This is a genomic window from Pseudomonas sp. GW821-FHT05D12 (assembly GCF_059419825.1).
In genome coordinates, this window is record NZ_JBWKSN010000009.1 from 56,557 (window position 1) to 171,899 (window position 115,343).

Here is a 115,343-nt window from a genome sequence, read left to right on the forward strand (position 1 = left end):
CCACTGCTGGTCGAGGCAGCTGGCGGCAATCCGCTGCGGATGCGCGGCCACCTGCGCCTCGAACAACTCGATGTAGCTGCTCTCCAGTGGATAGGCGTGTTCGCTCTGGTTGCAGCCGTCTACCAGGAACTCGCGCTCCTGCTCGCCGATCAGCGGCAGGTCGGCCATGTCGCCATGGAAGCCCTGCACCAGCGCCAGCAGCAGGCGCTTGAATTCGCCGAGCATGCCTTGCACGGTGGTTTCGTCGAAATAACGCTGGTCGTAGGACAGGTGCAAACCGAGGTCATCCCCCGGATAACACACCGCCGTCAGCGGGAAGTTGGTGTGGGTGCGGCCGGAGTCCGAGGTGGCATTCAAGCTTTGCGCACGGTCCAGCACCGAGACTTCCACCGGAGCGTTTTCGAACACGAACAGGCTGTCGAACAGCGGTTGGCCCTTGGGCAGCTCACTGTGTTCCTGAATAGTCACCAGCGGCAGGTATTCGTACTCGCGCAGCTGCATATTGCTGTCGAGCAGGCCGCTCAACCACTCGCGCACGCTGCAACGCTGGTGGTCCTCGGGCAGCTTCACACGCAGCGCGATGCTGTTGATAAACAGGCCCACGGTGCGTTGCATCTCGGGCATTTCCACCGGGCGCCCGGCCACGGTGACGCCGAACAGCACGTCGCGGTCGCCGCTCAGGCGCCGCAGCACCAACGCCCAGGCTGCCTGGGCGAAGGTGTTGACGGTGAGCTGATGGGCCTGGGCCAATTCGCGCAACTGCGCGCCGTCGCGGGCATCGAGGCGGGTGTAGCAGTCGCCCACCACCATGCCGCCACTGTGACCGGCATGTTCACGCAGGAACGGCCGGTCGCTCGGGATCGGCGTGGTGCGCTCGAACCCCTGCAGGTTCTGCTGCCACCACTGGCGCGCTGCGTTCAGGTTCTGGCGTTGCAGCCAGGCGATGTAGTCGCGATAACGCGGCGGCGTGGCCAGTTGCGCCTCGCGGCCTTCGCCGAGGGCCGTGTAGAGCTCAAAGAAGTCATTCATCAGCAGCGAACGGCACCAGGCATCGATGAGGATGTGGTGGTTGCTCATCATGAACCAGTAGCGCGCTTCGCCGACACGGATCAGGCGCAGGTGGAACGGCGCCTGGTTGAGCAGATCGAAACCGGCTTCGCGCTCCTGCTTGAGCAACGCCTGCAGACGCGGCTCCTGCTCGCTCTCCGGGTCGGCGCTCCAGTCCAGATACTCGATTGGCGTGCTGCCGGGTTTGTGGATCACTTGCAGCATGTCTTCGCCGACATTCCAGCAGAACGACGCGCGCAACGCTTCGTGACGGGCAATCACCGCCTGCCAGGCCTGGGCGAAACGCTCGGGGTCCAGCGCGCTGTTGATGCGGTAGCGGTCCTGCATGTAGTAGAGGCCGGTGCCGGGTTCCAGCAGCGTGTGCAGCAGCAGGCCCTCCTGCATCGGGGTCAGCGGGTAGACGTCTTCGATGGCAGTGGCCGGCACGGGCAACGCGTCCAGTTGCGCCTGGGTCAGGTGGGCCAGCGGGAAATCGGACGGGGTCGGCCCGCCCACGCTGTCCTCAAGGCAATGCGCAACCAGGCTTTGCAGTTCGGCCAGGTAGGCATCGGCCAGCGCCTGGAGGGTCTGCGGGTCGTGGCGTTCACGGCTGAAGGTCCAGCGCAGCACCAGTTCACCGCCGTAGACCTGGCTGTCCACGCTCAGCTCATTGGGCAGCGGCGCGTCCGGGTCATGGGCCACGCCGGCGGACTCGTCCAGCGGATGGAACAGCGCATCGGCGCCGAAGCTCTGGTCGAACTGGCCGAGGTAGTTGAAGGTGATCGCGGCACTCGGCAACGCGGCCATGCTGCGCTTGCACAGATCATCCGCCAGGTAGCGCAGCACGCCATAGCCGAGGCCCTTGTGCGGCACGCCGCGCAGTTGCTCCTTGATCGCCTTGATCGAGTCGCCCTGCCCGGCTTGTGGGGTCAGGCGCAATGGATAGGCACTGGTGAACCAGCCGACGCTGCGGGTCAGGTCGATGTCGTCGAACAGCGCTTCGCGACCATGCCCTTCGAGTTGGATCAGTGCCGAAGCGTGGCCACTCCAGCGGCACACCACGCGGGCCAGGGCCGTCAGCAGCAGGTCGTTGACCTGGGTGCGGTACGCGCTCGGCGCTTGTTGCAGCAGTTGGCGGGTGCGTTCGGCATCCAGGCGCACGCTGACGGTGTCGGCATCGCGGTGGCGCAGCGACCCTTGCGGGCGAGCGACCGGCAACGCCACCGCTGGGCCCGCCAACTGGTCCTGCCACACGCTCAACTCTTCGCGCAGCGACTCGCTGCCGGCATACGCCTGCAGGCGCGCGGCCCAGTCACGCAAGGCACTGGTCTTGGCCGGCAGGTTGACGGATTGGCCGTCGCTCAGTTGCCGGTAAACGGTCTGCAAGTCTTCCAGCAACACGCGCCACGACACGCCGTCCACCACCAAGTGATGGATCGCGAGCAAAAGACGTTGCTGGCCTTGCGGACCATCCACCAACAAGGCCCGCAGCAGCGGCCCGTGTTCGAGGTCGAGGCTGCGTTGGGTGTCGGTGAACAGCGCGGTGCACTGCGCCATATCACGCACTTTCGCTTGCATCAGCACGCCGCCCTCGGGCACGGCCAGGTGTTGGGCGTGCCACTGCGCATCGCGCGGGGTGAAACTCAGGCGCAGGGCGTCGTGGTGTTCGAGCACTGCCAGCAGCGCCTGCTCGAGGCGATGAGGTTCCAGCAGTTGCAACGGTTTGAGCAGCAAGGCCTGGTTCCAGTGTTGCCGGTTGGGAATGTCCGTATCGAAGAACCAGTGCTGGATCGGTGTCAGGCCCGAGGGCCCCGTGAGCACGCCCTGCTCGGCGATGACCTGCTCGGAGCGCGTGGCGACGGCGGCCAGGGTTTGCACGGTCTGGTGCTGGAACAGGTCACGCGGGCTGAAGTGAATCCCGGCCTGCCGCGCGCGGCTGACCACCTGGATCGACAGGATCGAATCGCCGCCCAGTTCAAAGAAGTTATCGTCCAGGCCCACCTGTTGCACGTTCAACACCGCGCACCAGATGGCGGCCAGGGTCTGTTCCAGCTCGTTGCGCGGCGCCACGTACTGTTGGCGGTTGGCCTCGGGGTCGGGTTGCGGCAAGGCGCGGCGGTCGAGTTTGCCATTGGCGGTCAGCGGCATGCTGTCCAGCACGATCAGGTGCGCGGGCACCATGTAGTCCGGCAACTGCGCCTTGAGGTGCGCCTTCAGCGCGTCACGCAAGGTGCCCTGGTCGGCGTCGCTGACCAGGTACGCCACCAGTTGCTTGCCGCTCGGCGAATCCAGCGCCAGCACCACCGCTTCGCGCACGGCTTCGTGTTCCAGCAGGCGGGTTTCGATCTCGCCCAGCTCGATGCGGAAACCACGAATCTTCACTTGATGGTCGATGCGCCCGAGGTACTCCACCAGGCCATCGGCGCGTTGCCGAACCAGGTCGCCGGTGCGATACAGACGCCCACCGTTGGCCGCGAATGGATCCGCGACAAACCGCTCGGCGGTCATGCCTGGACGCTCGTGATACCCCTGGGCGAGGCCGGCACCGCCGACGTACAACTCGCCGGTCGCACCCTGTGGCACCAACGCCAGGTCGGCGTCGAGAATGTAGGCCACGCGGTCACCGATAATGCTGCCGATCGGCACGCTGGCCGCGCCCTCCTCCACGTGCTGCGGCGCCAGGCTGGCGAGCGGCATCACCACGGTTTCGGTCGGGCCATAGGCGTTGAAAAACACGTCGGGCTGGAACGCTGCGCGGATGCGCTGCAGGTGCTCGCCAGTAAGGGCCTCGCCACCGGTGATGCACATGCGCACCGGCAGCGTCTGGTGTTGGGTCGCCAGCCATTGCGCCAACTGGCTGCCATAACTCGGGGTGAAACCGAGGATGTTGATGCGATGGGTGCGGATCAGCGCGCAGATTTCCTCCGCATCCCACTGGCCCTGGGCACGCAACACCACCTGCGCGCCGCTGAGCAGCGGCACCAGCAGGCGCTCGGTGGCGGCGTCGAAGTTGATCGAATAGAAGTGCAGCTCGCAGTCATCCGGGCGCATGCCGAAGCGCTCGATCACCGCCTGGCAGTGCATGGCGATTTCACCGTGGGCGACCACCACGCCTTTCGGCTTGCCGGTGGAGCCGGAGGTGTAGATCAGGTACGCCTGGTGCTGCGCCAGACTAATGAACGGCAGCTCGACGGCCGGGTAATTCGCCAGCACCGGCAAGTCATCTTCCAGGCACCAGCAGGCCACGGTGGCCGGCAATTCGCCGAGGGCTGCGAACATCGCCGCATCGCTGAGCAGCAGGCCGATGCCACTGTCTTCGATCATGTAGTGCAGGCGGTCGAGCGGGTATTCCGGGTCGAGCGGCACATAGGCGCCGCCCGCCTTGAGGATTGCCAGCAGGCCGATGACCATTTCCAGCGAACGCGGCAACGCCAGGCCGACCCGCACCTGCGGGCCGACGCCGCGCTCGCGCAGCATCCAGGCCAGGCGATTGGCGCGGGCGTCGAGTTCGGCATAGGTGAGGGTCACGCCGGCAAAGGTCAGCGCCGGGGCATCCGCACGCTTGGCCGCCTGTAGGCTGAACAGTTGATGAATGCACTGGTCGAGGCGATGTTCACCGACCTCGACGCCCAGGCTGTCCTGCAAGGCTCGTTGCTCAACCGAGGTCAGCAACGGCAGCTCGCTGAGGCGCTGCGCGGGATTTGCGATCAGGGCTTCAAGCAGGTTGCGCCAATGTTCGGCCATGCGCGCAATGCGCGGTTCATCGAACAGGTCGGTGCTGTAGGTCAGGCAGCAACCCAGGCGATGGTCGAGGTCGGTGACTTCCAGGTTGAGGTCGAACTTGGTCGCGCGGGCATCGTTGGCCAGGTACTCGACAGTCATGCCGGCGAGTTGGCGGCTCTGCTGGAACTCCCAGCGCTGCACGTTGCACATCACCTGGAACAGCGGGTTGTAGGCTGCGCTGCGGGGCGGTTGCAGGGCTTCGACCAGATGATCGAACGGCAGGTCCTGGTGGGACTGCCCTTCGATCACGGTGTGGCGCACCTGCTCGAACAGCTCAGCGACATTCATCTGCCCATTGAGCTGGCAGCGCAGCACCTGGGTGTTGAGGAACGCACCGATCAGGCCTTCGCTTTCCGGGCGAATCCGGTTGGCCACCGGGGCGCCGATGCGCAGGTCGGTCTGGCCGCTGTAGCGGTAGAGCAACACGGCCAGGGTCGCGGTCATGGTCATGAACAGCGTCAGGCCGCGTTCGGCGTTGAACGCGCGCACGCGGGCAGCCAAGTCATCACTCAGGTCGAAGCGGTAGAGCTCGCCCTGATGACTTTGCACCGGTGGCCGCGGACGATCACCGGGCAGTTCCAGCAGCGGGTGTTCGCTGCCCAACTGCGCCGTCCAGTAGTCCAGTTGGCGCTGGCGTTCGCCGCTTTCCAGCCACTGGCGTTGCCACACGCTGTAGTCCAGGTACTGCACCGGCAACGGCGGCAGCGGCGACAGGCGTTCATCGATAAACGCTTCGTACAGGGCGCTGAGTTCACGGGCAAAGATGTCCATGGCCCAGCCTTCGGTGACGATGTGGTGCAGGGTCAGCACCAGGTAGTGCTCCTGATCGCCCGCCTTGACCAGGCACGCGCGCAGCAACGGCCCGGTCTCCAGGTTGAACGGCGTATGGGCCTCCTGATCGGCACGTTGCTGCAGGCGCTGCTGGCGCTCGGTTGCGTCCAGCGCCGAGAGATCCTGCCAGTCCATACCCAGGCCGGTCTGCGCCGAGACTTTCTGATAGGCCACGCCATCGACACTCGGGAAGGTCGTGCGCAGGGTTTCGTGGCGCATGACCAAGGCCTGCAACGCCGCCTCGAATCGCCCCACATCCAGCACGCCACGCAGGCGCGCCATGCCGCCGACGTTATAGGCCGGGCTGTCCGGTTCCATCTGCCACAGGAACCACATGCGCTGCTGGGAATAGGACAGCGGCACCTTCTGGCTGCGGTCGACCTGGGCAATTGCGGTCTGCTGGTTGCGCTGGCCGGAGGCCTGGATCAGCGCCACTTGCTCGGCAAAAGCGCCCAACTCGCTGGCTTCGAACAACGTGCGCAACGGCAACTCGACGTCGCAGGCCTGGCGGGTGCGGGAGATGATTTGCGTGGCCAGCAACGAATGGCCGCCGAGGGCGAAAAAGTCATCGCGCAGACCCAGGCGCGGCACGCCGAGCACTTCGCGCCAGATCGCCGCGATCTGTTGCTGCAACGCGGTTTCGGGCTCGATATGTTCGCGGGTTTGCCACACCGGTGCCGGCAAGGCACGGCGGTCGAGCTTGCCACTGGGGCTCAGGGGCATGGCGTCCAGGCGCATCAACAGCGCGGGCACCATGTACTCCGGCAGTTCGGCGGCCAGCGCGGCCTTGACGTCCTGTTCATCCAGCGCGGTGCTGGCGGTGTAGTAACCGATCAACTGCGCGTCGCGCACCAGCACCACGGCCTGGGCGATACCGTCCAGGGCCAGCAGGCGCGCTTCGATCTCTTCGGGCTCCACACGGAAGCCGCGCAGCTTGACCTGCTGATCAAGGCGGCCCAGGTATTCGAGCACGCCGTCGGCGCTCCAGCGCGCGCGGTCACCGGTGCGATACAAGCGTGCGCCGCCCTCGCCCAGCGGATCGGCGACAAACCGTTCAGCGGTCAACCCGGCGCGTCCGAGATACCCGCGTGCCAGGCCGATGCCGCCGATGCACAGCTCACCCGGCACACCGGCCGGCAACGGATTGAGCTGCTCGTCCAGCACGCGGCAGATCACATTGCCCAGCGGCCGGCCAATCGGCGAGCGCTCGCCGTCTGCGGCCGTGCACTGCCAGTGGGTGACGTTGATCGCGGTCTCGGTCGGGCCATAGCGGTTGTGCAACTGCACTGCCGGCAACTGTGCCAACACACGGTTGCGCAACTCGGCGGGCAAGGCTTCGCCGCCGGAAAACAGGCGACGCAGGCTGGTGCATTCGACCGCCAGCGGCTCATCGATAAACAGCTGCAACAGCGGCGGCACAAAGTGCAACGTGGTTACCCCGTACTCCTGCACCAATTGCGCAATGCGATGCGGGTCGCGATGCTCACCGGGGCCGGCCAGTACCAGGCGGCACCCGGTGATCAGCGGCCAAAAGCACTCCCACACCGACACGTCGAAACTGATCGGCGCCTTCTGCATCAGCACATCGGTGTCATTGAGTTGGTAAGTCGCCTGCATCCACTGCAAGCGCTCGGCCAGGGCCGCATGGGTATTGCCCACGCCCTTGGGCTGGCCGGTGGAGCCGGAGGTGTAGATCACGTAGGCGAGGTTATCGCCCTCCAGGTGCAGGCCCGGTGGCTGGGTCGGCCAGCTGTCCAGGTGCAGGCTGTCCATGGCAATCACGCACACGCCGGGCGCAGCCGGCACGCGGTCCAGCAATGCGGTCTGGGTCAGCAGCAGGTGTACGCCGCTGTCCTTGAGCATGTAGGCCAGGCGGTCGGCGGGGTAGTCAGGGTCCAGCGGCACGTAGGCACCGCCAGCCTTGATGATCGCCAGCAGGCCGATCAACAGCTGCGGCGAACGCTCGGCGGCGATGGCCACGCACACATCGGGGCCGACACCTTTGTCGCGCAGGTAGTGGGCCAGGCGGTTCGCCTGGGTGTGCAGCTGGGCGAAGGTCAGGCTAGCGTCCTGCCAGACCAGCGCGGTGCGGTCCGAGGTCTGCTGGTTGAGCAACTCGGGCAGCCACTGCCGGGCCGGCGCACACGGTGCCGTGCTCCACGCGGGCTGTTCGTCCTGCAGCCTCAACGGCAGGTCGCCGAGGGTTTGCTGCGGCTGCTCGCAGACCGCTTGCAGCAGCTGGATAAAGTGCTCGGCCAGGCGCTGGAGGGTCGCGTGTTCGAACAGTTCATCGGCGTAATCGAAGGACAGGCTCAAGCGCCCGTTACGGTCTTCTTCACTGTGCAGTTGCAGGTCGAACTTGGCTTCGCGGCTGTGCCACGGCAGCTCCTCGGCGAGCATGCCGGGCAGGCGGCGCAAGGCGCTCAAGTCGCGTTGCTGGTGGTTGAACATGACCTGGAACAGACCTTGTTCGCGCGCCTGCGGAAAGGCTTCCAGCAGTTGTTCGAATGGCAAGTCCTGATGCGCTTGCGCGCCTAATACCGTCTCGCGGGTCGAGGCCAGCAGTTGGCTGAAGGGCAGGCGCCCGTCCAACTCGGCGCGCAGCACCAGGGTGTTGATGAAGAAGCCGATCAGGCCTTGGGTTTCCTGGCGCGGACGGTTGGCATTCGGCACGCCAATGCGGATATCGCGCTGGCCGCTGTAGCGGTAGAGCAGGCTCTGGAACGCCGCGAGCAACACCATGAACGGCGTGGATTGATTGGCCTGGGCGGTCTGGCGAATCGCTGCGCTGAGGCCGGCGCTCAAACGCACACTGTGGCGCGAAGCGCTGTAGCGTTGCTGCGCCGAACGTGGGCGATCGGTGGCCAGGCTCAGGGGCGGATGCTCCTCGCCCAGCTGCGCTTTCCAGTACGCCAGTTGCCGCTGGCCTTCGCCCTGGGCCAGCCATTGGCGCTGCCAGCTGCCGTAGTCGGCGTACTGCAGGGTCAGTGGCGGCAATGTCAGGGCCTGGCCCTGGCTGGCGGCGGCGTACAGGCGCGAGAACTCGTCGAGCAGAATATTCAGCGACCAACCGTCGGCGATGATGTGGTGAAGGGTGACCAGCAATTGGTGATCTTCATCGTCCAGGCGCACCAGGGTTACCCACAGCAACGGGCCTTTTTCCAGGTCGAACTGGGTGCGGGCTTCGTCCTCGCGGATCTGTTGCGCGCGAGCCTCACGCTCGGCGGCAGGCAGGTCACTGAGGTCGATGACTTGCAGCTCGAAATCGGCGTGAGCAGCCACGCGCTGGAAAGCCTGGCCATCGCGTTCGTAGAAACGCGTGCGCAAGGCCTCATGGCGCTGGATCAGTTGCTGGAAGCTCACGCGCACCGCGTCTGCGTCCAACTCGCCCCGCAGGCGCAAGCCACCGGGGATGGTGTAGGCGCTGCTCTGCGGGTCCAGTTGCCAGGTGATCCACAGGCGGTTCTGTGCCAGCGATTGCGGCAGTTCGTCCTGGCGCGACAAGGCAGCAATCGCGCCTTGGGCCAGGCCACCGTCCTGTTGCAGTTGCGCCACGCTCGCGGCGAACGCCGACAGCGTCGGCGTCTCGAACAGCAGGCGCAGGTTCAGTTCCAGGCCAAGGGTTTCGCGCAGCCGCGCGACCACCTGGGTGGCGGTGATGGAGTTGCCGCCGAGCAGGAAGAAATGGTCATCGGCGGCCACGCTCGGCACCTGCAATTGCTCGCACCAGATCGCTGCGATCCGGCTTTGCAGCTCGGATTCCAACGCCGCATCGCTTGCCTGCACGTGCAGGTCGGGGAACTGCGCATAGCTGTCGAGGCTGCCATCGGCGTGACGCAACGCACACGCGGCACGCTGCACTTTGCCGCTGGAGGTCTTGGGCAAGGCGCCGGGGTTGAGCAACACCACCACGCTCGGCGCTTGCTGACAGGCCTCCGCCACCGCTTGGCGGATCGCCTTGATCAGCGCGTCGGGCGGCAGGATTTTCTGCACGCTGCGGCTGATTTCCGCGGCGATGCCGATCCCTTCCAGGCCCTGGTCATTCACCGCGAACGCCGCAACGCGGCCCTTGCGCACCACCTCGACTTCGCGCTCGATGGTCTGCTCGATATCCTGGGGATACAGGTTCTGGCCACGCACGATCAGCAGGTCTTTGAGGCGCCCGGTGATGTACACCTCGCCGTCTCGGATAAAGCCCAGGTCACCGGTGCGCAGCCACGTACGGCCCGCGTGCTGGACGAAAGTCCTCGCGGTGGCCTCGGGGTTGCGCCAGTAGCCATGGGCGATGCTCGGCCCGGTGGCCCAGAGTTCGCCGACGCAGTTGTCGGCCAGTTCACTCAAGGTCTGTGGGTCGGCGATCAGCACCGCGTGGTCCGGCTGGCTGGTGCCGCAACTCATGATTGCACTGCCCTGCCCAGGCTCAGCGCGATTGGCAGCCAGGGCCTGCTCGTCGACACGCAGCACCGGGATGCCCTGGCCACGGCGGCCACCGGCGACAAACAGGGTGGCCTCGGCCAGCCCGTAGGAGGCAAAGAAATTGTTCGGGGTGAAACCGCAGCTCGCGAACTTCTCGGCGAAGCGTTCCAGGGTGTCGAGGCGAATCGGCTCGGAGCCGGAATAGGCCACGCGCCAGCGGCTCAAGTCCAGGCGTTCCAGCGCGGATTCACTGACCCGCTCGCTGCACAGGCGGTAGGCGAAATCCGGTCCGCCGCTGATGGTGCCGCCGTATTCGCTGATCGCTTCCAGCCAGCGCAACGGCCGGCCGAGGAAATACGCCGGCGCCATCAACACGCACGGCACGCCACTGAAGATCGGTTGCAGCAGGCCGCCGATCAGGCCCATGTCGTGGTACAGCGGCAGCCAGCTGACGATCACGTCGTCGGGGTTCAGGTCGATACCGAAGCCACGGCGGATCAGCACTTCATTGGCCACCAGGTTGCCGTGGCTGACTTGCACGCCCTTGGGCAGCGCCGTGGAACCGGAAGTGTATTGCAGGAAGGCAATGTCGTCGGACTGCAGCTCAGGCGCCAGCCAACGCTCGGCGACGCCGGCATCGAGGGTGTCGACACTCAGCACCGGCGGCGCGTTGTCGATCTGGGCCAGGCCATCGCCGAGGCTGGCGATGGTCAGCAGCAGGCGCGGTTCGGCATCGGCGATAATCGACAGCAGGCGCTCCTGATGGTGACGGCGCGTGGACTCCGGCGGATAGGCCGGCACCGCGATCACCCCGGCGTACAGACACCCAAAGAACGCTGCGACGTAGTCCGGGCCGCTGGGGAACAGCAACACTGCGCGATCGCCCAGCGTCGCCTTGGCCTGCAAGGCGGCGGCGATGGTCCGAGCGCGCTGGTCCAGGTCACGGTAACTGAGCACCACGCTGTGCTCGGCCGACTCGGCGAGGAAGCGCAGGGCCACCTGGTCCGGGGTCTGCGCAGCACGACGTTGAAGGGACTCGACCAGGTTACGGGGAAGTTCGAAGGCGTCCATCATGGGGTTCCTGCCTGAAATCGGCTTACGGGAAATTCGGGAAGTGGGGAGCTGTCAGCCGGCGGCCAGTTGCCGCGCCGCGCCATTGCGCCAGCGGGCCAGGTGTTCATCGGCGTAACGGCGCACGCAGCGCAATACGGCGCTTTCGTGCTGCACAAGGAAGAAGTGGTGACCGTCGAACATGTCGAGGGAAAAGCCGCTGGCGGCATCGAGTTGCCAGTCGAGCAACTGGTCGGCGCGCACGCTGTCCTGCTTGCCGCCGAACACATGGATCGGCATATCCAGCGGCGTGCGCTGGCCATAGATGAAGCTGCCGCACAGCAGGAAATCGGCGCGCAGGATCGGCAGCATCAACTGCATCAACTCGGGGTTGGCCAGGGCTTCTTCGGCGGTGCCTTGCAGCTCGCGCAGGCGGGCAATCAACTGCTCATCGGTTTTCTCGATGGCGTATTCGCTGACATCCCGGCGCGCCGGCCCGGCGGTGCCGGAGGCAAACAACGCAAGCGGCGCGGGCACACCGCGGGCCTTCAAGGCATGCGCCAGTTCGAACGCCAGCAGGCCGCCGAGGCTGTGGCCGAACAAGGCGTAGGGGCCGCTCAAGTCGCGGCTGATTTCTTCCGCGAGCTGCGCCGCCAGGGCCTTGATATCGCGCTGCAGGGGCTCGTCCATGCGCATGCCACGCCCGGGCAATTCCAGCGGGCACACGTGCAGCCATTCCGGCAGGGCTCGGCGCCAACGCGCGTAGACCATGGCGCTGGCACCCGAATAGGGCAGGCAAAACAGGCGCAGTCGCGTCGGCGCAGTCATCGGCCAACGACTCCAAACTGAAACACGCTGTATGCACGATAGAAACCCATTTCGTCCTCCTGCGGGGGCTGATCCTTGGCCGTTTTACTAACGGACCTGTCACCCAGAAGAACGGACGGCACCGGCAAATAATTAGTCGCCGGGGGCGAGCGCGACGTGGTTCACATCTAACAAGAAAGCATAAGATTAGTTCGTCTTCTCATTTGACAATCATTATCATTAAGCATAATTTGTTGCCCGATGTGTAGGAGGCCTCAGCAAGGACGCCCTCCCCTAACCTCTTTTGCGACAAGGTGATTTCCATGACGGAACCAGTAACCACAGGCAGGTGCGACTCACCACTTCTCCAGGCTTTCGTCGACAATCGACTGATATTGGTGAAGATCGCGGCACGCATTACCGGCTGCCGCTCGCGGGCCGAAGACGTAGTGCAGGACGCCTACTTCCGGCTGCAATCCGCGCCGACGATCACCTCGTCGTTCAAGGCCCAGTTGAGCTATCTGTTCCAGATCGTGCGCAACCTGGCAATCGATCACTACCGCAAGCAGGCCCTGGAGCTCAAATACTCCGGGACGGAAGAGGAAGGCTTGAATGTGGTTATTCACGGCGCTTCACCGGAAACCTCGCACATCAACTTCAATACCCTGGAAAACATCGCCGACGCCCTGACGGAGCTGCCGCAGCGCACCCGCTACGCGTTCGAGATGTACCGCCTGCACGGCGTGCCGCAAAAGGACATCGCCAAGGAACTCGGCGTCTCGCCGACCCTGGTGAACTTCATGATCCGCGACGCGCTGGTGCATTGCCGCAAGGTCTCGGGCAACCACAGCGATACGTTTGCACGCCGGGTCTAAACGTTGATGCGGGAAGGGCCGGACCGTTGCGCGCCAAGAATCAGCAGCGCCGCGCGTTTATGGGCAAAGTCGAATTCTCGCTGGCAATGGGGGCAACGATTCTGCGCGGAGCCTGCCGCCCCTTCTGCACACTGCGCATCCAGGTAGAAGTAATGCACCATCGCCGCCAACCGCGCATCGAAACGCCGCAGGACTTCACCGTGGGAAAGGTCGCAAAGATCAGTGGGATGTGACATGAAGGGCACTCGCAAACATCGTCAACCGTTGGTTGAGATGACGTGAGCAGCGCTAGGAAATTTAACCGTCAGGGCGTCGGCATGACGTCAATGCGATAGGGTTCGAAAATCTTCAGCAGCTCGCCGCTGTCACGCAGGCGCTTGAGCAAGGCGGAAAAGGCTGCGCCGGTGATCGGCGCCTTGGGGCGCAGCAAGGCGTAGTGGTGGTAGACCTGGTCGATGCGCTCCGAAACCAGGAACTGCCCGGCCATGTCCGCATTGCGCACCAGGAAATCACTCAGGTAGGAACGCGTGACCAGCGCAATATCCGCACGCCCGCGCACCACCATCAGCAGGTTGCTGTCATGGGAATACGTCAACGTGGCGTTGAACTGCTCGGCCAGGTATTTGGGGTCGGGGTTGAAATGCGCGAAGGCGTAGTGATAGCCGCTGAACACCGCCAGGCGTTTGCCGGTGAGGTCGGTGAAATAGTCCTGGCCGCGATCGAGCTGCCGCTGGGCGACGAAGATTTCCGCGTCTTCCAGGCCCATGTCCACGCTGGTGTGAGGAATTTTCTGCCAGCCCCAGTCGGGGTTTTCGAAAATGGCCATGTCGATACGGCCCTGCTCGAAATCACGAAAACGTCGCGGGATGGAGGTGGGCACCAGTACGAACTGGTAGTCGGCCTGTGAAGCATTGAGCGCTTCGACCAACTGCGGCAGCAGCCCGGTATCGGCGCCCTGCTCGGGGCGCACGGTGTAGGGTGGAAAGTGCGCGGCGCCGATCCGTACCAATTGCGCAGCCGAAGCCGGCATCCACCACGCGGTGCCCAGTGCCCAAAAAGTAAGTCCTGCAGCCAGCCGCCATGGCGAAAACATCAAGGCACACACCGTTCACTACGTTAATGGCGATAAGCTAGGCGTTTTTGTCTGGCGAGACAACTTTTTCACCGTCAAATGAATAGCTTGCGCCTCAGTCGGGCTTCAACACCATCAGCAGGGCTTCTTCAGCCAACTCTTCCAGCGTCAGGCTGCCCTCGGCGCGAAACCAGGTGGTGGTCCAGGACAGCGCACCGGTGAGGAAACGCCGGGTGATAAACACATCGCCCTTGATGTAGCCCGCCGCCTTGGCCTCACCCAGCACCTGCAGCCAGATCTGTTCATATACATCGCGCAGGGCCAGTACCTGGGCCTGGCCCTCGGCCGACAGCGAACGCCATTCATAGACCAACACCGCCATGGCTTCGCCACTGCCGCCCATGATCGACTGCAACTCGCAACGGATCAGCGCCAGCACGCGTTCGCGCACGGTGGTCGCTTCTTCGAGCGAGGCGCGCATCATCGCCGTGTTGTAATGAATGGTTTCCTCCATCACCGCCCGCAGGATCTCGTCCTTGCTCTTGAAATGATGAAAGATGCTGCCGGACTGGATGCCCACGGCGCCGGCCAGGTCGCGCACCGTGGTGCGTTCAAATCCCTTGTTGCGAAACAGGTGAGCCGCGGTCTGCAGCAACTTGCCCCGGGCACTGTCGGGGTCAGTCAATTGGCCACCGTCGACCATGGTGCGCATCACCCGCAGGGCTTTTTGCTCATCCATGCTGCTCTCCTCTACTTCTACGGACGTCTTGGCCGGCAATTTAGGCCGTGGCCGCCACCCAAGCAAGCGCTTGGGCAAAACTTGTGTCTGGAGTTTACAAACCAAGCGCTTGCTTGGTAGTCTCGTTGCCAGCCATTCGAGGAAGGATTTCTCATGAGCAAGACGGTTCGTATCGGCTGCGCCAGCGCCTTCTGGGGCGACACGTGCACGGCCGCCGCCCAATTGGTGCACGGCGGCGCACTGGATTACCTGGTGTTCGACTACCTGGCAGAAGTCACCCTGTCGATCCTCGCCGGTGCGCGGATCAAAGATCCCCAGGCCGGCTACGCCACGGATTTTGTCGAAGTATTGACGCCGCTGCTCGGCGAGATCCAGCGCCAGGGCATCCGCGTGATCAGCAACGCCGGCGGTATCCACCCACAGGCCTGCGCCGCCGCCCTGCAAGCGGCCTGCGACAAGGCCCAGGTCCCGCTGAAAATCGCCGTGTTGCTGGGCGACGACCTGCACCCTCAACTCAAGCACCTGCAGGGCATCACCGATATGTTCAACGGTGCGCCGCTGCCGCCACTGTGCGTGTCGGCCAATGCCTACCTCGGCGCACCCGGGATTGTCCAGGCACTGCAGTTGGGTGCGGATATCGTGATCACCGGTCGCGTGGTCGACAGCGCGGTGGTCAGCGCAGCGCTGGTGCATGCCTTCGACTGGTCCTGGCAGGACTATGACCGCCTGGCCCAGGCGGCACTGGCCGGGCACATCATCGAGTGCGGCGCGCAATGCACCGGCGGCAACTTTACCGATTGGCGCGACGTACCGGACTACGAGCACATCGGCTTTCCCATCGTCGAAGTGAGTGCCGACGGCCAGTTCACCGTGAACAAGGTCGATGGCACGGGCGGCCTGATCAGCGAACTCAGCGTGGCCGAGCAACTGCTGTATGAGATCGGCGACCCACGCGCCTACTTCTTGCCCGATGTGATCTGCGATTTCAGCCAGGTCAAATTGCACCAGCAAGGCAAACACAGCGTGCGCCTGCACGGTGCCAGGGGCTTGCCGCCGACCGACCAGTACAAGGTCAGTGCAACTTACCCGGACGGCTTTCGCTGCACCGCCAGTTGCCTGATTGCCGGCATCGACGCGGTGGCCAAGGCCGAGCGCGTCAGCCAGGCGATCATCAACAAGACCGCCGAACTCTTCAGCCAGCGCGGCTGGGCGCCCTACACCGACGTGAATATCGAGTTGCTCGGCAGCGAAGCCACCTACGGCGCCCACGCCCAGCGCCAGGATTGCCGCGAGGTGGTGGTGAAGATGGCGGTGCGGCACCCGAGCAAACAGGCCTTGGTGCTGTTCGCCCGCGAGATCGCCCAGGCGGCTACGGGCATGGCGCCGGGGCTGACCGGCATTGTCGGGGGACGCCCGACCGTGTACCCGCTGATTCGCCTGTTTTCATTCCTGATCGACAAGTCCGCTTGTGAGGTGGTGATCGACTTCCAGGGCGATAAACACGCCTGCACGCTGCCGACCGCCGACGCCCCTCTCCTGCCGGCCGCTGCCGTGGATCCGCCCAAACCCCAAGGCCGCGCCGACGCCAGTGTGCCGTTGGTGAAGCTGGCCGTGGCGCGCTCCGGCGACAAGGGCAACCACAGCAATATCGGCGTGATCGCGCGCGCGCCGGAGTACCTGCCGTGGATCGCCGAGGCGCTGACCCCGGAAGTCATCGTCGACTGGATGGGCCACGTGCTCGACCCCGTGCACGGCCGCGTCGAGCGCTGGTACCTGCCCGGCAGCCACAGCCTCAACTTCCTGCTGGAAAACGCCCTGGGCGGTGGCGGCATCGCCAGCCTGCGCATCGACCCGCAAGGCAAGGCCTTCGCCCAGCAACTGCTGGAAATCCCCATCGCCGTGCCGCAACACATCGCTGATCAACTCACTTAAAGGAGCGTTGCCGTGGCCTTCGATTCGATCTTCAAAGCCGACCTGTTCCAGGAACATACCGTGATCGTCACCGGCGGTGGCAGCGGGATTGGCCGCTGCACCGCCCACGAGCTGGCGGCCCTTGGCGCCCGCGTGATCCTGGTCGGACGCAAGCCGGAAAAGCTGCAGAAGGTCGCGGCGGAAATTGCCGAAGATGGCGGCACTGCCCATTGGCAGGCCTGCGATATTCGTGATGAAGAGGCGGTGAAAGCGCTGGTCACGCAGATCATTCAAGCACATGGCCCAGTGCATGGCCTGGTGAATAACGCCGGTGGCCAGTACCCGTCGCCACTCGCGTCGATCAACCAGAAAGGCTTCGAAACGGTGCTGCGCACCAACCTGGTGGGCGGTTTCCTGATGGCGCGGGAAGTGTTCAACCAGTCGATGAGCAAGCATGGCGGTGCCATCGTCAACATGCTTGCCGACATGTGGGGCGGCATGCCCGGCATGGGCCACTCCGGCGCGGCACGCTCGGGCATGGACAACTTCACCAAGACCGCCGCCTTCGAATGGGGGTATGCCGGGGTGCGGGTCAATGCCGTGGCGCCGGGCTGGATCGCCTCCAGTGGCATGGACACTTACGAGGGCGCGTTCAAGGCGGTGATCCCGACCCTGCGTGAACACGTGCCGCTCAAGCGGATCGGCACCGAGTCGGAAGTCAGCGCGGCCATCGTGTTTCTGCTCAGCCCCGCCGCGGCCTTTGTCAGCGGCAGCACCCTGCGCATCGACGGCGCCGCCAGCCTGGGCAGCCGCGCCTGGCCGTTGCACAAGGCCGCGTCGCCAAGTGAACCGTTCAACGGTTTTCACCGCGCGTACCTGCCCGATGTCCTCAAGGCGGAGCGCTGAACCATGCCGGTGATTGAAAGCCTGATCGACGCCCACAGCCCGCAGTTTGCGCAGAACCGCGAAGCCATGCTGGAAGGCATCCAACACCTGCGCCAGCTGGAACACGCGCTGCTCGCCAAGGCGCAGGCGGCCAAACCGAAGTTCGACCAGCGCGGCCAACTGCTGCCACGCGAACGCCTCAATTTGCTGCTGGACCCCGGCGCACCGTTCCTCGAACTGGCGAGCCTGGCCGGCTACAAACTGCATGATGACAAGGACGGCAACGCCGCCGGGGGCGGCTTGATCGCCGGCATCGGCTACGTCAGCGGCGTGCGCATGCTGGTGGTGGCCAATAACAGCGCAATCAAGGGCGGCACCATTTCCCCCACGGGCCTGAAGAAATCCCTGCGCCTGCAACAGATTGCCATGGAGAACAAACTGCCGGTGGTGACCCTGGCCGAAAGCGGCGGGGCCAACCTCAACTATGCCGCCGAGATTTTCGTCGAAGGCGCGCGCAGCTTCGCCAACCAGGCGCGCATGTCGGCCAAGGGCTTGCCGCAGATCACCGTGGTGCACGGCTCGGCCACTGCAGGTGGGGCGTATCAGCCGGGGCTGTCGGACTACGTGGTGGTGGTGCGCGGCAAGGCTAAGCTGTTCCTCGCCGGGCCGCCGCTGCTCAAGGCCGCCACCGGTGAAGTCGCCACGGATGAAGAACTGGGCGGCGCCGAGATGCATGCGCAAACTGCCGGCACCGCCGAATACCTGGCGGAAAACGATGCCGACGGCGTGCGCATCGTGCGCGAGATTGTCAGCCTGTTGCCGTGGGATGAGCACCTGCCGCCGGCGTCGAGACGGGCGTATGCCGAGCCGCTGTATCCCATCGACGAGCTGTTGGGGTTGATCCCCGATGACCCGAAGAAACCCTATGACGTGCGCGAGATCCTCGCGCGGCTGGCGGACGGCTCGCAGTTCCTCGAGTTCAAGAGCGAGTTCGATGCCCACACGGTCTGCGGCCACCTGCAGATCCAGGGGCGCGCCGTCGGCGTGATCGGCAACAACGGCCCGATCACGCCCAAAGGCGCGAGCAAGGCCGCCCAGTTCATCCAACTGTGCGACCAGAGCCGCACGCCGCTGCTGTTCCTGCACAACACCACCGGGTTCATGGTGGGCACCGAGTCGGAGCAACAAGGGGTGATCAAGCACGGTGCGAAGATGATCCAGGCGGTGGCCAACGCGCGGGTGCCTAAACTCACGGTGGTGGTCGGCGGTTCGTACGGCGCCGGCAACTATGCGATGTGCGGGCGTGGCCTGGACCCGCGGTTTATCTTCGCCTGGCCCAACAGCCGCACGGCGGTCATGGGCGGTGCGCAGGCGGGCAAGGTGCTGCGGATTGTCACCGAGGCCAAACAGTTGAAGGACGGCCTGGTGCCGGATCCCAAGGTGCTGGACATGCTGGAGCAGGTCACGGCGCAGAAGCTCGACAGCCAATCCACTGCGCTGTATGGCAGTGCGAATCTGTGGGATGACGGGCTGATTGATCCCCGCGATACCCGCACGCTGCTGGGGTTGCTGCTGGATATTTGTCATGAGGCTGATGTGCGGCAGTTGCAGCCCAACAGCTTTGGCGTGGCGCGTTTCTAACGCTCAGGAGAACAACAACAATGATCTTCACCCAGGAACACCAGGCACTGCGCCGCACCGTCCGCGCCTTCGTCGACCGCGAGATCAACCCCCATGTGGATGAATGGGAAAAAGCCGGGCGCTTCCCCATCCACGAGATTTTTCGCAAGGCCGGCGACCTCGGCCTGCTGGGCATCTCCAAGCCGGAACAGTTCGGCGGCATGGGCCTGGACTACAGCTATTCGATCGTCGCCGCCGAAGAGTTCGGCACCATCCGCTGCGGTGGCATCCCCATGTCCATCGGCGTGCAGACCGACATGTGCACCCCCGCCCTCGCCCGCTTCGGTTCCGATGAACTGCGCGATGAATTCCTGCGCCCGGCCATCAGCGGCGAACAGGTGGGCTGTATCGGCGTGTCGGAAACCGGCGCCGGTTCCGACGTGGCCGGGCTGAAAACCCACGCGCGCAAGGACGGCGACGACTACGTGATCAACGGCAGCAAAATGTGGATCACCAACTCGCCCAGCGCCGATTTTATCTGCCTGCTGGCCAACACTTCCGATGACAAGCCGCACATCAACAAGTCGCTGATCATGGTGCCGATGAACACCCCGGGGATCAGCGTCAGCCCGCCCCTGGAAAAGCTCGGCATGCACAGTTCGGAAACGGCCCAGGTGTTTTTCGATGACGTGCGCGTGCCACAGCGCAACCGCATCGGCCATGAAGGTGCAGGCTTCATGATGCAGATGCTGCAGTTCCAGGAAGAACGGCTGTTTGGCGCGGCCAATATGATCAAGGGCCTGGAGTACTGCATCGACAGCACCATCGCCTATTGCCAGGAGCGCCAGACCTTCGGCAAGGCGCTGATCGACAACCAGGTCATCCACTTTCGCCTGGCCGAACTGGCCACCGAAATCGAATGCCTGCGCGCGCTGGTCTACCAGGCCACCGAGCAATACATCAAAGGCCAGGACGTGACGCGCCTGGCTTCCATGGCCAAGCTCAAGGCCGGACGCCTGGGCCGTGAAGTCAGCGACAGTTGCCTGCAATACTGGGGCGGCATGGGCTTCATGTGGGACAACCCGGTGGCGCGGGCTTATCGCGATGTGCGCCTGGTCTCGATTGGCGGCGGCGCCGACGAAATCATGCTGGGCATCATCTGCAAACTGATGGGCACCTTGCCGGGGAAAAAAGCATGAACACGCTCTTGCTGGAGCCGCATAACGGCGTGCTGCACATCACCCTCAATCGCCCTGAAAAGCGCAATGCGATGAGCCTGGAAATGGTCAATGAACTGCGCGCGGTGCTGGCGCAACTCGACGGCCAGGTACGCGCCTTGGTGATCAGCGGCGCCGGCGGGCATTTCTGCGCCGGGGCCGATGTGAAGGACCTGGTCACGGCGGGCAATCAACTCCAGGCGCTGAACCGGGCGTTTGGCACCCTGTTGCAAGAAGTCGAGGCGGTTCCCCAAGTCGTGATCGTTGTACTGCAAGGCGCAGTGCTGGGCGGCGGCTTTGGCCTGGCGTGCGTGAGTGATATCGCGATTGCCGATCACCAGGCGCAGTTCGGTTTGCCGGAGACCAGCCTGGGCTTGCTGCCGGCGCAGATTGCGCCGTTCGTGGTCAAGCGTATCGGCCTGACCCAGGCCCGCCGACTGGCACTGACGGCGGCGCGCTTTGACGGCCTTGAAGCCGAGCGGCTGGGCGTCGTGCACTTCACCGAGCGCGACCCGCAGGCATTGGCGGAGCGCCTGGACGAGGTGCTGGGGCAGGTACTGCGCTGCGCGCCGGAAGCGAATGGACGGACCAAATCCCTGTTGCTGGCGAGTGTGGATGAGCCGCTTGAAGCGGTGCTGGATCGCGGCGCGCAGTGGTTTGCCGAGGCGGTGAGAAGTGAAGAAGGGATTGAGGGGACGCAGGCGTTTGTGCAGAAACGCAAACCGCGCTGGTGCAAATGACGTCTTCGCAGGCAAGCCAGCTCCCACAGGGAAATGCATTCCAACGGTGAGAGCGGCCCGCAATGAGGCCCGAACCATCACCCCATCAGTCAAGGGATAAGCCCATGCCCGACTTCACCAAGATCCTGATCGCCAACCGCGGCGAAATCGCCTGCCGCATCCAGCGCACCGCCCAGGCCCTGGGCTACCGCACGGTTGCGGTCTACAGCGACGCCGACGCGCAGGCGCTGCATGTGCAAATGGCCGACGAGGCGGTGAATATCGGGCCCGCGCCGGTGCAGCAGTCCTACCTGAATATCCCGGCGATCATCCAAGCGGCCAGGCTCACCGGCGCCGATGCGGTGCATCCCGGCTACGGCTTTCTGTCGGAAAACCCCGCGTTCGCCCGCGCCTGCCAACACGCCGGCCTGACGTTCATCGGCCCCAGCGCCGAGGCCATCGAGCTGATGGGCAGCAAGCGCCTGTCCAAACTCGCCATGCTCGAGGCCGGGGTGCCGTGTATCGCTGGCTACCAGGGCGCGGCCCAGGACGACAGCACACTGCAGCGAGAAGCCGAGCGCATCGGCTATCCCTTGATGATCAAGGCCAGCGCCGGTGGCGGCGGCCGAGGCATGCGCCTGGTGCATCAACCCGAGGCGCTGTTGGACAACCTGCACACCGCCCGCTCGGAGGCGAAAAACGCCTTCGGCAGTGACGAACTGATCCTCGAACAGGCGTTGATCGAGCCGCGCCACGTCGAAATCCAGGTGTTTGGCGACAGCCACGGCCACCTTATCTACCTGGGTGAGCGTGACTGCTCGATCCAGCGGCGCCATCAGAAAATCATCGAAGAAGCACCCTGCCCGGTGATGACGCCCGCGCTGCGCCAGGCCATGGGCGAAGCCGCACTCAGGGCGGGACGCGCGGTGAATTATGTCGGCGCCGGCACCGTCGAGTTCCTGCTTGATCGCAACGGCCAGTTCTACTTTCTAGAAATGAACACCCGCCTGCAGGTGGAGCATCCGGTCACCGAATTGATCACCGGCCTCGACCTGGTGGACTGGCAACTGCAGATCGCCGCCGGCCACCCCCTGCCACTGGACCAGGCAGGCGTGACCCTCAGCGGCCACGCCATGGAAGTACGCCTGTACGCCGAAGACCCGGCCCAGGGCTTTCTGCCGCAAACCGGCAAGGTCCTGCATTGGCAACCGGCGGCGGGCGTGCGGGTTGACCATGGCGTGCTGCAGGGCCAGCGCATCAGCCCGTTCTACGACCCGATGCTGGGCAAAATCATCGCCCACGGCGCCACCCGCGAAGAGGCCCGGCGCAAGCTGCTGCGCGCAGTGGAAGACACGGTGCTGCTGGGGGTGGCGAGCAATCAGCACCTGCTGGCCGACCTGCTCAAGCACCCGGGGTTTGTCAGCGCTGACTTCAGTACCGGGTTTATTGCCGAACACTTCAGCGAGGTGCCAGCCCTGGCGGCGATCGAGGAACAACTCGCCGTGGCCGCCGCGCTGTTTTATCAGCACAGCGCCGGCCAGCATCGCCAGGGGTTGGCGGGCTGGCGCAACAACGCCACGCTGGCGTGGACCTACCGCCTGGCCGTCCACGACGAGGTCCGCGAAGTCGCGGTCAGCGTGCTGGAGAACGAGCGCCTGCACGCCAACGGCCTCGACATCCACCCCCTTGCCACCGACGGGCGCTGGGCCAGCCTGATCATCAATGGCATCCGCCGGCGTATCGCCTATCACCTTGATGGCGACCAACTGTGGCTGCCCGGCATCACCGTGACCAACCGCACCCAGCAGGTCGTCGAGCGCCAGGCGGACGCCGGCAGCGGCCGGGTCAAGGCGCCGATGGATGGTGCCATCGTCGATGTGCGGGTCAGCGCCGGCGACACCGTGAGCAAAGGCCAGCTGTTGCTGGTGCTGGAGGCGATGAAAATGGAGCACCCGCTGAAGGCCGACCGGGACGGCGTGGTCAAGGGCGTGCAGGTGACTGCCGGCGATCAGGTGCGCAATCGCCAGGTTTTGCTCGAGATCGAATAAGCGCTGGGCGGGAACTACAGGGCCGGGCTACGCTCTATCCCCATCAGTAAGGGATGAGTACGGGAAGCTGCACAATGCCTCATTGGCTGATTATTGACCTTGAAGCCACGACGGATGACGGCGGCTGGCCCGTGACGGAGATGGAAGTCATCGAGATCGGCGCGAGCCTGGTGAACCGCCAGGGCCGCGAGCTGGACCACTTCCAGCGCTTCGTACGGCCACTGCGTCGGCCCTTGTTGACGCCCTTTTGTCGCAAGCTGACCCACATCACCCAGGCGAATATCGACAGCGCGTTGCCGATGATCGAGGTGTGGTCGCTGTTCGAGCGCTGGCTGGGCCAGCATCAGGCACGCCTGGAAGGCTGGGCCAGCTGGGGTGACTACGACCGTGTGCAACTGGAACTGGAATGGCAGCGCCATGAACTGGCCAGTGCACTCGCCCACACGCCCCATGTAAACCTCAAGCAGCGCTTCGCCAAGGCCCGGCGCCTGGAGAAGCCGCTGGGGCTCAACGCCGCCCTGCAATTGGCGGGGATGCAGTTCCATGGGCAGCAACATCGGGCCCTGGAAGACGCGCGCAACACCGCCCGGCTGCTGCCGCTGATTTTGCCGGTCTAGGCAGCTCCCGAAGGCTTGGGCATACTGGCCAGCCTTTTTGCGTAATCTGCTCTTCCTGCAGGCGCCGGCTTGAGGCCGATGAGGCCCTCAAGCCTTGCATCGGGCGCCTGCAGGAAGCAGGAAGCCTTAACCCACTTTCCGAGGAATCGCCCATGTTTAAAGTCAACGAGTACTTCGACGGCACCGTCAAGTCGATCGCTTTCGGCACCGCTGAAGGGCCGGCGACCATCGGCGTCATGGCCCCGGGTGAATACGAATTCGGCACCGCCCAGCGTGAAATCATGCACGTGGTGTCCGGCGCCCTGACCGTCAAGCTGCCCGACGCCAGCGACTGGGAAACCTTCGCCGCCGGCAGCCAGTTCAACGTACCGGCCAACAGCAAGTTCCAGCTGAAGGTCGCCGTGGACACCGCTTACCTGTGCGAATACCGCGGCTAAGCCGTCGACCGGTCAAAAAAATGCCCGTCTCCTGCGAGACGGGCATTTTTTATGCGCGCGGCACCCTATTCAAGCAGCGTCACCGGCATGCCGACTTCAAGCCGGCCCACGCCGTCATTGACCAGGTTCTGGCCAAAAATCGCGCCGTTTTCGGTCTTGCGATATGCCTCGAGGGTCGCGAAAGGCTCGCGGTCGGCACTGCGTTCGCCGGTGTGCGGGTCGATGGTAGTGAGGATGCACCGTGAGCACGGCTTGACCGCGCGGAATTCGACGTCGCCAATGCGCAGGCGCTTCCAGCCGTCTTCGGCAAAGGCGGCGCTGCCTTCGATCACAAGGTTGGGGCGAAAGCGCAGCATCTCCATGGGCCGGCCGATGCGTTGCGAGAGGTCGTCCAGGGAGGCCTGGCCGATCAGCAGCAACGGGTAACCATCGGCGAACGCAACCTGGTCGTCATCGCGCCCGTAGCCCGCTTCGGTGGTACGCGCGCGTTCAAGGGGGATGTGCACCAGCCGGGTCGGCTTGCCGATAAAGTCACTGACCCACGCCGCCGCTTCGTCGCCTGCGTCCGGCACGCGCAGGGTGTCGCGCCAGATGGTCACACCGCGCAACGCGGCGTCGCCGGCCGGCAACGCCACGTCCAGCGGCGCATACCCGGGCGAACTCAAGCTCAGGCCACCGCTGCTGCTCCACAGCGCCGACAACTGGCTCATCTTCGCCACGGCCCGCTGCGTGAGGAAACGCCCGCTGGCCTCGTCCACCAGCATCCAGCGTCGATCCCCGTCCAGCCCCAGCTTATCCAGGCCGATGTGTTGCAGGCTCTCGGCCTTGCCGGACTTCAAGGGGTAACGGTACAACGCGCTGAGACGAAGCATGGGCCTGCATTCCTGAGGGGCAAAGCCGTCACCCTAAGGTCAAGCCGGCACTTCGTCCAGCATCAGACGCTGACGCACCACATCGACGAGTTTGTCGGGCTGGAATTTGGACAGGAAGTTGTCGCAACCGACCTTCTTCACCATCGAATCGTTGAAGCTGCCCGACAGCGACGTGTGCAACACCACATACAGCCCACGCAGGCGCGGGTCGTTGCGGATCTCGGTAGTGAGGCGGTAACCGTCCATCTCGGGCATTTCGGCGTCGGTGAAGATCATCAGCAGTTTGTCGGTCATCACCTGGCCGCTGTCGGCCCAGGCCTTGAGCATGTTCAGCGCCTTGAGGCCGTCGCTGGCGATGTGCATCTTCACACCCAACTGGCCGAGGGTGTCGCGCAGTTGCGACAAGGCCACATTGGAGTCGTCGACCAGCAGCACTTCGCGGCCACGCGCACGTTCGAGCACCGGATCGTCGAGTTTTTCGCGGGAGACCTTGGCGTTGTATGGCACGATTTCGGCGAGGACTTTTTCCACGTCGATGATCTCCACCAACTGGTCATCGACCTTGCTGATGGCGGTGAGGTAGTGCTGGCGCCCGGCGCTGGTCGGCGGCGGCAGGATAGCCTCCCAGTTCATGTTGACGATGCGGTCCACGCCGCCCACCAGGAACGCCTGCACCGAGCGGTTGTACTCGGTGACGATAATCGTGCTGTTCGGCCCAGGCACCAAGGGGCGCATGCCAATCGCCTGGGACAGGTCGATCACCGGCAGCGTCTGGCCACGCAGGTTGACCACGCCGCACACGAACGGATGACGCTGGGGCATCAAGGTCAACTTGGGCAGTTGCAGGACTTCCTGGACCTTGAACACGTTGATCGCGAACAGCTGGCGCCCGGCCAGGCGAAACATGAGGATTTCCAGGCGATTCTCACCCACCAGTTGCGTGCGTTGGTCTACCGTGTCGAGAATGCCGGCCATTAAAAGCTCCTGGTGTGCGCTGAAAGTGTGGCGCGAGGGTGAGTGCATTGCATGGAGAGGTTATCGGCGGCGAGCGCCAGACCTTGACCCTGGTAAAATGCCATGTAAATTCATTGATGTCACACTGACATCATGGTTTACTGCGAACGCCGCTCCAGAGGCGGTGCAGCGACGTTGCGCGACATTCAAATCGACGCAAGGTTCCGCTATCTAAGGGATTCCCTTAGACACAATCGGGCCCAACCTGATATTCGCAATATCTAATAGCCATTAATGTGACGCCATTCTCAATGCATGAATGGAGTCAGGCTTTTGTTTGCCATCCCAAGCCCTCGGCCCACGGGCCTTCCAGACCTCCACGCGAGGGTAACTGAAGGTGTGCAACGGACCCCGCTCATGAGGGCCACGCACCGCCGTCGCCATCATTCAAATAAGCGTCCTACTGAAATCTCAGAAGCGACCTACAGATTTCAGTCATATTTCAGCGCTAGTTTTAAGCCATTCACCCGGTGCGACATCTCATCACCCGACCTTAAGTTGTGGAGACTTGCATGATGAACGACGGTAACGAGTGGCAACTTGCACTTCCCGAGTTTCTGCATGAAGCCGAGAAGCTACTGGCCAAGTCCGAAGAGTGCCTCAGTCATCTGCATATGATCCGCAATGACAGCGACGCGATCGACTGCATGAAGATCAGCCTGATCAAGCTGGCTGAAAAGGCCGACGCCCTGGCGCTGCAGGCCATCAGCGAGTTCTCGCGGCACATCCAGTACCTGATCGCGAATGCCGAAAACCCTCTGCACCTGCATGACCAGGCCCTGGATGCGCTGCATGATTGCCTGACGTTACTAGCCTGGCAGCTGGAACTCATCGACGCCAAGACCGGCCAACTGACCCTGGACGAAACCGAGCAAACGACCTTGATTGCCACGGTCATCCTGCAGATCCCACAAAAAGACTTCAGCAGCAAACCGCAACAACGAATGCATCACACGTCCTGAACCAATGACAGGTCGTATTCGCACCCTGAGTTATCTAAAAACGACCGGAATAAATATCAAATAGCCACTAACGGACATATCGATACAAACCAACTTCGATAATACAACTTCCCACTGTTCCAAACTCTGTGGTTACCGCCCGGGTATTTGCCCGGATATAGGCACGGCAAAAGCAAAGTGCCAGGCGACCAACGGTTACAGGGGTGATACTATGCCCCGCTCGAAGTAACTCAACTTCATCATGTATAAAAACGATTCCGCCACGCATTCCACACAAAGCCCTGTCAGCCGCCGTGACCGGTCTTCCCGCAGCGAACCCTCATTGGCTCCATCCGCTATGTACGCCAACTTCAAGTCACTCCTCGCCAGGTCCGTGTCCCGCAGCCATGCTCGACGCCTGGTCCTTGCCTTGTGCCTTGTCTCGCTGCTGCTCAGCCTGTGGACCTACGCCCGCGCCGAGCCGATGCCGCTGGTGGTGGTGCTGTTGAACCTGGCGATCGTGGTGGTGGTTGGCCTGCAGCAGTGGCGCTCACGCAAGTCCATCAAGTTCCAGCCCCAGGAACTTGCCGACCGCCTGCTGCAGGTGCAGGAAAACGAGCGCCACCGCCTCAGCCGCGAACTGCATGACGATATCGGCCAGCTATTGACCGCCGCCAAGCTGCAAAGCGAGTGGCTCAAACGCCGCCTGCCGGAAGACCTGCAGAGCCAATGCACGGTGCTGTGCAACACCCTCAATGAAACCCTGGCCAAGGTGCGTGACGTCTCCGCCATCCTCAACCCGCGCCAGCTGGCCAGCCTGGGCCTGGAAGCGAGCCTGCGCGCGCACCTGCTCAAGACCCTGGAAAACACCCCGATTCACTGGAGCCTGGAATGCCAGCAACGGCTGACCGGCATCCCGGAAGAAATGGCCGTGGCGGCCTTTCGCATTACCCAGGAAGCGGTGACCAACATGCTACGCCACGCCCAGGCGCGCAATTTGCTGGTACGCCTGCAACGCCTGCCCGAAGGCCTGTCGCTGTTTATCAGCGATGACGGCCTGGGCTTTTCGCCTGCCATCAACCCCGGCCTGGAAGGTCAACGGGGCATGGCCGGCATGTCGGAGCGGATTGATCAGCTGGGGGGCACCTTGTCCGTCAGCAGCCAGCCAGGCAAAGGGACACGGATCGACGCGCTCTTCCCCTGGGCGCCACGCGCCCTCGAACGGGCCAGTTCCCCTAAGGTTCTCGAGTGACCTGCAAATTACTCCTGGTGGATGACCATGCACTGATCCGGGCCGGCGTACGCGCGCTGGTCCAGGACATACCCGGCTATACGGTGATCGGCGAAGCCAGCGATGGCGCACAACTGCTGGAGCAGTTCAGCGCGCTGTTGCCGGATATCGTGCTGCTGGACCTGTCGATGAAGCACACCGGCGGCCTGGATGCCTTGCAGCAACTCAAGCGCGGCTACCCCAAGAGCAAAGTGCTGATCCTGTCGATGCACACCGACCCGGAACTGATCATGTGCGCGCTGGAGTCCGGCGCCCATGGCTACCTGCTCAAGGACACCACTGCCAACGAGCTGGAACACGCGCTGCTGGCCTTGCGCAACAACGAGCGCTACCTGAGCCCGGCGATCGCCCACACCGTGATCAACCAGGCGCTGGTGCGCGGCCAGGGCGCCACCACGCCCGCCGGCCACAGCCATAACCTCACCGCCCGGCAGTTGGAGATCCTGCGCTTGATCGTGCGTGGCAAGTCCACCCGCGAAATCGCCCACGGCCTGGGCCTGAGCATCAAGACCGTGGAAGCGCACCGTTCGCAAATCATGAAACGCCTGCAGATTTTCGACGTGGCGGGCCTGGTGTTATTCGCGGTGCGCGAGCAGATCATCAGCCTGGACGACTAACGGCGAATTCACCGGCAGGTGCACGCGCAAGGCCTTGGGCACGACCTCGAAGTGCAAGTCGTCGCCTTCCAGCGGCTCGCCGTCGAGGTTGATGTACAGGCCCTGTGCAACCTTGATATTGACCCACGGCAGGCGCGCGCGGACGAACATGGTGTCCAGGCCCCAGCCGTTGGTCATCAGCTCGCGCAGGGTGCCGACCACCTCCTGGGGCGCCGGCAGGATGCTGACGTCCAGCAAGCCATCATCGGCCAATGCCCCCGGGCATAGCACATGCCCTCCCCCGGCCTGGCGCCCGTTGCCGATCCCGAGCGCGAGCAGTTCGCCTTTCCAGTGAAAATCCGGGCCTTCCAGCTCGCCATAGGCGGCCTTCAACTCGCTGAAACGGGTCAAGCCGGTGAACAGGTACGCCGCACCGCCGAGCACCTTCTTCAGGTCCTCGGAGGTGTTGGCGGTGACCTGGCTGCCGAAGCCGCCGGTGGCCATATTGAGGAAGATTTGCCCGCCGACCCGGCCGAGGTCGATTGCCTTGGGCGGCACGTCCAGCAATGCCAGGGCCTGGGCAGGTTCCAGCGGCACCCCGGCGGCGCGGGCGAAGTCGTTGGCGGTGCCCAGGGGCATCAGCACCAGGCTGGCATCGGTGTTGGCCTGGGCCATGGCTTCGGCGACATCGCGCAAGGTGCCGTCGCCACCGCCGGCGATGATGTGCGGGTAGCCGCCGTCCAGCGCTTCATTGACCAGGCGCTGGGCGTCGCCGCCTTCCCATGTGACCCGCACCGCCAGTTCCCAGCCCAGGTCGCGCCGGGCCTGCACGGCCGCGCGCACGTCCTCGTTGAGGGCTTGCTTGCCGTGGAGGATCAACAGTGCCTTGTGGGTGGTCATGGGGGGGTCTCCTGGGTTCTGAGGTGCTTGAAGGATGTTGACCTTTGGTGGGGAGGAAAAAGTCAGTGGGGGGTGGAAATAATTTGGGGGGATTGGGGGGCTGGGGGGGGGGTGGGGGGCATATCCGTTTTTGTGGTAATGGCGGCTTATGGTTCCGCTCTTACAGCGGGTCACTTTTGGAAAAGCCCCAAAAGTAACCAAAAGGGCTCTTGCCCCAACACTCGGCACCTCGCCTAGGCTCGGTGTGCCCGTAATCCGACATTGATTTGGGGGGCCGCCGCCACGCGCCATCCATGGCGCGGGGCGGCTAAACCGGCATCCCTGCCGGTTTACCCCCCAAATCAATATCGAATTCCGGCCAGCGTGTTTGATGGGGCGCCTAGATCAAGATCAAGATCAAAAGCAAAAGCACGGCGGCCTGACAGCCGACCGGATTCTTATCTCGAGCTCGGTCAACCTGTGGGAGCTGGCTTGCCTGCGATGGTCGTTAACGATGACGCGGAAACATCAGAATGTACGCGGCGCACACGCGTTTTTCGCCGACAAGCCGGCTCCTACGGAGATCAAAAAGCGTACCTACGATGCGAAGCGAGCCGCTTTTGATCTTGATCTTAGGCGCCCCATTAAACACGCTGGCCGAACGCAGGTTTGAATCCGTGGGTAACCCGGCAGGACGCCGGGTTAGCCGCACTGGGCCAGGGATGGCCCATTGCGGCGGCCCACGGATTCAAGCCGGAGTGAGGGCACACCGAGCCTAGGCGAGGTGCCGAGTGTTGGGGCAAGAGCCCTTTTGGTTACTTTTGGGGCTCTTTTCCAAAAGTGACCCGCCGTAAGGGCGGAACCCATTCCAGCCACGACCCCAAATCCGGATACCCCCCAAGAGGTCAGCCCTTGTGCAACTTACTCATCAACTGCGCCTCAGCCTGGGTCAACCCACACGACTGCGTCAACTCATCCACCGTAGCCCCCATCCCCACCAGCTTGGCAGCCTGGGCAAACGACAGGCTCGAAGGATCACGCTGCTCCAGCTGCGCAAGCTTGTCCGGCAACGGCCCGAGGATCGCGCGCAGTTCATGCACCTCGTCCCCCACTTTCACTGCACTCTGCTGGAAATGGTCGACACGCTTGACCAGCTCCAGGATGCGCCGGTCACGCACGGCATCCCGCTCGGCCTGCTGCACCACCGACTCACGCTGCTGGCGCACATAGCGCAGCAGGAATGCCAAGGTCCCGGCCCACAACAGGGCCAGGATGATCACTGCGGCCTCAAGGAACAATCAGATGCTCTCCAGTTCCGACCATTCTTCTTCGCTCATCATCTTGTCCAGCTCAACCAGAATCAGCAGCTCGCCGTTCTTGTTGCACACGCCCTGGATGAACTTGGCGGATTCTTCATTACCCACGTTCGGTGCGGTTTCCACTTCCGATTGGCGCAGATAAACCACTTCGGCGACGCTGTCGACCATGATCCCGACCACTTGCTTGTCGGCTTCGATGATGACGATACGGGTGTTGTCGTTGACTTCGGTCGGTACCAGGCCGAAACGCTGGCGGGTGTCGATCACCGTCACCACGTTGCCGCGCAGGTTGATGATACCCAGCACGTAGCTTGGCGCACCCGGGACCGGCGCGATCTCGGTGTAGCGCAGCACTTCCTGCACGCGCATCACGTTAATGCCATAGGACTCGTTGTCCAGTTTGAAGGTAACCCATTGCAGGATCGGATCATCCAAACCTTGTGCGGACGCTGACTTATTCATACCCCTGACCCCTTCAAATGCCGCTTCACACGGCGTGTGTGCTTCGCTGACCGCGCAACCGCGCGGCCCTTATTGTTCAATCAACTGCGTTTATTCACCGGCAGCGTCTTGACCGCGCCGCTGGCGATCAACTCGGCCAGCTCGGCGACGTCGAGCAACGCGCACATGTGTTCGATCACGGTGCCCGCCAGCCAAGGCCGTTGGCCTCGGTGGCTGCGCCATTTGATTTCATTCGGGTCCAGGCGCAACGAGCGGCTGACCTGATGCACCGCCAGCCCCCACTCGTAGCCCTGCACCGAGATCACGTATTGCAGGCCCTGGCGAAAATCATCGCGGTAGCGGTCGGGCATCACCCAACGCGCGGTGTCCAGCACCTTGAGGTTGCCGGCCTGGCTGGGCAGGATGCCGAGGAACCATTCCGGTTGCCCGAACAGCGGCGTCAGTTCCTGGCCTTCCAGGGAATAGATCGAGCCGAGGCACACCAGCGGCACCGCCAGGGTCAACCCGGCGACGTCGAACAACAGGCATTCGAACGGCTCGGCGGCCCAGGCCGGGCGATCATCGCCGGCCACTGGCGGCGGCGTGATGCTGGGCGGCAGGTGCACTTCCACCACCGGCTCGACCACGACCTGAGCAACGACCACCGGCTCGACCACCACGGGCACGACAACTGCCGGGGCGATCGGCACCACCACCGGCGCGGTCACGACCTGCGCATCGCGGGCCTGCTCTTCCAGCACCGCCAACTGGAATTCATCCAGGGTGCTTTCCGGCGCCAGGGCCGGTTCCAATACCAGTATCGGCTGCTCTTCCTCGGTCGCATCCTGCAGCAGGGCATCCAGGTAGGATTCCAGTGCCAGTTGCGGCCGGGTCTTGAGTTCGATGGGACGGTTCATCACGCCACCTGCGCGACAAGCTGCTGGGACAGCAGGTGCTTGAGCAACGCGCGGTAAGCCAGCACGCCACGGCTTTTACCGTCGAACTGCGACGGGGTCAGGCCGGCGCGGCTGGCGTCACGCAGGCGCGTGTCCACCGGGATGTAGCCATTCCAGATGGTGTCCGGGTAGGCATCGCGCAGCACGCGCAAGGTGCCCAGCGACGCCTGGGTGCGACGGTCGAACAGGGTCGGCACGATGCTGAACGGCAGCGCCTGCTTGCGCGAGCGGTTGATCATCGCCAGGGTACTGACCATGCGCTCCAGGCCTTTGACCGCGAGGTGCTCGGTCTGCACCGGGATCACCAGTTGCTGGCTGGCAGCCAAGGCGTTGACCATCAGCACGCCGAGCAACGGCGGGCTGTCGATGATCGCGTAGTCGAAGTCCTGCCACAGTTGCGCCAGGGTCTTGGCGATCACCAGGCCCAGGCCGCTCTGCCCCGGGGACTGGCGCTCGAGGGTGGCCAGCGCGGTACTCGACGGCAACAGGGAAATACTCTCGTTGCTGGTGGGCAACAGCAGTTGCCCGGGCAGGTCGGCCGGCACGCTGCCCTTGTGCAGGAACAGGTCGTAGCAGCTGTGCTCCAGCGCATCCGGGTCGTAGCCGAAATAGCTGGTCATGGAGCCATGCGGGTCCAGGTCCACGACGACCACACGCTTGCCCGCCTCGGCCAGCAAACCGGCTAAGGCGATGGAGGTGGTGGTCTTGCCGACTCCACCTTTTTGATTGGCAACTGCCCAGACTCTCATTCGGATGGTTCCTCCCGGCAGGCACAGGCGCGACCGAGACATTGCATAAGGTTATTGAGCCGGCGACGGAGAATTGACGGCACCCTGACGCACCGGCGGCTTTGCAGGGACCGGTGCAGTTTGTGTGCCAGCCCGCTTCAAGGCCGCGTCCGGTGTTGCATTGGCGGTGCCGGTACCGGTCAGGCTACGGCGCACATCCAGGTTGCGCGAGACCACCAGTACCACCCGGCGGTTGCGCGCGCGGCCTTCCACCGTGGCGTTGTTGGCCACCGGCTGGAACTCGCCATAACCCACCGAGGCCAGGCGCCCGGGGTTCACGCCCTGCATCGCGAGCATGCGCACGATGCTCGCGGCCCGCGCCGACGACAGCTCCCAGTTGGTCGGGTACTGCGCGGTGCTGATCGGGAAATTGTCGGTAAAGCCTTCCACGTGGATCGGGTTTTCGAACGGCCTGAGGATCGCCGCCACCTTGTCGATGATGGTGAACGCCTGGTCGCTGGGCATTGCATCGGCGCTGGCGAACAACAGGCTGGAGTTGAGTTCGATCTCCACCCACAACTCATTGCCGCGCACGGTCATCTGGTTGGAACTGATCAGGTCGCCGAACGCGGCGCTGATGTCGTCGGCGATGCTTTTCAGCGGGTCGCTGGTGCCGCCCACGCCGGCGGCGGTTTCATCGCTGTCATTGACCAGCGGCTTGGCCGGGGTCACGGTCTTGGGCCGTTCCTCGCCAATGGGGATTGGCTTGAGGGCGCGGTCGGCGTCGTTGAACACCCCGATCAGCGCCTGGGAAATGACTTTGTACTTGCCTTCGTTGATCGACGAGATGGAGTACATCACCACGAAAAACGCGAACAGCAAGGTGATGAAGTCCGCGTAGGACACCAGCCAGCGTTCGTGGTTGACGTGTTCTTCAGGCTCGCGACGGCGACGGCTCACAGGCTGACACCTCTCTGTACGTAAATCATGTGGCCGCTCGCCACAAGTCGATAGCCATGTTCATCAATCCATGAAGCCCTGGAGCTTCAATTCGATCGACCGCGGGTTCTCACCCTCGGCAATCGACAGGATGCCTTCGAGCAACATCTCGCGGTAACGCGACTGGCGCATGGCGATGGACTTGAGCTTGCTGGCCACCGGCAGCAGCACCAGGTTGGCACTCGCGACACCGTAGATGGTGGCCACGAACGCCACGGCAATGCCGCTGCCCAATTGCGACGGGTCGGCCAGGTTGCCCATCACGTGGATCAGGCCCATCACCGCACCGATGATGCCGATGGTCGGCGCGTAGCCGCCCATGCTTTCAAAGACTTTGGCAGCGTTGATGTCGCGGCTTTCCTGGGTGTAGAAATCCACTTCCAGGATGCTGCGGATCGCTTCCGGCTCGGCGCCGTCCACCAGCAGTTGCAGGCCTTTGCGCGCGTAGCTGTCGGGCTCGGCATCGGCCACGCCTTCCAGGCCTAGCAGGCCTTCCTTGCGGGCGGTGAGGCTCCAGTTGACCACGCGGTCGATGCCGCCGGGCAGGTCCACGCGTGGCGGGAAAATAATCCACACCAGGATCTGCATGGCGCGCTTGAACGAACTCAAGGGCGACTGCAACAGGGCCGCGCCGACCGTGCCGCCGATCACGATCAAGGCCGCCGGGCCGTTGGCCAGGGCGCCGAGGTGGCCGCCTTCGAGGTAGTTGCCGCCGATGATCGCGACAAACGCCATGATGATGCCGATCAGGCTCAATACATCCATCAGAGGCAGGCCTCCACCAGATGCTTGCCGATCTCGTCCAGGCTGTAGACGGCGTCGGCCAGGTCAGCCTTGACGATCGCCATGGGCATGCCATAGATCACGCAGCTGGCTTCGTCCTGGGCCCAGATCGCGCTGCCGCCCTGCTTGAGCAGGCGTGCGCCTTCACGGCCGTCGGCGCCCATGCCGGTGAGCACCACCGCCAGAACTTTGTCGCCGTAGGACTTGGCCGCCGAACCGAAGGTGATGTCCACGCACGGCTTGTAGTTGAGGCGCTCGTCGCCCGGCAGGATTTTGATCGCACCACGCCCGTCGACCATCATTTGCTTGCCACCCGGCGCCAGCAGCGCCAGGCCTGGACGCAGGATGTCGCCATCCTCGGCTTCCTTGACGCTGATGCGGCAGAGCTTGTCCAGGCGTTCGGCAAAGGCCTTGGTGAAGGCCGCCGGCATGTGCTGGATCAACACGATCGGCGCCGGGAAGTTGGCCGGCAATTGCGTCAACACGCGCTGCAAGGCCACCGGGCCGCCGGTGGAGGTACCGATGGCGACCAGCTTGTAGGCCTTGCGCTTGGGCGCGGGCGAATGGGCGCTGGGCGCCGGAGCGCGGACCGGGGCCACGGCAGGCCGAGCCACCGGGGCGGGCGCAGGCGCAGGTCGACCAAACGCAGGGGCCGGGGCCGGCGCCGCAACCGGTGCAGGTGCAGGTGCAGGCGTGCTGAACAGGCTGCGACGGTTACTGCGGGAAATGCTGTGGACTTTCTCGCACAGCAGTTGCTTGACCTTCTCGGGGTTGCGCGAGATGTCTTCGAAATTCTTCGGCAGGAAGTCCACCGCGCCGGCATCCAGCGCATCCAGGGTGACCCGGGCGCCTTCGTGGGTGAGCGAGGAGAACATCAACACCGGGGTCGGGCAGCGCTGCATGATGTGACGGACAGCCGTGATGCCATCCATCATCGGCATCTCGTAGTCCATGGTGATCACGTCGGGCTTCAACGCGATAGCCTGATCGATCGCCTCTTTGCCGTTGGTGGCCGTGCCGATCACTTGAATCGTTGGATCGGCGGAAAGAATTTCCGAGACGCGGCGGCGGAAGAAACCCGAATCGTCCACCACCAGGACCTTGACTACCATAAACACTCCGTTAGACGGGGCGGGCAAACCGCCCTGCCCCACCAGAATCAAATACGCCGAGCGGCGTAACGCTTGAGCATGCTCGGAACATCCAGAATCAGCGCGATCCGACCGTCACCGGTGATGGTCGCACCCGACATACCCGGGGTTCCCTGCAGCATTTTGCCCAAAGGCTTGATGACCACTTCTTCCTGGCCCACCAGTTGATCGACCACGAAGCCGATACGCTGGGTGCCCACGGAGAGAATCACCACATGGCCTTCGCGCTGCTCTTCATGCTTGGCCGATGCCACCAGCCAGCGCTTGAGGTAGAACAGTGGCAACGCCTTGTCGCGCACGATCACCACTTCCTGGCCGTCCACCACGTTGGTGCGCGACAGGTCGAGGTGGAAAATTTCGTTGACGTTGACCAGCGGGAAGGCGAAGGCCTGGTTGCCCAGCATCACCATCAGGGTCGGCATGATCGCCAGGGTCAACGGCACCTTGATGACGATCTTCGAGCCCTGGCCCTTGGTCGAGTAGATGTTGATCGAGCCGTTGAGCTGGCTGATCTTGGTCTTCACCACGTCCATGCCGACGCCACGGCCGGACACGTCGGAAATCTCGGTCTTGGTCGAGAAGCCCGGGGCGAAGATCAGGTTGTAGCACTCGGTGTCGGTCAGGCGGTCGGCGGCGTCCTTGTCCATCACGCCGCGCTTGACCGCGATATTGCGCAGGATGGTCGGGTCCATGCCCTTGCCGTCATCGGTGATCGACAGCAGGATGTGGTCACCCTCCTGCTCGGCCGCCAGGATCACTTTGCCGTTGCGCGACTTGCCCGAAGCTTCGCGCTCTTCCGGGGTTTCGACGCCGTGGTCGACGGCGTTGCGCACCAAGTGGACCAGCGGATCGGCCAGGGCCTCGACCAGGTTCTTGTCGAGGTCGGTCTCTTCGCCCACCAACTCCAGGTTGATCTCTTTCTTGAGCTGGCGTGCCAGGTCGCGAACCAGGCGCGGGAAGCGCCCGAAGACTTTCTTGATCGGCTGCATCCGCGTCTTCATCACGGCGGTCTGCAGATCGGCGGTGACCACGTCGAGGTTCGACACGGCCTTTTGCATGGCTTCATCGCCACTGCTCAGGCCCAGGCGCACCAGGCGGTTACGCACCAGCACCAGTTCGCCGACCATGTTCATGATGTCGTCCAGGCGCGCGGTATCGACCCGCACGGTGGTTTCGGCTTCACTGGCTGGCTTTTCGGCCACGGCAGCGGCCGGCGCGCGAGCAGCAGCCGGGGCGGCGGCAGGGGCCGGGGCCGGGGCCGGTTTGGCAGCAGCAGGTGCAGCGGCCTTGGCCGGGGCCGGTTTGGCCGCCACCGGGGTGGCGGTCGCGGCAGCAGCCGGAGCCACTTCGCTGAACTTGCCCTTGCCGTGCAATTCGTCGAGCAGGGATTCGAACTCGTGGTCGCTGATCAGACCGTCGCCCGCAGGTTCTGCCGCAGCGGCCGGCGCAGTGGCAGTCGCGGCGACTTCCGGCAAGGCGTCGGCCGCGAAGGTGCCTTTGCCATGCAGTTGGTCGAGCAGTGCTTCGAATTCGTCATCGGTGATGTCGGTGCTGGTCGACGCGGCAGGCGCATCCACAGCGGCGGCAGGGGCCACGGCGTCGGCCGCGAACTGGCCTTTGCCGTGCAACTGGTCGAGCAGGGATTCAAATTCTGCGTCGGTAATGTCTTCGCTGGTCGGCGCTTGTGGCGCGGCGGCTGCAGGCGCTTCAGCCTCGGCTTTCACCGCATTGAGGGAGTTGAGCAACTGCTCGAACTCGCTGTCCGTCACATCCGCTTCAGGCTCTGCCACAGGCGCAGGCTCAGCTTGCGCCACGGGCGCTGCCGAGGTGTCGGCCGGCTCTGCCAGGCGCGCCAGGGCGGCGAGCAGTTCCGGGGTGGCCGCAGTGATCGGGGCACGTTCGCGGACTTCGCTGAACATGCCGTTGACCGCATCCAGTGCTTCGAGAATCACGTCCATCAATTCCGAGTCAACGTGACGCTCACCCTTGCGCAGGATGTCGAACACGTTCTCGGCGATGTGGCAGCACTCCACCAGCTCATGGAGCTGGAGGAAGCCGGCGCCCCCTTTTACAGTGTGAAAACCGCGAAAAATTGCATTGAGCAGGTTCGCATCATCCGGACGGCTTTCCAGCTCGACCAGTTGTTCGGACAGTTGCTCTAAAATTTCGCCGGCCTCTACAAGGAAATCCTGAAGGATTTCTTCATCGGCGCCGAAGCTCATGTGGGTGCTCCTTAGAAGCCTAAACTGGATAACAGGTCATCTACGTCATCCTGACCTGACACAACGTCTTCACGTTTATCGGCATGAATCTGCGGACCTTCACCCTTGGCGAGATGTTTTTGTGGATCTTTTTCCGAGAGGATCGCTTCACGGTCATGTTCGATGCCGGCAAAACGGTCTACCTGGCCGGCCATGAGCACCAGTTTGAGCAGGTTGCTTTCCACTTCGGTGACCAACTGGGTCACACGCTTGATCACCTGGCCGGTGAGGTCCTGGTAATCCTGGGCCAGCAGAATGTCATTGAGGTTGCTGGAAACCGTGCGGTTTTCCTGCTCGCTGCGTGACAAGAATCCGTCGACCCGACGCGCCAGTTCACGAAACTCCTCAGCCCCCACCTCGCGGCGCATGAAGCGGCCCCAATCGTGGCTCAGGGCCTGGGCTTCGGTGGCCATGCCATTGACCAGGGGCGTGGCGTTTTCCACCAGGTCCATGGTGCGGTTGGCCGCCGCTTCAGTCAGCCTGACCACATAGGACAGGCGTTCGGTCGCGTCGGTGATTTGCGAAATTTCTTCGGCCTGGGGCATGTGCGGGTCAATCTGGAAATTGACAATCGCACTGTGCAGCTCGCGTGTGAGCTTGCCCACTTCCTGATACAGGCCGCGGTCACGGGTCTGGTTGAGCTCATGGATTAACTGCACCGCGTCGCCGAACTGGCCTTTTTCAAGGCTGTCGACCAACTGATGAGCATGCTTTTTCAGGGTCGACTCAAAGTCTCCCTGTGACGTTTCTTTATGCTCCATAGCTCCCCCGCGATGGCATTAGCCGTGGATGCGTTCGAAGATTTTTTCGATCTTCTCTTTCAAGGCCAATGCAGTGAATGGTTTGACCACGTAACCGTTGACCCCGGCTTGGGCGGCTTCGATGATCTGCTCACGCTTGGCTTCGGCGGTCACCATCAGCACGGGAAGGCTGCGCAGTTTTTCGTCGGCGCGCACATGGCGCAGCAAGTCGATACCGGTCATGCCCGGCATGTTCCAGTCCGTTACCAGAAAGTCGATGCTCCCGCTGTTGAGGATCGGAATCGCCGTAATGCCGTCATCCGCCTCGACCGTGTTAGTGAACCCAAGGTCACGCAACAGGTTTTTTATGATCCGCCGCATCGTTGAGAAGTCATCAACGATGAGGATTTTCATGTTCTTGTCCAATTCGACCTCCAAGCAGTCTTAAACGCGCCCAGCACCTGGACGCGCCATTTCAATCAACAGGCATTACACAAAAAGGACTGCCGGGGGCACCACGGGCCGATCCCGCGAGGGTCAATCACCCTCGCGGTGTGGTTTGCAGTGCTCCCCAACACTGCCTGTCAGCGCGCTCGCCACTCTCCCAAACGCCCCCGCAAGCGGGCTGCGCACTGGCTGTGCAACTGGCTGACCCGCGATTCGCTGACTCCCAGGACCTCACCGATTTCCTTGAGGTTCAGCTCTTCGTCGTAGTACAGCGCCAACACCAGTCGCTCACGCTCCGGCAAATTGGCAATCGCGTCCGCCAGCGCACCCTGGAAGCGTTCATCCTCCAGGTCGCGCGACGGCTCCAGATGAGCACTCGCGCCGTCCTCGTGCAGCCCTTCGTGTTCGCCGTCCTGCAACAGGTCGTCGAAACTGAACAGGCGGCTGCCCAAGGTATCGTTCAAAATCCCGTAGTAATCGTCGAGACTCAATTGGAGTTCGGCCGCAACTTCGTGATCTTTAGCGTCGCGACCGGTTTTTGCTTCAATTGCGCGAATTGCGTCACTGACCATGCGCGTATTGCGATGCACCGAACGCGGCGCCCAGTCACCTTTACGCACTTCATCGAGCATCGCGCCACGGATGCGGATACCCGCATAGGTCTCGAAACTCGCGCCCTTGCTCGCGTCGTATTTGGTCGACACTTCGAGCAGGCCGATCATGCCCGCCTGGATCAGGTCTTCGACCTGGACGCTGGCGGGCAGGCGTGCCAGCAAGTGATAAGCGATGCGCTTGACCAGCGGCGCATAGCGCTCGATCAATTCACCCTGGCTGTCACGTGCCGATTTCTTGTAAAGGTTGTAGCCGCTGGATGTCATAGCACCGGTCCTGCGCTCGTCTGATGCACCAATCGCTCGACGAAAAACTCCAGATGCCCCCGAGGGTTGGCAGGCAACGGCCAGGTATCGACCTTCTGGGCAATAGCCTTGAACGCCAAGGCGCATTTGGAACGAGGGAACGCTTCGTAGACTGCACGCTGCTTTTGCACAGCCTTGCGTACACACTCGTCGTAGGGAACTGCGCCGACGTATTGTAAGGCGACATCGAGGAAGCGATCCGTGACCTTGGTCAACTTGGCGAACAGATTGCGCCCTTCCTGTGGACTCTGGGCCATGTTGGCCAGCACGCGGAAGCGGTTCATGCCGTAGTCACGGTTAAGCAGTTTGATCAGGGCATAGGCGTCGGTGATCGAGGTGGGTTCATCGCAGACCACCAACAGGACTTCCTGCGCAGCGCGCACGAAGCTGACCACGGACTCGCCGATCCCGGCGGCGGTGTCGATCACCAGCACGTCGAGGTTGTCGCCGATATCGCTGAACGCCTGGATCAGGCCGGCATGCTGCGCCGGGCTCAGGTGCACCATGCTCTGGGTGCCGGAGGCGGCCGGCACGATGCGGATACCGCCAGGGCCCTGCAGCAGCACGTCGCGCAGCTCGCAGCGCCCTTCGATCACATCGGCAAGCGTGTGTTTGGGCGTCAGCCCCAGCAGAACGTCGACGTTCGCCAGCCCCAGGTCAGCATCCAGCAGCATGACGCGACGGCCAAGCTCTGCCAGGGCCAGGGACAAATTCACTGACACGTTAGTTTTCCCGACGCCACCTTTGCCGCCGGTCACCGCGATCACCTGTACGGGATGCATGCTGCCCATTTTATTTCTTTACCTTGTCTTGCTTAGACGCAGGCTACATGGCTTGGCCGCGTGAATCGCTTGCAGACCATCGATGTAGGTACATTTCACGGTGTTCATCCTGCCCTCAACCCACCCGCTTTGCCGGGCTGTGATAGAGGTCGGCGAACATATCGGCCATCGCTTCCTCGCTAGGCTCTTCTTGCATTTGCACGCTGACTGCACGGCTGACCAACTGATGACGGCGCGGCAGATGCAGATCATCCGGAATCCGCGGGCCGTCGGTCAGGTAGGCGACCGGCAACTCATGACTGATGGCCAGGCTCAACACCTCGCCCAGGCTCGCGGTTTCGTCGAGCTTGGTGAGGATGCAGCCGGCCAGGCCGCAGCGTTTGTAGCTATGGTACGCAGCGGTAAGAACCTGTTTCTGGCTGGTGGTTGCAAGCACCAGGTAATTTTTCGACTTGATGCCGCGCCCGGCCAGGCTTTCCAGCTGCATGCGCAACGCCGGGTCGCTGGCTTGCAGGCCGGCGGTATCGATCAACACCACGCGCTTGCGCAGCAGCGGGTCGAGGGCGTTGGCCAGGGATTGGCCCGGGTCGACATGGGTCACCGACACATTGAGGATCCGACCCAAGGTCTTGAGCTGCTCCTGGGCACCGATACGGTAGCTGTCCATGCTCACCAGCGCGATATTCTGCGCGCCGTACTTGAGCACGTAACGGGCGGCCAGCTTGGCCAGGGTGGTGGTCTTGCCCATGCCGGCAGGGCCGACCATGGCGATCACACCGCCCTCTTCCAGCGGCTCGATTTCCGGCGTGACGATCATCCGCGCCAAGTGGGCCAGCAACATGCGCCAGGCCTGGCGAGGCTCTTCGATTTCAGTGGTCAGGGCCAGCAGGTCGCGCGACAACGGGCCGGACAGGCCGATGCGTTGCAGGCGACGCCACAGGTTGGCCTGTTGCGGCTTGCTGCCTTGCAGCTGGTTCCAGGCGAGGGAGCCAAGCTGCACTTCCAGCAGCTCGCGCAGGCCATTGAGTTCAAAGCGCATCGAGTCGAACACGCGCTGGTCGACTGCGGCGGCCGGGGCCGGCGCTGCAGGACGCGGGGGTTCAACGAAGGTCGGCTCGACCAGCGGCTCGGCAGCGGTCAGCGGCAGGCCGGCGAACAACTGGCGGTTGGTGGTGGCGTCGCTGTCGCCACGCATGCTCAGTTCGGCCTGGGCCGAGACAATGCGCGAGGCCGTCTTGCGCAGCTCGTCTTCGAGTTCCATGTTCGGGACGCGCGGGGCCAGGGCCTGGGGAGTGTAATCCAGGGCAGCCGTCAGCTCGACACCGCCGGCAATACGACGGTTACCGATAATCGCGGCGTCGGCGCCCAGCTCATCACGAACCAGTTTCATGGCCTGACGCATATCGGCGGCGAAAAAACGCTTAACTTGCATAACCCACTACCCTCAGCCGTTGGGCCCTACTGTCGCGACGATAGTCACTTGCTTGTTGTCAGGAATTTCCTGATAAGCCAAAACGTGCAAATTCGGTACTGCCAGGCGCCCAAACCGCGACAACATCGCCCGGACGGGGCCGGCCACCAGCAGGATCACCGGTTGGCCCTGCATTTCCTGACGCTGCGCGGCGTCGATCAACGAACGCTGCAGCTTCTCAGCCATGCTTGGCTCCAGCAGAACGCCCTCTTCCTGGCCTTGTCCTGCCTTCTGAATACTATTGAGCAATATTTGTTCCAACCTTGGTTCCAAGGTGATCACAGGCAGCTCAGAGTCAAGCCCTACAATGCTTTGGACGATTGCGCGCGACAATCCGACGCGCACTGCAGCCACCAGGGCGGCAGTATCTTGACTCTTGGCGGCATTGTTGGCGATAGCCTCGGCAATGCTGCGGATATCGCGTACCGGCACCTGCTCGGCCAGCAGCGCCTGCAGGACCTTGAGCAGTTGCGACAGCGACAGCACGCCCGGCACCAGTTCCTCGGCGAGTTTTGGCGAGGCTTTGCCGAGCAAACCCATCAATTGCTGGACTTCTTCGTGGCCGATCAGCTCATGGGAGTGCTTGTACAGAATCTGGTTGAGGTGGGTGGCGACCACGGTACTGGCGTCCACCACGGTGTAGCCCAGGGACTGCGCCTGGCTGCGCTGGCTGATTTCGATCCACACCGCGTCCAGGCCAAAAGCCGGATCTTTGGCGGTAATGCCGTTGAGACTGCCGAATACCTGCCCCGGGTTGATCGCCAGTTCGCGATCCGGGTAGATCTCGGCTTCGGCCAGGATCACCCCCATCAGGGTCAGGCGGTAGGCGCTGGGGGCCAGGTCGAGGTTGTCGCGGATATGCACGGTGGGCATCAGGAAGCCCAGGTCCTGCGAGAGCTTCTTGCGCACCCCCTTGATCCGCGCGAGCAATTGGCCACCCTGGTTGCGGTCGACCAGCGGGATCAGGCGGTAGCCGACTTCCAGGCCGATCATGTCGATCGGGGTCACGTCGTCCCAGCCCAACTCCTTGGTTTCCTGGGCCCGGGCCGGCGACGGCAGCAGTTCCTGCTGGCGCGCGATTTCCTGCTGGGCCTGGACCTTGACCGCATTCTGCTTCTTCCAGAACAGGTAGGCACCGCCGGCCGCCATGGCCGCCATGCTCAGGAACGACACGTGGGGCATGCCCGGCACGATGCCCATGATCGCCATGATGCCCGCCGCCACGGCCAGGGCCTTGGGCGAGGCGAACATCTGGCGACTGATCTGCTTGCCCATGTCTTCGGAGCCCGAAGCACGGGTGACCATGATCGCGGCAGCTGTGGATAACAACAGTGATGGCAATTGCGCCACTAAACCGTCACCAATGGTCAGCAAGGCGTACACCTTGCCGGCATCGCCGAAAGTCATGCCGTGCTGGAAAATCCCGACCGCCATGCCGCCGATCAGGTTGATGAACAGAATCAGCAGGCCGGCGATGGCGTCACCGCGCACGAATTTGCTGGCACCGTCCATGGAACCGTAGAACTCGGCTTCCTGGGCCACTTCCAGACGGCGCGACTTGGCCTGGTTCTGGTCAATGAGGCCGGCGTTGAGGTCGGCGTCGATAGCCATCTGTTTGCCGGGCATGGCGTCGAGGGTAAAGCGCGCGCTCACCTCGGAAATCCGCCCGGCGCCCTTGGTCACCACCACGAAGTTGATGATCATCAGGATCGCGAAGACCACGATACCCACCACGTAGTTGCCGCCGATCACCACCTCACCGAAGGCCTGGATCACCTTACCGGCGGCGGCGTGGCCGTCCTGGCCGTGGAGCATCACCACGCGCGTCGACGCCACGTTGAGCGCCAGGCGCAACAGGGTCGCCACCAGCAGGATGGTCGGGAATACCGCAAAATCCAGCGGTCGCAGGGCGTATACGCAGACCAGCAGCACCACCACGGACAGGGCAATGTTGAAGGTGAAGAACACATCCAGCAGGAACGGCGGCATCGGCAACATCATCATTGCCAGCATCACCAGCAACAACAACGGCACACCCAGATTGCCCCGCGAGAGGTCAGTCAGGGTCGTACGGGCCGTGCCGAGCATTTGAGAGCGATCCACCACCGGTATTCCTCGTTTCCTTGAAGCAAACTTTTGACGCCGGGAGGCGTCCTGGAGGCGGTATTGCAAGAAGCCTTCCAACTTTGGTTTCAGGGCGACGATCGTCGAGGGGAACGCGTTTCAAATGCAGGAGCTTGCCTGCGGTGGCGGTGTGTCGGTCACCTGAAGCGCCAGGCTGAACTCAGTCATCGCAGGCAAGTCAGCTCCCACATTATTGGTCGATGGACACACCGCCAACAGCCAGGCATGCATGCCGCTAGATAAGTTTGATATGGAACGCATACACCCCTTGAGGGCAATGGATCCTCACGAACTGCACGCGCAAGCCTTTCTTGAGCCAGATGCCGGCTGAGCCGGTGCGATCCACATGCACCGGCTCGTCATCGCCATCCAGCGCAATCAGGCCTTTTCCGGTTTTTCGGCTGTAGGATTTGATCGTTCCCATCACCGCTTCCATCACTACGCCCTCTGCATCGCTGGATGACCTGTGCACAGTAGGGAGCCATGGAAGCGCGAGAGGACGGCGCTGGCTACTGTCAAAGTTGACAGGTAGACGAGGGTTGCCGACGAGTGGTAGCGGTCGAAGCGGGCAGGCTTGTTGTAGCGAACGCATTCACTGTGGTGAGCGGGCTTGCCCCGCGTTGGGCTGCGAAGCAGTCCTGAAACCTGGCGACTCGGTCTGACTGTTGGACCGAGGTGGCTGGATTGGGAGCGCTTCGCACTCCAACGCGGGGCAAGCCCGCTCGCCACAAGAAGCCCGCGACCCACAACAAGCCTTATCACCACAAAAAGCCCGCTACCCACAACAAGCCTTATCACCACAAAAAGCCCGCTACCCACAACAAGCCCGCGCCCCACAAAGCGCGCATCAGCCGAGCAGTCAGGAATCGCGGCGCAGCTCCGGCGGAATGGGCAGGTCCTTGAGCGGATCGGGCCGCTTGCCCTTGCCCGCGCGGTACTGGCGAATCTGATAGACATACGCCAACACCTGGGCCACGGCCAGGTACAGCCCGGCGGGGATTTCCTGGTCGAGGTCGGTGGAGTAGAAGATCGATCGCGCCAGCTCCGGCGACTCCAGCAGCAGGATGTCGTTGGCCACGGCGATTTCGCGGATTTTAAGCGCGGTGAAGTCGCTGCCCTTGGCCAGCAGCATCGGCGCGCCGCCCTTCTCCGGGTCGTACTTGAGGGCCACGGCGTAGTGCGTCGGGTTGGTGATGACCACATCGGCGTCGGGCACCGAGGCCATCATCTTGCGCTGCGACATTTCCCGCTGCAGCTGGCGAATGCGCTGCTTGACCTCGGGGCGACCCTCTTGGTCCTTGTGTTCGTCGCGCACTTCCTGCTTGGTCATCAGCAGTTTCTTGTGGCTTTCCCACAGCTGGATCGGCGCATCCACCGCCGCGATGATGATCAACCCGGCCGCCATCCACAGCGCACTCCAGCCGACCACCTGCACACTGTGGATGATCGCCGACTCCAGCGGTTCGTGGGCGATGCGCAGCAAATCGTCGATATCCGACGACAACACCGTCAAGGCCACGAACAGAATCAGGATGAACTTGGCCAACGCCTTGAGCAGCTCCACCAGCGCCTTGGCGGAAAACATGCGCTTGAGCCCGGCCGCCGGGTTCATCCGGCTGAACTTGGGCGCCATGCTGCCGGCGGCGAACAACCAGCCGCCGAGGGCGACCGGGCCGATCAAGGCGGCCAGTAGCAAAGTGATCAGAATCGGCTGCACCGCCAGGATCGCGATTTTGCCCGAGTGCAGCAGGTATTGACCCATCGAATCGGGATTGAGCAGCACCTCGCGCGGCAAGGTGAAGTTGTGCTTCATCAACTCCAGCAAGTCCAACGCCAGCCCGCCGCCGTAAATCAGCAGGCCGCCCGCGCCGGCCATCATGGTCGCAACGGTATTCAGCTCTTTGGAGCGCGCAATCTCGCCCTTTTCCCTGGAGTCCTTTTTGCGTTTCTCCGTGGGGTCTTCTGTTTTGTCCTGACCACTCTCGCTCTCGGCCATGGCTCAGCGCGCCCGTGCCAGATCACGTAAGAACTGCAGGGCGTCGGTCGCCAGCGGTTGATACTGATTGAGAATGTCAGCCAGGCCGACCCAGAAAATCCCCATGCCCAACACCAGGGTCAACGGGAAGCCGATCGAGAAGATGTTCAGTTGCGGCGCCGCGCGGGTCATCACGCCGAACGCGATGTTGACCACCAGCAACGCGGTGATTGCCGGCAGCACCAGCAACAGCGAGGCGCCCAGCACCCAACCGAGGCGCCCGACCACTTCCCAGAAATGATTGACCACCAGGCCCGAACCCACCGGCAAGGTGGTGAAGCTTTCGGTCAGCACCTCGAACACCACCAGGTGGCCGTTCATGGCCAGGAACAGCAACGTCACCAGCATGGTCAGGAACTGCCCGATCACCGCCGCCGACACGCCGTTGGTGGGGTCGACCATGGACGCGAAGCCCATGCCCATCTGGATCGAGATGATTTGCCCGGCAATCACGAATGCCTGGAAGAACAGCTGCAGGGAGAAGCCCAGCAACGCGCCGATCAGGATCTGCTCGGCGATCAGCATCAGCGCGCTGAGGTCCAGCGCATTGACCGGCGGCATGGCCGGCAAGCCCGGCGTGATCACCACGGTAATCGCCACCGCAAAGTACAGGCGCACGCGGCGCGGGACCAGGGTGGTGCCGAACACCGGCATGCTCATCAGCACCGCCGTCACGCGAAACAGCGGCAGGATGAAGGAGGCCACCCAGGTGCTGATCTGGGTGTCGGTCAATGCCAGCAAAGACTGCATCGGGTCAGCCGATCAACTGCGGAATACTGCCGTACAACTGCAGGATGTATTCCATGAAGGTCTGCACCAGCCAGGGGCCGGCAACGATCAGGGTGATCAGCATCACCAGCAAGCGCGGGAGGAAGCTCAAGGTCTGTTCGTTGATCTGGGTCGCGGCCTGGAACATCGCCACCAGCAGGCCGACCAACAGGCTCGGCACCACCAGCACGGCGACCATCATGGTGGTCAGCCACAGCGCTTCACGGAACAGGTCGACGGCAACTTCTGGGGTCATGGCCCTACACTCCGCCGAAACTGCCGGCCAGGGTGCCGATAATCAGCGCCCAGCCGTCCACCAGCACAAACAGCATGATCTTGAACGGCAACGAGATGATCAGCGGCGACAGCATCATCATCCCCATGGCCATCAGCACGCTCGCCACCACCAGGTCGATGATCAGGAACGGGATAAAGATCATGAAGCCGATCTGGAACGCGGTCTTCAACTCCGACGTGACAAACGCCGGGACCAGAATGGTCAGCGGCGCCTGGTCCGGGGTGGCGATGTCAGTGCGCTTGGACAGGCGCATGAACAGCTCGAGGTCGCTGGAGCGGGTCTGCGACAGCATGAAGTCCTTGATCGGACCCTGGGCCTTGTCGATCGCGTCCTGGGCGGTCATTTTTTCCGCCAGGTAAGGCTGCAGGGCTTGCTGGTTCACCTTGTCGAACACCGGCGCCATGATGAACAGCGTCAGAAACAAGGCCATGCCGGTGAGGATCTGGTTCGACGGCGTCTGCTGCAGTCCCAGGGCCTGGCGCAGGATCGAGAACACAATGATGATCCGCGTGAAGCTGGTCATCAGCATCACGAACGCCGGGATAAAGCTCAGCGCGGTCATGATCAGCAGGATCTGCAGACTGACCGAATACTCCTGGGCCCCCGCCGCGTTGGTGCCCAGCGTAATCGCCGGGATCGACAACGGGTCGGCGCCGAACGCCAGTGGCGCGGCCAGCAACAGCATGAGCGTCAACAAAACGCGCATTACTTCTTATCCTTCTGATCCTTGCCCAGCAACTCCATCAGGCGCTGGGCGAATTCCGGTGTGGTGGCCTGGGTCTGGGCCACGTCCACCGGCGTCTTGAGCACATGCAACGGGGTGATGCGGCCGGGGGTGAGGCCCAGCAGGATCTGTTCCCCACCGACCTGCACCAGCACCAGCCGATCACGCGGGCCGAGGGCGCGCGAGCCGATCATTTCGATCACCTGGGCGTTGCCCGGCCCGACGTTCTGCACGCGGCGCATCAGCCAGGCCAGCACGAAGATCAGCCCGACCACCAGCAACAACCCCAATACCAACTGGGTCAACTGGCCGCCGATGCCGCTGCTCACCACTGGCGCCGCAGCCGCCGCTTGCGCGACCGGCTCAGCCGCCAGGGCGCTCAATGGCAGCGCCGACAACAGTCCCGCCATCGAATACTTCATCTCAGCGCAACTTCTTGATGCGTTCGCTCGGGCTGATCACGTCGGTCAGGCGGATGCCGAACTTCTCGTTGACCACCACCACTTCGCCGTGGGCGATCAGCGTGCCGTTGACCAGCACGTCCAGGGGCTCACCGGCCAGGCGGTCGAGCTCGATTACCGAGCCCTGGTTGAGCTGCAGCAGGTTGCGGATGTTGATTTCGGTGCTGCCGACTTCCATCGAGATCGAGACCGGGATGTCGAGGATCACATCCAGGTTCGGGCCATCGAGGGTCACCGGGTCGTTGTTCTTCGGCACGCTGCCGAATTCTTCCATCGGCAGGCGATTGCCGACCGGTGCGGTGGCCGCGTCGGCCGCCAGCAGTGCGTCGATATCGTCCTGGCCAACATCGCCGGTTTCTTCCAGGGCAGCTGCCCATTCGTCAGCCAGGGCCTGGTCTTCGGCGGAAGTGTTTTCGTGTTCGGTAGCCATTACATGTCCTCGGCGGAGCAAACATTCATAAATTAGGGATCAGCGACGGTTGATCGGCTCAACCACTTGCAAAGCCAGGTTGCCCTTGTGGGACCCCAGCTTGACCTTGAACGACGGCACGCCATTGGCGCGCATGATCATTTCTTCCGGCAATTCGACCGGGATCACGTCCCCCGGCTGCATGTGCAAAATATCTCGCAGACGCAACTGGCGACGGGCCACGGTGGCGCTCAGGGGCACGTCGACGTCGAGCAGGTCTTCGCGCAGGGCCTTGACCCAGCGTTCGTCCTGGTCGTCGAGGTCGGACTGGAAGCCCGCATCGAGCATCTCGCGCACCGGCTCGATCATCGAGTACGGCATGGTCACGTGCAGGTCGCCGCCACCGCCATCGAGTTCGATGTGGAAGGTCGACACCACGATGGCCTCACTGGGGCCGACGATGTTGGCCATGGCCGGGTTCACTTCCGAGTTGATGTACTCGAAATTGACTTCCATGATCGCCTGCCAGGCTTCCTTCAAGTCGATGAAGGCTTGCTCCAGCACCATGCGCACCACCCGCAGTTCGGTCGGGGTGAATTCACGGCCTTCGATCTTGGCGTGACGGCCGTCGCCGCCGAAGAAGTTGTCCACCAGCTTGAACACCAGCTTGGCGTCGAGGATGAACAGCGCGGTGCCGCGCAGCGGCTTGATCTTGACCAGGTTGAGGCTGGTGGGCACGTACAGCGAGTGCACGTATTCACCGAACTTCATCACCTGCACGCCGCCCACCGCCACGTCCGCCGAGCGGCGCAGCATGTTGAACATGCTGATACGGGTGTAGCGGGCAAAACGCTCGTTGATCATTTCCAGGGTCGGCATGCGTCCACGGACGATGCGATCCTGGCTTGTGAGGTCATAACTTTTGACGCTGCCGGGTTCGGCAGCCATTTCGGTCTGTACCAGACCATCGTCCACGCCATGCAGCAGCGCGTCGATTTCATCCTGGGACAGCAGGTCTTGCACGGCCATGTCGTGATCCTACTGCAATACGAAGTTAGTGAAGAGCGCCTGTTCGACCACCACTTTGCCGAGCTCTTTCTGGGCCACTTCCTGCACGCTGGCAGTGACCTTCTGGCGCAGCATTTCCTGGCCCACCGGGGTGGCCAGGGTGTCGAAGCTCTGTCCGGAGAACAGCATCACCAGGTTGTTGCGGATCACCGGCATATGCACCTTGAGGGCATCCAGGTCCGCCTGGTTACGCGCCAGCAAGGTGATGCTCACCTGCAGGTAGCGTTGACGCCCGTTCTGGTTGAAGTTGGCGACAAAGGCCGGGAGCATCGGCTCGAAGATTGCCGGTTGCTTGACGTTACTGGCGGTTTCGGCGGCGGGTGCCGGTTTGCTTGCACTGCTGTGCATGATGTACCAGGTGCCACCCACCGAGGCGCCGATGGCCAGGAGCAGGCCCAGGACTATCAACAGGATAAGCTTGAGCTTTCCTTTGCCTGCGGGTGCTTTTGCTGCGTCGTCGCTCTTCGCCATGCCAATAATCCGTCACTATTCGGGGATTCATAGATCTACGGAAAGGCAAGAGCAAGTGTTATGCCAGAGTTGTCTGGTAATTCAGGAAGAGAGAACACTGCAAATCAAATGTGGGAGCGGGCTTGCTCGCGAAAGCAGTGTGTCAGTCAGCACACATGCAAACTGACACACCGCCTTCGCGAGCAAGCCCGCTCCCACATTTTGGCCTGTGCCAGGCTCAGGATCAGGCGTAGTAGTCGACGGCGCTGGAGCCGATCACGGTAGACGTCACCGGCGCGACGGCCTCAGCCACATCGCCGTGACTGGCATTGTCGCCGTTGTCGCCGCCGCGCCCACCCGTGCCACTCACGCCACGGGTCTGGGCCTGCTGTTGCTGCTGCTCCTGGCCACGGGACTGGTCGGACACGTTGACGTCGACCTGGCCCATGCCTTGCTGGGCGAACATCTCCCGCAGGCGGCCGGACTGGCTTTCCAGCGCTTCACGCACCACCGGGTGGGCGCTCATGAAGTTGACCTGGGCCTGCTGGTCGGCCGTCATGTTGACCTTGATGTCCAGGCGGCCGAGTTCGGCCGGCTGCAACTGGATCTCTGCCGACTTGAGGTTGGCGCTGGAGAGGTACATCACGCGGTTGACGATTTCGTCGGTCCAGCCGCTCTGGTGCATGGCCAGCGGCGCATTGGTCGTGGGCGGCAGCGCATTGGCGGTTTTCGGCGTGGCGGCCTGGGTCAGCGCGGCAAGGCGATTGGCGAAGTCATCGACGCGCGTGTCGCTGCTGGCTTCCTTGAGGTCCTTGAGGCCGCCTTCGATCAAACCGCTGAAGGCCTTCTCGCCGCCGGAGTCAGTGCTGTCCTTGGTGGCTTGCTGGTCGACCATATTGGCCAGGCCGGCGGCAAAGTTCTGCGCGGCCGTCGGCTGGTCCTGGGTCGGCGCCGGGGCGGTTTTTGCCGGTGCCTGGCTGCTGGCCGACACATGCCCGCCCTGCTCCATCGCCAGGCGCACGGCCGGCATCGCATCCAGTGGATCGGCCTCGGGGTCAAACGCCGGCTTGGCTTCCTCGGTGGCCGCGATCGGCGCCGCAACCACCGGCTGGGCACTGTCGTCCTGGGCGGCAGCCGCCGGTGCCGGGGTTTGCACCGGTACCGGCACAACCACCGGCGTGACCGTGGCAATCAACGCCGGATCGACCACCGGGTCGGTCGGGGGCTGCTGCACCAGGGTCGGATCGACCGGCGCGTCGTCATCGGTGCTGGCACTGTCATCGGACTTGGCCGGCGGCGTGGCAGGCAAGGTATTGCCGCTATCGGCAACCGCTGGCGTGCTGGCGGCAGGCTTGTCGCTGCTGGCGACAGGCTTGGCAGAGTTGTCGGAAGGCTTGTCCCGTGTGGGCTTGGCCGAGTTGTCGTCGGCCTTGATCGCGGGCTTGGCGCCTTGGTTGGCGAACACCTGTGCGAAGCCAGGGCCCTTGTCCCGTGGGTCCGCATCCACAACCGGCTGCGGGGCGGCGGACGCTTGAGGCTTGGCCGCGGGGGCAGCCTGAAGGAGCGAATTCGGGGCGACTGGCATAGGTAAAGGTCTCCACTGCATGGGGATCGGGGATGCAGTATCGGGAGATAGAGCAAGAGTCGGGCCAGGTTTTACTTGGGCTTGGTTTTGTTGCGTACCTATCCGTTATTCAGGTAACGGCTGATATGGATACGTACACCCCCCAACTACACGCCAAACCGCTGCCGCTCGGACTCATACAACGGCTTCACCAACGCAAACTCATGATCAATCTGATCCACCAGCGCCCCCAGGTCCGCCGAGGACTCAACCGACTCGACCTCCAGCCGCTGGCACAACTGCGCCAGGCGCACCGCGCCGAGGTTGCCGCTGCTGCCCTTGAAGCTATGAGCGATGCGCCCCAGCGCCTTGGCGTCGTCGCGGGCCTTGCGCAGGGCTTCGACGCGCTTTTGGGAATCATCGAGAAAGGTATCGAGCAGCTTGGGGTACTCGCCTTCCATGACTTCCTGCAAACCCGACAACACGTCTGGGTCCAGATGAATATCAACCACTTGCTCGCTCCTTGATCAAGAATCGGCGGATTATGCCAGAGCCCCCCAGCAAAACTCCACGCAGACACTGCGCCCGCCATCGGACCAGCGTACATCGCTGCTCAACTGGCGCACCAGGCTCAGCCCGCGGCCGGACAGACGGTCGATATCCAACGGCCGGGCCAGCACCTGTTCGACGTCGAACCCCGGCCCGCTGTCTTCCAGGCGCAAGGTCATCTTGCCGCCCGCTTCGGTGGGCACCACCTGCACGTGCACGCGTACATAACCGCTGTTCAGCTGCGCCAGGCGATCGTTGCGCTGGCGGTAATACTCGGTAAACCCCTGGGCATCGCGCTTGAGCCGCGAGTCCAGGCCCAGCACGCCGTGCTCCAGCGCATTGGAATACAGCTCGGCCATCACGCTGTAGAGCGCCCCGCTCTGCTCACGCAGGCCGTGGATCTCCAGCAACAGCTGCAGCAGGTAGGGCAACGGGTTGTAGCGCTTGAGGGTTTCGGCGCGAAACTCGAAACTCACCGACCAATCCAGCGGGCACGACTGGCCGCTGTCGGCATACAACGGCCCGGTCGCGCGCAACGACTGGCCGGGCTGCAGGGTGATTTCCACCATGCTCACGTCATCCCGCGCCTCGCCGCGAAAGGCCGCCAGCGCCTGTTCAATGTCTTCGAACAGCCGATCCGGCTCGCGATTGGCGGCGAACACCTGCTGCAAACGCTCGGCGCCAAACAATTGATCATTCGCGTCAGCGGTGTCCAGCACGCCATCGGACAGCAGGAACACGCGGTCGCCCAAGGCCATGGGCCAGACTTCGGTGCGATCATCAAAAGCGTCGGCCGAAAGCACGCCCAACGGCAAATGCCGCGACTGCAGCGGCGTGCGCTGGCCACTGGCGACTTCATGCACATAGCCATCGGGCATGCCGCCGTTCCATACCTCCACCACGCGGCGCTGCGTGCTCAGGCACAACAGGGTGGCACAGCAGAACATGTCCACCGGCAGGATGCGCTTGAGCTTGGCGTTCATCTCGCGCAGGGTCTGCGCCAGGCCGTAGCCCTTGGCGGTCATGCCGTAGAACACTTCCGCCAGCGGCATCGCGCCCACCGCTGCCGGCAGGCCGTGGCCGGTGAAATCGCCGAGCAGCACGTGCATGTCGCCGGACGGCGTGTAGGCCGCCAGCAGCAGGTCACCGTTGAACAACGCATAGGGCGATTGCAGGTAGCGAATGTTCGGCGCGGCATTGATGCAGCCGGAATGGGCGACCTTGTCGAACACGGCCTTGGCGACCCGCTGCTCATGCAATAGATAGTCGTGGTGCCTGGCGATCAGGTCGCGCTGCTGCAACACGGTGGCCTGCAACCGGCGCAGGCGGTCCATGGCGTTGATCTTCGCGGCCAGGATCAGTTGGTTGTAGGGCTTGGGCAGGAAGTCGTCACCGCCGGCATCCAGGCATTGGGCCAGCGCTTCGCTTTCGCGCAGGGAGGTGAGGAAGATAATCGGCACCAGCGCCTCGCCGGCCAGTTGCTTGATGCGGCGGGCCGCCTCAAAGCCGTCCATCACCGGCATCAGCGCGTCCATCAGCACCAACTGCGGACGCTCGCGGGCGAACACCTCAACCGCTTGCGCGCCGTTGGTGGCGGTCAGCACCTGATGGCCCTGACGCCGGATGATCGTCGACAGCAACAACAGGTCGGCGGCGCTGTCTTCGGCGATCAATATGCTCAGCGCTTCAGGAACCGGGGCCAGGACGCTCAAGTGAGGTCGAACAATTTGTCGAAGTTGGAAATGGCGAGGATCTTGCGCACGTCAGAATTACTGTTGATCACCTGGACCTCGGCGTTATCGCCACCGGCATGGTCACGCAGCAGCAGGAGCATGCCCAGGGCCGAGCTGTCCATATAAGTGGTGTGTTTCAAGTCCACCACATAGATCTCGGGCACTTTGTAAAACCGCTCGTAGGCATCACGAAAGGCTTGGTGGCTACCGAAATCGAACCGCCCCTTGATGGTAATCGTCAATTTCGTCCCATCCAGGGATACTTCTGACTCGACTGACATACGACTGCTTCCTTGTCATTGGCAATGTGCAACAAGGTTTAGCAGGCGAAGCGGATCTGAGCAACACAGCGAATCAAATGCGCGAGCGGATTTGCTCGCGAAAGCAGCCTGCCAGCACCACAGATGCAAACTGACATACCGCCTTCGCGAGCAAGCCCGCTGTCACATTTTTAGAATTGGGATTGACGCGGCAGACGCTGGGACAGTTCGTCGAGCAGCTTCTGCTCACGTTTGTCTTCGATGGCCCGCGCCTCGTCGATGTAGCGCTGCACCAGTTTGCGCAGGCCTTCGACCCGCGCAAACGCCGCTTGCCAGCTCTCGCGGGCTTTATCGAGATTGTTCTGGTGCCAGGCCAGGCTCTGGCGCTGTTGGCCGACGGCGGTTTCCAACTGGTTGAGAAAGCCCTGGTAGCCCATCAGCCACTGGCCGGAAACGCCCTTGCTGCCGCGTTCGATCCATTGCTGCTGGTACTCGCTGCGAAAGCGCTCGAGGTCGCCCAGCTTGCTTTCCGCCAGGCGCACCTGGCCTTGGAAATACCCCAGGCGCTGCACGGCGGTTTTCTCGGCCTTTTCGGCCATGTCCACCACCGGGGCCAGACGTGAGGAACGCGTGCTGGCCATGGCTTAGCCGCCTGGCGCCGGGGCGAAGATCGAGCCCAGGTGCGCTTCGCTTTCACCCATGCTGATCTTGTCGTTGAGGCCCTGGCGCAGGTAGGTCACCAACTGCGGTTGCAGGGCGATCGCCAGGTCGGTCTCGCGATCACCACCGGCCACATAGGCGCCGACACTGATCAGGTCGCGGCTCTGCTGGTAGCGCGACCACAACTGTTTGAAATGCTGCGCGCGCGCCATGTGCTCCGGAGTGACCACGGCAGGCATCACCCGGCTGATCGACGCCTCGATGTCGATGGCCGGATAGTGCCCCTCTTCCGCCAGGCGCCGCGACAGTACGATGTGGCCGTCGAGTACACCCCGCGCCGAGTCGGCAATCGGGTCCTGCTGGTCATCACCTTCGGACAACACGGTGTAGAACGCGGTGATCGAACCCCCACCGGCTTCGGCATTACCGGCGCGCTCCACCAACTTGGGCAGCTTGGCAAACACCGACGGCGGATAGCCCTTGGTGGCCGGCGGCTCGCCGATGGCCAGGGCGATTTCCCGCTGGGCCTGGGCAAAACGCGTGAGCGAGTCCATCAGCAACAGGACGTTCTTGCCCTTGTCGCGAAAATATTCGGCGATGCGCGTGCAATACATGGCGGCGCGCAAACGCATCAGCGGTGCATCGTCGGCTGGGGACGCGACCACTACCGAACGCTTGAGGCCTTCTTCACCGAGGCTGTGCTCGATGAACTCCTTGACCTCACGACCCCGCTCGCCGATCAGCCCCACCACAATGATGTCGGCCTCGGTAAAGCGGGTCATCATGCCGAGCAGCACCGACTTACCCACGCCGGTACCGGCGAACAGGCCCAGACGCTGGCCGCGACCGACCGTCAATAATCCGTTGATGCTGCGAATGCCCACGTCCAGCGGCACGCTGATCGGGTTGCGGTTCAGCGGGTTGATGGTCGGGCCGTCCATCGGCACCCAGTCTTCGGCCTTCATCCCGCCCTTGCCGTCCAGCGCGCGACCGGCGCCGTCGAGCACGCGGCCGAGCATGCTCATGCCCATGGGCAGGCGACCGGTATCAGCCAACGGCACCACACGGGCACCGGGGGCGATGCCGGCCAGGCTGCCGACGGGCATCAGGAAAATCTTGCTGCCGGAAAAGCCCATCACTTCGGCTTCGACCTGCACCGGGTGGTAGCTGTCGTCGTTGATCACCAGGCAGCGGCTGCCCATGGCCGCGCGCAGGCCCTCGGCCTCCAGGGTCAGGCCGACCATGCGCAACAGGCGCCCTTCGAGGATGGGTTGGCCAGCCAATTCGGTGGCTTCGGCATAGCCACCCAGGCGTTTGGCGAAGCTGGTGCGATCAAGGCGCATCAGGGGCGTCCAGGTCCACACTCAGGTCAGGCTCGGCCGGGTGCAGGGCTTGTTCGTGGAGTTGGTCGAACAGCTTGGCCATGATCTGGCTGATACGGGTTTCCACCGTCGCATCGATGCGGCTGTGCTCGGTCTCGACGCGGCAACCCCCTGGCTGCAGGGAGGCGTCCTCGACGATGCGCCAGGTTTCTTCATGGCGCTCGCGCAGGGCCTTGACCTGTTCGAAATCCTGCGGGTTGATGTACAGCCGCACATTGCCGACGCCCAGCGGCAGCAACTTGAGCGCTTCGCGCATCACGCTTTCGATGTGGCTGGAATCGAGCACCAGCTCACGCTGGATCACCTGGCGGGCGATATGCTCCACCAGGCCGACCATGGCTTTCTCGATCTGCGAATCCTGCTCGGCGATGGGGTCGAACAAGCCGCCCATCAAGCGCTCCAGGCTGGCCAGCTTGACGGCGAGCGCCGCCTCGGCCTCCTGACGCACCTTGAGGGTGGTGCTGCGAAAACCGTCTTTTTCACCGGCGGAAAACCCTTCGTTGTAGGCCTCCTGGCGGATGCTCTCCAACTCTTCCAGGGTCAGTGGCTGGACTTCTTCCAGCGGCACTTCTTCCATTTCCGCAGGCGGCTCTTCCACCGGTTCCGGCTCGGGCTCCGGCACATGCGGATCGAAGCTGGGCAACGACCAGATGTCGAACCCGCCGACATCCCGCGCGCGAATCAGATCGCTGGGAGCCCCATCTTTGTTCGACATGAGTGGCGCCTTAAATCATTTCTTCGCCGCCCTTCCCGCCGAGAACGATTTCTCCGGCTTCGGCCATACGGCGGGCAATGGTGAGGATCTCTTTCTGCGCAGTTTCCACGTCGCTGACGCGCACCGGGCCCTTGGCCTCGAGGTCGTCGCGCAGCAGCTCGGAAGCACGCTTGGACATGTTCTTGAAGATCTTCTCCTTGACGTTCTCGTCGGAGCCCTTGAGCGCCAGCACCAGCACGTCGGAGGACACCTCGCGCAGCAGCGCCTGGATGCCACGGTCGTCGACATCGGAGAGGTTGTTGAACACGAACATGAGGTCTTCGATCTGGCCGGACAGGGTGTCGTCGATCTCGCGGATCGAGTCCATCAACTGGCCTTCGACCGAGCTGTCGAGGAAGTTCATGATGTCGGCCGCGCGCTTGATACCGCCCAGGGTGGTCCGCGAGGCATTCGAGTTGCCCGAGAACTGCTTCTCGAGAATCGTGTTGAGTTCTTTCAGGGCCGCCGGCTGCACGGTGTTCAGCGACGACACGCGCAGGATGATGTCCAGGCGCACCTTATGGTCGAAGTGGCCAAGCACTTCACCGGCCTGGTCCGGGTCGAGGTACGCCACGACGATCGCCTGGATCTGCGGGTGCTCATAGCGGATCACGTCGGCGACGGCGCGCGGCTCCATCCATTTGAGGCTGTCGAGGCCGCTGGTGTTGCCACCCAGCAGGATGCGGTCGATCAGGCCGTTGGCCTTGTCTTCGCCCAGGGCCGAGGTGAGCATCTTGCGGATGTAGCTGTCGGAGCCGACGCCCAGGCTGGTCTGGTCGCCGACGATCTCGACGAACTCACTCATCACCTGCTCGACCTGCTCACGGTGCACATTGCGCATCTGCGCCATGGCCACGCCAACCCGCTGGACTTCTTTAGGGCCCATGTGGCGCAGCACTTGGGCGGCGTCGGTTTCACCCAGCGACAGCAGCAATACAGCGGCTTTGTCGACTTTGGTGAGCTTGGCAACAGCGGCTCGATTATCACTCATCTGCGTTGATCCACTCTTTCACGACCTGGGCCACACGGCCCGGGTCTTCTGCCACCAGACTCTTGATTGCATTCAGCTGAGCGTCATAGCCTTCGCTCGGGCTTGGCAACAGGATGCTTTGCGGGCCGCCGAGGCTGACGCGGTCGTTGGCCAGTTCGCCATCCAGGCCGCCCATGCCACCCAACTCGACGTCGCTGCCACCGAAGGCCGCGAGTTGTTTCTTGCCGTTGCCGGTGATGTTGTTGAGCACCGGGCGCAGCACGCCGAACACCAGCACCAGGATGAACAACACACCCAGCACTTGCTTGACGATGTCCCAGAACCACGGCTGCGTGTAGAACGCCGGGTCGGCGATCACTTCGCCACGCTCGGCGGAGAACGGCATGTTGATCACGCTGACGCTGTCGCCACGGCTGGCGTCAAAACCGACGGCGTCCTGCACCAGGCGAGTGAAGCGCGCCAATTCGTCGGCGCTCCAGGGCGCACGGGTGACCGCGCCGTCAGCCGGGTTGACCTTGACCTGGTCATCGACCACCACCGACACCGACAGGCGATTGACACGGCCCTGCTGCTGCTTGGTGTGGCTGATGGAGCGGTCGAGTTCGAAGTTCTTGGTGGACTGGTTACGCTTGTCCGCCGGGTACGGGGCGAGCATCGGCTGGCCGGTGGCCGGGTCCATGATCTGCTGGCCGTTGGCGTCCAGCAGCGGCTGCCCAGGCTGCACTGCGCCGGCAGTCGCGGCCGCGCCACCGGTAGTTTGCGGCGCGGTGGCCGGTGCCGGTGGCTGGTTGCTCAGGGCACCCGGCACACCTTGCGGGCCATTGCTCGCGGTGCGTTGTTCGCTGGTCGACTGCTCGCTGCGCAAGGCCGGCTGGTCGGGATTGAACTGCTCGGAGGTCGACTCGACGGCGCTGAAGTCCACATCGGCAGATACTTCAGCCTTGTAGCGGTCGTTGCCCAGCACCGGTTGCAGGATGTTATGCACACGCTGGGTGAGCATGCTTTCCATGCGGCGGCTGTAGTCGAACTGCTTGCCGGCCTGGGTCAGCGCGGAGTTTTCAGCCTGGTCGGACAGCAGGTTGCCCTTCTGGTCGACCACGGTGATTTGCGACTTGCTCAATTCGGGAACGCTGGTGGCCACCAGGTTGATGATTGCCAGGACCTGGCCAGGCTCCAGGGAGCGGCCGGAAAACAGTTCGACCAGTACCGAGGCGCTTGGCTTGCGCTCATCGCGCACAAACACCGAGCTTTTCGGAATAGCCAAGTGCACGCGGGCGCCCTTGACGTTGTTGAGGCTGGAGATGGTGCGGGCGAGTTCGCCTTCGAGGCCACGACGATAGCGAGTGGCTTCCATGAACTGGCTGGTCCCCAGGCCCTGGTCCTTGTCGAGGATTTCAAAACCGATGTTGCTGTCGGACGGGGTCACGCCAGCCGCCGCGAGTTTCATCCGCGCCCGGGCCACGTCGTCGGCCTTGACCAACAGGGCGCCGGAGTTGGGCTCCACAGTGTAGGAAATGTCGGCAGCCGATAGGGTTTCCATGATCTGCTTGGAATCCATGCCCGCCAGGCTGCCGTACAGCGGCCGGTAATCGGGTTGCTGCGACCACAAGACCACGGCAAAACCAATCGCCACGCTGGCAGCCAGGCCGACCATCAGGCCCACCTGACGCAACATGGTCATTTCCGAGAGGTTTTCCAGGAACGACAGGCCAAACAGCGGCGGCTTGCCGTCTGCCTTGGCGGGTACGTTGTCCACGACTGCTTCTGCCATGACTTAAATCTCGTCCTTAAACCGGCATCTGCATGATGTCTTGGTAGGCTTGAACCAGCTTGTTACGCACTTGGGTCAGGGCCTGGAACGAGACGCTGGCCTTTTGCGAGGCGACCATCACATCGGTGAGGTCCACGCCGCTTTTGCCGATCTCGAACGCATTGGCCAACTGGTTGGAGGCTTGCTGGGTATCACTGACTTTGTTGATGGCTTTGCCGAGCATGTCGGCGAAGCTGCTTTGGCCCAATTCCGGCGCTGGCGCGACGGATTTCGGTTGAGCCATGGCATCCATTTGCATGGAGCGCATATCCAACATCAACCGATTGAACTCAATACCCTGGCTCATGACCTTCTCTCTCCCGACAACCCGCAAATTTTTGACACTACGCAGCAATTACTAGGGGAGGTAGCAACAAGGGTGCCAGCTCTGTAGCAACTCGTAAGAAAAGGCGACAAAGCTTGTCCGCCTTGTTACCGATCAGGTGGCGAAAAGATAAGCCTCGACATCCATCCCGGCATCGCGCATCTGTGCCAGCTTGTAGCGCAGCGTGCGTGGGCTGATCCCCAGGCGTTCGGCGGCTTCCTTGCGGCGGCCGCGCTCGGCGCGCAGGGTGTCGATGATCATCTGGAATTCGCGGCGACGCAGGTCGTCGCCCAGGGCCCCGGCGGTCTCGGTTTCGGCGACCACCGGCACCGGCGCCAGGGTCGGGAGCGGCGCCGCGCCACCGCCCATGGCCAGGCAGAAATCCTGGGGTTGGATCAAGCCGCCCTGCTGCAAAATCAGCGCGCGCTGGATAGCGTTGTCCAATTCGCGCACGTTGCCCGGCCATGGATAGCCGATCAGGCACGCCTGGGCCTCGGCCGAGAGCCGCGCCTGGGCATGCTTCATTTTTTTGACGTGGTTGTTCAGCAGGCGCTCGGCCAGTGGAATGATATCCGCCGGGCGTTCGCGCAACGGGCGCCAGGCCAGCGGAAACACCGAGAGGCGGTAGAACAGATCCTCACGAAAGCGCCCCGCTGCCACTTCACCGGCAAGGTCTCGGTTGGTGGTGGCTACCACGCGAATATCCAGCTGGATCGGCTTGCGCGCCCCCACACGTTCCACTTCACGCTCCTGCAGCACCCGCAGCAGCTTGGCCTGCAGGCCCAGGGGCATCTCCGAAATCTCATCGAGCAAGATGGTGCCGCCGTCCGCCTGTTCGAACTTGCCCGCCTGGGCCGCGATGGCGCCGGTAAAGGAGCCCTTTTCGTGGCCGAACAGCGTGGCTTCGAGCATGTTGTCGGGGATCGCTGCACAGTTGATGGCGATGAACGGTTGTTTGGCGCGAGTCGATTGCTGGTGGATATAGCGCGCCAGCACCTCTTTACCGGTACCGGACTCGCCGGAAATCAACACGGTCGAATCACTGCGCGCCACGCGGGCCGCCAGTTCCAGCAACTGCGCGCTGGCCGGTTCGAAGGCAATCGGGCCCTCGCTGTCACTGGCCGTGATCACGCCCAGGGCATGCCGCGCCACCAGTTCGATCAGGGCCTTGGGCTCGAAAGGCTTGACCAGGTAATCCGCCGCGCCCTGGCGCATTGCATCCACCGCGCGCTCAACGGCGCCATGGGCGGTCATCAGCAACACCGGCAGTTGCGGCTGGCGCGCACGCAGCAGGCCGAGCAACTGGTGGCCGTCCATGCCGGGCATGTTCACGTCGCTGACCACCAGGCTGAAGGTTTCCTGCTCGACCGCCTCCAAGGCGTCCTCGGCAGAACCGACCGCCCGGTAGTCATGGCCCGCCAGCAACAGCGTGTCAGCCAATGCTTCACGCAGGGCGCGATCGTCTTCCACCAACAGAACCTTGATAGCCATTACTTTTTACTCCGCGCCTGCCGCGCATGAAAACAGCGGCAAGGTCATCAATGCACAGGTGCCACGCCCGACTCGGGAGTGCAGTTGCAATTCTCCCTGATGGGCACGTGCCACCGCCTTGACCACGGTCAGGCCGAGGCCGGTACCGTTGGTCTTGGTGGTAAAAAACGGCTCGCCCAGGCGCTGCAATACGACCGGGTCGATACCGCTGCCGCTGTCGCTGATGCACAGGCGCAGGGTTTGCTCGCGGCTGTACAGGTGCACCTTGAGGCGCGCGCCGGGGCCACTGGCCTGGGTGGCATTTTCGATCAGGTTGAGCAGCGAGCCGACCAGGGTGTCGCGGTTGCACAGCAGCTCACCGAGATGGCTGTCGCACTGCCAGCGCACCTGGACGTCTTGAATATGCGTGGCGGCTGCAGCCTGCAGGGCCTGCATCAGCGCGGCCGGAGTGATGCGGTCAGTCAGCGGCAATTCGCCACGGGCAAACACCAGCATGTCGCGCACCTGGTGCTCCAACTCGTGCAAGCGCTCCTTGAGGCGCCCGGCAAATCGCTGGTGGGTGGCAGCGGGCAATTGCTCATCAGTCAAATGACTGGCGTAGATCAACGCCGCCGACAGGGGCGTGCGGATCTGATGCGCCAAAGAAGCGACCATCCGCCCCAGCGACGACAAACGCTCGTGGCGCGCCAGCTGGTCTTGCAGGTGACGGGTTTCAGTCAGGTCGTTGAGCAGCACCAGCTGGCCCGGCTCCGCATCCAGGGAACGGGTGGCGATGGACAAGCGGCGCCCGTCCTTCAGGGAGATTTCGTGGCCGTCGTCTTCGCGCGGCGCAAAGCAGCGCGTGATGACATGGCGCCACAACTCACCTTCCAGCGGCAGGCCGAGCATGTCGCAGGCGGCCGGGTTGGCTTCGCGCACTCGGCCCTGATCGTCAATCACGATCACGCCGCCCGGCAACAGTGACAGCAGGTTTTGCAGACGGTTGGCCAGGCGCTCTTTCTCGGCCAGCTCTTCCATGCGCTGGGCACTGACCACCGCCAGCTCGCCTTTAAGCTCGGAGACCCGGGCTTCCAGCAGGCTGTAGGAGTCAGTCAATTGGCTCGACATCTGGTTGAACAGCGAAAAAGCCTGCTCCAGGCCATTACGGCTGAGTTCTTCTACAGACGGGGCAGGCCCCTGCAGGACAGGGACCGAAGATAGTTGGGCGGCGTGGGGCATCATGCTCTCTCGCTTGGCTGACCGTCAGTTAAACGGAACGTTGCGAGGGCTGTAGCAATAGTTGTGCCGAAAAAAAACCGCTGAAATTTCAGCGGTTTGGAAAACAGGCGTCAATCATCCGCCTGTTCATCACCTTCTTTGCGGCTCATACCGTACTTGCGCATCTTCTCAACCAGGGTGGTTCGGCGGATGCGCAGGCGCTCGGCAGCCCGCGCGACGATGCCATTGGCGTCATCCAACGCCTGCTGGATCAACCCCTGCTCGAGGTTGCCGAGGTAGTCCTTGAGGTCCAGGCCTTCGGGCGGCAGCATGGCGGTGGAGCCGAAGTCCGGGGTGTGGCCGTTGATGGCGACCCGCTCTTCCATGTCACTGCGCAGGCTGTCGACCAGTTGCTCGTCTTCATCGTCGACGTAGCGGAATTTCTTCGGCAACTCGACCACGCCGATCACGCCGTAGGGGTGCATGATCGCCATGCGCTCCACCAGGTTGGCCAGCTCGCGGACGTTGCCCGGCCAGCCGTGGCGGCACAGGGACATGATCGCCGCCGAGTTGAAACGGATCGAGCCGCGCTTTTCGTGTTCCATGCGCGAGATCAGTTCGTTCATCAGCAGCGGGATGTCTTCCACGCGCTCGCGCAGCGGGGCCATCTCGATCGGGAATACGTTGAGGCGGTAGTACAAGTCTTCGCGGAAGCTGCCCACCTCGATCATGCTTTCGAGGTTCTTGTGGGTGGCCGCGATGATGCGCACGTCGACGCTTTGGGTCTTGTTGCTGCCCACACGTTCGAAGGTACGTTCCTGCAGCACGCGCAGCAGCTTGACCTGCATCGGCAGCGGCATGTCGCCGATTTCGTCGAGGAACAGCGTGCCGCCGTTGGCCAGTTCGAAACGCCCGGCACGGCTGGTGATCGCCCCGGTAAAGGCGCCCTTCTCATGGCCGAACAATTCGCTCTCCAGCAGCTCGGCCGGAATCGCCCCGCAGTTGACCGGCACAAAAGGCCCGTCGCGGCGCTTGGAGTGATAGTGCAGGTTGCGCGCGACCACTTCCTTGCCGGTGCCCGACTCGCCGAGGATCAGCACGCTGGCGTCGGTATCGGCCACTTGCTGCATCATCTGGCGCACGTGCTGGATCGCACGGCTGGTGCCGACGAGGCTGCGGAACAGGTTGGGTTCGCGGTGGCGACCGCGCTCGCGCGCCTGGTCATACATCTCGCGATAGACCTGGGCACGGTGCAGGGAGTCGAGCAATTTGCTGTAGCTGGGCGGCATTTCCAGGGTGGACAGCACGCGGCGGCGCTGGTCTTCAGGCAGGTCGATAGAAGAAATATCGCCCATCAGCAACACCGGAAGGAACTCATCCCAGGTTGACAGTGTCTTTAACAAGCCCAAAACAGCGCCAGGAGCGTTCACCGTCCCGATCAGCACACAAATGACTTCACGGCTCGATGACAATGAGCTGACCGCCTGCTGCCAATCATGGCTGCCGCAGGGCAAATTTTCTTCGCCAAGAAAATTCAAAATCACCGCTAAATCGCGGCGGCGGACGCTATCGTCATCAATCAGCAGAATTTTGGTTTCACGCCACATGCAATAGCAACTTCCCTAGTAAAACGCTCTGCCCCAAGAGTGAGGGCAATCGAGACGCCTGTAAGACTTCATGCCTTACTAGACGTCTGAAATCTGAAAACAGCACTAGTTAAGTCAAAAATGCTGGCACAGTCAAATATATGACGCGCCGTTCGGATTAACTGAGCTCATTCAGCCGAACAGATGGTAAACCTTTGACGCATTTTTCGCTTGGTTGATCTGCGACATCTCTTCGAAAATCGCCTGCCGCTCGCCCGTCGTCACCTCAAGCAATTGCTGGTAAACCGCGAGCAGGCTCTCAAGCTTCTCACGCAACGCATCCTCGTCGACCGGCGCCTCGCTGAGCACCTGCTCGATCACGTCGCGACACCCCATGTCGAGCTCGCCAATCGCGTCCCAGTTACGGTCCGCCAGCGCGCCCATCAGCGCCTCACGGGTTTCATCAATGCGTTGCAGTGCTTGGCTCATCACATAGTCCTCAAGGCCCTCAGGCCCTTCTCTGCTGCGCCTTACTCGGTTACAGCCTGTGGCGCGGCGATGGCATCCCAGCCTTCTTTCACGGTAATCAACAAACGCGCCACTTCGTCGATCATGTCGGCGTCGTTATGCAGGTTCGCCTCCATCAGGCGGTTGGTCATGTACGCGTACAGACTTTCCAACTGCTGGACGTAAGCCGGGTTATCACTTTTTTCTGCATCCAGGCCGTCACGCAGCCCGATCACGATATCGATAGCCTTGCCGAGCATCAGGCCCTTCTGTGCGATGTCACCACGCGCCAGCGCACCTTTGGCCTGGGCCATGCGGTCCAGCCCGCCTTCCATCAACATCTGCACCAGGCGATGAGGGCTGGCTTCGGAGATCTGAGCATGGGAATTGACCTTCTGGTATTGGCGAAGGGCTCTCATGGGATTCATGTTTCTACCTCGTGACAGGCGACAGCGAAAAGGGTTTCAGTAACCAATATGTCGACGGGTTCGCAAAAAGCTTTAGCGCCAGTCGTCTCTCGATAAAAAAAGGCCAGGCAGGTTGCCTGGCCTTTTTTTATTCGCAGGGATCAACTATTGGTCTTTGGGTTGTTCAGCGCATTGAGCGTGGTCATCACACTGGTGCTTTGCTGGCGCAACTGGGCAACCAGGGTGTCCATGGCGTTGTATTTGGCCGACAAGCTGCTGGTGAGCAGGGTCATGCGCTCGTCGAGCGAGGACTGCTGCTTGGTCAGGTCCTTGAGAGTGTCGGACAGCGACGTGGAGCGCGTCGCGAGGATGCCAGTGGTGGACTTGGCGAAATCATCCGTAGCGCTTTTCATGCGCGCCAACATGCCATTCGTGCCGGAAAACATACTGCTGATATCGGCAGCGTTAGTCGCAACAGCCTTGTCCCACTTTTTGTCATCCAGCGTCAGCAAGCCAGTAGATGAACTGGTAGTCACACCAAACTGAGCCAAGGACTTGAACGTACCGGTACCCGACAACGTGTTGAACTCGTTGCGGATCGCATTCTGCAGCGAGCGCATGGTCGAGTCGCCGGTCAGTGCTGCCGCCGTGGTGCTGCCGTCAAGGTTGGTGGTGACCTTGGTTTCGGCGTTCATCGCAGTGATCAGGGCGTTGTAGGTATCGACAAAGCCTTTGACCCCGGACTTGAGGGCCGCATTGTTAGTACTGACCGTAATGAGCGTGGCGTTTCTCACGGCGTCGACGCCGCTATCGCCAGTCGTCGTCGGTGCAGAAAGCGACACCAGCTTGATGTTCACCCCACTGAGGGCGCCTTCGATGCTGTTGGTCTTGGAAACGGATTTGACACCGTCAATGCTGTACAGCGCATCCAACGGTTTATCAACAACCGTAGCGCCGACATCCAACCCGGAATTACCCGAGAGGGTCAGATCCGAGCCCGTACCCATGTTGGTCGAGGTCAGAATCAGCCGTGAGCCATTGGAGTCGGTTTGGATGTTGGCACTTAACCCCGACGTGCCGAACTGGGTGTTGATCGAGTCACGCACCTGTTGCAGGGTCGCGCCGGCCGGCACGCTCAGGTCGAAAGCCTTGCCCGACTGGGAAATGGTCAAGGTTGTCGGCTTGTCGGTCGCGTTCACGACAGTGGTGGCACCACTCGCGTAGTTCGCGCTTGACAGCTTGGACGCCTGCGCCAGTTGGCTCACGATCAAACGGAAACTGCCGTTGGACGCGGTGTTGCTGGCCGTCATAGTGGCGACCTTTTCGTCCGAGGATGAGCCGGTCAAGCCCGTGAAGCTGTTGCCCGTGGACATGGTGTCCAACGCACCACGGAACGCATCCAGCGCCGCCTGAATCTTGCCGATCGAAGACAGCGTGGTGGTCGCTTTCGCGGAAGCGGTGTTGATCTGCGTCTGCTTGGGCACCTTTTCGGCGTTGACCAAGGATGTCACGATCGCTTGCGTATCGATATTCGAGCCGATACCACTTACCGTTGAACCCGCCATCATCTATCTCCTGTTCGGTGGCTGCCGTTATCTTGACTTATTACGCCTCAAGACAACTCAGCAACAAGTTTCATGCCAGCTCAAGCCTTGTCGTCAAACAACACGTGGCTTGCGCTGGAGAGGCTCTGTGCCAGTTTCAATGCCGTTTCCGACGGAATCTGGCGAATCACTTCACCATTGTCGGTATTGATGACCTTGACCACCACACGGTGAGTCGTGTCATCAATGGAAAAATCCAGGCTGCGCTGGGCAGCTTGTACGAATTCGCGAATGTCGGTTACCGCTTTTTCCAGGTCCGCGCGCTCAGGCTGTTTGCCGATGGCGGGGGCTTCCTGGACTTGGGTGGTGCTTTTGTCGGCTGCCACCTGAACAGGCGCGCTCTGAGGTGCAACCGGCGGATAAGACTGGTTCAGCTTTACACTCATGTCCATGTCCAATCTCCTCTAAACCGAAAAAACGGAAGGGCACGTAGACGCGCCCTTCCGTTAGTTACCAAGCGCTGGGATTACTGAAGCAGCTTCAGTACAGCGGATGGCAGCTGGTTAGCCTGCGACAGGATCGCGGTGGAAGCCGACTGCAGGGTTTGTTGCTTGGTCAGTTCGGCGGTTTCGGAAGCGAAGTCGACGTCCTGAACGGTGGAACGTGCAGCGGTGGAGTTCTTCTGAATGTTCTGCAGGTTGTCTGCAGTGGTAGTCAGACGGTTCTGGGTAGCACCCAGGCCCGAACGAACGCCGTCGATGGTGCCGATTGCCTTGTCGATTACAGCCAGGGCGTTTTGGGCCTTGGTGGCGTCGGTCACGTCGGTTTGAGCAACGGTGGTTTTGGTCGAAGCGGCTTCAGTAGTAGCGCTGAACAGACCGGCAACACCAGCGCCAGCCAGGGAGTAGCCCTTGGCGGAATCCAGCGACACCTGACCAGTAACGATCAGGGCGTTAGCCAAAGGAACTGCAGTACCGTAGGCGCCAGCACCGTCTTTAGCAGCAACGCTTACCGAACCAGGAGCAGTGGAACCGCTGACCACGATGTTTTCACCGGTGTCGGATTTCACTTCCAGGGTTTTCTTGCTTTCGTCGTAGCTGACGCTGATACCCAGTTTAGCGGCGTTGGATTTCAGTTGGTCGGCCAGGCCGGCTTGGCTGGTCACGCCTTTGAAGTCAACGGACGCGCCGCCTACAGTCAGGGTGAACGAAGCAGGAGCAGTAGTCGCTGCAGCTTCGTCTACGGTGAACTTGGCTTCGGTGCTGGCAGTGGCAGTCAGACCACCGATGATGCCGTTCAGGTTGCTGGCGATGGTTTTAGCCGAGTCGCCGGCGACAGCAGTGTAAGTGCCAGTCTGACCGTTACCAGTTACAACGATGTCGCCTGCAACGGTGCCGGTACCTGGAGCGATGGCAACGCTTTTCAGCTGCTGGGAGCCGATGTTGTTGGCCGAAACGTTTTCCAGGCTCAGGTTGATGGTTTCGTTAGCGTTGGCGCCAACCTGGATAGCTTTGGTACCGTACGAACCGTCCAGCAGCTTCTGGCCACCGAAAGTGGTGGTGGTGGAGATACGGGTCAGTTCCGAAGTCAGAGCCTGGTATTCGTCGTTGTTCGACTTACGGTCGTCAGCGCTGAGGGAGCCAGTAGCGGAGGACAGAGCCAGGGTACGCATTTTCTGCAGGATGTCGGTCGAAGCCTGCATCGCGCCTTCAGCGGTCTGAGCGATGGAGATACCGTCGTTCACGTTTTTTACTGCTTGGCCCAGGCCGTTGATTTGGCTGGTCAGGCGGTTAGCGATCTGCAGGCCGGCAGCGTCGTCTTTAGCGCTGTTGATACGCAGGCCGGAAGACAGGCGCTGCATGGAAGTGGCCAGGGCGCCGCCAGCTTTGTTCAGGTTGCCCTGAGTAGTGATCGAAGCAATGTTGGTGTTTACTGTTAAAGCCATGACGAAATCCTCGTTGGATGGATACTGCGGCTTCCGGCCCTGGCAACCGCCGGGTGTGGCCTGAGAACCTACGTAATAGTTATCGTCGTGGTAGCCGGTTGCTTGAGGATTTTTTTGATTTTTTTTACTGGCGCCGTGCCACCCCTTGCAATTCAAGGGTTTACGCTTGCGCAAAACCCAACAAACATTGGCTTTTCTGGCGCCAAATAAAAAACGCCGATGATCTTTCGATCATCGGCGTTTTTGTTTGTCGCTATTAAAGCGTCACGGGCGATAGAGAATCGCCGAACCCCACGACAGGCCAACCCCGAAACCGCTGATGGCCACGCGTTTCCAGGTAGCGTCCATCACGTGCTTTTCCAACAGCAGCGGAATGCTTGACGACACGGTGTTGCCGGTCTCGACCATGTCCTTGATGAACTTGTCCACCGGCGCATCTTCGAAGCGACGCGCCACGGCGTCGACAATCGCCGCACTGCCCTGGTGAATACAGAATGCATCGATGTCATCGGCCTTGAGCTGCGACTCATCGAGCAGCTCGTGCAAATGCGCCGGCACCTTGAGCAAGGCGAAGTTGAACACCTGGCGACCATTCATGAAGAACACGCCATCGCTGACCTTCAGGTGCGGCGCGCCGGAACCGTCGGTGCCAAACTTGGACTTGCCGAGCAACCACGGTGCGTCTTCGCCCATCCAGGTAGCGGTGGCGGCATCACCGAACAGCATGGTGGTGTTGCGGTCTTCCGGGTCGACGATCTTCGAATACGGGTCGGCGGTGATCAGCAGGCCGTTTTTCAGGCCGGCGGCTTCCATGAAGCCCTTCATCGCGTAGATGCCGTAGACATAGCCAGAGCAGCCCAGGGAGATATCAAAGGCGGCGACGTGAGTCGGCAGGCCCAGTTTGTCCTGGACGATGGCGGCAGTGTGGGGCAGGCCCTCTTCGTCGCCGTTCTGGGTGACGACGATCAGCGCGTCGATGGACTCGCGCTTCAAATCCGGGTTGTTGGCAAACAAAGCGTTGACCGCCTCGACACACAGGTCAGAGGTTTCCTGCGCCGCTTCCTTGCGTGGCAGGAAGGCCGAGCCGATCTTGCCAATGATGAACTCTTCATCCTTGGCGAATTTGGCACCCTGGGCGTAGTTATCGATCCCGTCTGCCGGCACGTAACTGGCGATGCTTTTTATGCCAATCATTGTGGCTTCCCAATACTAAATAGCTGGAGAACACCCCCGGACCACGCCTGGGGTGCTGACAATAAAGGGGATAACCCCATAAAAATCTCGCTGAAAGCCGCCCCGCACGGACCCTGTGACGACTTATCCTTTTCACACGATACAGTGAAGATGCGCTTTATGACTCACAGGTCACTCAATTTTGTGTGCTTTATGCAAAACCTTCAAACAATTAAATCCCAGAAACGACAACGGCCCAGCCTGTTTCCAGGCTGGGCCGCTTGACATGCCAGCGCTTACATCTTGTTGAACAGGCTCAACTGCGAGACTTTCACAAACGCCAGTTGCGAGGCTTCCAGCATGGTTTGCTGCAAGGTCAGGTTGATCGCCGCCTCGCCCATGTCGACGTTGGCCAGCGCACTCATGGTGCTGGTATTGGCCAGGCCGACGCTGGTGTTTTCGCTGGCCTGCACCGTCAGCGCGTTCTGCCGCGCGCCGATGGAACCGCGCACGTTGTCGACCTGGTCGGACGAACTGGTGAGGTTGGCGACCGCCGCGTTCAAGGCGTCCTGGAGCTTGACCCGCGCGCCCGGGATACCGTCTGCCGGCTGTTGCAGGGCCTGGCGCAGTTGGCCCAGGGTGTCGAGGGCGTTCTGGGTTTTCTGGGTGCTGTTGCCGATCGAGAACTGATCGCCCACATTCGGCGTGCCGCTCACCTCGAAGGTGACCCCCGCCGCGGTGATCGTGTTCGGAGCCGGCGGAGTGCCGGCGTTGATCACGCCCTCGCCAATCGACTTGCTGTTGGCGGTGTACGGCTGGGCATAGACTTTATAAGCCGTCGCGTCGGTGTCATCGAACTTGATCAACACGCCGCTGTTCGGAAAGGTGCTGGCGTAGCCGGCCGCGCTGCTGACCTGGCCATTGGTCAATTGCGCCGACGAGGTGTTGCTCGCGGTGCGCGAGGTGTTGAAGGCGTCCGGCTTGGCGCTCAGGCTGAATTCGCGCCCGGCGACCAGCGCATCGGCGTCAGGCCCGGTGGCGGTATCGGTGAGGTCGACGGTGATATCGAACTTCACCCCGCGGATGTTGATGCTGGCACTGCCTTCCTTGGTGGAATCGAACGTGCCATTACCTGGCAGCTGCGAGGTAATGTTGTTGTTGTCCTTGTCCGTCACCACGTACTGGGTGCTGCTGGTAAAGGTCACCTTGTACGGCTGGCCGTCGGCGAACTGCTTGGTGTAGTCGATGCCCGAACCCACCAGGCCCGCCGAAATCGCGACCTTGTGATCATCCACCAGCGGCGGCGAAATCGCCGGCGGCACAGGCGCAGTCGCAGGTGCGAGGTAATTGGACTGGGTACGACTGGTGTTGACCGCCCCTTCGAGGATGGTCTTGCCGGTGTCGCCGGTGCGCACATTGAGCGTCTCGGAGACTTGCAGGCTCAGCTCGTTTTCGTCGCCCTGATAGCTATAAGTGCCATCGTTGTTGCGCGAGTACGGCGGTGTATCGGTCTTGGAGCCGGAGAACAGGTAGTTGCCCGCCGAATCCTTGCTGTTGAGCAAGCCCAGCAGTTGATCTTCAAGCGCGCCCACCTCGACCGCAATCGACTTGCGGTCGGCATCACTGGTCACGCCGCCGGCGCGCAGTGCCAGCTGGCTACCGGCCTGGATCGTGTTACTGATCGCAGTCAGGACGCTTTCTTCGTTGGTCAGCGTATTTTGAATGCTGGTGATATTGCCGCTGAACTGGGCCAGCATGTCTTTCTGCTGTTGCAGCATCAGCAGGCGCTGGGCGGCAACGGGATCATCCGCGGCGGTTTGCACACGCACGCCGGAGCTCGCCTGCTGCTGCGCCTTGACCACGCTGGAGTAGTTATCCGTATAGCGCGTGGCACTGGTGTCGAAGTACTGCTGTGTAGAAATGCGCATCGTCCCAGGCTCCCTTAAAGACTATTGATCAGCGTACTGAAGGTTTCTTGCGCAGCCTTGATGATCTGCGACGACGCGGTGTAGTACTGCTGGAACTTGATCATGTCGCCCGCCTCTTCGTCCAGGTTGACCTGGGACACCGAGTTGCGCGCGTTCTTGTTGGCCGTCAACAGCGCGGTGGTAGCCGTGGTGTCGGTGGTGGCTGCAGCGGCCTTGGCGCCGACGGTCGACACCAACTTGCTGTTGGCCCCCACCAGGCTGAGCCCGCCACTGCCATCCGCTCCAACACCGACGGTCGCCTTGGTCTGCAGACCGATCAGCGCCTGGGCGTTGCGGTTGTCGGACTTGCCGGTGGCATTGAACGAGAACGAGGTGCTGTCACCGCTGGTCGGCGAACCGGCCACGGTGGTGTCGAAGCTGAAGCTCTTGGCCGGATCGAGCAAAGTACCGCTGGCATCGCGCATCGGCACGTTGATAGTGATCTTGTTGGCTTGGCCCGGAACGATAGTGCCCGTGCCGATAGGCTCACCCTTGGCGTTACTCAGGGTGTAGCTCTGGGTGCCATCGGCGGCTTTGTCGCCGAATACCATTTTCACCGGCATCGAGTTGGCGATGCCGACGCGCAGCTGCGCGGCGTCAGCCCCGCCCTCGATGTCGATGGGCACCGTCAGGGTCGGTGGCGTGAACGTGCCGGTGCCCTGGTTGCTCTTGCCGGCCTCGCCCTGCAACGGTGCGGCAAACGCGATCTTGCTCGGGTCGGTCAGCACGGTGCCGATTTCCTTGGCGCCGTTGGCGGTCGGGCTGACCTTGAAGCTGTCACCCTCTTTTACCCCGGCCGCGCCGTTCTTGATCGTCAGGGTGACCCCGTCGATTACCGGTGGCGGCGTGGCGCTCAGATCGTAGGTACCCATGGCCTTGCCGTCGGAACGCAGCACGGTGACCTTGTTGAGGTTGGTGCCATCGTTGAACGAGACCTTGTAGTCGAAATTGGTCAGCTTGCTGCTGTCCGCAATCGTCACGCCCAGGCTTGCGTCACCCGTGTTGCCTTGTGCCGCCTGGCTGCGCAGGGCGACGGACGCCGCGTTGTTGATGTCCTTGAACATCGAGGCGCCGAATTCACCGTTGAGGTCCACGCCCTGGCCCAACTGGCTGTTGATCGCGTCGGCGGTGACGATGGCAATCCGACCCAGGTCGTTGATCGCCGGCATCAGCACGTCGCTGCGATAGCGCAACAGGCCGCCGATGCTGCCGCCGCTGATCACGTTGCCCAGGTCGACGGCGGTGTTCCCGGCCATGTTGAGCTGGATCGTGTATTGGCTGGTGTCGCCTTTGCTCGGTACTGCAGAAATCGTGTTGGACTGGTCACCCAGCACCAGCGATTGACCGCTGCCGGTGCTGACACTGAACACGCCGTTTTTCTCGCTGGCGGTCACGCCAATCAACTCGTTCAGCGAGCGCACGGCCTCGGCACGCGCATCCAGCAGGTTGGCCGGCGTGGTGTTCGACGAGCCCTGGACCTGGTTGATCTGCTTGTTCAGGGAAGCAATCGACGACGTCAGCTGATTGACCTGGTCGGCCATCGAGGTCAGCTGGCTGTTGATGGTTTCTTTCTGCTGGCCCAACTGGTTGGAGATCGAGTTGAACCGGTTGCTCAAGGTCTGGGCGTTGGTGAGCAGAATCTGGCGGGCCGACGTATCGTTGGGGTTGGCCGACGCCGTCTGCACGGCAGCGAAGAACGAACTGAGCACGGCCGACATGCCGGTGGTCTTGTCCGACAGCGTCTTGTCGACGGCACTGACCTGGTCCAGGTACGCCGCGGCATCGCTATTGAGCGCGGTGCTGTTCTGGTAGGCGGTGTCCAGGTACTCGTTGTACACCCGACGCACGTCAGCCAGGGTCGTGCCGCTGCCGATGAACACGCCGCCGTACGGGTTCGACGCATTGGCGCTCTGGGTGGTCTGCTGACGCGAATAGCCCGCGGTATTGGCGTTGGCAATGTTATTACTCAAGACCGACAACGATCCTTGAGCGGCGTTAAGCCCTGACATCCCGATACTGAGCAAACTCATGGTTCAGACCTTATAAATGTGTGGTTGCGCCAGCGGCAGCGTAGTTCTGGTAGCTATTCATCGTTTTGGCGATCTGCGAAATCTTGCTGGCGTAGTCCGGATCGGTTGCGTATCCGGCTTTTTGCAACTCGCGTACAAACTGTTCCGGGTTGTCGGCCGACTTCACAACTTCTTTATAGCGATCATTGCTTTGCAGCAATGTCACGAGGTCATGGAAGCTGTCCTGGTAGGAATTGTAGGAACGGAACTGTGCCGTCTCCTTGACCATCGCCCCATCCCGAAACTCGCTGGTGATTGCGCGCGCCTGGCCGCCCTGCCAACTCTGGCCGGCCTTGATGCCGAACAGGTTGTGGCTGCTGCTGCCATCTTCGGCGCGCATCACCGACTTGCCCCAGCCGGTTTCCAGGGCGGCCTGGGCCACCAGGTATTTGGGGTCGACGCCAATACGCGCGGCGGCCGCCTTGGCCATCGGCAACATGGTCGCGACAAATTCATCCTGCGAGCTGAAGGCCTTCTTCGCCGGCGCCAACGGTGGCTGGGCGACGGCGCGGCCGTACACCTGCATGCGCCCGCTGGGCACGGCAAAGGTGCGTGCGCTGCTGTTGATCACGTTGTCGGCAGCTGCGCTGTTACGCAGCGGCGCGGCCTGGGCCACGGTGGTTGCGTCGGTGCTCGGCACGATGCCGGCCAGCAGGCGATCGGTCAGTTTGCTCGGCAACGCGATACGGCGCTGGTTCATCAGCTCCATATCGTTGGCATGCGCGCTGGCGCCCTCGGGGACCGCCACGCGGTAAGCCCAGAGTGGGCGCTGGCCATTGGAACGGCCTAGCGGACCTTCGGCCTGGGTGCCGGCGGCAATCTCGGTCGGCACTGCGGCTTTCTTCACCGGCTCGGCTGCCGCCGGGCCCTGCAAGGTGGCCGCCTGGGCGTCCACCGGCTTGTTCTTCTGCATCTGGCGCATCAGCACGTCGGCCAGGCCGATACCACCGCCCTCGCGGGACATCGAGACCGCCAGTTGCTGGTCGTACATTTCCTGATACTGCTTGGCCGCCGGGGAGTTCAGCGGGTTGTCCTTGCCCAGCGCTTCAGTGGCCGAGCGCATCGACTTGAGCATCTCGCTCAAGAACAGCGACTCGAACTCCTGCGCCACTTTGCGCATGTTGCCTTCGCTGTTCTTGTCGTCACCGACCTTGAGCTGGTTAAGCCGGTTCAGGTCGGAGTAGGACCCCGAGTCCGCCGTGCTGCTGATCCCGCTCTTGCGCATATCCATGGCCATGGCCTCAGATCACGATCAGGTCGGCTTGCAAGGCGCCGGCCTGTTTCAGTGCTTCGAGGATCGCCATCAAGTCGCCGGGGGCTGCGCCCACCTGGTTCACCGCGCGGACAATCTCATCCAGGGTGGTGCCAGGGCCGAACTTGAACATCGGCTTGGCTTCTTGCTGGGCATTGACGCGCGAACGCGGTACCACTGCGGTCTGGCCGTTGGACAACGGGCCAGGCTGGCTGACGATCGGGTCTTCGGTGATGGTCACGGTCAGGCTGCCGTGGGTCACTGCCGCTGGCGAGACCTTGACGTTCTGGCCGATCACAATGGTGCCGGTCCGCGAGTTGATGATGACCTTGGCCACGGCCTGGCCCGGATCGACTTCCAGGTTTTCCAGGATCGACAGGTAGTCGACGCGCTGGCTTGGGTCGAGCGGCGCGGTGACGCGGATCGAGCCGCCGTCGATGGCCTGGGCCACGCCAGGGCCGAGCATGTCGTTGATCTTGTCGACCACGCGCTTGGCGGTGGTGAAGTCGGAGCGATTGAGGTTCAGGGTCAGGCTGTTGCCCTGGTTGAAACCACTCGGCACGGTCCGCTCGACCGTGGCACCCCCGGGAATACGCCCGGCCGACGGCACGTTGACGGTGATCTTCGAACCGTCGCGACCTTCGGCATCAAAACCGCCGACCACCAGGTTGCCCTGGGCGATGGCGTAGACGTTGCCGTCGATACCCTTCAGGGGCGTCATCAACAGGGTGCCGCCACGCAGGCTTTTCGAGTTACCGATGGACGACACGGTGATGTCTACCACCTGTCCCGGCTTGGAAAACGCCGGCAAGTCGGCACTGATCGATACGGCGGCGACGTTCTTGAGCTGCACATTGCCCGAGCCCGCCGGCACCTTGATGCCGAACTGCGAGAGCATGTTGTTGAAGGTCTGCAAGGTGAACGGGGTCTGGGTGGTCTGGTCACCCGTGCCATTGAGCCCCACCACCAGGCCGTAGCCGATCAACTGGTTGGAACGCACGCCGGAAATACTGGCGATGTCCTTCAGGCGTTCGGCCTGGGCGACGGCGCTCAGGGACAGCAGGAGTGCCGCCGCCATCAGCTGTTTGAGTTTCAAAGTGGCCACCTAGAAAGGGAACAGCGGGCTAAGGAAGAAACGGTCGAACCAGCCCGGCTGACTCGCATCAGCAAACGAACCCGTACCCGAGTAGGTAATGCGCGCATCGGCAATCCGCGTCGACGGCACGGTGTTGTCGGTGGAAATATCATCGGCGCGGACCATGCCGGCGATGCGCACCAGCTCATCGCCGGTGTTGAGGGTCATCCACTTTTCACCCCGTACGGCGATGATGCCGTTGGGCAACACGTCAGCCACGGTCACGGTGATCGAGCCGGTCAGGCTGTTGCCCTGCCCTGCCGCACTCTTGCCGTTGGTGGCACGGTCGCCGCTGTAGCCGGCGTCAAGGCTCAGGTCACCGCTGCCCAACGGGTTGTTGGTGTTGGGCACGCCGCCGAACAGCGAAGTCAGGCCGATGCTGGTTTTGCTGGTCTTGCCGATCTGCGAGTTGGCATTCTTGCTGGCCTGGGTCTTCTCGTTCAGGGTGATGGTGATGATGTCACCCACGCGGAACGCCTTGCGGTCGCTGTACAGGTTCTGTTCGAAACCGGCCTGGTAGATCGAGCCATTGTTGGCCGCCGCCGGCAGCGGCGTGCGTGGCAACACCGGCGCGTAGTACGGGTCATTGGGTTTTGGCGTCGGGGCGACACAGCCCGCGAGCACGGCAATCCCACTCAATGCCAGAACGGAAACATAGCGATTCATGACCCTTACCTCACGGTGTTGCAGGCGCCCTCAAGAGCGCCCCATAGACTTGATTACAGATTCTGCGTTACGAACGAAAGCATCTGGTCGGCGGTGGAAATCACCTTGGAGTTCATCTCGTAGGCGCGCTGGGTGGTGATCATGTTGACCATCTCCTCAACCGTGCTCACGTTGGAAGTTTCCAGGGTGCTTTGCAGCGTGGTGCCGAAACCGTTGAGGCCAGGGGTGCCGATTTGCGGCGCGCCGCTGGAGGCGGTTTCCAGGAACAGGTTGTTCCCCATGGCCTGCAGGCCGGCCGGGTTGATGAAGTCGGCGGTCTGCAGGTTGCCGATCACTTGCGACGCCGGGTTGCCGGCGACGGTGATCGACACGGTGCCGTCGTTGCCGACGGTGAAGGTCTTGGCATCCGCTGGGACGACCACAGCCGGCTCCAGGGCAAAACCGTTGGCCGTCACGATCTGGCCGTTGGAGTCCAGGTGGAAAGTACCGTCACGGGTGTAGGAAGTAGTGCCATCCGGCTGCAGGATCTGGAAGAAGCCACGGCCGTTGATGGCCATGTCCAGCGGTTGGCCGGTCTGCTGCAGGTTACCGGCGCTGAAGTTCTTCTGGGTGCCGACGATCTGCACACCGGTACCCAGTTGCAGGCCCGACGGCAGTTCGCTGTCCTGGGTCGACTGGGCGCCCGGCTGTTTCTTGATCTGATAGAGCAAGTCCTGGAACTCGGCACGGTCACGTTTGAAACCCGTGGTCGACACGTTGGCCAAGTTGTTGGAAATGGTGGTCAGGTTGGTGTCCTGGGCGGACAGACCTGTTTTGGCAACCCATAGAGCCGGAAGCATGCTGTTCTCCTTCGTGCGCCTGTTTGTTGGCGCCGCATCACAAATTAGTTAGGGCTGTTATCAGCTCATCTGCATGACGCGAGTCATGGCCTGATCGTCTTCTTTAGCGCTGTTCATCATCTTGATGTGCAGCTCGAACTGCTTGGAAAGCGCCAGCACTGCGGTCATTTCTTCCACCGCATTCACGTTGCTCGCCTGCAGGAAACCCGAGGTCAGGGTCACGTTCGCGTCGGCCTGGGCCGGCTGGCCATCCTTGGTATGGATGGTGCCGTCCAGGCCTTTATTCATATTCTTGAGGTCCGGCTGGACCAGCTTGATGCGGTCCACTTCGGCCATCACACGCGGGCCCTCGCCCATGGCGCGGATGCTGATGGTGCCGTCGGAACCCACTTCGATTTTTTGCTGCGGCGGCACGGCGATCGGACCACCATTGCCCATCACCGGCATACCGTTGCCGGCCCGCAGCACGCCCAATGCATCGACGTTCATGCTGGCGCTGCGCACGTAGGCTTCGCTGCCGTCCGGGGTCTGCACGGCCAACCAGCCGTTGCCGTTGACGGCCACATCAAGGTCGCGACCGGTTTCGATCATCGCGCCGGGGCTGAAGTCAGTGGCTGGGCGCTCGGTCATGGCAAAGGCGCGCGCCGGAAAGCTGTCGCCGAACACCGGCATCGAACGCGCCTGTTCCAGGTCGCGTTGGAAACCATTGGTGGAAATGTTCGCCAGGTTGTTGGCATGGGCCTTCTGCGCCAGAGCATTCTGGCTGGCGCCGGTCATTGCCACATAAAGGTACTTGTCCACGCTCTTTCCTCTTTCTGACGGACGCTTGCCGCCCACCGCTGTACTGATGAGGCTTAAGCAATTTGCGAACCAACTTTTTAAAATGAGGGAAAGACCAGGCGGGGCAAGGGTTTGCGGCTGGGTGACGGGAAATGGGCGTTGAGTAAGAGTCGAAAAAACGGCGGACTTATGCCGCTTACGGCAACGACACAATCAAATGTGCGGGGCTTGCTCGCGAAGGCGCGGTGTCAGCCAGCACATAAGGTGACTGATCCACCGCATTCGCGAGCAAGCCCGCTCCCACATTTTGACCCAGTTGTGTCAGGTAGTTACTTGTCGGTCTTGAGAATTTCGTAATCGCGTAACTTATTGGCGATGGTGGTGTGGGACACCCCCAGGCGCTTGCCCAGTTGCCGGCTGCTGGAATGCTCGGCATACAGGCTTTCCAGTACTGCCTTCTCAAAGCGTCCAACGATCTCTTCCAAGCCGCCCTCCAGGGAGAAATCGCCAAGCGGCTGACGCACGCCGTAATCCGGCAGGCGAATATGCTCAGCCTTGACCGTACCGCCCTCGCACAACGACACCGCCTGGAACAGCACGTTTTCCAGCTGCCGCACGTTGCCCGGCCAGTGGTAGTGGCTCAGGCGATCCATCGCGGCAGGTGCCAGCTTGGGCAGCGGGCAGCCAATCTGGCGGCTGGCCTGATCAAGAAAGTGCTCGACCAGCGGCGCCAGGCCATCCAGGCATTCGCGCAGCGGCGGGATATGCAGGGACAGCACATTGAGGCGGTGATACAGGTCCTGGCGGAATTCGCCCCGGGCACACAGTTCGGACAAATCCACCTGGGTGGCGCAGATCACGCGCACATCCAGGTACACCTCTTCATCACTGCCGACCCGGCGAAAGCAACCGTCCTGCAGAAAGCGCAGCAATTTCACCTGCAACCGCGCGCTCATTTCACCGACACCATCGAGAAACAACGTACCGCCCGCCGTCAACTCCAGCAGCCCCAGCTTGCCCTCGGCCCGCGCACCTTCAAACGCACCGGGACCGTAGCCGAACAGTTCGGTCTCGGCCATGGACTCCGGCAGACCGGCGCAATTGAGCGCCATCAGCGGCGACTGCCCGCGCGGACTGGCCAGGTGACAGGCACGCGCCAACAGTTCTTTGCCGGTGCCGGTTTCCCCTTCTATTAATAGAGGCGCATCCAGCGGCGCCATACGCCGGGCTTCACGCACCACCGCGGCCATGACCTTGGAGCTTTGGAAAATACTGTCGAAGCCACGCAGCTCTTGCTTGCGCACATTGTAGATGCGCTCGCCCACGCGGTCGGCGCGGTGCAGGGTCAGCACGGCACCGGCCATGGCCTCGCTGTCATCGTGCTCGGAAGATTGCAGCGGCGCGATATCCGCCAGGAACACGTCACCCTTGACCTTGACCCGCAGGCCATTGATCCGCGATTTGCTCGCGCGCACCAACTCGGGCAAGTCGAAGTCTTCGGCGTAGCGCGACAGTGGAATCCCCGGCACCTCATCCACCCGCACCCCGAGCAACTGCGCCGCCGCACGGTTGGCGGCGACAATCGAACCGCCCATGTCGATCGACAACACCGGAAACTCCAGGGCGCCGAGCAAGGCATTGAGCTCCATATGCCGCCGCTCGCTGGGCATCAGCCCGACCCGCTTGACGCCAAACACCCCGGCAATCGCCTCGAACTGCGGGCGCAACGCCTGGAACTGCATGTTCACCAGGTTCGGGCAATACAGGTAGATGGCATTGCCATGCTCGCCGCCGACCTCGCCCTTGGCGACGTTGACGCCGTATTCCACCAGCAGGTTGAGGATGTCCCGCAGGATGCCGATGCGGTTCTGGCAGTGCACTTTGATACGCATGAAAAGGCCCGAAGAGTGGGGAGGCGCCGCGTCTTTTTGCCGCTGGGCGCAGATAGTCGTCAAGATTATGTGACAGTCACCGCCATTTTTACAGCCCGCAGACGCCACCGGCCCACAAGCGTAACGAATACTTTACATAATTCGGTAAATTTTCCTACAGACCGCTGCCGCAGGTGGATGGCATCGGCGCTGCCCCTCGGTATCAATAGAGGCATCGCAGGACATAACAAGAACGAATGCCTAGCAGGAGAGCCGTATGAAGCAGACGCAATACGTGGCCCGCGAGCCCGATGCGCAAGGTTTTATCCACTACCCGCCGGAAGAACACGCGGTGTGGAACACCCTGATCACGCGCCAGTTGAAAGTGATCGAAGGCCGCGCCTGCCAGGAATACCTGGACGGCATCGACAAGCTCGGCCTGCCACTGGACCGCATTCCGCAATTGGGCGAGATCAATAAAGTGCTGGCCGAGACCACAGGCTGGCAAGTCGCCCGGGTCCCCGCATTGATCCCCTTCCAGACCTTTTTCGAATTGCTCGCCAACAAGCAGTTCCCGGTGGCGACCTTTATTCGTACCCGTGAAGAGCTGGACTACCTGCAAGAGCCGGATATTTTCCACGAAATCTTTGGTCACTGCCCGTTGCTGACCAACCCCTGGTTCGCCGAATTCACCCACACCTACGGCAAGCTCGGCCTGGCGGCCACCAAAGAGCAGCGCGTGTACCTGGCGCGCCTGTACTGGATGACCATCGAGTTCGGCCTGGTGGATACGCCCGCTGGCCTGCGCATCTACGGTGGCGGCATTTTGTCGTCGCCCAAGGAGACGGTGTACAGCCTGTCGTCCGAGCCCGAGCACCAAGCCTTCGACCCGCTGGAAGCAATGCGCACGCCGTACCGCATCGACATCCTGCAGCCGTTGTACTTCGTGCTGCCGGACCTGAAGCGCCTGTTCGACGTGGCGCAGGAAGACATCATGGGCATGGTTGAACGCGGGATGCAGCTGGGTCTGCATGCACCGAAATTCCCGCCAAAGCCCAAGGCTGCTTGAACCTTACATCTTGAGGCCAGGTGAGTCTGTTCCCTGGCCGCGCGTTGCTTTAGGGTAACGCTACTGACCTTCATACATTCGAATTCAGGACACCCCCATGACCACCTTGAACCAAGCCCATTGCGAAGCCTGCCGCGCCGACGCTCCACAAGTCAGCGATGAAGAACTGCCGGTGCTGCTCAAGCAGATTCCCGACTGGAACATCGAAGTGCGCGACGGCGTGATGCAACTGGAGAAGGTCTTCCTGTTCAAGAACTTCAAGTTTGCCCTGGCCTTCACCAACGCCATGGGTGAAATCTCCGAAGCCGAAGGCCATCACCCAGGCCTGCTGACCGAATGGGGCAAGGTCACCGTGACCTGGTGGAGCCACTCCATCAAGGGCCTGCACCGCAACGACTTCATCATGGCCGCGCGCACCGACGAAGTGGCCAAGGACGCCGAGGGCCGCAAGTAATGCATTTCGATGCCATTGGCCGTGTGCCCGGCGACCCGATCCTCGGGCTGATGGACCTGTACGCCCAGGACCCCAACCCGAACAAATTCGACCTCGGCGTGGGCGTGTACAAGGACGACCAGGGCCTGACGCCGATTCCGCACTCGGTGAAGCTCGCCGAGCAGCGCCTGGTCGACACCCAGACCACCAAGACCTACATCGGCGGCCATGGCAACGCGGCCTTCGGCACGCTGATCAGCGCCTTGGTGCTCGGCGCCGATTCGGCCCTGATCCACGCCCGCCGCGCCGGTGCGACCCAGACGCCGGGCGGCACCGGTGCCTTGCGCCTGAGTGCCGACTTCATCGCCCACAGCCTGCCCGGCCGTGGCGTGTGGTTGAGCAACCCGACCTGGCCGATCCACGAAACCATCTTCGCCAAGGCCGGCCTCAAGGTCAGTCATTACCCTTACGTGGGCACCGACAACCGCCTGGATGTGGCGGCGATGCTGGCGACTCTCGCCACCATTCCCAAGGGCGACGTGGTGCTGCTGCACGCCTGCTGCCACAACCCGACGGGGTTCGACCTGTCCCAGGATGACTGGCGCCAGGTCTTGCAGATCGTGCGCGAGCGCCAGCTGCTGCCGCTGATCGACTTCGCCTACCAGGGCTTCGGCGACGGCCTGGAGCAGGATGCCTGGGCGGTGCGCCTGTTTGCGGCCGAGTTGCCGGAAGTCCTGGTCACCAGCTCCTGCTCGAAGAACTTCGGCCTGTACAGCGACCGCGTCGGCGCGTTGATCGTGTGCGCGGCGGATGCCGAGAAGCTGACGGATGTGCGCAGCCAACTGGCGAATATCGCACGCAACCTCTGGTCGACGCCGCCGGATCATGGCGCGGCGGTGGTCGCGACGATCCTGGGGGATGCCGAGCTGAAAAAACGCTGGAGCGACGAGGTCGAAGCCATGCGTTCACGCATTGCACACCTGCGTTCCGGGCTGGTGGAAGCATTGGCGCCCCATGGCCTGTCGGCGCGGTTTGCGCACATCGGCACACAGCGCGGGATGTTTTCCTATACCGGCCTGAGTGCCGAGCAGGTGAAACAGCTGCGGGAGAAACACAGCGTGTACATGGTGAGTTCGGGCCGGGCTAACGTCGCGGGCATCGATGCCACGCGCCTGACGCTGCTGGCCGAAGCCATCGCCGACGTCTCCAACTGACGAAACCGACTCAAGCTGTAGGAGCTGGCGTGCCTGCGATGGCGGTGTATCAGTCACTGAACAAGCTGACTGAACACCGCTATCGCCGGCACGCCAGCGCCCACAGGTGGAAGGTGTCGGGCCCTTAGCCCGCCACCATTTCAGCCTTGAGCTGTGCCTCTTTCGCCTGCGCATCCGCCAACCGATACAACTCGATACTCCCATCCCAGTGCTCGATCAACGCCGTGCACGACTCCACCCAATCCCCGCAATTGAGGTAGTCCACCTCGCCCACCTTGCGAATCTCAGCATGGTGGATATGCCCACACACCACGCCGTGCAGCTCGCGCTTGGTCACCTCATGGGCGATGGCTTCTTCGAAATCGCTGATGAAACTCACCGCGGTCTTGACCTTGTGCTTGAGGTACGCCGACAACGACCAGTAGCCATAGCCATAACGCGCACGCCAGTGATTGAGCCAGCGGTTCAGGGTGAGGGTGAACTCGTAGGCCGAGTCGCCGAGGAACGCCAGCCAGCGGTGATACCGGGTGATCACATCAAACTGGTCGCCGTGGATCACCAGCAAATGACGACCATCGGCGGTGACATGCACGGCCTCGTCCACCAGTTGGATGTTGCCCAGGATCAGCTTGGAATAGCGGCGCAGGAATTCGTCATGGTTGCCGGTGACGTAGATCACTTCGGTACCGCGCTTGGCCATGGTCAACAGGCGGCGGATCACGTTGGTATGAGCCTGCGGCCAATACATGCCACCGCGCATTTTCCAACCATCGATGATATCGCCGACCAGGTACACCTTGTCGGCGTGATACCCCTTGAGGAACTGCGACAAATGTTCGGCCTGGCAATCCCGGGTGCCCAGGTGCACATCAGAAATCCACAGGGTACGAACCCGTTGCTTGCGGCTGGGCTTGGCGAACTCGGCACTGGTCATGGGCATCCCTCGACGGTGTTTTCGCGAGCTTGCGCCCTGGCGATTAATAGCCCATGACAGTCGTACGTCACTCTGATGACAGCGCCGGCGCGCCGCAAAGCGTTGTAGACTGGCACGCTGCAACCCTGGAGACCGCGATGAGAGCCGCCCTCACGCTGCGCCACTACCTCGAAGCACCGCTCGCCCACAGCCATGACCACGCGCAGTTGGTGTTCGGCCTGTCCGGGCACCTGGACCTGGAAGTGGATGGCCGTGGCAGCCAGGTGCGCGAAAGCAGCGTGATGGTGCTGCCCTTCTCCGCTCACCACGCGTGCGGCAGTCGTGATGGCAGCCGGTGCCTGGTGCTGGATGTGCCCACCGAACATTGGCTGCTGCAATCCCTGGGCGAGCATGCGGACGCCAGCCGCCGCCTGCTCGACCAGCCCGCGCGCCTGGCCCTCGACTCGCGGCAACATCAACTGGTGCAATGGCTGGCGCACAGCCCGGTGGACGATCCGCTGATCGTCCAGCAAGGCGCGGTGTTGCTGCTGGCCAGCCTCAATCATTCCCTCGCGCCACCGTTGCCGGGCCGACGCCTGCCGTATGCGGCGTTCAATGCGCATATCGAGCGACACGTGGCGCACCCGCTGCAAGTCGCCGATCTGGCCCGTATCGCGGAGCTGTCGGTGGCGCGCCTGCATGCGCGATTCGTCGCCGAGTGTGGGCAGACACCGATGGACTACATCCGCAGCCGCCGCCTGCACAAGGCCCTGGGCCTGCTGCGCGAGACGCCACTGGCGATCGGCGAGATTGCCGCGCGCGTCGGCTATGCGTCGCAAAGTGCATTCGCGGCGGCGATGCTGCGTGAATTTGGCGCTTCCCCCACCGCCTTGCGCGTGGGCGAGAGTCCTGCGCTATAAATCGCGAGCCCCACGACAGACACCCTCGCCCGCAACCCTCTAGACTGCGAACCTGTCACTCCCGTTGGTTTCAAGGATCGCAATGACTCCCCGCTCAGCCCTCGGCGCCCTGCATATCGGCGCACTGATGTTTGGCCTCACCGGCGTATTCGGCAAACTGGCGGCCGCTTCACCCGCCATCATCGTGTTCGGCCGTGCCGCGTTTGCGGTGCTGGCGTTGGCAGTGTTTGCGCGCTTTGCCAGCAACACCACCTGGAAGCGCCTGGCGTTGCGCGACTGGCGCCGGCTGGTGATCAGCGGCGTGCTGCTCGCCGCGCATTGGGTGACATTTTTCATCGCGGTGAAGGTGGCTGGCGTGGCCGTGGCAACCCTGGGGTTCACCGCGTTCCCGGCGTTTACCGTGATCCTCGAGGGGCTGATCTTCCGCGAGCGCATTCGCGCCAATGAAGTGCTGCTGGTGGCGCTGGTCACCGTCGGCCTGGTGCTGGTGACACCGGATTTCAATCTCGCCAGTGAAGCCACCAGCGGCCTGCTATGGGGGATCGTCTCGGGGTTGCTGTTCTCGTTGCTGTCGCTGAACAACCGCGCCAGCTCCGGGCGGATTCCGGCGGTGCAGGCGGCGCTGTGCCAGAACCTGGTAGTCGCGGCCTGCCTGCTGCCCGTGGCGGCGCCGGGGCTGGCCGAGGTTCGCGCGCTGGACTGGCTGTGGATCGGCCTGCTCGGCGTGTTCTGCACCGGCCTGGCCCATAGCCTGTTCGTCGCCAGCCTCGCGGTGATCAAGGCGCGCACCGCCTCCGTGGTATTTGCCATGGAACCGGTGTACGGCATCACCGTGGCCTGGCTGCTGTTCGCCGAAACCCCGACACTGCGCATGCTGATGGGCGGCGCGCTGATCATCGTCGCCATCGTGCTGTCCGGGTTGATGGGCAGCGCCAGCCAGGCCAAACAGCCCGCAGCGAGTGCCTGATCTATACTCTGGTCATCCGCAACAGTTTGTCGTCGTTCAACGGATAAAGACTCCTCGACGACAGCCCTGATGCTTGAAGTTGCTGCAAGCGAGAGGTCACTCGATTAACGCTATGCAGGGGTTTCATCATGGAAATGTTCATCAGCTTGCTGGTGCAGATCATCAGCGGCGCCATCGGCGGCAACATCGCCGGCATGACCAAAGAGAGCCTGGGCACCGGGCTCAATACACTGATCGGCGGCGTGGGCGGACTGGTACTGGGCCAGATTGTCGCGGCACTGACCGGCACCAGCAGTGGCGAAGCGCTGGATGTCGCGGCAGTCGGCGGCAATATCCTCGGTGGCGGTATCGGCGGCCTGGTGCTGACCTGGGTCGTAGGCTTCATCAAAAGCAAAATGGCCGCCAAATAGCTGCCGGCACCAGTCACCGCCCTGCCGTGGCGGTGACTGTCAGGGCTTGCGCTCGTTGTGCCCCAGGTCGCGCTGTGGGTCGATCTGGTCGCGCACGCGCTGCTTGAGCACCTTGGCCTCGGGGAAGCCCCCATCGGCCTTGCGCTCCCAGATCTGCACGCCCTCGCAGGTGATGCGAAACGCCCCGCCCGTGGCCGGTTCCAGCGACACTTTGCCCAAGTCATCGGCAAACGTACTCAACAGTTCCTGCGCCAGCCATGCGGCGCGCAGCAGCCACTGGCACTGGGTGCAATAGGTGATGACGATCTCGGGTTTATCAGCGGACATAATTTGAGAGGCTCCTGACGTAACGGGCTCGGCGGATCGGGTGGCTATAATACCGGCCTTTATCGCCCAGCCTCGAGATTCATGATGCGCCGCCTGTTGTCCTGCCTGTTCCTGTGCCTGCTCCCTCTTCTCGCCGACGCCCTCGAAACACCACGCCCGAAAATCGGCCTGGTGCTGTCCGGCGGCGCCGCCCGTGGCCTCGCCCACATCGGCGTGCTCAAGGCACTGGAAGAACAGGGCATCCATATCGATGCGATTGCCGGCACCAGCATGGGTGCCGTCATCGGCGGCCTGTATGCATCGGGCTACAAGATCGACGAGCTGGAAAAACTCGCGCTCGGCATCGACTGGCAGCAGGCCCTGTCCGACGCGCCACCGCGTGAAGACGTGCCGTTCCGGCGCAAGCAGGATGACCGCGATTTCCTGGTCAAGCAGAAACTGAGCTTTCGCGATGACGGTAGCCTCGGCCTGCCCCTCGGGGTGATCCAGGGCCAGAACCTGGCGCTGCTGCTGGAAAGCATGTTCGCCCACAGCAGCAATACGCGGAATTTCGACAAGCTGCCGATCCCCTTTCGCGCCGTGGCCACCGACATCACCACCGGTGAAAAGGTGGTATTCAGCAAAGGCCATCTGCCCCAGGTGATCCGCGCCAGCATGTCGATCCCGGCGGTGTTCGCCCCGGTGGAACTGGACGGCCGGCTGCTGGTGGACGGCGGCATGACTGACAACATCCCGCTGGACGTGGCGCGGGAGATGGGCGTCGACATCGCCATCGTCGTGGACATCGGCACCCCGCTGCGCTCGCGCAAGCAACTGGCCACGGTGGTGGACGTGCTCAACCAGTCCATCACCCTGATGACCCGACGCAACTCCGAAGCACAACTCAAGGCCCTGCACCCCAAGGATGTGCTGATCCAGCCGCCGCTGGCCGCCTATGGCGTGACCGACTTTGGCCGGGCCAAGGACATGATCGACGCCGGCTACCGCGCCACCCGTGCCCTCGATGTGCGCCTGGCGCACCTGCGCCCGGCCGAGCCGATCGACCCGCAACTGGTGGCCGCGCGCACGCCGGGCGAGCGCACCCCGGTCATCACCGCGATCAACGTGGAGAACGACTCGAAAGTCAGCGACGACGTGATCCGCTACTACATCCGCCAATCGCTGGGCGAGCCGCTCAACCTGGGTCGCCTGCAAACGGACATGGGCACCCTGTACGGCCTGGATTACTTCGAGCAGGTGCAGTACCGCGTGGTCAAGAAAGGCCAGGACAACACCCTGGTGATCAGCGCACGCGGCAAGCGCAGCGGCACCGACTACCTGCGCCTGGGCCTGAGCCTGTCGGACGACATGCGCGGCGACAGCGCCTTCAACCTCGGCGCCAGCTACCGCATGAATGGCATCAACCGCCTCGGCGCCGAATGGCTAACGCGCGTGCAGATCGGTGATCGCCAGGAGCTGTACAGCGAGTTCTACCAGCCGATGGACACCGGTTCGCGCTACTTCGTCGCCCCCTACCTGAGTGCCCAGGCACAGAACGTCGAACTGATCCTGGACAACGACCCGATCTCCGAATACCGCCTGGAACGCTACGGCTTCGGCCTGAACGTGGGGCGCCAGATCGGCAACAGCGGCGAGATCCGCTTCGGCGTCGGCGAAGCCTGGGGCAAGGCCGATGTGCGCATCGGCGATCGCAGCTTGCCCAGCGTGAGCTTCAGCGAAGGCTTCTATGAACTGAAGTACTCCTTCGACTCCCTGGACAACGTGTACTTCCCGCATACCGGCGAAGACATCGGCCTGGCCTACCGCGAATTCGAACCGGGGCTGGGCTCGGACCAGCGTTATCGCCAATGGGAATTCAAGCTGGACAAGGCCATGAGCCACGGCCCGGACACGCTGGTGCTGGGCGGTCGCTACGGGCGCACCCTGGATGATTCGGACGTGGTGATTTCCAGCTTCCTGCTCGGCGGTGCACGGCAGCTATCGGGCTTTCGCCAGGATGCGATCTCGGGGCAGAACATCAGCCTGATGCGTGCCGTGTACTACCGCAGGCTGACGCCACGCTCGTACCTGCCGCTGGATTTCCCGCTGTACCTGGGCGCGTCGCTGGAACGCGGCCGGGCGTGGAACAACGACAATGAGTTCGACAGTGGCTATATCAACGCAGCGAGTATTTTCCTCGGCTTTGACACACCGTTGGGGCCGCTGAATTTCAGCTACGGGTTCAACGATGACAATCAGAAAGCGGTGTACCTGAACCTGGGGCAGACGTTCTGACACGCGCTTCACAGGCGCCCGGCTTGCCGGCGATGGCAGCGGTATTCGCCGCATGGCTCCAGGGCCTCATCGCCGGCAAGCCGACTCCTACGGGGGGCTGTCGTTTCTGGAGGTCAGGACTTTTCCAGGTTTGCCAGGATGTGCCCATGCACGCGCATGCACACGCTCAAGTCAGCTTCGTCCACACCCACAAACAACTCATGGCGCAGGGCGGTGGCGATGGTTTCGATCTGTTCGATCAGGGGGCGGGCGGTGTCACACAGCAGAATGCGTTTGGCACGACGATCTTCCACGACGGCTTGGCGTTGCACCAAACCCTGGCCTTCCAGGCTGTCGAGCAAGCGTGCGAGTGTCGGCCCTTCGACGCCGACGCTTTGCGCCAGCTCGCGTTGCGTCGGCGCGTCCTGGAAACGGGCCAGGTGCAGCAGCACCAGCCAGCGCGCCTGGGACAGGCCCAGCCCCGCCAGACGGCGGTCCAACTCGGCGCGCCAACCTCGGGACATTTGCGCCAGTTGCATGCCAAAACGGTGTTGATCGGTTAACGGCATAAAAAACTCATGGTTTAGACTGAAAATAAAGTGTGGCTAATTATTAGTCAGCTAAGCATGAGCCATGCCAGTAGGCAAGAGTTGCTATGTACTGATTCGTTACATTGTCATAATCAACGCACTAAATTTCGAATTCAGACTGCAAAGCAGCGCGTACGCAGTACAAAACGCCCTCCGGAACACGCCCGGTAAACAGCGGCGCGATCTCGGCAACCGGTGGCAATTCGCCTTCTCCGTCGAGGAAGGCATCCTGGATTTCACCGAGCAGATCCTCCGGCAAATCCAGCGCCTGCTCCAGCGACAACTGTTGCTTGCCGATGGACTCGGCCAGCAAGGTGTACACATTTTTTTCCGAGCACTGCAGCTGGCCGGCGATCTGGATCGGAGTCATCCCGGCGCGCGCCAGGCTGATCAGTTCGTGGCGAATATCGGCAACTTCCTTGGGGGCTTCGGCCTGGCCGCCGAGCACTTCGAGGAAGGCCTGGCCGTAACGCTCCAGCTTGCGCGCGCCGACACCGCTGACCCGCGCCATTTCGGCCATCGTGGTCGGCTGCTCGCGCAGCATTTCCAGCAGGGTCGAGTCGGGGAAAATAACGTACGGCGGCACACTGTGTTCCTGTGCCAGTTTGCGCCGCAGGGTGCGCAAGGCTTCCCACTGCTCGCGCTCTTCGCCGCGCACCAGTTGGCTGGCCTGGCTGGTGCTGCTCTTGGCGGTGGTCTGCGGCTTGAGGTCGCGTCGCAGCTCCAGGCTCACTTCGCCCTTGAGCAATGGCCGGCAACTGTCGTTGAGGCGCAGCCCGCCATAGCCTTCCAGGTCGATATCCACCAGGCCGCGCGCGACCATCTGCCGGAACAGCGAGCGCCACTCGCCCTCGGCGCGGGCCTTGCCGACGCCGTAGACCGACAGTTTCTCGTGGCCGAAGCTGCGCACCTTTTCGTTGTCCTTGCCCAGCAGCACATCCACCAGGTGACCGACGCCGTAGCGCTGGCCGGTGCGGTAGATCGCCGACAACGCCTGGCGCGCAGGCTCGGTGGCGTCCCAGGTCTGCACACCGTCGACGCAGTTGTCGCAGTGACCGCAAGGCTCGGGCATATCCTCGTCGAAGTACGCCAGCAGCGTCTGGCGACGGCAGCGGGTTTCTTCACACAGCGAGAGCATGGCGTCGAGCTTGTGCTGCTCCAGGCGCTTGTGGCGCTCATCGCCTTCGGAGTTCTGCAGCATCTGCTTGAGCATCACCACATCTTGCAGGCCATAGACCATCCAGGCATCGGCCGGCAGGCCATCACGGCCGGCACGTCCGGTTTCCTGGTAATACGCCTCGAGGGACTTGGGCAGATCCATGTGTGCCACGAAGCGCACGTTGGATTTATCGATGCCCATGCCGAACGCGATGGTCGCCACCATGATCAGGCCCTCCTCGTTGAGGAAGCGCTTCTGGTGATAGGCACGCAAATCATTCGGCAGGCCGGCGTGATAGGGCAGCGCCGGGTAGCCTTGTTCGCAGAGGAACGCGGCGACCTCATCGACCTTCTTGCGCGACAGGCAGTACACGATGCCCGCATCGCTGCGCCGCTCGGAGAGGAACGCCAGCAACTGCTTGCGCGGCTGCTCCTTGGGTACGATGCGGTAGAAGATGTTCGGGCGGTCGAAGCTCGACAGGAAGCGCTCGGCATTCTGCAAATGCAGGCGCTCGACGATCTCTTCGCGGGTGCGCTTGTCGGCGGTGGCGGTCAGCGCGATGCGCGGCACGTCAGGAAACAGCTCCGCCAATTGGCCCAGCTGCAGATACTCGCGACGGAAATCATGCCCCCATTGCGACACGCAGTGGGCTTCATCGATGGCAAACAGCGCGATTTCCAGGCTCTGCAAAAACGCCAGCATGCGCGGCTGCACCAGGCGCTCGGGGGCCAGGTAGAGCATCTTGACTTCACCGCGCTTGATGCGGGCGGCCAGGTCGCGCTGCTGCTCGGCGCTGAGGGTGGAGTTCAGGGAGGCGGCGGCGACGCCAAGTTCTTCGAGGGTCGCCACCTGGTCGTCCATCAACGCGATCAGCGGCGACACCACCACGGCCAGGCCGTTGCGCAACAGCGCCGGTACCTGGAAGCACAACGATTTGCCGCCGCCGGTAGGCATCAGGACCAGCGCGTCACCGCCACTGGCCACGCGCTCAATGATCGCACCCTGGCGGCCACGAAAACTGTCGTAGCCGAAGATGTCCTTGAGGACGCGTTGAGCCTGCTCGAGCATGTAAAACTCCAAATAGTGCCGAAATCCCTCTGTACAGGCTGGCCGAAAAAATACGTTTTCACGAAGAATAATCCGTAAGCGAAGCTTTCGCGGACGGGCGCCTAACCTGCAGGGGCATCACAAAACGCGGCAGTATACCCGAGCGACACTCGGCAAAGGGCGCGACTGACGAATAGACGCCCGTCTCTAAAACCCGGCAAATATGCCTTGCAGCTGGCCTGGGCGCTCAAGAAAGCCTAGAATTCAGCATCGTTTATTCCCAAGGTAGCCCTTCAATGTCCTTCGCTGAGCAACTAACCCGCCTGCAAGCCTTCCTCGACGCCGATGAGCTGCATGACGAGGCGCTGGACTACGTGGCCGCCCACGGCTACCTGACCGCCCTGTCCATCTGCTCCGAAGCCGTGCCGGACCGTGAGTGGATCGACGCCTTGTTCGCCGAAGAGCCGCACTACACCGACGCGGCCCAGCGCGAAGAAATCGAATCGACCCTGCTCGCCCTCAAGGCCCATATCGGTCGCCAGCTGGCCTCCGACGAGGAATTCGAGTTGCCGTGCGACCTGGACCTGGGCGAAGAGCCGGATGACTCCGACCTGCGCGGCTGGTGCATCGGTTTCATGGAAGGTGTGTTCCTGCGCGAAGCCGCCTGGTTCGAAACCGCCGAGGAAGAAGTCAGCGAAATGCTGCTGCCGATCATGGTCGGTTCGGGCCTGTTCGACGATCAGCCGGAATTCTCCGACATCGCCGCCGACGCCAACCTGATGGACGACATGATCGTACAGATCCCCGAAGCACTGACCGCGCTGTACCTGCTGTGCAACGCCCCTGACGAAAAACCGGCGATCCTCAAGCCACGTCACCACTGAGTCAGTTGCCCGTGACACCCATGGGCAATCGCTCGCTGCTCCTGCGCTACCTGCTGCTGGCCATCGGCTGGCTCAGCGTAGCGTTGGGCGTCATCGGCATCTTCCTGCCGGTGCTGCCGACTACGCCCTTCCTGCTGCTCGCCGCCGCCTGCTTCGCCCGAAGCTCCCCGCGTTTCTACCACTGGCTGGTGGAACACCCGCGCCTGGGTCCGTGGATCAAGGACTACCTGGACGGCAATGGCATCCCGCTCAAAGGCAAGGTCTACGCCATTGGCTTGATGTGGCTGAGCATCGGTGTCTCCTGCTACCTGGTACCGCTGCCGTGGGCCCGTGGTTTCATGCTGACCAGCGCCGTGCTGGTGACGATCTACATCCTGCGCCAGAAAACCCTGCCGCCACGTTGATCACTGCCTGCGACATTAACGCCCACACGACCTTGGTCGACACTGACTAACCCCAGGCATCATGCGAGACTGTCCAACCGGGCCTGGAATGCCTGGGTGTTCTTATGCTCGGAGTTACCATGACGCTGTCCAGCGGGCTGATCGCCGCCGTTGCCCTGGCCTATATGGCCATTATGTTTGCCATCGCCTTCTACGGTGACCGCCGCCGTGCGCCGCTGCCACCGCGCATGCGCGCGTGGGTGTATAGCCTGTCGCTGGCGGTCTACTGCACCAGCTGGACGTTCTTCGGCGCCGTAGGCCAGGCCGCCGAACAGTTGTGGGCGTTTTTACCGATCTACCTGGGACCCGTGCTGCTGCTGGTGTTGGCACCCTGGGTGCTGCAGAAGATGATTCTGATCAGCAAGCAGGAAAACATTACCTCGATCGCCGACTTTATCGCCGCACGCTACGGGAAATCCCAATCGTTGGCCGTGGTCGTGGCACTGATCTGCCTGGTTGGCGTGCTGCCCTATATCGCCCTGCAACTCAAAGGCATCGTGCTGGGTGTCAACCTGCTGATCGGTGCGGGTGCCGACACCACGGGCACCCGCGCCCAGGACACGGCACTGATCGTGTCGCTGGTGCTCGCGCTGTTCACCATCGTCTTCGGTACGCGCAACCTCGACGCCACGGAGCACCACCGTGGCATGGTGCTGGCGATTGCCTTTGAATCGCTGGTCAAGCTGTTCGCGTTTCTCGCCGTCGGCGCGTTCGTGACCTACGGCCTGTACGACGGTTTCGGCGACTTGTTCAGCCAGGCCATGCTCGCGCCGAGGCTGGAGGAATACTGGAAAGAAACCGTCAACTGGCCATCGATGGTGGTACAGACCGGCGTGGCGATGATGGCGATCATCTGCTTGCCGCGACAATTCCACGTCACCGTGGTCGAGAATATCGACCCGCAGGACCTGCGCCTGGCCAAATGGGTGTTCCCGGCCTACCTGATTCTCGCCGCCCTGTTTGTGATCCCTATCGCCCTCGGCGGCAAAATGATGCTGCCCGGCTCGGTGATGCCGGACTCCTATGTCATCAGCCTGCCACTCGCCGAAGCCCATCCGGCCCTCGCCGTACTGGCGTTTATCGGCGGTGCGTCGGCGGCCACCGGCATGGTGATCGTGGCGAGCATCGCGCTGTCGACCATGGTCTCCAACGACATGCTGCTGCCGTGGTTGCTGCGTCGCTCCAGTGCCGAGCGGCCGTTCGAAGTGTTCCGCCACTGGATGCTGTCGGTGCGCCGGGTCAGCATCGTGATCATCCTGCTGCTGGCGTATGTCAGCTACCGCTTGCTCGGCTCGAGTGCCAGCCTGGCGACCATCGGCCAGATCGCCTTTGCCGCCGTGACCCAATTGGCGCCGGCGATGCTCGGTGCGCTGTATTGGAAACAGGCGAACCGGCGCGGCGTATTTGCCGGATTGGCGGCGGGCACCTTCCTGTGGTTCTACACCCTGGTCCTACCGGTGACGGCGAAAAGCCTGGGCTGGTCCCTCAGCCTTTTCCCTGGGCTGACGTGGATGCACTCGCACCCGCTGGGTTTGTCCGTGACGTCATTGACCTTGGGCACCGTGTTCTCGCTGGCGGGTAACTTCACGCTGTTTGTGTGGGTGTCGATGCTGTCGCGCACGCGCGTGTCGGAACACTGGCAGGCCGGGCGCTTCATTGGCCAGGAAATCAGCCAACGTGCCAGCGCCCGTTCGATGCTCTCGGTACAAATCAGCGACCTGCTCAGTTTGGCCGCGCGCTTCGTCGGGGATGAGCGGGCCCAGCAGAGCTTTATCCGCTTTGCCTATCGGCAGGGCAAAGGCTTCAACCCCAACCAGAATGCCGACAACGACTGGATCGCTCACACCGAGCGATTGCTGGCCGGTGTACTCGGTGCATCGTCGACGCGGGCGGTGGTGAAAGCCGCCATCGAAGGGCGCGAAATGCAACTGGAGGACGTGGTACGGATCGCCGACGAAGCCTCCGAAGTGCTGCAATTCAACCGGGCCCTGCTGCAGGGCGCCATCGAGAACATTACCCAGGGCATCAGCGTGGTGGACCAGTCCCTCAAGCTGGTGGCCTGGAACCGCCGCTACCTGGAGCTGTTCAACTACCCGGACGGGCTGATCAGCGTGGGGCGGCCGATTGCCGACATCATCCGCTACAACGCCGAGCGCGGCTTGTGTGGCCCAGGCGAGGCCGAGGTGCATGTGGCGCGCCGTCTGCACTGGATGCGCCAGGGCCGCGCGCACACGTCCGAACGCTTGTTCCCGAACGGGCGGGTGATCGAGCTGATTGGCAACCCGATGCCCGGTGGCGGTTTCGTCATGAGTTTTACCGACATTACTGCGTTCCGCGAAGCCGAACAGGCCCTCACTGAAGCCAACGAGGGCCTGGAGCAACGGGTCACCGAGCGTACCCATGAGCTGTCGCAACTGAATGTGGCGCTCACCGACGCCAAGGGTGTGGCCGAGTCTGCCAGCCAGTCGAAGACACGCTTTCTTGCCGCCGTCAGTCATGACTTGATGCAGCCGTTGAACGCCGCGCGCCTGTTCTCCGCCGCCCTCTCCCACCAGCACGACGGCCTGTCGAGTGAAGCGCGGCAACTGGTGCAACACCTGGACAGTTCGCTGCGCTCCGCGGAAGACTTGATCAGCGACTTGCTGGATATTTCGCGCCTGGAAAACGGCAAGATCAATCCACAACGCCAGCCGTTCGTGCTCAACGAGCTGTTCGATACCCTCGGCGCCGAATTCAAGGCGCTGGCCCACGAGCAGGGCTTGCGCTTCCGACTGCGTGGTAGCCGATTGCGGGTGGACAGTGATATCAAGTTGCTGCGGCGAATTTTGCAGAATTTCCTGACCAACGCTTTCCGCTATGCCGACGGCCCGGTGCTGCTTGGCGTACGCCGTCGCAAGGGCGAACTGTGCCTGGAGGTGTGGGACCGAGGGCCCGGCATCCCGCTGGACAAACAGAAAGTGATCTTCGAAGAATTCAAACGCCTGGACAGCCACCAGACCCGTGCAGAAAAAGGCCTGGGCCTGGGCCTGGCGATCGCCGACGGCCTGTGCCGGGTGCTCGATCACCGATTGAGCGTGCGCTCCTGGCCAGGCAAGGGCAGCGTGTTCAGTGTGCGCGTGCCGCTGGCGCGCAACCAGGCCAGCCCGCAGATCAAGGCTGCGCCGGAAAACGGCCTGCCGCTGAGCGGCGCGCAGGTACTGTGCGTGGATAATGAAGAAAGCATCCTGATCGGCATGCGCAGCCTGCTGACGCGCTGGGGCTGCGAGGTGTGGACCGCCACCGACCAGGCACAATGCGCAGCGCTGCTCGCCGAGGGCGTGCGCCCGCAACTGGCCTTGGTGGACTATCACCTCGACCACGGCGAAACCGGCACCGAACTGATGGGATGGCTGCGAGCACAACTGGCGGAGCCGATTCCCGGCGTGGTGATCAGCGCCGATGGCCGCCCGGAGATGGTCGCCCAGGTGCACGCGGCAGGGTTGGACTACCTGGCCAAACCGGTCAAGCCCGCGGCGTTGCGGGCGCTGCTGAGCCGGCATCTCCCGCTGTAGACCGGCCCGACTCGGCCCCCTCTAGGAGCCGGCTTGCCGGCGAAGCGGGCCTCGAGCGTGGCGCCGATTTTACCGACGCCATCGCCAGCGATCATTCGGGCAGGTGCGCCACACCGTCGGAGTCGGTCATCGCCCGCTCCAGCAGATCGGCCGGCAGGCTTTTGCTGGCTCGCGCGCCGAGCAGTCTTAATTGCTCGGTGCGGCTGACCAGGTTTCCGCGTCCATCTGTCAGCTTGTTTCGCGCAGCACTGTAAGCCTTGTCCAACTGCTGCAGACGGTTGCCCACTTCATCCAGATCCTGGATAAACAGTACAAACTTGTCGTACAGCCACCCCGCACGCTCGGCGATCTCCCGGGCATTCTGGCTTTGGCGTTCCTGCTTCCACAGGCTGTCGATCACCCGCAGGGTGGCGAGCAAGGTAGTCGGGCTGACGATGACGATATGCCGGTCGAAAGCTTCCTGGAACAGGTTGGGTTCGGCCTGCAGCGCCGCCGAAAATGCCGCTTCGATGGGCACGAACAGCAGGACAAAGTCCAGGCTGTGCAGGCCCTCCAGGCGTTTGTAATCCTTGCCGGCCAAGCCTTTGACATGATTGCGCAGCGACAGCACGTGCTGCTTCAGCGCTGCCTGGCCGATCACTTCATCATCGGCGGCGACGAATTGCTGATACGCGGTCAGGCTGACCTTGGAATCGACCACCACCTGCTTGTCACCGGGCAACATGATCAGTACGTCAGGCTGGAAGCGCTCGCCATCCGGGCCCTTGAGGCTGACCTGGGTCTGGTACTCGCGGCCCTTCTCCAGGCCGGCGTGCTCCAGCACCCGCTCAAGGATCAGTTCGCCCCAGTTGCCCTGGGTTTTCTGGCCCTTGAGTGCGCGGGTCAGGTTGGTGGCTTCGTCTGACAGACGCAGGTTCAATTGCTGCAGGCGCTCAAGCTCCTTGGCCAGGGAAAAGCGCTCGCGCGCCTCGTTCTGATAGCTTTCTTCCACGCGTTTTTCGAACGACTGGATGCGCTCCTTGAGCGGGTCGAGCAACTGGCCCAGGCGCTCCTGGCTGGTTTCGGCAAAGCGCTGCTCACGCTCATCGAAGATCTTGCCCGCCAGCTCGGCGAACTGCGCACGCAGCTCGTCGCGCGAGCCCTGAAGGTCGGCGAGGCGCTGCTGATGGCTGTCCTGTTGCTCGCGCAGTTCGGCGCGCAAGGCCGCCGCCAGCGCATCGAGGCGACGCAATTCGGTTTCCTTGGCGCTGCGGTCGAGGTTCCAGGCGTGGGCCGCGTCACGGGCGTTGTCGCGGTCGATCTGCAGCAGCTCGACTTCGCGGCGGACGGCGGCCAGGTCGGCCTGCTTGGCGGCGTTGGCCTGGCTCAAGTCGCTGATCTCGTCGCGACTGGCATCCAGCTGGGCGGCGAGGCCTTCCTGGGCCAGTTGCGCAGTGGCCAGGCGCTCTTCGAGCAGCTCCCAACCGGCCATGCGCGCAGTCAGTCGTCGCTGAATCTGCCAGCACACCGCCAATAAAGGCACTGCGGCACCCGCCAGGCCCAGGGCGATACTGGTCCAGTCAAAAACCATAGCCATTTCTGCCATTACCGAAAAAGAGCAAGGTTAACCAAGCACAGGGCTGGAGGACAGCTCAGTCTTCGACCTGGCCGAGTTCGCGTTGGGCGCGGCGGTCGCCAGCGCGGGCGGCCAGGCGCAACAGGTCGTGGCCGATGCGACGGTCGCGGGCGTTGCCGCACTCACGGCACATCAATTGGCCCAGGCGGCTCTGTGCCGCGACCACACCTTCACGGGCAGGCTGCTTGAGCAAACGTCCGGCAAAGTGTTTGACGTTGGTGTTGTGACCCAGGCGTGGACTGTCGAGCAACCACAAGGCAACTTTCATAGAGAAACGCTTGGGTGCGGTAACAGTCTGAGGGGTATCGGTAACAGAAGGTGATACTGAGCGAAACTTCATAAAGCACTGTGGGACAGAACGGAAGGCGCGCCACTCTACTCTTTTTTTCGCACAGGTAAAGCTGAAAAAACCCTGCACGCCCGTTCTAGAGCAAGCGCTCGGGACAATCCACAGAAGCTGTGGATAACTCAGTGGACAACCCCCCTTTAACTCGCGCAAAGCCCCATGGAATGGGGGCCGCAGTCAAACTGACGATTTTTTCACCAATAAAAAAAAGCCAGATTTTTCATTGACTTAAATTTCCATTGCAGGCAAATGGCGGCTGAGCGAAGCAGTTGACAGCGCGGTTACACATGCGGCAACTAATGTGCACAAGTACCCACCCATTGGTTATATCGCCGGCGTTTTTTGAAGCGACCGCCGCCAAAAATGTTACCGACAGGCCAGGTCGGGACTTTTCAAAACTTTGTGCGCTCGCCACACTGCCCGACCTACAGCACAACAGTGGGTGGGTCGATGAAAGGCATTCTGCTGTTCGCGCTGCTGTTACTGGCGATCTGCGCCCTTTCCCTGGGAATCAACGCGGCCCTGCCGTCGCCGGACGGCGCCTTGTTTGCCATTGCCATTCTGCTGTCGGCAGCCTTCACGGCGGTGTGCCTGTGCATCGAACTGGGTGAAGGTCGCATCGATGACATGGGCGATGTGATCAACGTGATCGAGACCGGTCGGTGCGTGCGGCTGACATTGGCGGCCTATGCCCTGGGTTGCTCGCTGGCGGCGGCGATCACGGTGCTGGTCTACCGTGGCCTGCTGAGCGCCTGATTGAAGTTTTTTGGCTAGCACACTTCCCTTCCCTGTTTCAATCCGTTACTATCCGCGGCGTTAGTACCAAGCTGAAAGTCAATTCTGGTCGAACAACTCCCCTGAACAACACGGGATCGACCACCTCGATGGTTTCCAGGTATCACTTGCGACGACACTGCCTTTGAACAAGCAAAGGGTGCCGCGAAGTCTCAATACTCTGACCGAACCAACCTGCAAATTGATCAGGATCTTCACCCCGGGCCCAGAACCTTTGCCCCTGTTGTGTTGCCTGCCCTCCTAAGTACCTACCTGCCAGCCCAAGCGCGCCTAACTTATCAGCGCTTCAAACTGGCTGCTTTGTTCCAGTCGGGTTCTTCGTTCGATCAATGGTGATCAACGTCACTGGAACGTTTTAACGTTGCACGGTTCTTAACCGTGTCATTTGTAGGAACACCAATAATATGTCGACTATCCACACTCAGGATGCCATTCGCACCCTCACCAACGCTTTTGCTCCAATGAACTGCCTGATCATGGCCGCTCGCAAAGGCTGCTTCAGCTTCACCCTGGTCAACGAACACGGCATCGCTCGTCACAGCGAACGCCTGTACCCCGATCAATACTCCAGCGCAGAACCGCTGCAGGCCGTGATCGAGCGTACCCGTCAGGCACTGGTTGCCTGATCGACCCGAGTCGCTGAAACACCAAAAACCCTGTCTGAAAAACAGGGTTTTTTATTGCCTGGAATTCGGCCATTGAGCTTTTGCACTAAGTTCAAATAGATATAACCGTTATAACTGCATAGCGAAGATGTTTTAAAAACAGTCCTTTACATCACAAATATGACACTACACTTCAACTCAAGCGGCATGATCCGCTTGCGACGCGCCTGAGATCCGATCCACTGCTGCCAAGCCCCCACCCTTCTCAGGCCCGTCGCCCACTTCCACGGATTGAGGCTTGTATGGGTATCGCCGCCAGCGAATTGTGTCGTTATGTGATCCGGCCGACGTTGATGTACCTGGGCCGACACGATCAAACGGCTGAGTCCCTGCTGCTGGGCATCGCCGCCAGTCAATCGGAGCTCGGCTCCGCCTTGCACGATCGCCGCGGCCACGGCCTGTACAGCATCACCGAACCCCGTCACCGCGCCTTATGGGACAACTACCTGGCGCTGGACCCGGAACGCGCCAGCCTGGTACGCGGGCTCGCCAGCCAACACGCGTTTCTCAGCGCACCCCAGCTTGAGCTGACGGTCAACCTGCGTTACGCCACGGCCATCGCCTGGCTACTGGTGGAACAGCACCGTCCGGCACTGCCGGAACCGGGTGACGTCTTGGCCATGGCGCGTATCTGGAAAGAAATTTTTCATCCACAAGGACGGCTGCGTGATTTCACTCAAGCCTGGCAAACCTGTGTTTCACCCATGAATCACGTGGTTTGCTGACCGGGCATTTTGCAAGATTCGCCAAAAATCGCGAATTTTGGTCGGATTGTCCTACAAAACCGCTCTATCTCCTGCATTTCAGCCTATAGCGCGATCTTAAAATTATTGTTACTTTCCGCAGCGGTGATCACCACGGAGTTCTAATAATGAAAAAAGTAATGCTCAAGACCACACTTAGCCTCGCCGTTGCCATGGCATCCTCCCAACTGTTCGCAAGCGGTTTTGCACTGAACGAACAGAGCGTCAGCGGGATGGGTACGGGTTTCGCAGGTCGCTCCTCTTCTGCCGATGATGCAAGCACTGTCTACGGTAACCCTGCCGGTATGTCCCGCCTCAATGGCCAGCAAATCACCGGTGGTGTTGCGGCGATTGATGCCTCCACTGATATCAGCGATACCGGTGGTAACTCCCGCGGTTCCAACAAAGGTGACATGGTTCCTTTCACTGCGGTGCCATTCGGTTTCTACACCAACAAACTCAACGATCAGTGGGCCATCGGCTTCGGTGTTTATGCACCGTTCGGCCTGGTGACCGACTATGAAAACGGCTTCCAGGGCCGCGGCTTCGGCAGCAAGAGCGAAGTGAAGGTCATGACCTTCCAGCCAACTGTCAGCTATGCGTTCAATGATCGCGTGTCGATTGGTTTTGGCCCGACCATCAACCGGATTTCCGGGGTGCTGGAGTCGGATCGGACCACGCTGCCGACTGCCGGCGACACCAACGTAAAGATCAAGGGTGACGACACCGCACTGGGCTTCAACGTCGGCGTATTGGTGCAAGCCACCGACACCACGCGGGTAGGCCTGACCTACCACTCGAAGGTCAAGTACAAGCTTGATGGCCACACCACCGTCAGCGGCCCGAGCAACACCCAGTTCCTCCTGGCCAATAACCGCTACGACGCCTCGCTGAAAATCGACACGCCTGAGTCCTACGATCTGTCGGTAACTCAAGACCTGAGCGATGCCTGGAAAGTCTACGGTGGTGCCACCTGGACGCGCTGGAGCCGCCTGAAAGAAATCACGGTGAACAACGAAGGCGTCTCGGCTTCCGGCGGCCTGCTGGCCGGCGGGCTCACCAACATCACTGAAGAACAGAACTGGCACGACACTTGGGCCTACGCCGTGGGTACCTCGTACCAGCTGACCAAGCAAGTGGTACTGCGTACCGGCCTGACGTTCGACCAGTCGCCTACCAACAACACCGATCGTTCGCCGCGCATCCCGACTGGCGACCGTACGATCTTCAGTGTGGGCCTGGGCTACAAAGTCCTGGATAACATGACCATCGACCTGGCGTACTCCTACCTGAAGGAAGAAGACGTCAAGGTCAACCAGGTGGCCGACGCGCCGTCGACCGCCTCCTACCGCGCCAAATATGAAAACAGTGCCAACGGTTTCGGCCTGGGCATGACCTACACCTTCTGATCCAGACCGGTGTGAAAAAGCCCCGCTCTCCTGCAAAGGAGGCGGGGCTTTTTAGTGGGCTTCGTCAAGGTTTAGAGGCGATCGCCTGCTCGACTGCCTTGATCAGCTCCGGACTGTCCGGCTTGGTCAGGCTGGAGAAATTGGCAATCACCTTACCCTGGCGATCGACCACATATTTGTAGAAATTCCACTTCGGCGGCGCGTCGGTCTGCTGTGCCAGCACCTTGAACAAGTGCACCGCGTCCGGCCCCTTGACCTTCTGTGGCTCGGTCATGGTGAAGGTCACGCCGTAATTCACATAGCAGACCTTGGCGGTTTCCTCGCCGGTCTTGGCCTCCTGCTTGAAGTCATCGGACGGTACGCCAATGACCTCCAGCCCTTCACCCTTGTAGCGCTGGTACAAGGCCTCAAGGCCTTTGAATTGCGGGGCAAACCCACAGAAACTCGCGGTATTGACGATCACCAAGGGCTTGCCGGCAAAGCGCTGGCACAGGTCGATGGATTCCTTGGCGCGCAACTTGGGTAATTGGCCTTCGAGCAACGGTGGGCAATCGGCGGCCATCGCCACACCGCCAAAAGCAGCCATCAGCACGGGAACTGCAAGCCAGCGCATCTGCATGTCGAAAAGTCCTTTAAAGAGTTCAGACCACGAACTTAACAGATCGACATACCCAGTTGCATCAACGCCAGGCCACCGCGTTGCCAGCCCCACCACGCCAGCAGCAACAGCAGTGCCACCGTCCCTGCCCCGACGAGCCAATACCCGTTGAAACTCATGCCGCCTCCATCTGCGCCTGCAAGCGCGCCACGGGTCGCTCACGCACCGGCCAGTTGAGGGCTGCGGCGAGCAGGCTCAAGAGAATTGCCACCTGCCAGATCACATCGTAGTTGCCGGTTCGATCATAGACCACCCCGCCCAGCCAGCCGCCGAGGAACGAGCCGAGCTGGTGGAACAGGAATACGATCCCGCCGAGCATCGAGAGGTTGCGCACCCCAAACAGCGTGGCGACCGTGCCGTTGGTCAGTGGCACCGTGGACAACCACAAAAAGCCCATGGCCATGCCGAACAGGTAAGCCGTGACTTCAGTGACCGGTGCCCACAGGAACCACACGATCACCACGGCGCGCAGCAAGTACAGGCCCGTCAGCAGGCGTGGCTTGGACATGCGCCCGCCCAGCCAGCCGGCGGTGTAGGTGCCGAAGATATTGAACAGGCCGATCAGTGCCAGCACCGTGGTGCCAACCGTGGCCGGCAAGTGCTGGTCGACCAGATAGGCCGGCAAGTGCACACCAATAAATACCACCTGGAAACCGCAGACGAAAAAGCCGAAGGCCAGCAGCCAGAAACCCGAGTGCGAGCAGGCCTCCTTGAGCGCTTCACGCAAGGTTTGCTGGCCGGCCACTACCGGCAGCGGGCGGTCCTTGAGCATTGCCACCAACGGCAGGATCAACGCCACCATCAAGCCCAGCGCCAGCAGCGCTGCCGACCAGCCCAACCAACTGATCAGGCCCAAGGTGCCTGGCACCATGGCGAACTGGCCGAACGAGCCGGCAGCGCTGGCAATGCCCATGGCCATGCTGCGTTTTTCCGGCGCCACGGCGCGCCCGACCACACCCAGGATCACCGAGAACGAGGTGCCGGACAGGCCGATACCAATCAACAGGCCAGCACTCAGCGACAACGACCACGCCGAATCCGACATGCCCATCAGCACCAGGCCCGCGGCGTACAGTACACCGCCGACAAACACTGCCTTGGTCGCGCCGAAGCGGTCGGCCAGCGCGCCGGTGAACGGCTGCGCCAGGCCCCAGATCAGGTTCTGCAAGGCGATGGCAAAGGCAAAGGTCTCACGGCCCCAGCCAAATTCGCTGCTCATCGGCGCCAGGAACAGGCCGAAACCGTGCCGCACACCCAATGACAACGCCAGGATCAGCGCACTCCCTACAAGAATCCAGCCACTGGTGCGCCACATCGAGGTCATTTCTTATTCTCCGTTCGCGGGTATATACCCGCTTGTAGTCGAACAAACTCGCCGTCAGGCGAGTTCATCCAGCAAGGCCAACAAGGTTTCGCGTTTTTCCGCGCCGAGTTGATTGATCAATTTCTGTTGCGCCGCTTCCCAGGCGGGTAACGCTGCGGCCAGTCGCTCCTCACCGGCTGTGGTCAACAGCACCAGGCGGTTGCGCAGGTCATCGCCCTCGACCAACTGCACCAGGCCCTCGCCTTCCAGCACCCGCAGGTTGCGTCCCAACGTACTGCGATCCAGGCCCATGGCTTCCGCCAGGCTGGAAATGCTCGGTTGATCAAGGCGCTGCAGGTTGCACAGCAGAGAATACTGGGCGACGTTGATCCCGAAGCCGTCGAGAGCGCCGTCGTAATGCCTGCTGACGCCACGGGCGGCACGTCGCAGGTTGGTACATAAACATTGGGAGGCAAGCATGGAACGTGTATATACCCGCGATTAAGGAAATGCAAGAAAGTGTTACAGCGCCAGGCCGACCAATACCGCGACTTCCAGCAGCTCCAGCAAAGCGCCCGCCGTGTCGCCGGTGGTGCCACCCAGGCGGTTGATCATCAGCTGGCGCAGGCCGACAAAGCACAGGGCCGCCAGCAACACCGCGATCCCGCCACTGAAACCTCCGATCAGGAGGCACGCCAAGCCACTCAGGATCAGCACCTGCTGGCCGACGATGCGCGGCAAGTGATCCGACAGCGCCTGGCCCAATCCTCCGGCACGCACGTAACGCGTAGTGAGGAACAACGCCAGCATCGACGCCCGGCCGATCAGGGGTGCCAGGATCAGCGCCGCACCATTGTGCTGTTCAATCAAGGCCACCAGCGCAGTGAACTTGAGCAGCAACACCAGGCCGAGAGTGACCACTGCAATCGGTCCGCTGCGCGGGTCTTTCATGATGGCAAGGGTACGCTCGCGATCGCCGAAGCCACCCAGCCAGGCGTCGGCGCTGTCCGCCAGGCCGTCCAGGTGCAGGCCGCCACTGAGCAGCACCCAAGCAGTCAGCAGCAACGCGGCGTGCAGCAACAGCGGTGCGCCCATCAGCGCCGTATTCAGCGCCCACAACAGCACGCCGAATAACAGGCCAACCAGCGGATAAAACAGCAGCGAGCGTCCCAGCTCCTGAGGTTGCGGCATTCCCGGCAGGCGAATCGGCAGGCTGCTGAGAAATTGCAGGGCAATCCAGAAGGGCAACATGCTCAATCCACTTCCTTCAATACGCCGTCAGCCGCGACCTGCAGACTGAACAATCCACCGTGCCCGACCTCGACGTTCAGCAACTGCTCCCGGGGCAATCCCCGCGCCCGGGCCAACAGCAGGCGCATCACACCACCGTGGCTGATCAACAGCACACGTTGGCCAGCATAGGCTTGATGCAAGCGTGAGACGGCGCTCAGGACACGGTCGGAAAAATCGCTGACACGCTCCCCCTCCGGCGGTGTGAAGCTGTAGGGATCGGCCCAGAACAGCCCCAATCCTTCGGCATCGGTTTCCATCAATGCCGCCGCGCTCTGGCCTTCCCAGGCACCGAAATGCAGCTCCTGCAGATCTTTTGCGAGGCTGACCGGCACATTGAGGCGCGCGCCCAGCTCATCGGCAAAGCGCGCACAGCGTTGCAGCGGCGAGCTGATCAAGCGGTCCCACGGCCCGCGCGCCTCGACGGCGGCGCGCATCTGCTCCCACCCCTGGGCAGTCAGTGCATCGTCCAGGCTGCCGCGCAGGCCGCCGCCCAGTTCGGTTTCGCCGTGACGCAACAGGTCCAGGTGCAGATTCATGCGGGGCGATCTGCCACGGCCGCTTCGGCGAAGGTCGCCATCTGCCCGTGCAACGCACACGCCAGGCGCAGCAACGGCACCGCCAGCGCCGCCCCACTTCCCTCGCCCAAGCGCAGGCCGAGTTCCAGCAAGGGCTGCGCGTCGAGGCTCTGCAGCACATGACGATGGCCCGGCTCGGCGCCACGATGGCCAAACAGCAACCACTCGCGACAGGCCGGATTCAACCGCGTGGCAACCAGTGCAGCGACGCTGCAGATAAACCCGTCGACCAGCACCACGATGCCTTCCTGGGCACAGGCCAGATAGGCGCCCACCAGCGCCGCGATCTCAAAGCCGCCCAGGTTGAACAGGGTTTGCAATGCATCACCGCGCTGCCCGGCATGCACGGCCAGCGCGCGCTCGATCACCGCCACCTTGTGACTGACGCCCTGAGCGTTCAGCCCGGTGCCTGGCCCGGTCAGGTCACTGACCTGGCAATCGAGCAAGGCACACGCCAGTGCACTGGCGGCAGTGGTGTTGCCGATGCCCATCTCGCCGCCGATAAACAGCTGTGCGCCGCTTTCGCGCGCGCGCAGCACACTCTCACGCCCGGCCTGCAGGGCCAGGCGCCCCTGGGCTGCGGTCATTGCCGGGCCGTTGACGAAGTTGGCCGTGCCCGCGCCGAGGTTCAAGTGACGAACCCCGGGCAAATCCAGCGACGGCGTGACAGTGCCGAGGTCGACCACTTCCAGTTGCGCCTCCAACTGCCGCGCCAACACGCTGATCGCCGCGCCGCCGCTGACGAAATTGAGCAGCATCTGCCCGGTCACTTCCTGCGGAAACGCCGACACGCCTTCGGCTACCACACCGTGATCACCGGCAAAAATCGCAATCCATAGCTGCTCGACCGAGGGTTTGACCTGGCCCTGCAGGCCGGCCAATTGCACCGCCAGCGCTTCGAGCTGGCCAAGGGAGCCGGCCGGCTTGGTCAATTGTTGCTGGCGTGCCAAGGCTTGTTCACGCGCTTGAGCGTCAATCGCCTTACAGGGGTTGAGCCACCAGGTGTCAGTCATATCGCAGTACCTTTCAAAGTCAGGGGCAGGCCGGCAACCGTCAGGACCACACGCTGACACCGCTCGGCCAAAGCTTGATGCAGCCAACCGGCTTCATCCACATAGCGGCGAGTCAATTCGCCCAGCGGCACGACACCCAGTCCGGTCTCGTTGCTGACAAAAATAATCTGCCCCGGCAGCGCGGCCAGGGTTTCCAGCAATTGATCGCGCTCGAACGCCAGGCGGTCGGCGTCTTCGAGCATCAGCAGATTGGTCAGCCACAGCGTCAGGCAATCCACCAGCAGGCAACGATCCGGCGCGGCGTTTTCGCGCAGCACCCGCGCCAGTTCTACGGGTTCTTCGATCAAGCCCCAGTGGTCGGGGCGGCGCTGGCGATGCAGGGCCACGCGCGCGTTCATTTCACCGTCCAACGGCTGGCTGGTGGCGATGTAGATGACGGGCAACGCGCTGTCAGCGGCGAGCTTTTCCGCCAGGCGGCTTTTGCCGGAGCGAGCGCCGCCGAGAATCAGTTGGTGCATGGGACACTCCCTCTATTTACCACCCGCTCAACTGTAGGCGCGGGCTTGCCAGCGATGGCGTCAACCGGGGTTTGCTGATTCAACGAGGTGCCTAGCCAGCGCCGACAGGGAGAGTGCGTGCGCACCGTCAAATCCCACATAGCGTGCGCAGCAGTTCGGTATCCAGGTGGTTTTCCACCAAGTCGGCCAACCGCTCGATATCGCGCTCGCGCAGGGCGTGGTAATCCACCTCCTGCACATCCTGCAAGCCGGCCCAGCGCAGCAAGGCGCTGCACGCCGCCGGCGTCTCGAACAGGCCATGCAGGTAAGTGCCAAGAATCTGCCCGTCGGCACTTTGCGCGCCATCACTGCGGCCGTCATCGAGCAGGACCGCGGCGGTCGACAGCGCGTCGCCGGACGTCACGCCCGCGTGAATTTCATAGCCACTGACCTCGGCGTTCTCCAGCAACAAACGCCCGCGCACATTGCGCAATTGCTTCTCTTCTTCCAACGTCGTGCTGAATGCCAGCAGCCCCAGGCCAGGGCTGGAGCCGGCCGGCCCTTCGAGGCCCAGCGGGTCATGCACCTGCTCCCCGAGCATCTGCAGGCCACCGCAAATCCCCAGCACTTTGCCGCCGTAGCGCAAATGCCGGGCCACGGCGCTGTCCCAACCATTGGCACGCAGGTAGGCAAGGTCACTGCGCACGCTTTTCGAGCCTGGGAGGATGATCAGGTCGGCGGCCGGGATCGGCTGGCCCGGCCCGATGAACTGCAAATCCACCTGGGGGTGCAGGCGCAACGGGTCGAAATCCGTGTGATTGCTGATGCGCGGCAGTACCGGCACCACCACTTTGAGCACTTGCGCGGCCTTGTCGATCTGGCGCTGGTCGATGCCGTCTTCGGCTTCCAGGTGCAGGTCCATCACGTAGGGCAACACGCCCACCATCGGTTTGCCGGTGCGCGCTTCGAGCCAATCCAGGCCCGGTTGCAACAACGCGATGTCGCCGCGAAAACGGTTGATGATGAAACCCTTGACCCGCGCCTGTTCGCTCGGGGACAGCAGCTCCAGGGTGCCCACCAGATGGGCGAACACGCCGCCGCGATTGATGTCGGCGATCAGCAGCACCGGGCAGTCCACCGCCTCGGCGAACCCCATGTTGGCGATGTCATTGGCGCGCAGGTTGATTTCCGCCGGGGAGCCTGCGCCCTCGACCATCACCACCGGGAAGCGTTCGCTCAACCGCGCGTGGGAGGCCAGCACCGCTTGCATCGCGATGGCTTTGTAGTCGTGGTAGGCCACGGCGTTCATGCTGGTCACGGCGCGGCCGTGGATGATCACCTGGGAGCCGGTGTCGCTGTTGGGTTTGAGCAGCACCGGGTTCATGTCGGTGTGGGGTGCGAGGTTGGCAGCCTGCGCCTGCACCGCCTGGGCGCGGCCGATTTCGCCACCCTCGGCGGTCACGGCACTGTTGAGCGCCATGTTCTGCGGCTTGAACGGCGCCACCGCCACGCCTTGGCGCACCAGCCAACGGCACAGCGCGGTCACCAGGGTACTTTTACCGGCGTCGGAGGTGGTGCCTTGCACCATCAGCGTAGTCATGCAGCTTCCTTGTAGGCGCCCAGGGCCTCGTCGAGGCGCAGCCAGTCCGCCTCGGTGTCGGGCAAGCCAAAGCGCAGGCTGCTGTCGTGGACAAACAGGCGCAGCAGAATGCCGCGCTGGGCCATGAATTCGTGCATGCGCTCGGCATGCGGTGTGATCAGCCATTGAAACAACGCGCAGCCGCCCTGGGGCTGGAAACCATGGCGCTTGAGCAAGGCGTAGAGGCGCTGGCCGGCCTCGATGCAGCGCGCACGTTGCCGCGCATGCCCGGCGGTGTCGCGCAGGCAGGCCTGGCCCAGCACGCGTGTCGGCCCGCTGACGGCCCAGGGCCCGACCTGTTCGGCGAGCAGCTTGAGCAGTTTGCGTTCGGCCAGCACGAAGCCCAGGCGCACACCGGCCAGGCCGAAAAACTTGCCGAATGAGCGCAGCACGATCAAACCGACCTGATGGGCCTGGCTGGCCAGGCTCAGTTGCGGGGTGACATCCATGAACGCTTCGTCCACCACCAGCCAACCGCCGCGCTGGGCCAGCCGGGTGTGCCAGTCGAGCAGGCGTTGCGGCGCCAGGCTCAGGCCGGTGGGATTGTTGGGATTGACCACCACCAGCACGTCGAGGCCATCAAGGAAGAAGTCGACTTCCTGCTCCTGCACCTCACGCACCACATAACCGGCGCGGCGCCAGGCTTCGGCGTGTTCGGCATAGCACGGCGACAACACGCCGACCTTGCCCGCACGGCGCAAGCGCGGCAGCAGCTGGATCGCCGCCTGGGAACCGGCCACCGGCAACAGATGCGCAGCGCCGTAATACTCGCTGGCGGCTTGCTCCAGGCCGTCGTCGGTTTCCGGCAGGCGCGCCCAGGCTCGCAGCGGGATTTCGGGGATCGGCCAGGGCCACGGCGCCAGGCCGCTGGAGAGGTCGAGCCAATCAGCCTCGGCAATCCCGTACTGCATCGCCGCCTTGCGCAGCCGGCCACCGTGTTCAAGCATAGAATTGCGCCCCCGCACATAGGATCAGCAGCCATAACCATACGCCGCGCTGCACCAGTTGCCAGCCCCGGTCGATGGAATCGGCATCCGCCGCCGGGCCTTCGCCCAGTGGCGGCCGTTGATGCACCTCGCCGTGGTAGATCGCCGCGCCGCCCAGCTCCACGCCCAAGGCGCCAGCACCGGCGGCCATCACCGGGCCAGCGTTGGGGCTGTCCCACGTCGGGCCCTGGGTTCGCCAGCATTTGAGCGCCAGGCGGGTTTTGCCCAGCACTGCGTAGGTCAACGCCACCAGGCGCGCCGGAATGTAGTTCAGCAGATCGTCGATTTTCGCCGCAGCCCAGCCGAAGCGCTCGAAGCGTTCGTTGCGATAGCCCCACATCGCGTCGAGGGTGTTGCTCAGGCGGTAAAGCACCACGCCCGGCACGCCGGCGACGACGAACCAGAACAGCGCGGCAAACACCGCATCGCTGCCGTTTTCGAGTACCGACTCAGTGGCGGCGCGGGCGACTTCGGTGCGATCCAGTTTACTGGTCTGGCGGCTGACCAGGTAGCTCACGCGCTTGCGGGCTTCTTCCAGGTCATCGCTGCGTAGCGCCTGGGCCACCGGGATCACGTGTTCGCCAAGGCTGCGCATGCCGAGGGCACAGTACAGCGCGAGGATCTCCAGCACCCAGCCGATATACGGCGCCCACGACAAGGCGGTCGCCAGCAGGGTCAGCGGCACCACCGCGATAAACCACGCGGTCACCCCATGGCTGCGCCAGCCACGGCCACCGCTGTTGAAACGTTGCTCGATGCGCCCGGCAAAATTGCCGAACGCCACCAGCGGATGCCAGCGCCTGGGTTCACCCAGCAGCGCATCCAGCGCCACTGCAGCGACACACAGCAAGGCCACACTCATTGACTCACTCCCCACACATTCTCATACAACATGTCACTCAGCGGCCGTGGTTCGGTCCAGCCTTCGAGCTGCAACATCGGTGCCGGATAGAACTCGGCCACCGGCCCCAGGCACAACACCGCCAGGGGTTTCGCGCCGGGCGGCAGGCCCAGCAGGTCGGCCAGGGCCTGGGGCTCGAACAGCGAGACCCAGCCCATGCCCAACCCTTCGACGCGAGCCGCCAGCCACAGGTTCTGGATCGCACAGGACAGCGAGGCCATGTCCATTTCCGGCAAGGTGCGCCGGCCGAAGATATGCCGCTCGCGATCATCCATCAGCGCTGCCACCAGCACTTCGGCGCAGTCATGGATGCCTTCGACCTTGAGCTTCATGAACTCATCGGAACGCTCGCCCAACGCCTCGGCGGTGCGCAAGCGTTCTTCTTCCACCAATTGCTGGATCTGCCCACGCAGTTGGCGGTCGCTGATGCGGATAAAGCGCCACGGCTGCATCAGGCCGACACTCGGCGCCTGGTGTGCAGCCTGGAGCAGGCGGTGCAGCAACTCGGGGGCCACGCTGCCGCCGCTGAAGTGGCGCATGTCGCGGCGCTCGGCGATGGCGCGGTAGACGGCGTCGCGGTCGGCCTGGGGGAAGGCGTTGTCGGTCATGGCCCCATCGGGGGCAAGCCCGCTCCCACAGTGGATGGGGATTCAACGCGGTAAATGGTGGGAGCCGGCTTGCCGGCGCTGGCCACCTCAGGGTCGGGCGCAAACAAGGCCGCCACCGCCCTCGGGTTGGACGGGAAATAGAAGTGCACGTAGGACGCGGTCATACGCCCTTGTCGGAACACCGCCTCGGCGCCGCGCCCACCATTGGGGCTGACGCCACGGGCAATCGGCTGCCACTCGGTGCTGGTCAGGGAATGGTGATAAGTGTGCCCACGCAGCACGCCTTCCGGCAGCTCGACGTTTTGCAGGGCCAGGGCCGCAAGTTTCTTTTGCATCACCGCATCGCCCTGCAGCAGGCCGACCAGTTCGGCGCGGGTGCCGTCGACGTCGGTCAGCGAGTCCAGCAGGTAGAGCATGCCGCCACATTCAGCGAGCAAGGGTTTGCCGGCCGCGTGATGGGCGCGGATGGCATTGAGCATCGAGGTATTTTCCGACAGCGCCTGGTGGTGCAGTTCCGGATAGCCGCCGGGCAGATACAGACTGTCGGCGTCAGGCAATTCGCGGTCATGGATCGGCGAGAAAAAGCGCAGCTCTGCGCCCATCGCCCGCAACAGGTCGAGGCTGGCGCCGTAGGTGAAGGCAAACGCTTCGTCACGGGCCACCGCAATGCGCACGCCGGCCAGCAACGGCTCGGCCTCGATCACTTCGGGGGCGGCGAAGGTCACCGGCGGCGGCAAGGCAACTTCACAACTGCTGCCCAGTGCCTGCGCAGCAGCATCCAGGCGCAGGTCGAGGTCATTCAGCTCGCTGGCTTGCACCAGGCCCAGGTGGCGGCTCGGCAGTTCGATCCCGGTTTCGCGGGACAGCGCGCCATACCAGCGCAGGCCTTCGGTGAGACTGCCTTCGAGGAGTTGCGCATGGCGCAAGGTGCCGACGCGATTGGCCAGCACGCCCGCGAACGGCAAATCCGGCTGATAACGCGCGAGGCCCAAGGCCAGGGCGCCAAACGTCTGCGCCATCGCAGTGCCGTCGATCACGCCCAATACCGGCACGCCGAAATGCCGCGCCAGGTCGGCGCTGGACGGCGTGCCGTCGAACAGCCCCATCACCCCTTCGATGAGGATCAGGTCGGCCTCAGCGGCGGCTTCCCACAAAAGGCGGCGACTTTCCTGCTCGCCCACCATCCACATGTCCAATTGATACACCGGCGCACCACTGGCGCGCTCGTGGATCATCGGATCAAGAAAGTCCGGGCCGCATTTGAACACGCGGACTTTGCGCCCCAGATTGCGGTGCAAACGGGCGAGCGCGGCGGTGACGGTGGTTTTGCCCTGGCCGGACGCCGGTGCGGCGATCAAGACAGCCGGGCAATGACGGGGCTGATTCAAAGTTCGACGCCCTTCTGTGCCTTGATACCGGCCTGGAACGCGTGCTTGAGCATGCCCATCTCGGTGACGGTGTCGCCCATTTCGATCAACTCGGGCTTGGCGCCACGGCCAGTGACCACCACGTGCTGCATTGGCGGGCGCGCCTGCAGGTCGCTGAGTACCTGGTCGAGGTCGAGATAGCCGTGCTTGAGGGCGATGTTCAGCTCGTCCAGCACCACCAGGCCGATGGACGGGTCTTGCAGCAACTCGCGCGACACCGCCCACGCGGCTTCGGCGGCGGCGATATCGCGCTGGCGGTCCTGGGTTTCCCAGGTAAAGCCTTCGCCCATCACATGAAAACGCACCTGCTCGGGAAAGCGGCGGAAGAACAACTCTTCACCGGTGCTGTTGCGCCCCTTGATGAACTGCACTACCCCGCACTGCATGCCGTGGCCCATGGCCCGGGCGAGCATGCCGAATGCCGAGCTACTCTTGCCTTTGCCGTTGCCGGTGAGCACCAGCAGCAGGCCGCATTCGTTTGGGGAGTTGGCGATGCGCTCATCGATCACGGCTTTTTTGCGCAGCATGCGCGCCAGGTGGCGTTCGTCGCGGTCGGGGGAATCGGTCATGGCAGCTCTCCGTTGGGGCTGGACAAAAACGGCGGGCAGGAAAAAGGATAAACAGACAGCCAAGCATCGCCCACCGTGATGCTGTTGGATGAACCAGGCCGGTCTCCGGACTCATGAGTGGCGCCCTGGCTCTTTATAAAGAGAGCACTCGGACAGGCCGACAGCGCGCCTTCCCATATCGCACGCGATACAGTGGCAGAAAGCACCGTCTTGACTCATTTACCGTTGCGGGGGCAGCGCCGGAATCGCGGCAGCACTGTGTACAAGTGCGCTCACTCACCGGCTTCCCTGTTTCACTCCGTCGACCCATGGGTCACAGAGCACCTGGAACAAGCCGCGAAGGTTAGTGGGTTGGGGGTGGAGCGTCAATTAAAGCTGGCCTTGCACTTGAACCATCCTACGACCGGCCTCCTCTACCCTTACAGGTATTAAGGAGAACACCATGCACAAAACCAGACTCGCCCTGCTTATCATGCTCGCCGGCACCCTCGCTGCCTGCGGGGAAAGCTCTACTTTGCAGGTCTCCGATGGCACCGGGCCGTCGCCCAAGTTGCCGGAGCCAAACAAGACCCTGATCCCGACCGTGAATATCGCCCCGGCGATTGGCTGGCCGGACGGCGCCAAGCCCACCGCCGCCGCCGGCACCCAGGTGGCGGCGTTCGCCG

The 115,343-nt window shown here is 62.7% G+C and carries 105 protein-coding genes and 1 riboswitch (2 of these 106 only partly in view); of the genes, 27 read left to right on the top strand and 78 right to left on the bottom strand.

All coding sequences use genetic code 11. The features are described from left to right. Both AC07SI_RS17905 and AC07SI_RS17910 read right to left on the bottom strand, forming a co-directional pair. Window positions 1-11,151 carry the 5' portion of a non-ribosomal peptide synthetase gene (locus tag AC07SI_RS17905; protein ID WP_495006209.1) on the bottom strand. The gene continues 1,746 nt to the left of window position 1, outside the view, so only the first 11,151 of its 12,897 coding nucleotides appear in the window; its start codon is at window positions 11,149-11,151; its stop codon lies beyond the left edge, outside the window. Between the two features lie 51 nt (window positions 11,152-11,202). After that, window positions 11,203-11,955, bottom strand: coding sequence for a thioesterase II family protein (locus AC07SI_RS17910; RefSeq protein WP_065903494.1), 753 nt, complete (start codon window positions 11,953-11,955; stop codon window positions 11,203-11,205). A gap of 302 nt (window positions 11,956-12,257) precedes the next feature. On the opposite strand from AC07SI_RS17910, the gene AC07SI_RS17915 reads away from it, so the two are divergent. Further along, the gene (locus tag AC07SI_RS17915) at window positions 12,258-12,809 is read left to right on the top strand and encodes an RNA polymerase factor sigma-70 (protein ID WP_065903497.1); all 552 of its coding nucleotides are present in this window, start codon (window positions 12,258-12,260) and stop codon (window positions 12,807-12,809) included. Here AC07SI_RS17915 and AC07SI_RS17920 read toward each other — a convergent pair. From AC07SI_RS17920 to AC07SI_RS17930, 3 genes are all read right to left on the bottom strand, one after another. Next, window positions 12,806-13,045 (bottom strand): hypothetical protein, encoded by a 240-nt coding sequence (locus AC07SI_RS17920; protein WP_162946122.1) that lies wholly within the window; start codon window positions 13,043-13,045, stop codon window positions 12,806-12,808. The genes AC07SI_RS17915 and AC07SI_RS17920 overlap by 4 nt on opposite strands. A gap of 68 nt (window positions 13,046-13,113) precedes the next feature. Further along, a complete protein-coding gene (locus AC07SI_RS17925; protein ID WP_083221366.1) occupies window positions 13,114-13,902 on the bottom strand; it encodes a substrate-binding periplasmic protein in 789 nt (262 codons plus the stop codon). A gap of 94 nt (window positions 13,903-13,996) precedes the next feature. Then, window positions 13,997-14,620 (bottom strand): TetR/AcrR family transcriptional regulator, encoded by a 624-nt coding sequence (locus AC07SI_RS17930; RefSeq protein ID WP_106803048.1) that lies wholly within the window; start codon window positions 14,618-14,620, stop codon window positions 13,997-13,999. A 153-nt stretch (window positions 14,621-14,773) separates the two neighbouring features. Between AC07SI_RS17930 and AC07SI_RS17935 the strand changes: the two genes are divergently transcribed. From AC07SI_RS17935 to ppnP, 8 genes are all read left to right on the top strand, one after another. Beyond that, on the top strand, window positions 14,774-16,552 hold the full coding sequence (locus tag AC07SI_RS17935) for an acyclic terpene utilization AtuA family protein (RefSeq protein WP_495006210.1): 1,779 nt from the start codon (window positions 14,774-14,776) through the stop codon (window positions 16,550-16,552). A gap of 12 nt (window positions 16,553-16,564) precedes the next feature. After that, entirely contained in the window at window positions 16,565-17,437 is an 873-nt protein-coding gene (locus AC07SI_RS17940; RefSeq protein WP_495006211.1) for an SDR family oxidoreductase, read from the top strand. Window positions 17,438-17,440: 3 nt separating this feature from the next. Beyond that, window positions 17,441-19,057: an acyl-CoA carboxylase subunit beta gene (locus tag AC07SI_RS17945; protein WP_495006212.1), complete on the top strand. Its 1,617-nt coding sequence runs from the start codon at window positions 17,441-17,443 to the stop codon at window positions 19,055-19,057. Window positions 19,058-19,077: 20 nt separating this feature from the next. Continuing rightward, the gene (gene atuD / locus AC07SI_RS17950) at window positions 19,078-20,235 is read left to right on the top strand and encodes a citronellyl-CoA dehydrogenase (protein WP_065903517.1); all 1,158 of its coding nucleotides are present in this window, start codon (window positions 19,078-19,080) and stop codon (window positions 20,233-20,235) included. Continuing rightward, the gene (locus tag AC07SI_RS17955; RefSeq protein ID WP_495006213.1) at window positions 20,232-20,993 is read left to right on the top strand and encodes an enoyl-CoA hydratase/isomerase family protein; all 762 of its coding nucleotides are present in this window, start codon (window positions 20,232-20,234) and stop codon (window positions 20,991-20,993) included. Before atuD ends, AC07SI_RS17955 begins: the two co-directional genes overlap by 4 nt. Before the next feature lie 104 nt (window positions 20,994-21,097). Continuing rightward, window positions 21,098-23,020, top strand: a complete 1,923-nt coding sequence (locus AC07SI_RS17960) for an acetyl/propionyl/methylcrotonyl-CoA carboxylase subunit alpha (protein ID WP_495006214.1) — start codon at window positions 21,098-21,100, stop codon at window positions 23,018-23,020. A gap of 74 nt (window positions 23,021-23,094) precedes the next feature. Beyond that, window positions 23,095-23,637, top strand: a complete 543-nt coding sequence (locus AC07SI_RS17965) for a 3'-5' exonuclease (RefSeq protein ID WP_120449319.1) — start codon at window positions 23,095-23,097, stop codon at window positions 23,635-23,637. A 152-nt stretch (window positions 23,638-23,789) separates the two neighbouring features. Continuing rightward, window positions 23,790-24,074 (top strand): pyrimidine/purine nucleoside phosphorylase, encoded by a 285-nt coding sequence (gene ppnP / locus AC07SI_RS17970; protein ID WP_058424671.1) that lies wholly within the window; start codon window positions 23,790-23,792, stop codon window positions 24,072-24,074. 65 nt (window positions 24,075-24,139) lie between these two features. On the opposite strand, the gene AC07SI_RS17975 is transcribed toward ppnP, so the two are convergent. Further along, the gene (locus AC07SI_RS17975; protein ID WP_120449320.1) at window positions 24,140-24,946 is read right to left on the bottom strand and encodes an MOSC domain-containing protein; all 807 of its coding nucleotides are present in this window, start codon (window positions 24,944-24,946) and stop codon (window positions 24,140-24,142) included. Window positions 24,947-24,985: 39 nt separating this feature from the next. After that, a complete protein-coding gene (locus AC07SI_RS17980; protein WP_065903528.1) occupies window positions 24,986-25,921 on the bottom strand; it encodes a chemotaxis protein CheV in 936 nt (311 codons plus the stop codon). Between the two features lie 551 nt (window positions 25,922-26,472). On the opposite strand from AC07SI_RS17980, the gene AC07SI_RS17985 reads away from it, so the two are divergent. From AC07SI_RS17985 to AC07SI_RS17995, 3 genes are all read left to right on the top strand, one after another. Then, window positions 26,473-26,922 carry a hypothetical protein gene (locus AC07SI_RS17985; protein WP_201145654.1) on the top strand — a complete coding sequence of 150 codons (450 nt, stop codon included), beginning with the start codon at window positions 26,473-26,475 and terminating at the stop codon, window positions 26,920-26,922. A 337-nt stretch (window positions 26,923-27,259) separates the two neighbouring features. Beyond that, entirely contained in the window at window positions 27,260-28,153 is an 894-nt protein-coding gene (locus AC07SI_RS17990) for a histidine kinase (protein ID WP_315419744.1), read from the top strand. Continuing rightward, window positions 28,150-28,809: a response regulator transcription factor gene (locus AC07SI_RS17995; protein ID WP_106803042.1), complete on the top strand. Its 660-nt coding sequence runs from the start codon at window positions 28,150-28,152 to the stop codon at window positions 28,807-28,809. Before AC07SI_RS17990 ends, AC07SI_RS17995 begins: the two co-directional genes overlap by 4 nt. Here the strand turns inward: AC07SI_RS17995 and yegS are convergent. The 51 genes from yegS to AC07SI_RS18250 form a co-directional block, all read right to left on the bottom strand. After that, window positions 28,768-29,688: a lipid kinase YegS gene (gene yegS, locus AC07SI_RS18000; protein ID WP_495006215.1), complete on the bottom strand. Its 921-nt coding sequence runs from the start codon at window positions 29,686-29,688 to the stop codon at window positions 28,768-28,770. The two genes, AC07SI_RS17995 and yegS, sit on opposite strands and share 42 nt — an antisense overlap. Window positions 29,689-30,572: 884 nt before the next feature. Continuing rightward, window positions 30,573-30,965: a DUF2802 domain-containing protein gene (locus AC07SI_RS18005; protein ID WP_065909843.1), complete on the bottom strand. Its 393-nt coding sequence runs from the start codon at window positions 30,963-30,965 to the stop codon at window positions 30,573-30,575. Further along, a complete protein-coding gene (locus tag AC07SI_RS18010; protein ID WP_010564003.1) occupies window positions 30,966-31,448 on the bottom strand; it encodes a chemotaxis protein CheW in 483 nt (160 codons plus the stop codon). An 80-nt stretch (window positions 31,449-31,528) separates the two neighbouring features. Continuing rightward, a complete protein-coding gene (locus AC07SI_RS18015) occupies window positions 31,529-32,344 on the bottom strand; it encodes a CheW domain-containing protein (protein WP_120449323.1) in 816 nt (271 codons plus the stop codon). Next, a complete protein-coding gene (locus AC07SI_RS18020) occupies window positions 32,344-33,132 on the bottom strand; it encodes a ParA family protein (RefSeq protein WP_014719332.1) in 789 nt (262 codons plus the stop codon). Before AC07SI_RS18020 ends, AC07SI_RS18015 begins: the two co-directional genes overlap by 1 nt. A 51-nt stretch (window positions 33,133-33,183) precedes the next feature. After that, the gene (gene motD, locus AC07SI_RS18025; protein ID WP_495006216.1) at window positions 33,184-34,071 is read right to left on the bottom strand and encodes a flagellar motor protein MotD; all 888 of its coding nucleotides are present in this window, start codon (window positions 34,069-34,071) and stop codon (window positions 33,184-33,186) included. A 63-nt stretch (window positions 34,072-34,134) separates the two neighbouring features. Beyond that, entirely contained in the window at window positions 34,135-34,875 is a 741-nt protein-coding gene (locus AC07SI_RS18030) for a flagellar motor protein (protein WP_010208778.1), read from the bottom strand. Next, window positions 34,875-36,005: a protein-glutamate methylesterase/protein-glutamine glutaminase gene (locus tag AC07SI_RS18035; protein ID WP_106803039.1), complete on the bottom strand. Its 1,131-nt coding sequence runs from the start codon at window positions 36,003-36,005 to the stop codon at window positions 34,875-34,877. The genes AC07SI_RS18030 and AC07SI_RS18035 overlap by 1 nt, the downstream gene beginning before the upstream one ends. A 47-nt stretch (window positions 36,006-36,052) precedes the next feature. After that, window positions 36,053-38,266 (bottom strand): chemotaxis protein CheA, encoded by a 2,214-nt coding sequence (locus tag AC07SI_RS18040; protein ID WP_495006217.1) that lies wholly within the window; start codon window positions 38,264-38,266, stop codon window positions 36,053-36,055. Between the two features lie 11 nt (window positions 38,267-38,277). Continuing rightward, window positions 38,278-39,066 carry a protein phosphatase CheZ gene (locus tag AC07SI_RS18045; protein ID WP_065909831.1) on the bottom strand — a complete coding sequence of 263 codons (789 nt, stop codon included), beginning with the start codon at window positions 39,064-39,066 and terminating at the stop codon, window positions 38,278-38,280. 18 nt (window positions 39,067-39,084) lie between these two features. Continuing rightward, entirely contained in the window at window positions 39,085-39,459 is a 375-nt protein-coding gene (locus AC07SI_RS18050) for a chemotaxis response regulator CheY (protein WP_015885173.1), read from the bottom strand. 170 nt (window positions 39,460-39,629) lie between these two features. Beyond that, window positions 39,630-40,370: an RNA polymerase sigma factor FliA gene (gene fliA, locus AC07SI_RS18055; protein ID WP_065909829.1), complete on the bottom strand. Its 741-nt coding sequence runs from the start codon at window positions 40,368-40,370 to the stop codon at window positions 39,630-39,632. Further along, a complete protein-coding gene (gene fleN / locus AC07SI_RS18060; RefSeq protein ID WP_003192912.1) occupies window positions 40,367-41,200 on the bottom strand; it encodes a flagellar synthesis regulator FleN in 834 nt (277 codons plus the stop codon). The genes fliA and fleN overlap by 4 nt, the downstream gene beginning before the upstream one ends. 106 nt (window positions 41,201-41,306) lie before the next feature. After that, window positions 41,307-42,623, bottom strand: a complete 1,317-nt coding sequence (gene flhF / locus AC07SI_RS18065; protein ID WP_065909827.1) for a flagellar biosynthesis GTPase FlhF — start codon at window positions 42,621-42,623, stop codon at window positions 41,307-41,309. 12 nt (window positions 42,624-42,635) lie between these two features. Further along, window positions 42,636-44,750 carry a flagellar biosynthesis protein FlhA gene (flhA, locus tag AC07SI_RS18070; protein WP_216864328.1) on the bottom strand — a complete coding sequence of 705 codons (2,115 nt, stop codon included), beginning with the start codon at window positions 44,748-44,750 and terminating at the stop codon, window positions 42,636-42,638. Between the two features lie 271 nt (window positions 44,751-45,021). Beyond that, on the bottom strand, window positions 45,022-45,210 hold the full coding sequence (locus AC07SI_RS18075; protein ID WP_495006218.1) for a S1 domain-containing protein: 189 nt from the start codon (window positions 45,208-45,210) through the stop codon (window positions 45,022-45,024). 435 nt (window positions 45,211-45,645) lie between these two features. Next, window positions 45,646-46,782 (bottom strand): flagellar biosynthesis protein FlhB, encoded by a 1,137-nt coding sequence (flhB, locus tag AC07SI_RS18080; RefSeq protein ID WP_065909824.1) that lies wholly within the window; start codon window positions 46,780-46,782, stop codon window positions 45,646-45,648. Between the two features lie 3 nt (window positions 46,783-46,785). Continuing rightward, complete coding sequence (gene fliR / locus AC07SI_RS18085; RefSeq protein WP_065909822.1) at window positions 46,786-47,571, bottom strand: flagellar biosynthetic protein FliR; 786 nt, start codon at window positions 47,569-47,571, stop codon at window positions 46,786-46,788. A 4-nt stretch (window positions 47,572-47,575) separates the two neighbouring features. Further along, window positions 47,576-47,845, bottom strand: coding sequence for a flagellar biosynthesis protein FliQ (gene fliQ / locus AC07SI_RS18090; RefSeq protein ID WP_003214552.1), 270 nt, complete (start codon window positions 47,843-47,845; stop codon window positions 47,576-47,578). A gap of 4 nt (window positions 47,846-47,849) precedes the next feature. Beyond that, on the bottom strand, window positions 47,850-48,593 hold the full coding sequence (fliP, locus tag AC07SI_RS18095) for a flagellar type III secretion system pore protein FliP (RefSeq protein ID WP_016976565.1): 744 nt from the start codon (window positions 48,591-48,593) through the stop codon (window positions 47,850-47,852). Further along, entirely contained in the window at window positions 48,593-49,033 is a 441-nt protein-coding gene (gene fliO, locus AC07SI_RS18100; RefSeq protein WP_065909820.1) for a flagellar biosynthetic protein FliO, read from the bottom strand. The genes fliP and fliO overlap by 1 nt, the downstream gene beginning before the upstream one ends. Before the next feature lies 1 nt (window position 49,034). Then, entirely contained in the window at window positions 49,035-49,502 is a 468-nt protein-coding gene (fliN, locus tag AC07SI_RS18105) for a flagellar motor switch protein FliN (RefSeq protein WP_003214557.1), read from the bottom strand. A gap of 39 nt (window positions 49,503-49,541) precedes the next feature. Further along, on the bottom strand, window positions 49,542-50,510 hold the full coding sequence (gene fliM / locus AC07SI_RS18110; protein ID WP_065909818.1) for a flagellar motor switch protein FliM: 969 nt from the start codon (window positions 50,508-50,510) through the stop codon (window positions 49,542-49,544). A 9-nt stretch (window positions 50,511-50,519) separates the two neighbouring features. Next, on the bottom strand, window positions 50,520-51,020 hold the full coding sequence (gene fliL, locus AC07SI_RS18115) for a flagellar basal body-associated protein FliL (RefSeq protein ID WP_065909816.1): 501 nt from the start codon (window positions 51,018-51,020) through the stop codon (window positions 50,520-50,522). 223 nt (window positions 51,021-51,243) lie between these two features. Further along, entirely contained in the window at window positions 51,244-52,584 is a 1,341-nt protein-coding gene (locus AC07SI_RS18120) for a flagellar hook-length control protein FliK (protein WP_065909814.1), read from the bottom strand. Between the two features lie 146 nt (window positions 52,585-52,730). After that, complete coding sequence (locus AC07SI_RS18125; protein ID WP_065909810.1) at window positions 52,731-53,075, bottom strand: Hpt domain-containing protein; 345 nt, start codon at window positions 53,073-53,075, stop codon at window positions 52,731-52,733. A 30-nt stretch (window positions 53,076-53,105) separates the two neighbouring features. Beyond that, a complete protein-coding gene (locus AC07SI_RS18130; RefSeq protein ID WP_065909809.1) occupies window positions 53,106-54,824 on the bottom strand; it encodes an ATP-binding SpoIIE family protein phosphatase in 1,719 nt (572 codons plus the stop codon). After that, entirely contained in the window at window positions 54,821-55,126 is a 306-nt protein-coding gene (locus AC07SI_RS18135; RefSeq protein ID WP_106803036.1) for an STAS domain-containing protein, read from the bottom strand. Before AC07SI_RS18135 ends, AC07SI_RS18130 begins: the two co-directional genes overlap by 4 nt. Before the next feature lie 170 nt (window positions 55,127-55,296). Next, a complete protein-coding gene (fliJ, locus tag AC07SI_RS18140) occupies window positions 55,297-55,746 on the bottom strand; it encodes a flagellar export protein FliJ (protein ID WP_065909807.1) in 450 nt (149 codons plus the stop codon). Between the two features lie 3 nt (window positions 55,747-55,749). Further along, window positions 55,750-57,108: a flagellar protein export ATPase FliI gene (fliI, locus tag AC07SI_RS18145; protein ID WP_065909805.1), complete on the bottom strand. Its 1,359-nt coding sequence runs from the start codon at window positions 57,106-57,108 to the stop codon at window positions 55,750-55,752. Then, on the bottom strand, window positions 57,098-57,862 hold the full coding sequence (gene fliH / locus AC07SI_RS18150; RefSeq protein ID WP_065909803.1) for a flagellar assembly protein FliH: 765 nt from the start codon (window positions 57,860-57,862) through the stop codon (window positions 57,098-57,100). Before fliH ends, fliI begins: the two co-directional genes overlap by 11 nt. Before the next feature lie 10 nt (window positions 57,863-57,872). After that, the gene (gene fliG, locus AC07SI_RS18155) at window positions 57,873-58,892 is read right to left on the bottom strand and encodes a flagellar motor switch protein FliG (RefSeq protein WP_010208743.1); all 1,020 of its coding nucleotides are present in this window, start codon (window positions 58,890-58,892) and stop codon (window positions 57,873-57,875) included. Then, window positions 58,885-60,663, bottom strand: coding sequence for a flagellar basal-body MS-ring/collar protein FliF (gene fliF, locus AC07SI_RS18160; protein ID WP_065909802.1), 1,779 nt, complete (start codon window positions 60,661-60,663; stop codon window positions 58,885-58,887). The genes fliG and fliF overlap by 8 nt, the downstream gene beginning before the upstream one ends. A gap of 16 nt (window positions 60,664-60,679) precedes the next feature. Continuing rightward, window positions 60,680-61,009, bottom strand: a complete 330-nt coding sequence (gene fliE, locus AC07SI_RS18165) for a flagellar hook-basal body complex protein FliE (RefSeq protein ID WP_065909800.1) — start codon at window positions 61,007-61,009, stop codon at window positions 60,680-60,682. Window positions 61,010-61,141: 132 nt separating this feature from the next. Next, window positions 61,142-62,518, bottom strand: coding sequence for a sigma-54-dependent transcriptional regulator (locus AC07SI_RS18170; protein WP_495006219.1), 1,377 nt, complete (start codon window positions 62,516-62,518; stop codon window positions 61,142-61,144). A gap of 6 nt (window positions 62,519-62,524) precedes the next feature. Then, window positions 62,525-63,736 carry a sensor histidine kinase gene (locus AC07SI_RS18175; protein WP_106805615.1) on the bottom strand — a complete coding sequence of 404 codons (1,212 nt, stop codon included), beginning with the start codon at window positions 63,734-63,736 and terminating at the stop codon, window positions 62,525-62,527. Between the two features lie 110 nt (window positions 63,737-63,846). Further along, window positions 63,847-65,322 carry a sigma-54 dependent transcriptional regulator gene (locus AC07SI_RS18180; protein ID WP_065909797.1) on the bottom strand — a complete coding sequence of 492 codons (1,476 nt, stop codon included), beginning with the start codon at window positions 65,320-65,322 and terminating at the stop codon, window positions 63,847-63,849. Between the two features lie 171 nt (window positions 65,323-65,493). Continuing rightward, complete coding sequence (gene fliT, locus AC07SI_RS18185) at window positions 65,494-65,790, bottom strand: flagellar protein FliT (RefSeq protein WP_028617332.1); 297 nt, start codon at window positions 65,788-65,790, stop codon at window positions 65,494-65,496. 41 nt (window positions 65,791-65,831) lie between these two features. Then, window positions 65,832-66,236 (bottom strand): flagellar export chaperone FliS, encoded by a 405-nt coding sequence (gene fliS, locus AC07SI_RS18190; protein WP_065909795.1) that lies wholly within the window; start codon window positions 66,234-66,236, stop codon window positions 65,832-65,834. 140 nt (window positions 66,237-66,376) lie between these two features. Next, window positions 66,377-67,780 carry a flagellar filament capping protein FliD gene (fliD, locus tag AC07SI_RS18195; protein WP_495006220.1) on the bottom strand — a complete coding sequence of 468 codons (1,404 nt, stop codon included), beginning with the start codon at window positions 67,778-67,780 and terminating at the stop codon, window positions 66,377-66,379. Between the two features lie 80 nt (window positions 67,781-67,860). Continuing rightward, a complete protein-coding gene (locus AC07SI_RS18200) occupies window positions 67,861-68,211 on the bottom strand; it encodes a flagellar protein FlaG (RefSeq protein ID WP_065909792.1) in 351 nt (116 codons plus the stop codon). A 74-nt stretch (window positions 68,212-68,285) separates the two neighbouring features. Beyond that, window positions 68,286-69,704: a flagellin N-terminal helical domain-containing protein gene (locus AC07SI_RS18205; RefSeq protein ID WP_101272339.1), complete on the bottom strand. Its 1,419-nt coding sequence runs from the start codon at window positions 69,702-69,704 to the stop codon at window positions 68,286-68,288. Window positions 69,705-69,968: 264 nt separating this feature from the next. Further along, window positions 69,969-70,898, bottom strand: coding sequence for a ketoacyl-ACP synthase III (locus AC07SI_RS18210; RefSeq protein ID WP_065909788.1), 930 nt, complete (start codon window positions 70,896-70,898; stop codon window positions 69,969-69,971). Between the two features lie 275 nt (window positions 70,899-71,173). After that, window positions 71,174-72,805 carry a flagellar hook-associated protein 3 gene (locus AC07SI_RS18215; RefSeq protein ID WP_120449344.1) on the bottom strand — a complete coding sequence of 544 codons (1,632 nt, stop codon included), beginning with the start codon at window positions 72,803-72,805 and terminating at the stop codon, window positions 71,174-71,176. A gap of 14 nt (window positions 72,806-72,819) precedes the next feature. Further along, window positions 72,820-74,874, bottom strand: a complete 2,055-nt coding sequence (flgK, locus tag AC07SI_RS18220; RefSeq protein ID WP_065909784.1) for a flagellar hook-associated protein FlgK — start codon at window positions 74,872-74,874, stop codon at window positions 72,820-72,822. Window positions 74,875-74,884: 10 nt separating this feature from the next. Then, window positions 74,885-76,150, bottom strand: coding sequence for a flagellar assembly peptidoglycan hydrolase FlgJ (flgJ, locus tag AC07SI_RS18225; RefSeq protein ID WP_495006221.1), 1,266 nt, complete (start codon window positions 76,148-76,150; stop codon window positions 74,885-74,887). A gap of 4 nt (window positions 76,151-76,154) precedes the next feature. Continuing rightward, entirely contained in the window at window positions 76,155-77,243 is a 1,089-nt protein-coding gene (locus tag AC07SI_RS18230; RefSeq protein WP_033901075.1) for a flagellar basal body P-ring protein FlgI, read from the bottom strand. 27 nt (window positions 77,244-77,270) lie between these two features. Next, on the bottom strand, window positions 77,271-77,966 hold the full coding sequence (gene flgH, locus AC07SI_RS18235; protein WP_003214607.1) for a flagellar basal body L-ring protein FlgH: 696 nt from the start codon (window positions 77,964-77,966) through the stop codon (window positions 77,271-77,273). Between the two features lie 53 nt (window positions 77,967-78,019). Continuing rightward, window positions 78,020-78,805, bottom strand: coding sequence for a flagellar basal-body rod protein FlgG (flgG, locus tag AC07SI_RS18240; RefSeq protein ID WP_005790105.1), 786 nt, complete (start codon window positions 78,803-78,805; stop codon window positions 78,020-78,022). Window positions 78,806-78,865: 60 nt separating this feature from the next. Then, window positions 78,866-79,606, bottom strand: coding sequence for a flagellar basal body rod protein FlgF (locus tag AC07SI_RS18245; RefSeq protein ID WP_065909780.1), 741 nt, complete (start codon window positions 79,604-79,606; stop codon window positions 78,866-78,868). A 308-nt stretch (window positions 79,607-79,914) separates the two neighbouring features. Then, on the bottom strand, window positions 79,915-81,477 hold the full coding sequence (locus AC07SI_RS18250) for a sigma-54-dependent transcriptional regulator (RefSeq protein WP_065909774.1): 1,563 nt from the start codon (window positions 81,475-81,477) through the stop codon (window positions 79,915-79,917). Between the two features lie 256 nt (window positions 81,478-81,733). Between AC07SI_RS18250 and phhA the strand changes: the two genes are divergently transcribed. From phhA to AC07SI_RS18265, 3 genes are all read left to right on the top strand, one after another. Continuing rightward, complete coding sequence (phhA, locus tag AC07SI_RS18255) at window positions 81,734-82,525, top strand: phenylalanine 4-monooxygenase (protein ID WP_120449348.1); 792 nt, start codon at window positions 81,734-81,736, stop codon at window positions 82,523-82,525. A 97-nt stretch (window positions 82,526-82,622) separates the two neighbouring features. After that, window positions 82,623-82,979 (top strand): 4a-hydroxytetrahydrobiopterin dehydratase, encoded by a 357-nt coding sequence (locus AC07SI_RS18260; RefSeq protein WP_010208721.1) that lies wholly within the window; start codon window positions 82,623-82,625, stop codon window positions 82,977-82,979. Then, the gene (locus tag AC07SI_RS18265; protein ID WP_065909770.1) at window positions 82,979-84,172 is read left to right on the top strand and encodes an amino acid aminotransferase; all 1,194 of its coding nucleotides are present in this window, start codon (window positions 82,979-82,981) and stop codon (window positions 84,170-84,172) included. Before AC07SI_RS18260 ends, AC07SI_RS18265 begins: the two co-directional genes overlap by 1 nt. A gap of 124 nt (window positions 84,173-84,296) precedes the next feature. Here AC07SI_RS18265 and AC07SI_RS18270 read toward each other — a convergent pair whose 3' ends face one another. Further along, entirely contained in the window at window positions 84,297-85,106 is an 810-nt protein-coding gene (locus AC07SI_RS18270) for a UDP-2,3-diacylglucosamine diphosphatase (protein WP_106803028.1), read from the bottom strand. Between the two features lie 137 nt (window positions 85,107-85,243). On the opposite strand from AC07SI_RS18270, the gene AC07SI_RS18275 reads away from it, so the two are divergent. The 3 genes from AC07SI_RS18275 (at window position 85,244) to AC07SI_RS18285 (ending at window position 87,382) form a co-directional block, all read left to right on the top strand. After that, window positions 85,244-86,005, top strand: a complete 762-nt coding sequence (locus AC07SI_RS18275) for a helix-turn-helix transcriptional regulator (RefSeq protein WP_065909766.1) — start codon at window positions 85,244-85,246, stop codon at window positions 86,003-86,005. A gap of 82 nt (window positions 86,006-86,087) precedes the next feature. Then, complete coding sequence (locus AC07SI_RS18280) at window positions 86,088-86,972, top strand: DMT family transporter (protein WP_120449351.1); 885 nt, start codon at window positions 86,088-86,090, stop codon at window positions 86,970-86,972. 128 nt (window positions 86,973-87,100) lie between these two features. Continuing rightward, window positions 87,101-87,382, top strand: a complete 282-nt coding sequence (locus AC07SI_RS18285) for a hypothetical protein (protein ID WP_065909762.1) — start codon at window positions 87,101-87,103, stop codon at window positions 87,380-87,382. Window positions 87,383-87,421: 39 nt separating this feature from the next. Here AC07SI_RS18285 and AC07SI_RS18290 read toward each other — a convergent pair whose 3' ends face one another. Continuing rightward, window positions 87,422-87,709, bottom strand: a complete 288-nt coding sequence (locus tag AC07SI_RS18290; protein ID WP_065909760.1) for an Rdx family protein — start codon at window positions 87,707-87,709, stop codon at window positions 87,422-87,424. Between the two features lie 84 nt (window positions 87,710-87,793). Here AC07SI_RS18290 and AC07SI_RS18295 point away from each other — a divergent pair, with 84 nt between their 5' ends. Next, window positions 87,794-89,983 (top strand): patatin-like phospholipase family protein, encoded by a 2,190-nt coding sequence (locus AC07SI_RS18295; RefSeq protein ID WP_495006270.1) that lies wholly within the window; start codon window positions 87,794-87,796, stop codon window positions 89,981-89,983. 113 nt (window positions 89,984-90,096) lie between these two features. On the opposite strand, the gene AC07SI_RS18300 is transcribed toward AC07SI_RS18295, so the two are convergent. Beyond that, entirely contained in the window at window positions 90,097-90,531 is a 435-nt protein-coding gene (locus tag AC07SI_RS18300; RefSeq protein WP_065909756.1) for a MarR family transcriptional regulator, read from the bottom strand. A 121-nt stretch (window positions 90,532-90,652) separates the two neighbouring features. After that, window positions 90,653-92,779, bottom strand: coding sequence for a DNA helicase RecQ (gene recQ / locus AC07SI_RS18305; protein WP_065909753.1), 2,127 nt, complete (start codon window positions 92,777-92,779; stop codon window positions 90,653-90,655). A gap of 275 nt (window positions 92,780-93,054) precedes the next feature. On the opposite strand from recQ, the gene AC07SI_RS18310 reads away from it, so the two are divergent. From AC07SI_RS18310 to AC07SI_RS18320, 3 genes are all read left to right on the top strand, one after another. Further along, window positions 93,055-93,642 (top strand): UPF0149 family protein, encoded by a 588-nt coding sequence (locus AC07SI_RS18310; protein WP_065909751.1) that lies wholly within the window; start codon window positions 93,055-93,057, stop codon window positions 93,640-93,642. 20 nt (window positions 93,643-93,662) lie between these two features. Then, on the top strand, window positions 93,663-94,046 hold the full coding sequence (locus tag AC07SI_RS18315; protein WP_065909749.1) for a YbaN family protein: 384 nt from the start codon (window positions 93,663-93,665) through the stop codon (window positions 94,044-94,046). 119 nt (window positions 94,047-94,165) lie between these two features. Then, window positions 94,166-97,636, top strand: coding sequence for a hybrid sensor histidine kinase/response regulator (locus AC07SI_RS18320; RefSeq protein ID WP_213553269.1), 3,471 nt, complete (start codon window positions 94,166-94,168; stop codon window positions 97,634-97,636). A 91-nt stretch (window positions 97,637-97,727) separates the two neighbouring features. Here the strand turns inward: AC07SI_RS18320 and AC07SI_RS18325 are convergent, their stop codons facing one another. Next, window positions 97,728-99,092 (bottom strand): DNA recombination protein RmuC, encoded by a 1,365-nt coding sequence (locus tag AC07SI_RS18325; RefSeq protein WP_177343968.1) that lies wholly within the window; start codon window positions 99,090-99,092, stop codon window positions 97,728-97,730. Window positions 99,093-99,267: 175 nt separating this feature from the next. Continuing rightward, entirely contained in the window at window positions 99,268-99,591 is a 324-nt protein-coding gene (locus AC07SI_RS18330; protein ID WP_065909744.1) for an SEL1-like repeat protein, read from the bottom strand. A gap of 456 nt (window positions 99,592-100,047) precedes the next feature. Between AC07SI_RS18330 and AC07SI_RS18335 the strand changes: the two genes are divergently transcribed. The 4 genes from AC07SI_RS18335 to AC07SI_RS18350 all read left to right on the top strand — a co-directional run bounded on the left by AC07SI_RS18335 (window position 100,048) and on the right by AC07SI_RS18350 (window position 103,209). Next, window positions 100,048-100,353: a hypothetical protein gene (locus tag AC07SI_RS18335; RefSeq protein WP_120449357.1), complete on the top strand. Its 306-nt coding sequence runs from the start codon at window positions 100,048-100,050 to the stop codon at window positions 100,351-100,353. A gap of 443 nt (window positions 100,354-100,796) precedes the next feature. After that, complete coding sequence (locus AC07SI_RS18340; protein ID WP_024076751.1) at window positions 100,797-101,018, top strand: hypothetical protein; 222 nt, start codon at window positions 100,797-100,799, stop codon at window positions 101,016-101,018. A gap of 281 nt (window positions 101,019-101,299) precedes the next feature. Beyond that, window positions 101,300-101,782 (top strand): hypothetical protein, encoded by a 483-nt coding sequence (locus AC07SI_RS18345; protein ID WP_065909741.1) that lies wholly within the window; start codon window positions 101,300-101,302, stop codon window positions 101,780-101,782. Between the two features lie 146 nt (window positions 101,783-101,928). Next, complete coding sequence (locus AC07SI_RS18350; protein WP_201145667.1) at window positions 101,929-103,209, top strand: OmpP1/FadL family transporter; 1,281 nt, start codon at window positions 101,929-101,931, stop codon at window positions 103,207-103,209. Window positions 103,210-103,273: 64 nt separating this feature from the next. Here AC07SI_RS18350 and AC07SI_RS18355 read toward each other — a convergent pair whose 3' ends face one another. The 14 genes from AC07SI_RS18355 to cobO all read right to left on the bottom strand — a co-directional run bounded on the left by AC07SI_RS18355 (window position 103,274) and on the right by cobO (window position 114,678). Further along, window positions 103,274-103,828 (bottom strand): glutathione peroxidase, encoded by a 555-nt coding sequence (locus tag AC07SI_RS18355; RefSeq protein ID WP_065909737.1) that lies wholly within the window; start codon window positions 103,826-103,828, stop codon window positions 103,274-103,276. Between the two features lie 35 nt (window positions 103,829-103,863). Next, window positions 103,864-103,986 (bottom strand): hypothetical protein, encoded by a 123-nt coding sequence (locus AC07SI_RS18360; RefSeq protein WP_256595067.1) that lies wholly within the window; start codon window positions 103,984-103,986, stop codon window positions 103,864-103,866. After that, on the bottom strand, window positions 103,983-105,182 hold the full coding sequence (locus AC07SI_RS18365; protein WP_495006271.1) for an MFS transporter: 1,200 nt from the start codon (window positions 105,180-105,182) through the stop codon (window positions 103,983-103,985). The genes AC07SI_RS18360 and AC07SI_RS18365 overlap by 4 nt, the downstream gene beginning before the upstream one ends. Window positions 105,183-105,245: 63 nt before the next feature. Next, window positions 105,246-105,650: a MarR family winged helix-turn-helix transcriptional regulator gene (locus tag AC07SI_RS18370; protein WP_065909733.1), complete on the bottom strand. Its 405-nt coding sequence runs from the start codon at window positions 105,648-105,650 to the stop codon at window positions 105,246-105,248. A gap of 42 nt (window positions 105,651-105,692) precedes the next feature. Continuing rightward, complete coding sequence (locus AC07SI_RS18375) at window positions 105,693-106,421, bottom strand: adenosylcobinamide-GDP ribazoletransferase (RefSeq protein WP_262131887.1); 729 nt, start codon at window positions 106,419-106,421, stop codon at window positions 105,693-105,695. A gap of 2 nt (window positions 106,422-106,423) precedes the next feature. Beyond that, entirely contained in the window at window positions 106,424-106,999 is a 576-nt protein-coding gene (cobC, locus tag AC07SI_RS18380) for an alpha-ribazole phosphatase family protein (protein WP_495006222.1), read from the bottom strand. Further along, window positions 106,996-108,051 (bottom strand): nicotinate-nucleotide--dimethylbenzimidazole phosphoribosyltransferase, encoded by a 1,056-nt coding sequence (gene cobT / locus AC07SI_RS18385; protein ID WP_495006223.1) that lies wholly within the window; start codon window positions 108,049-108,051, stop codon window positions 106,996-106,998. The genes cobC and cobT overlap by 4 nt, the downstream gene beginning before the upstream one ends. Beyond that, entirely contained in the window at window positions 108,048-108,569 is a 522-nt protein-coding gene (gene cobU / locus AC07SI_RS18390; RefSeq protein WP_106803020.1) for a bifunctional adenosylcobinamide kinase/adenosylcobinamide-phosphate guanylyltransferase, read from the bottom strand. The genes cobT and cobU overlap by 4 nt, the downstream gene beginning before the upstream one ends. A gap of 127 nt (window positions 108,570-108,696) precedes the next feature. Beyond that, window positions 108,697-110,148 carry a cobyric acid synthase gene (locus AC07SI_RS18395; RefSeq protein WP_495006224.1) on the bottom strand — a complete coding sequence of 484 codons (1,452 nt, stop codon included), beginning with the start codon at window positions 110,146-110,148 and terminating at the stop codon, window positions 108,697-108,699. Beyond that, window positions 110,145-111,134 carry a threonine-phosphate decarboxylase CobD gene (cobD, locus tag AC07SI_RS18400; protein ID WP_065909725.1) on the bottom strand — a complete coding sequence of 330 codons (990 nt, stop codon included), beginning with the start codon at window positions 111,132-111,134 and terminating at the stop codon, window positions 110,145-110,147. The genes AC07SI_RS18395 and cobD overlap by 4 nt, the downstream gene beginning before the upstream one ends. Beyond that, entirely contained in the window at window positions 111,127-112,035 is a 909-nt protein-coding gene (cbiB, locus tag AC07SI_RS18405; protein ID WP_495006225.1) for an adenosylcobinamide-phosphate synthase CbiB, read from the bottom strand. Before cbiB ends, cobD begins: the two co-directional genes overlap by 8 nt. Continuing rightward, window positions 112,032-112,682 carry a 5,6-dimethylbenzimidazole synthase gene (gene bluB / locus AC07SI_RS18410; RefSeq protein WP_495006226.1) on the bottom strand — a complete coding sequence of 217 codons (651 nt, stop codon included), beginning with the start codon at window positions 112,680-112,682 and terminating at the stop codon, window positions 112,032-112,034. Before bluB ends, cbiB begins: the two co-directional genes overlap by 4 nt. After that, window positions 112,679-114,070 carry a cobyrinic acid a,c-diamide synthase CobB gene (locus AC07SI_RS18415; protein ID WP_495006227.1) on the bottom strand — a complete coding sequence of 464 codons (1,392 nt, stop codon included), beginning with the start codon at window positions 114,068-114,070 and terminating at the stop codon, window positions 112,679-112,681. Before AC07SI_RS18415 ends, bluB begins: the two co-directional genes overlap by 4 nt. Continuing rightward, entirely contained in the window at window positions 114,067-114,678 is a 612-nt protein-coding gene (cobO, locus tag AC07SI_RS18420) for a cob(I)yrinic acid a,c-diamide adenosyltransferase (protein WP_010208674.1), read from the bottom strand. The genes AC07SI_RS18415 and cobO overlap by 4 nt, the downstream gene beginning before the upstream one ends. Window positions 114,679-114,757: 79 nt before the next feature. Beyond that, window positions 114,758-115,021, bottom strand: a riboswitch (cobalamin riboswitch). 99 nt (window positions 115,022-115,120) lie between these two features. Between cobO and AC07SI_RS18425 the strand changes: the two genes are divergently transcribed. After that, window positions 115,121-115,343 carry the start of a PQQ-dependent sugar dehydrogenase gene (locus tag AC07SI_RS18425; RefSeq protein WP_495006228.1) on the top strand. The gene runs 1,091 nt beyond the window's last position, so the window shows 223 of its 1,314 coding nt (coding positions 1-223); its start codon is at window positions 115,121-115,123; the stop codon falls past the right edge of the window.

Bases quoted from the DNA above. Each gene is read 5' to 3' on its own strand.
- AC07SI_RS17910 (WP_065903494.1), bottom strand. From the start codon at position 11,955: ATGACTGCGCCGACGCGACTGCGCCTGTTTTGCCTGCCCTATTCGGGT.
- AC07SI_RS17915 (WP_065903497.1), top strand. From the start codon at position 12,258: ATGACGGAACCAGTAACCACAGGCAGGTGCGACTCACCACTTCTCCAG.
- AC07SI_RS17920 (WP_162946122.1), bottom strand. From the start codon at position 13,045: ATGTCACATCCCACTGATCTTTGCGACCTTTCCCACGGTGAAGTCCTG.
- AC07SI_RS17925 (WP_083221366.1), bottom strand. From the start codon at position 13,902: ATGTTTTCGCCATGGCGGCTGGCTGCAGGACTTACTTTTTGGGCACTG.
- AC07SI_RS17930 (WP_106803048.1), bottom strand. From the start codon at position 14,620: ATGGATGAGCAAAAAGCCCTGCGGGTGATGCGCACCATGGTCGACGGT.
- AC07SI_RS17935 (WP_495006210.1), top strand. From the start codon at position 14,774: ATGAGCAAGACGGTTCGTATCGGCTGCGCCAGCGCCTTCTGGGGCGAC.
- AC07SI_RS17945 (WP_495006212.1), top strand. From the start codon at position 17,441: ATGCCGGTGATTGAAAGCCTGATCGACGCCCACAGCCCGCAGTTTGCG.
- atuD (WP_065903517.1), top strand. From the start codon at position 19,078: ATGATCTTCACCCAGGAACACCAGGCACTGCGCCGCACCGTCCGCGCC.
- AC07SI_RS17955 (WP_495006213.1), top strand. From the start codon at position 20,232: ATGAACACGCTCTTGCTGGAGCCGCATAACGGCGTGCTGCACATCACC.
- AC07SI_RS17960 (WP_495006214.1), top strand. From the start codon at position 21,098: ATGCCCGACTTCACCAAGATCCTGATCGCCAACCGCGGCGAAATCGCC.
- AC07SI_RS17965 (WP_120449319.1), top strand. From the start codon at position 23,095: ATGCCTCATTGGCTGATTATTGACCTTGAAGCCACGACGGATGACGGC.
- ppnP (WP_058424671.1), top strand. From the start codon at position 23,790: ATGTTTAAAGTCAACGAGTACTTCGACGGCACCGTCAAGTCGATCGCT.
- AC07SI_RS17975 (WP_120449320.1), bottom strand. From the start codon at position 24,946: ATGCTTCGTCTCAGCGCGTTGTACCGTTACCCCTTGAAGTCCGGCAAG.
- AC07SI_RS17980 (WP_065903528.1), bottom strand. From the start codon at position 25,921: ATGGCCGGCATTCTCGACACGGTAGACCAACGCACGCAACTGGTGGGT.
- AC07SI_RS17985 (WP_201145654.1), top strand. From the start codon at position 26,473: ATGATGAACGACGGTAACGAGTGGCAACTTGCACTTCCCGAGTTTCTG.
- AC07SI_RS17990 (WP_315419744.1), top strand. From the start codon at position 27,260: ATGTACGCCAACTTCAAGTCACTCCTCGCCAGGTCCGTGTCCCGCAGC.
- yegS (WP_495006215.1), bottom strand. From the start codon at position 29,688: ATGACCACCCACAAGGCACTGTTGATCCTCCACGGCAAGCAAGCCCTC.
- AC07SI_RS18010 (WP_010564003.1), bottom strand. From the start codon at position 31,448: ATGAATAAGTCAGCGTCCGCACAAGGTTTGGATGATCCGATCCTGCAA.
- AC07SI_RS18015 (WP_120449323.1), bottom strand. From the start codon at position 32,344: ATGAACCGTCCCATCGAACTCAAGACCCGGCCGCAACTGGCACTGGAA.
- AC07SI_RS18020 (WP_014719332.1), bottom strand. From the start codon at position 33,132: ATGAGAGTCTGGGCAGTTGCCAATCAAAAAGGTGGAGTCGGCAAGACC.
- AC07SI_RS18030 (WP_010208778.1), bottom strand. From the start codon at position 34,875: ATGGATGTATTGAGCCTGATCGGCATCATCATGGCGTTTGTCGCGATC.
- AC07SI_RS18035 (WP_106803039.1), bottom strand. From the start codon at position 36,005: ATGGTAGTCAAGGTCCTGGTGGTGGACGATTCGGGTTTCTTCCGCCGC.
- AC07SI_RS18040 (WP_495006217.1), bottom strand. From the start codon at position 38,266: ATGAGCTTCGGCGCCGATGAAGAAATCCTTCAGGATTTCCTTGTAGAG.
- AC07SI_RS18045 (WP_065909831.1), bottom strand. From the start codon at position 39,066: ATGGAGCATAAAGAAACGTCACAGGGAGACTTTGAGTCGACCCTGAAA.
- AC07SI_RS18050 (WP_015885173.1), bottom strand. From the start codon at position 39,459: ATGAAAATCCTCATCGTTGATGACTTCTCAACGATGCGGCGGATCATA.
- fliA (WP_065909829.1), bottom strand. From the start codon at position 40,370: ATGACATCCAGCGGCTACAACCTTTACAAGAAATCGGCACGTGACAGC.
- fleN (WP_003192912.1), bottom strand. From the start codon at position 41,200: ATGGGCAGCATGCATCCCGTACAGGTGATCGCGGTGACCGGCGGCAAA.
- flhF (WP_065909827.1), bottom strand. From the start codon at position 42,623: ATGCAAGTTAAGCGTTTTTTCGCCGCCGATATGCGTCAGGCCATGAAA.
- flhA (WP_216864328.1), bottom strand. From the start codon at position 44,750: ATGCTCGGCACGGCCCGTACGACCCTGACTGACCTCTCGCGGGGCAAT.
- AC07SI_RS18075 (WP_495006218.1), bottom strand. From the start codon at position 45,210: ATGGGAACGATCAAATCCTACAGCCGAAAAACCGGAAAAGGCCTGATT.
- flhB (WP_065909824.1), bottom strand. From the start codon at position 46,782: ATGGCCGAGAGCGAGAGTGGTCAGGACAAAACAGAAGACCCCACGGAG.
- fliR (WP_065909822.1), bottom strand. From the start codon at position 47,571: ATGCAGTCTTTGCTGGCATTGACCGACACCCAGATCAGCACCTGGGTG.
- fliQ (WP_003214552.1), bottom strand. From the start codon at position 47,845: ATGACCCCAGAAGTTGCCGTCGACCTGTTCCGTGAAGCGCTGTGGCTG.
- fliP (WP_016976565.1), bottom strand. From the start codon at position 48,593: ATGCGCGTTTTGTTGACGCTCATGCTGTTGCTGGCCGCGCCACTGGCG.
- fliO (WP_065909820.1), bottom strand. From the start codon at position 49,033: ATGAAGTATTCGATGGCGGGACTGTTGTCGGCGCTGCCATTGAGCGCC.
- fliN (WP_003214557.1), bottom strand. From the start codon at position 49,502: ATGGCTACCGAACACGAAAACACTTCCGCCGAAGACCAGGCCCTGGCT.
- fliM (WP_065909818.1), bottom strand. From the start codon at position 50,510: ATGGCCGTGCAAGACCTGCTGTCCCAGGATGAAATCGACGCGCTGCTG.
- fliL (WP_065909816.1), bottom strand. From the start codon at position 51,020: ATGGCGAAGAGCGACGACGCAGCAAAAGCACCCGCAGGCAAAGGAAAG.
- AC07SI_RS18120 (WP_065909814.1), bottom strand. From the start codon at position 52,584: ATGCCAGTCGCCCCGAATTCGCTCCTTCAGGCTGCCCCCGCGGCCAAG.
- AC07SI_RS18135 (WP_106803036.1), bottom strand. From the start codon at position 55,126: ATGTCAGTCGAGTCAGAAGTATCCCTGGATGGGACGAAATTGACGATT.
- fliJ (WP_065909807.1), bottom strand. From the start codon at position 55,746: ATGGCCAGCACGCGTTCCTCACGTCTGGCCCCGGTGGTGGACATGGCC.
- fliI (WP_065909805.1), bottom strand. From the start codon at position 57,108: ATGCGCCTTGATCGCACCAGCTTCGCCAAACGCCTGGGTGGCTATGCC.
- fliH (WP_065909803.1), bottom strand. From the start codon at position 57,862: ATGTCGAACAAAGATGGGGCTCCCAGCGATCTGATTCGCGCGCGGGAT.
- fliG (WP_010208743.1), bottom strand. From the start codon at position 58,892: ATGAGTGATAATCGAGCCGCTGTTGCCAAGCTCACCAAAGTCGACAAA.
- fliF (WP_065909802.1), bottom strand. From the start codon at position 60,663: ATGGCAGAAGCAGTCGTGGACAACGTACCCGCCAAGGCAGACGGCAAG.
- fliE (WP_065909800.1), bottom strand. From the start codon at position 61,009: ATGAGCCAGGGTATTGAGTTCAATCGGTTGATGTTGGATATGCGCTCC.
- AC07SI_RS18170 (WP_495006219.1), bottom strand. From the start codon at position 62,518: ATGGCTATCAAGGTTCTGTTGGTGGAAGACGATCGCGCCCTGCGTGAA.
- AC07SI_RS18175 (WP_106805615.1), bottom strand. From the start codon at position 63,736: ATGCCCCACGCCGCCCAACTATCTTCGGTCCCTGTCCTGCAGGGGCCT.
- AC07SI_RS18180 (WP_065909797.1), bottom strand. From the start codon at position 65,322: ATGTGGCGTGAAACCAAAATTCTGCTGATTGATGACGATAGCGTCCGC.
- fliT (WP_028617332.1), bottom strand. From the start codon at position 65,790: ATGAGCCAAGCACTGCAACGCATTGATGAAACCCGTGAGGCGCTGATG.
- fliS (WP_065909795.1), bottom strand. From the start codon at position 66,236: ATGAATCCCATGAGAGCCCTTCGCCAATACCAGAAGGTCAATTCCCAT.
- fliD (WP_495006220.1), bottom strand. From the start codon at position 67,780: ATGGCGGGTTCAACGGTAAGTGGTATCGGCTCGAATATCGATACGCAA.
- AC07SI_RS18200 (WP_065909792.1), bottom strand. From the start codon at position 68,211: ATGGACATGAGTGTAAAGCTGAACCAGTCTTATCCGCCGGTTGCACCT.
- AC07SI_RS18205 (WP_101272339.1), bottom strand. From the start codon at position 69,704: ATGGCTTTAACAGTAAACACCAACATTGCTTCGATCACTACTCAGGGC.
- AC07SI_RS18210 (WP_065909788.1), bottom strand. From the start codon at position 70,898: ATGATTGGCATAAAAAGCATCGCCAGTTACGTGCCGGCAGACGGGATC.
- AC07SI_RS18215 (WP_120449344.1), bottom strand. From the start codon at position 72,805: ATGCGCATTTCTACACAGCAGTACTTCGACACCAGTGCCACGCGCTAT.
- flgK (WP_065909784.1), bottom strand. From the start codon at position 74,874: ATGAGTTTGCTCAGTATCGGGATGTCAGGGCTTAACGCCGCTCAAGGA.
- flgJ (WP_495006221.1), bottom strand. From the start codon at position 76,150: ATGGCCATGGATATGCGCAAGAGCGGGATCAGCAGCACGGCGGACTCG.
- AC07SI_RS18230 (WP_033901075.1), bottom strand. From the start codon at position 77,243: ATGGCGGCGGCACTCCTGCTGTCCCTGAGCGCCGTCGCCCAGGCCGAA.
- flgH (WP_003214607.1), bottom strand. From the start codon at position 77,966: ATGAATCGCTATGTTTCCGTTCTGGCATTGAGTGGGATTGCCGTGCTC.
- flgG (WP_005790105.1), bottom strand. From the start codon at position 78,805: ATGCTTCCGGCTCTATGGGTTGCCAAAACAGGTCTGTCCGCCCAGGAC.
- AC07SI_RS18250 (WP_065909774.1), bottom strand. From the start codon at position 81,477: ATGCGTATCAAAGTGCACTGCCAGAACCGCATCGGCATCCTGCGGGAC.
- phhA (WP_120449348.1), top strand. From the start codon at position 81,734: ATGAAGCAGACGCAATACGTGGCCCGCGAGCCCGATGCGCAAGGTTTT.
- AC07SI_RS18260 (WP_010208721.1), top strand. From the start codon at position 82,623: ATGACCACCTTGAACCAAGCCCATTGCGAAGCCTGCCGCGCCGACGCT.
- AC07SI_RS18265 (WP_065909770.1), top strand. From the start codon at position 82,979: ATGCATTTCGATGCCATTGGCCGTGTGCCCGGCGACCCGATCCTCGGG.
- AC07SI_RS18270 (WP_106803028.1), bottom strand. From the start codon at position 85,106: ATGACCAGTGCCGAGTTCGCCAAGCCCAGCCGCAAGCAACGGGTTCGT.
- AC07SI_RS18275 (WP_065909766.1), top strand. From the start codon at position 85,244: ATGAGAGCCGCCCTCACGCTGCGCCACTACCTCGAAGCACCGCTCGCC.
- AC07SI_RS18280 (WP_120449351.1), top strand. From the start codon at position 86,088: ATGACTCCCCGCTCAGCCCTCGGCGCCCTGCATATCGGCGCACTGATG.
- AC07SI_RS18285 (WP_065909762.1), top strand. From the start codon at position 87,101: ATGGAAATGTTCATCAGCTTGCTGGTGCAGATCATCAGCGGCGCCATC.
- AC07SI_RS18290 (WP_065909760.1), bottom strand. From the start codon at position 87,709: ATGTCCGCTGATAAACCCGAGATCGTCATCACCTATTGCACCCAGTGC.
- AC07SI_RS18295 (WP_495006270.1), top strand. From the start codon at position 87,794: ATGCGCCGCCTGTTGTCCTGCCTGTTCCTGTGCCTGCTCCCTCTTCTC.
- AC07SI_RS18300 (WP_065909756.1), bottom strand. From the start codon at position 90,531: ATGCCGTTAACCGATCAACACCGTTTTGGCATGCAACTGGCGCAAATG.
- recQ (WP_065909753.1), bottom strand. From the start codon at position 92,779: ATGCTCGAGCAGGCTCAACGCGTCCTCAAGGACATCTTCGGCTACGAC.
- AC07SI_RS18310 (WP_065909751.1), top strand. From the start codon at position 93,055: ATGTCCTTCGCTGAGCAACTAACCCGCCTGCAAGCCTTCCTCGACGCC.
- AC07SI_RS18315 (WP_065909749.1), top strand. From the start codon at position 93,663: ATGGGCAATCGCTCGCTGCTCCTGCGCTACCTGCTGCTGGCCATCGGC.
- AC07SI_RS18320 (WP_213553269.1), top strand. From the start codon at position 94,166: ATGACGCTGTCCAGCGGGCTGATCGCCGCCGTTGCCCTGGCCTATATG.
- AC07SI_RS18330 (WP_065909744.1), bottom strand. From the start codon at position 99,591: ATGAAGTTTCGCTCAGTATCACCTTCTGTTACCGATACCCCTCAGACT.
- AC07SI_RS18335 (WP_120449357.1), top strand. From the start codon at position 100,048: ATGAAAGGCATTCTGCTGTTCGCGCTGCTGTTACTGGCGATCTGCGCC.
- AC07SI_RS18340 (WP_024076751.1), top strand. From the start codon at position 100,797: ATGTCGACTATCCACACTCAGGATGCCATTCGCACCCTCACCAACGCT.
- AC07SI_RS18345 (WP_065909741.1), top strand. From the start codon at position 101,300: ATGGGTATCGCCGCCAGCGAATTGTGTCGTTATGTGATCCGGCCGACG.
- AC07SI_RS18350 (WP_201145667.1), top strand. From the start codon at position 101,929: ATGAAAAAAGTAATGCTCAAGACCACACTTAGCCTCGCCGTTGCCATG.
- AC07SI_RS18355 (WP_065909737.1), bottom strand. From the start codon at position 103,828: ATGCAGATGCGCTGGCTTGCAGTTCCCGTGCTGATGGCTGCTTTTGGC.
- AC07SI_RS18360 (WP_256595067.1), bottom strand. From the start codon at position 103,986: ATGAGTTTCAACGGGTATTGGCTCGTCGGGGCAGGGACGGTGGCACTG.
- AC07SI_RS18365 (WP_495006271.1), bottom strand. From the start codon at position 105,182: ATGTGGCGCACCAGTGGCTGGATTCTTGTAGGGAGTGCGCTGATCCTG.
- AC07SI_RS18370 (WP_065909733.1), bottom strand. From the start codon at position 105,650: ATGCTTGCCTCCCAATGTTTATGTACCAACCTGCGACGTGCCGCCCGT.
- AC07SI_RS18375 (WP_262131887.1), bottom strand. From the start codon at position 106,421: ATGTTGCCCTTCTGGATTGCCCTGCAATTTCTCAGCAGCCTGCCGATT.
- cobC (WP_495006222.1), bottom strand. From the start codon at position 106,999: ATGAATCTGCACCTGGACCTGTTGCGTCACGGCGAAACCGAACTGGGC.
- cobT (WP_495006223.1), bottom strand. From the start codon at position 108,051: ATGACTGACACCTGGTGGCTCAACCCCTGTAAGGCGATTGACGCTCAA.
- cobU (WP_106803020.1), bottom strand. From the start codon at position 108,569: ATGCACCAACTGATTCTCGGCGGCGCTCGCTCCGGCAAAAGCCGCCTG.
- AC07SI_RS18395 (WP_495006224.1), bottom strand. From the start codon at position 110,148: ATGACTACGCTGATGGTGCAAGGCACCACCTCCGACGCCGGTAAAAGT.
- cobD (WP_065909725.1), bottom strand. From the start codon at position 111,134: ATGCTTGAACACGGTGGCCGGCTGCGCAAGGCGGCGATGCAGTACGGG.
- cbiB (WP_495006225.1), bottom strand. From the start codon at position 112,035: ATGAGTGTGGCCTTGCTGTGTGTCGCTGCAGTGGCGCTGGATGCGCTG.
- bluB (WP_495006226.1), bottom strand. From the start codon at position 112,682: ATGACCGACAACGCCTTCCCCCAGGCCGACCGCGACGCCGTCTACCGC.
- cobO (WP_010208674.1), bottom strand. From the start codon at position 114,678: ATGACCGATTCCCCCGACCGCGACGAACGCCACCTGGCGCGCATGCTG.